Here is a 95,121-nt window from a genome sequence, read left to right on the forward strand (position 1 = left end):
GGGATTACGACATTACGGTGTTTGAATCGACACCGGCGCTGATTGTACCGTTTATGCAGCATATTGCGGATCATGGTCTCGACATCAGCTCGATGGAGCTGCTGATTACGAGCTCGGACAGCTGCAGCGTGACGGATTACCGGGTGCTGCAGGAGCGGTTCGGGTCGTCCATGCGGATCATCAACGCGTACGGGGTAACGGAAGCGGCGATCGATTCGAGCTACTACGACGAGCCTTTGTCGAAGCTGCCCGAGACGGGCAGCGTGCCGATCGGGCAGGCGTGGCTGAATGCGCGGTTCTACATCGTAGACGCGCAACTGCATCCGGTGCCGGTGGGCGTGCTGGGCGAGCTGTTCATCGGCGGAGCCGGAGTAGCGCGAGGCTACTTGAACCGACCGGAGCTGACGGCGGAGAAATTCGTGCCGAACCCGTTCGTGCCGGGCGAGCGATTGTACCGTACGGGCGACCTGGCGCGGTGGATGGAAGACGGCAACGTGGACTTCATCGGCCGGATCGACCATCAGGTGAAAATTCGGGGGTACCGGATCGAACTGGGCGAGATCGAAACGGCGATGCTGCGCTTCGCGGGCGTGCGTCAGGCAGTGGTGATCGACCGGACGGACGAGCGGGGACAAAAATATTTGGCGGGCTACGCGGCAGGAGACGAAGCGCTAAGCGTAGAGGAGCTGCAGGCGTATCTGGAGCAAAGCCTGCCGTCGCATATGGTGCCGGCGCGGATGATGAAGCTGGAGCGGTTGCCGCTGACGCCGAACGGCAAGGTAGACCGCAAAGCGCTGCCGGAGCCGGAAGGCGCAGTGCGCACGGGAGCGGCGTATGCAGCGCCGAAGACGGCGGCGGAGCAGACGCTGGCGATGGTATGGCAGGCCGTGCTGGGCGTAGAGAAGGTCGGCATCCTGGACAACTTCTTCGAGCTGGGCGGCGATTCGATCAAAGCGCTGCAAGTGGCATCGCGACTGCTGCAAGCCGGCTACAAGCTGGTGATGAAGGACTTGTTCAGCTATCCGACAGTGGCGGCGCTGAGTCCGCATCTTCAAACGTCCGGCAAGCTGGCGAGCCAGGAAGCCGTAACCGGAGACGTGGAGCTGACGCCGATCCAGCGGTGGTTCTTCGGGCAGCAGCCGGCCGACGCACATCACAGCAACCAGTCGGTCATGCTGTACCGCAAGGAAGGCTTCGACGAAGCGGCGCTGCGCGTGACGATGCGGAAGATTGCCGAGCATCACGACGCGCTGCGCATGGTGTTCCGTTTACAGGGGAATACCGGCAGCGGCTATGCGGCATGGAACCGCAGCGTGGACGAAGGCGAGCTGTTCGGCCTGGAAGTGCTGGACTTTAGCAGTGCAATGGATATCGCGGAAGCAGTCGAAGCGAAAGCGACGGAAATTCAAGGCAGCATCGACCTTGAACACGGACCGCTCATGAAGCTGGGGCTGTTCCGCTGCGCCGACGGTGACCATCTGCTGATCGCGATTCACCATCTGGTAGTCGACGGGGTGTCGTGGCGCATTTTGTTCGAGGATATTGCGACAGGGTACGAACAGGCGCTGCGCGGAGAAGCGATCCGTCTGCCGCACAAAACGGATTCGTTCCGGACGTGGGCGGAGCAACTGTCGCGCTATGAGAGCAGCCCGGCGATGGAGCAGGAGCGGGCGTATTGGCAGCAAATTGAACGAACCGACTATACTCCGCTGCCGAAGGATAACGCGGAGGCCAAACCGCTGCTGAAAGAAAGCGACGTCGTGACGGTACGCTGGACGGCGGAGGAAACGGAGCAGCTGCTCAAGCAGGCGCACCGGGCATATCGCACGGAAATGAACGACCTGCTGCTGACGGCGCTGGGAATGGCTGTAAGCGAATGGTCGGGTCTGGATCGCGTGCCGGTCAACCTGGAGGGCCATGGACGGGAAGAGATTATCCCGGATGTGGACGTTTCGCGGACTGTGGGCTGGTTTACAAGCCAATTCCCGGTTGTGCTGGAGACGGGACAAGATGAGTCCGTCGGACAGCGGATCAAGCGGGTGAAGGAAGGACTCCGCCACATTCCGAACAAAGGGATCGGGTACGGCATCCTGCGGTATTTGTCCGCGCCGCAAGAGGGCGTGAAGTTTGCCGTCGAGCCGGAAATCAGCTTCAATTATCTCGGCCAATTCGATCAGGATTATAAAGACAACGAATTAGAGTCTTCGGCTTATTCCGGCGGTTTATCCATCAGTGAAAATGCCGCCTTGGATTTTGCATTGGATATGAACGGGATGGTGTCGGAGGGCGAGCTTGTTTTAACGATCCTGTACGGCACGACCCAGTACCGCCGGGAAACGGTGGAGCGGCTGGGCGGGCTGCTGCAGTCCAGCCTGCGGGAGATCATCGCGCACTGCGTGGCGAAAGAGCGGCCGGAACTGACGCCGAGCGACGTTCTATTCAAGGGGCTGACCTTGGAGGAGCTGGAGCGGTTGGCCGAACAGACCCAAGAGCATGGCGAACTGGAGAACGTATACGCGCTCTCGCCGATGCAGAAGGGCATGCTGTTCCACAGCCTGATGGATGCGGAATCGGGAGTCTATTTCGAGCAGGCGTCGTTTGATCTGCAAGGCAGCTTCGATGTCGGCGTGTTCGGCAAGAGTCTGGAGCTGCTGGTGCAAAGGCACGGAGTGCTGCGGACGAATTTCTACACCGGCTGGAGGGACGAACCGTTGCAGGTCGTCTACCGGAACCGGGGCAGCGAATTCCTCGTTCGCGACCTGCGTGATATGGAGGAAGCGGAGCGCGCAGCGGCTGTCGAGGCCTTCACGCGGGACGATAAGGTCCGGGGCTTCGATCTGGCGGACGATTCGTTGATGCGTGTAGCGATTTTGCGGACCGGCGAGGAAACGTACCGCTTTGTTTGGAGCTTCCATCATATTTTGATGGACGGCTGGTGCTGGTCTTTGGTCACGAGCGAAGTGTTCCGCATCTACTTTGCGCTCAGCGCGAACCGGGAGCCGGAGCTTCTCCCCGTACCGTCTTACAGCGAATATATTGCATGGCTGGAACGTCAGGATCAGGCAGAGGCGTCCCGCTACTGGAGCGGCTATTTGGCCGGATACGAGGAGCAAACGACGCTGCCGAAGGGCAACCCGCAGGAAAAAGCGGGCTACGCGTCCGCTGACCTGGAATTCGATCTGGGACGGGAATTGACTGGGCGGATCAACCGGATTGCTCAGCAGCATCAGGTCACGATCAGCACGCTGATGCAGACCGTTTGGGGGCTCCTGCTCCAAAAATACAACGGCAGCCGGGACGTCGTGTTCGGCAATGTCGTCTCCGGGCGGCCGGAGGACATTCCGAACGTCGAAAACATAGTCGGACTGTTCATCAATACAGTTCCGGTGCGTATCCGCTGCGAGGCCGAATCTACCTTTGCAGAAGTGATGGCGTGGAATCAGGAGCAGTCGATCGCTTCCCATGCCTACGATACGTATCCGCTCTATGAGATTCAGGCGCTCACAGAGCAAAAGCAGGATTTGATCAGTCACATCATGATTTTCGAGAACTATCCGATGGAGGAACAGCTTGAGCAATTAGGCGAGGACGGGGCAAGCTTTACGATCAAGGGCATCGAGTCGGTCGAGCAGACGAACTACGACTTGAACCTTGTCATCCTGCCGGGCGAATCGATCCATATTTTCTACGGATACAATGCACTGGCGTTCGATCGTGCCGATATCGAGCAGATGTACGGGCATCTCGTCTATGTGCTGGAGCAAATCGCGGCGAATCCGCAGATCCGCGTCAGCGAGCTGGAAGTGGTGACGACGCAGGAAGAAGCGCAGATCAACAAAGTGTTCAACGCGACGGCGGCGAACTCCCCGCGGGAGCAGACGATTCACGGCTTGATCGAAGCGCAGGCAGAGCGGACGCCGGACCAGACCGCCGTCTACTTCGAAGGCGAGCGGTTGACGTACCGCGAGCTGAACGAGCGGGCGAACCGGCTGGCGCGTACGCTGCGGGACCGCGGCGTAACGAAGGACCGTCTCGTCGGACTGATGACCGAACGGTCGCTGGATCTGATCGTCGGCATCGTTGGCATCCTGAAAGCCGGGGGCGCGTATGTGCCGATCGATCCGGAATATCCGGAGGAGCGCATCCGCTATATGCTGGACGATTCGGGCACCGAGCTGCTGCTTCTGCAAAGCCATTTACGGGATCGCGTCGCGTTCGCAGGGACCGTCATGGAGCTGGATGCGGCGGACGTGTACAGCGAAGACGGCTCGAACCTGGCGCCGGTGTCGGGACCGGACGATTTGGCTTATGTCATCTATACGTCGGGAACGACGGGCAAGCCGAAAGGGGTCATGGTCGAGCACCACGGATTGTGCAACCTGAAGACATACTATGATCATACGCTGCACATCGGGCTGCAGGATAAAATCCTCCAGTTCGCAAGCTACTCGTTCGACGCCGCTTGCTGGGAGTTTTTCCAGGCGTTGTTCTGCGGAGCGGTGCTGTATATCCCGACGTCGCAGACCATCCAGAACTACCGGTTGTTTGAGGACTATATGGCCGAGCACGGCATCACCGTCGCGGCGCTGCCGCCGACCTATGCGGTTTATTTGGACCCGGACCGCATGCCAAGCCTGCGCATCCTATTTACGGCCGGCTCGGCTTCCTCGACGGAGCTGATCCAGAAGTGGAAAGACCGGGTGATGTACTACAACGGGTACGGCCCGACGGAAAACTCCATAGCGACGTCTATCTGGCCGGTCTCGACGGACCCGATGGCGGATCGGATGATTTCGATCGGCCGTCCGGTTCCGAACCACCGCGTCTACATGGTGGACCCGTACGGACATTTGCTGCCGGTCGGCGTGGCCGGAGAGCTGTGTATCGCGGGAGCGGGACTTGCCCGGGGCTACCTGCACCGTCCGGAGCTCACGGCGGAGAAGTTCGTCATGAGCCGGTTCGCGGAAGGCGAGCGGATGTACCGGACCGGGGATCTGGCGCGCTGGATGCCGGACGGCAAGATCGAGTATTTGGGCCGGATCGACCATCAGGTCAAAATTCGCGGCTACCGGATCGAGCTGGGCGAGGTAGAGGCGCAGATTATGAAGGCGGCGTCCGTGCAGGAAACGATCGTGATCGCGCGTGAGGACGCGTCCGGGCAAAATCAGCTGTGCGCGTACTTCGTGGCGGACCGGGAGCTGGCCGTGAGCGAGCTGAGAAGCGCGCTGGCGGCGGAGCTGCCGAACTACATGGTGCCGTCGTACTTCGTGCAGCTGGAGCAAATGCCGCTGACGCCGAACGGCAAAATCGACCGCAAGGCGCTGCCCGCGCCGGAGGAAAGCTTGCAGGGCGGAGCGGCCTTTACGACGCCGCGCACGGCAATGGAGCAGACGCTCGTCTCAGTATGGCAGGCCGTGCTGGGGTCGGAACGGATCGGGATTTTGGACAATTTCTTCGATCTCGGGGGCGACTCGATCAAGGCGATTCAGGTGGCTTCCCGATTGCTGCAATCGGGCTACAAGCTGGAGATGAAAAACTTGTTCGCGCACCCGACCGTCGCCGAGCTTAGCGGCTATGTGCAGCTGGCCGGCCGGATAGCGGATCAAGGGGATGTCCGCGGAGAAGTGAAGCCGACGCCGATTCTGCACTGGTTCTTCGAGCAGCGGTTTGCCGAGCCGCATCATTTTAACCAGGCCGTTATGCTTCACCATGAGCAGGGTTTTGACGAAGCGGCGCTCCGTCAGGCGGCAACGAAGCTTGCGGAGCATCATGACGCGCTGCGCATCGTGGTGCACGAGAACGGCAGCGGACAGTTTACCGTGTTGAACCGCAGCGTCGGCGAGGGCGAGTTGTACAGTCTGGACGTCGTCGACTTCCGGGGACAAACGGACTTCGCGGAAGCGCTCGAAGCGAAAGCGAGCGAAATCCAAAGCGGCATCGACCTGAGCGAAGGGCCGCTCATGAAGCTGGGGCTGTTCCGCTGTGACGACGGAGACCACCTGCTGATCGCCATTCACCATTTGGCGGTGGACGGGGTATCGTGGCGTATTTTGTTCGAGGATCTGGCGACAGGCTATGAGCAAGCGGTCAAAGGCGAGGCGAGCCGCCTCCCGCAGAAGACGGATTCCTTCCGGACCTGGGCGGAGCAGTTGACGCACTATGCGAACAGCCCGGCCATGGACCGCGAACGTGAATACTGGCGGCAAATCGCGCAAACGGAACAGCTTCCGCTGCCGAAGGATCACGCTGCGAGCGGACAGGCGGCGATGGCCTTCCGGGATAGCGAGACCGTCACAGCGCAATGGACGGCTGAGGAAACGGAGCAGCTGCTGAAGCAGGCGAACCGCGCGTACAACACGGAAGTGAACGATCTGCTGCTGACGGCGCTCGGCATGGCGGTTCATGCCTGGACCAGCATGGAACGGGTGCTCGTCAATCTGGAAGGGCACGGCCGCGAAGCGATCCTGCCGGAGCTCGACATTACGCGCACCGTCGGCTGGTTTACGAGCCAGTACCCGGTCGTGGTTGATGCAGGAGCAGGCCGGAACGTATCGCAATCGATCAAGCGGGTGAAGGAAGGGCTGCGCCGCATTCCGAACAAGGGAATCGGCTACGGCATCCTGCGCTATTTGTCCGACCGCCGGGAAGGTGACAGCTTCGGAGTCGAGCCGGAAATCAGCTTCAACTATCTGGGGCAATTCGATCAGGACGCGCAGCACAGCGCGATACGGGTTTCGCCGTATGCAGGCGGCGAATCGGTGAGCGGCAGCACCGTAATCAGGCATGCGCTGAATGTCAGCGGGATGATTTCGAACGGTGCGCTCTCGCTGGATCTCCGTTATGACGGTCAAATGTACCGGAAGGAGACCATGGAGAAGCTGGCCGGATTGCTGAAAGCAAGCCTGAGGGAAGTGCTAGCGCATTGCGTGGCACAAGAACGGTCGGAGCTGACGCCGAGTGATGTCCTGTTCCAAGAGCTGACGGTGGAAGAGCTGGACGCGATTGCGGAACAAACCCGCCATGTAGGCGAAATCGAGAACGTGTACGCGCTGACGCCGATGCAAAAGGGGATGCTTTTCCACAGCCTGATGGAGCCGGACTCGGGAGCGTACTTCCAGCAAGCCGCCTTCGACTTGCTCGGAGATTTCGACGCCGGTCTGTTCGTCCGGAGCTTGGATCTGCTCACGGCGCGGCACGAAGCGCTGCGTACGAACTTCTACACCGGCTGGAAGGAAGAGCCGCTGCAGATCGTTTACCGCCATAAGAGCAGCGAAGTATGCGTGGAAGACCTGCGCGGCATGGGAGAAGCCGAGCGGGAGGCGTATATTGCCGAGTTCACGAACCGTGACAAAGCCCGGGGCTTCGATCTTGCGCAGGACGCCTTGATGCGCGTGTCCATTCTGCGCACCGGTGAAACGGCCTACCGTTTTATCTGGAGCTTCCATCATATCGTGATGGACGGCTGGTGCTTGTCACTGGTGACGAGCGAAGTATTCGGCGCTTACTACGCGCTGGCGGAGCAGCGTCAGCCGGAGTTTGCCGAAGTCACTCCGTTCAGCCGCTACATCGAGTGGCTGGAACGGCAGGACGTTCGGGAAGCGGCAGCGTACTGGAAAAATTATTTGGCTGGATACGAGCAGCAGACGCTGCTGCCGAAAGCCGGTTCGGAACAGGGGCAGGCGGAAGGCTATACACCGGAGCAGCTGACCTGCGAGCTCGGCAAAGAGCTGAGCGAGCGGATGAACCGGGCTGCGAAGCAGGACCAGGTGACGATCAATACGCTGATGCAAACCGCTTGGGGCGTGCTTTTGCAGAAGTACAACAACAACCGCGACGTCGTGTTTGGCAGCGTCGTATCGGGACGTCCGGCGGATATTGCGGGCGTGGAAAGCATGATCGGGCTGTTCATCAACACGATTCCGGTCCGCATTCAAACCGAAGCGGAAACGACCTTCGCGGAAGCGATGAGAAGAACGCAGGAGCAAGCGCTCCGCTCGGGCGGCTACGATACGTTCCCGCTCTACGAGATTCAGGCGCTGACCGAGCAGAAGCAGGACTTGATCAACCATATTATCGTATTTGAAAACTTCCCGGTGGAGCAGCAGGTGGAACAGCTTGGAGACGGCGGACAGGCTGCCTTTGCCATCGCGAACGTCGAAATCGCGGAGCAAACGAACTACGATCTGGACCTGATTGTTATGCCGGAAGAATCGATTCAAGTCGTATTCCGCTACAACGCGCGGGTATACGATCAGGCGACGATCGACCGGATGCGCGGACATCTGGTCCGCATCATGGAGCAGGCGGTGGCCGATCCGAACGTTCCGGTGAGCGGGCTGGAGCTGGCGACAGCCGAAGAACAAGCGCAGATTTTACACGTCTGGGGCGATACGGACGCCGACTATCCGAAGGACAAGACGCTTCACGCGCTGTTCGAGGAACAAGCGGAGCGGACGCCGGACCGGATAGCCGTGGTGTTTGAGGACGAGCAGTTGACCTACCGCGAGCTGAACGAGCGGGCAAATCAGTTGGCGCGTACGCTGCGGGCCGAAGGCGTGCAGCCGGATCAACCTGTAGGCATCCTGATCGAGCGCTCGCTGGAGATGATTGTGGGCATCTACGGCATTCTAAAGGCCGGAGGCGCGTATGTGCCGATTGATCCGGAATATCCGGAGGAGCGCATCCGCTACATGCTGGACGATTCGGAAGCGCAGCTATTGCTGACGCTGAGCCATTTGCGGGATCGCGTTGCGTTCGGCGGTAAAACGTTGGAGCTGGACGATGCGGCGGTTTATGACGCGAACGGTTCGAACCTGGAGCCGGCCGCAGGACCGACTCATTTGGCCTACGTCATCTACACGTCGGGCTCGACCGGCAAGCCGAAAGGGGTCATGATCGAGCATCATTCGGTCCTCAACCGGATTTTGTGGATGCATGAAAAATATCCGATCGGCGAAGCGGATACCATTTTGCAGAAAACGACGTTTACGTTCGACGTATCGGTGTGGGAACTGTTCTGGTGGTCGCTGGTCGGCTCGAAAATGTGCTTGCTGTCCGTCGGCGGCGAAAAGAGCCCGGAACGCCTCCTGGAGGCGATCGCCCGCTATGGCGTCACCACGATGCACTTCGTGCCTGCCATGCTGCACGCTTTCCTGGAATATGCCGAAGAGCAGCCGGCCGAATGGCTTCGCGGGAAGCTGGGGACGCTGCGTCAAGTGTTTGCGAGCGGCGAAGCGCTGCCGGCGCAGCACGTGGCCCGCTTCCAGCAAGCGGTCGCTTCGATTCGCGGGGCGAGACTGATCAACCTGTACGGTCCGACGGAAGCGACGGTCGACGTTTCGTACTTCGACTGCGAGCCGGACGGCGAGTACCCGATGGTGCCGATCGGCAAGCCGATTTATAACACCCGGTTGTACATCGTGGAGGAAGGAACGACCCGACTGCAGCCGATCGGTGTGGCGGGAGAGCTGTGTATCGCCGGCGTCAACGTGGCGCGAGGCTACTTGAACCGGTCGGAGCTGACCGCCGAGAAGTTTGTGCCGAACCCGTTCGTCCCGGGCGAGCGGATGTACCGGACGGGAGACCTGGCGCGGTGGATGCCGGACGGCAACATCGAATATTTGGGCCGGATCGACCACCAGGTCAAAATCCGCGGCTACCGGATCGAGCTGGGCGAGGTGGAAGCGCACGTGTTGAGCGCGGAAGCCGTGCAGGAAGCGGTCGTGGTCGCGCGGGAAGACGGAGCGGGCCAAAAGCTGCTCTGCGCGTACTTCGTGGCGGACCGCGAGGTAGCGGCGAGCGAGCTAAGAAGTGCGTTGTCAGCGGAGCTGCCGAATTACATGGTACCGTCGTACTTCGTACAGCTGCCGTCCATGCCGCTATCGCCGAACGGCAAAATCGACCGCAAGGCGCTGCCGGCGCCGGAAGGAAGCGTGCAGACGGGCGTGGATTATGTCGCGCCGCGGACGTGGGTGGAAGCGAAGCTGGTGCAGATTTGGCAGGAGGTGCTGGGCGCTGCGCATGTCGGGGTGAAGGAAAACTTCTTCGACATCGGCGGACATTCGCTGCGGGCCACGACGCTGGCTTCGAAGATTCACAAAGAGCTGAACAAGCAGCTGCCGCTGCGCAGCATCTTCGAGTATCCGACGGTCGAGCAGCTGGCGCGGGTGATCGAAGAGATGGAGCAGGTGGCATATGCGTCGATTCCGGTAACGGCTGAAAGCGAGTACTACCCGGCATCATCGGCGCAGAAGCGGCTGTATGTGCTGAACCAGCTCGAAGGCGAGGCGCTCAGCTACAACATGCCGTCGGTGTTGACGGTGGAAGGACCGCTTGACCGCGGGCGGGTGGAAGAAGCGTTCCGCGGGCTGATTGCGCGTCACGAGACACTGCGGACCGGCTTTAAGCTGATCGACGGCGAGCCGGTGCAGCAGGTGGTTGCCGCCGAAGACGTGCCGTTCCGCCTGGAGGTTGTGCGGGCGGACGAGAATGGAGCGGAAGCGCATATCCGCCGTTTCGTGCGGCCGTTCGATCTGGAGCAGGCGCCGCTGCTGCGCGCAGGCTTGATCGAGCTTGGCCCGGACCGTCATCTGCTGATGCTGGACATGCATCACATCATCTCTGACGGCGTGTCGATGGGCGTGCTGACCGACGAATTCGTGCGGTTGTACGGAGGCGAGGAGCTTGCGCCGCTGCGGATACAGTACAAGGATTACGCAGCGTGGCAGCAGGCGGACGTGCACGGCGAGTGGATGAAGCGGCAGGAAGCGTACTGGCTGGACGTGTTCCGCGGGGAACTCCCGGTGCTGGACCTGCCGACGGATTATGTCAGACCGGCGGTGCGCAGCTTCGAGGGCGAAACGGTAACGTTCACCCTCGGCCAGGCCGGAAGCGAGCAGCTCCGGCAGTTGGCGGCGCAAACCGGCTCGACGCTGTATATGGTGCTGCTGGCGGCTTACATGACGCTGCTGCACAAATATACCGGGCAGGAAGACGTCGTCGTGGGCACGCCGATTGCAGGCCGTCCTCATGCGGATCTGGAGCCGGTGATCGGGATGTTCGTCAACACGCTGGCGCTGCGGAGCTACCCGGCAGGCGAGAAGACGTTCCTCGGGTATTTGCAGGAAATCAAGGAGCATGCGCTTAAGGCGTACGAGCACCAGGATTATCCGTTCGAGGAGCTGGTCGAGAAGCTGCAAGTGAAGCGGGACATGAGCCGCAGTCCGTTGTTCGACACGATGTTCGTGCTGCAAAATACGGAGGAAGGCGAACTGGGTATCGAAGGCTTGACGTTTAAGCCTTACCCGAGCGGCCATGACGCGGTGAAGTTCGACTTGACGCTCAATGCCGCCGAAGCGGAGGATGAGCTGCAGTTCAGCCTCCGCTATGCCGGAGCGCTGTACAAGCGTGAAACGGTGGAACGGATGGCGGGCCACTTCGTCCGGCTGCTGGAAGCCATTGCGGATAGCCCGCAGGCGAAGCTGGCGGAGCTGGAGATGATCACGCCGGAGGAAGCTGCTCAGCTTCAGACGGAGTTTAACGATACGGCGGATGACCGTTATCCGCAAAACAAGCCGCTGTATGCGGTCTTCGAGGAGCAGGTCGAGCGGACGCCGGACCGGATAGCCGTGGTGTTCGAGGATGAACAGCTGACCTACGGCGAGCTGAACGAGCGGGCAAACCGTGTGGCTCGCGTGCTGCGGGCGCATGGGGTGACGGCGGATCAGCCGGTGGCGATGCTGGTGGAGCGGTCGCCGGAGATGATCGTCGGGATGCTGGCGGTGCTGAAGGCGGGCGGCGCGTATGTGCCGATCGATCCGCAGCATCCGGAGGACCGGATCTGCTTCGTGCTGGAGGACAGCAGAGCAAGGCTGCTGCTGACGCAAAGCTGGCAGCAGGCCAAAGCGGTGGAGTTCCGAGGCGAGGTATTGTGCCTGGACGAAGTGTGGCTGTACGATGGCCCGGCGGAGCATGGCGCGAACCTGGAGCCGGTGTCTACCGCGAACAATCTGGCGTACCTGATCTACACGTCAGGGACGACAGGGCAGCCGAAAGGGGTCATGATCGAGCAGCGGAGCGTGGTGAACTTTACGCTGAGCTTGTTCGAGCCGATCTATGCGGCGCATCCGGAGTACCGGAATATGGCGCAGCTGGCGCCGTACGTATTCGACATGTCGGTGAAGCCGATCTACGGAGCGCTGCTGCTGGGCTTGACGCTGCACATCGTGCCGGAAGAGACGCGGATGGACGGGGACAAGCTGCTGAAGTTTTTCAGCGAGCATGCCATTGACATCACGGATGCGACGCCGACGTATTTGGCTATCTTGGTGCAGGCGACTGCGGCCAGCGGCGGCGCGGCCGGGGCGAAGCATTACGTGATCGGCGGCGAGGCGCTGACGACGAAAGTCGTGAAGTCGTTCTGGTCGACGTTCGGCGGGCAGGTGAAGCTCACGAACGTGTACGGACCGACGGAGTGCACGGTGGACTCGACGATCTACGAGGTCGAACCGCAGCGTATCGCCGAACTGGCGGACACGGTGCCGATCGGGCGTCCGCTGCCGAACCAGAAGATTTGGATTCTCGATGCGGAGCAGCGGTTGGTGCCGATCGGGGTGGCAGGCGAGCTGCACATCAGCGGAGCAGGTGTGGCACGCGGTTACAACCGGAGACCGGAGCTGAAGGGAGAGAAGTTCGTGCCGAATCCGTACGAGATTGGCGGACGGATGTACAAGACGGGCGACTTGGCCCGCTGGCTGCCGGACGGCACGGTCGAATATATGGGCCGGATCGACCATCAGGTGAAAATCCGGGGGTACCGGATCGAGCTGGGCGAGGTGGAAAGCGGCTTGATGAGCGTGGCTGCGGTCCGCGAAGCGGTAGTGATCGCGAGGGAAAACGAAAGCGGCGAGAAAGACCTGTGCGCGTATTACGTCGCGGACGAGCCGCTTGCTGCGGTTGAGCTCCGTGGCGAACTGGCTGCGAAGCTGCCGGGATACATGATCCCGTCGTACTTCGTGCAGGTGGAGCGGATGCCGCTGACGCCGAACGGCAAGCTGGACCGCAAAGCGCTGCCGGCGCCAGAAGGCGGCCTCGAAACGGGCACGGCGTATGTGGCGCCGCGGACGGCGCTGGAAGCGAAGCTGGCACAAATCTGGCAGGACGTGCTGAAGCTTCCGAGAGTCGGCGTGCAGGACAACTTCTTCGACATCGGCGGACAGTCGCTGCGGGCGACGACGCTGGTGGCGAAAATGCATCAGGAGCTGCAGGTCAAAGTGCCACTGCGCGATGTGTTCCATTACCCGACGGTCGAGCAGTTGGCGCAGTCCATCGCAGGAATGGAGCAGGACGTTGATACGGCAATCCCGCAAGCCAGCCCAAGAGCGTATTATCCGGTATCCTCGGCTCAAAAACGGATGTACGTTTTAAGCCAGCTGGAAGGCGGAGATACGAGCTACAACATGCCGGGCGTCACGCTCGTGGAAGGGCGTCTGGACCGCGGAAGACTCGAAGATGCGTTCCGCAAGCTAATTGTTCGTCATGAGACGCTTCGTACCGGCTTCGAGCTGGCAGACGGCGATGTCGTGCAGCGGATTTACGAGAATGCAGACTTTGCCGTGGAGTACAAGGCGGCAAGCGAAGAGGAAGCGGAAACGCATATCCGCGAATTCGTGCGGCCGTTCGATTTGGAGCAGGCGCCGCTGCTGCGGGTAGGCTTGATCGAGCTTGGCCCGGAACGTCATCTGCTGCTGTACGACATGCATCACATCGTTTCGGACGGCGTCTCGATGGGCGTGCTGATCAAGGAGTTCGTGCAGTTGTATGAGGGCGAAGCGCTGCCGCCGCTGAGCGTGCAGTACAAGGACTATGCGGTCTGGCAGCATGCGGAAAAAGCCGGCGAGCGGATGAAAAAGCAGGAAACGTACTGGCTGGACGTCTTTAGCGGCGAAATCCCCGTGCTCCATATGCCGACCGATTATGCGAGACCGGCTGTACAGCGTTTTGAAGGCGCGCGGTTTGACTTTATCGTCGGTCAAGCGGCTCGCGATGGGCTGAAGCGGCTTGCCGCGCAAACCGGATCGACCCTGCACATGGTGCTGCTGGCCGTTTATAAAACGCTGCTGCACAAATATACAGGGCAGGAAGACCTTATCGTCGGCACGCCGATTGCGGGAAGGCCGCATGCTGATCTGGCAAGCTTGATCGGCGTGTTCATAGGCACGCTGGCGCTGCGCAGCCATCCGACGGACGAGAAGAATTTTATGGACTATTTGCTGGAAATCAAGGAGCAGGCACTTGGGGCTTACGAGCATCAGGACTATCCGTTCGAGGAACTGGTTGAGAAGCTCAACCTGACCCGGGATATGAGCCGTAATCCGCTGTTCGACACGATGTTCGAATTGAAGACGCTGGAGCAGGTGGAGCTGAGCATTGCGGGGCTCGATTTCAAGCCTTACTCAAGCGAGAGCGCGTCGGCGAAGTTCGATCTGACACTGGATGCGCTGGAACGGGAGGAAGGACTGCAGTGCAGCATCGAGTATAGCACCGCGCTGTACAAGCGGGGAACAGTCGAGAGGCTGGCGAATCACTTTGTCCGGCTGATCGACTCGATTGTTGGCAATCCGCAAGCGAAGCTGTCGACGCTGGAGATGATCACACCGGAAGAGCGGACGATGCTGGTGGACGGCTTCGGCAGCGTGGGCGCAAGGCGTCGCCCAGCCTCCGAGCTGGCAGATTATGCACCGGAGCAAACGTTCCACGCATGCTTCGAGGCGCAAGCGGAACTTGTGCCGGAGCGGACGGCGGTCGTGTATGCCGGAGAGCAGCTGACGTACCGCGAGCTGAACGAGCGCGCGAACCGGCTGGCCCGGACGCTGCAAGCGCGCGGGATCGGGCGGAAGTCGATCGTCGGCATTCTGGCCGACCGTTCGACGGACTTGCTCGTCGCCGTGTTGGCCGTGTGGAAAGCGGGCGGCGCGTACGTACCGCTTGACCCGGACTATCCGTCCGAGCGGATTGGGTTTATGCTGCGGGACAGCGGAGCGGCCGTGCTGCTAACGCAAACGCATTTGCAGGAGCGCGCGCAGGCGTGGCTGGCCGAAGGCCATGCGCTGGAGGCGGTGCTGTGCCTGGACGACGAAACGTCGTTCACCGAGGACGCGTCCAACGTGCCGAACTCGAACGAGCCGGGCGACCTCGCTTACGTGATCTACACGTCGGGGACGACGGGACAGCCAAAAGGCGTCATGATCGAGCACCGCAGCTTGGTCAACACGGCGGCGGCTTACCGCCGGGATTACCGTCTTGACCAGTTCCCGGTGCGGCTGCTGCAGCTGGCGAGCTTCTCGTTCGACGTGTTCGTCGGGGATATCGCGCGGACGCTGTATAACGGCGGGATGATGGTCATCTGCCCGAAAGAAGACCGGATCGACCCGACACGTCTGCACGGTTGGATACGGGATTACGGCATTACGGTGTTCGAATCGACACCGGCGCTGATTTTACCGTTTATGCAGCATATCGCGGATCACGGTCTTGACATTGGCTCGATGGAGCTGCTAATTACGAGCTCGGACAGCTGCAGCGTGACGGATTACCGGGTGCTGCAGGAGCGTTTCGGGTCGTCCATGCGGATTATCAATGCATACGGGGTAACGGAAGCGGCGATCGATTCGAGCTACTACGACGAGCCTTTGTCGAAGCTTCCGGAGACGGGCAGCGTGCCGATCGGGCAGGCGTGGCTGAATGCGCGGTTCTACATCGTGGACGCGCAGCTGCATCCGGTGCCGGTGGGCGTGCTGGGCGAGCTGTGCATCGGCGGAGCCGGAGTAGCGCGAGGCTATTTGAACCGACCGGAGCTGACGGCGGAGAAATTCGTGCCGAATCCGTTCGTGCCGGGCGAGCGATTGTACCGTACGGGCGACTTGGCGCGGTGGATGGAAGACGGCAACGTGGATTTCATCGGCCGGATCGACCATCAGGTGAAAATTCGCGGCTACCGGATTGAGCTGGGCGAGATCGAAACGGCGATGCTGCGTTTCACCGGGGTACGTCAGGCAGTGGTGATCGACCGGACGGACGAGCGGGGACAAAAATATTTGGCGGGCTACGCGGCAGGAGACGAAACGCTAAGCGTAGAGGAGCTGCAGGCGTATCTGGAGCAAAGCCTGCCGTCGCATATGGTGCCAGCACGGATGATGAAGCTGGAGCGGTTGCCGCTGACGCCGAACGGCAAAGTGGACCGCAAAGCGCTGCCGGAGCCGGAAGGCGCGGTGCGAGCGGGAGCGGCGTATGCAGCGCCGAAGACGGCGGCGGAGCAGACGCTGGCAGCGGTATGGCAGGCCGTGCTGGGCGTAGAGAAGGTCGGCATCCTGGACAACTTCTTCGAGCTGGGCGGCGATTCGATCAAAGCGCTGCAGGTGGCTTCGCGTTTGCTGCAAGCCGGTTACAAGCTTGACATGAAGGATTTGTTCGCCTACCCGACCGTGGCCGACCTAAGCCGCCGCGTCCGGTCTGCGACCCGCATGACGGATCAAAGCGAAGTCGTTGGAGAAATGAAGCTGACGCCGGTTCAGCTCTGGTTCTTTGAGCAGCAGCTGGCCGACGCGCATCATCATAACCAGTCGGTTATGCTGTACCGCAAGGAAGGCTTCGACGAAGCGGCGCTGCGCGTGACGATGAAGAAGATCGGCGAGCATCACGACGCGCTGCGTACGGTATTCCGGGCAACCGACAGCGGCTATGCCGTTTGGAGCCGGGGGACCGATGAAGGCGATCTTTTCAGCCTCGACGTGTCGGATTTCAGCGGCGAGGCGGACATCGCGGCAGCTGTGGAAGCGAAAGCGAACGAAATTCAGAGCGGCATCGACCTCGGTAACGGACCGCTCATGAAGCTCGGGCTGTTCCATTGCCCGGACGGCGATCACCTGCTGATTGCGATCCACCATTTGGTGGTCGACGGGGTGTCGTGGCGCATTTTGTTCGAGGACATTGCGACCGGGTACGAGCAGGCTGTCCGCGGAGAAGCGATCCGCTTCCCGCACAAAACGGATTCGTTCCGGACGTGGGCGGAGCAGCTTGCGCTCTATGCAAACGGACCGGCGATGGAACGCGAACGGGCGTATTGGCAGCAAATCGAACGGGCCGACTATCGTCCGCTGCCGAAAGATGTTCTCGGCGAACAATCGCTCAACCGGGACAGCGAGACTGTCGCGGCCGCCTGGACGCCGCAGGAGACGGAGCTGCTGCTGAAGAAGGCCCACCGCGCCTACGGTACGGAAATGAACGACCTGCTGCTGACGGCGCTCGGCATGGCCGTGCACGAATGGAGCGGCATCGAGCAGGTGCTGGTGAATCTGGAAGGCCATGGCCGCGAGGCCATCCTCCCCGAGCTCGACATCACGCGCACCATCGGCTGGTTTACAAGCCAGTTCCCGGTCGTGCTCGACATGGGCCAAGGCAAGGACGTAGCGCAGCGGATCAAGCGGGTCAAGGAAGGGCTGCACCGCATCCCGCAAAAAGGAATTGGCTACGGCGTCCTGAGATACTTGTCTGCGCGGAGGGAAGACGACGTCTTCGTCACTGAGCCGGAAATCAGCTTCAACTATTTGGGGCAATTCGATCAGGACGTACAAAGCAGCGCCATCGGGATATCGCCTTATCCGGCGGGCGCGGAGCTCAGCCAAAACGCGGCCAAGCAGTACGCGCTCGACATCAACGGACTCGTTTCGGAAGGCGCGCTGCAGCTGACGATCCGCTACAGCGGCAAGGAGTACCGCCGGGAAACGATGGAGCGGCTGGCCGGGCTGCTGGAGGAAAGCTTGCGGACCGTCATCACCCACTGCGCGGCGAAAGAACGGCCGGAGCTGACGCCAAGCGACGTCCTGCTCAAGGGATTGACCATTGAGGAACTGGAGCAGCTGGCGGAACGCACCCAAGCGATCGGAGAGATGGCGAACGTCTATGCGCTCACGCCGATGCAAAAAGGCATGCTGTTCCACAGCCTGCTGGACGCACAATCGGGAGCTTACTTCGAGCAAACGACGTTTGAACTACGCGGACGCTTGGATGTTCGGATTTTTGAGAACAGCCTGAATCTGTTGCTGCAAAGGCATGAAATTTTCCGGACGAACTTCCTCATCGGATGGAAGGACCAGCCGGTGCAGGCCGTCTTCCGCAGCAAGGATAACGGTTTCGCCTATATGAATCTGTGCGACATGAACGAGACCGAACGCGCCGCTTACCTCGATACGTTTATTCGCGAGGACCGGGTCCGAGGGTTCGATCTGGAAAAAGATCCGTTGATGCGCGTGTCGGTTCTGCGGACGGGTGAAGAGGCGTATCGATTCGTGTGGAGCTCGCACCATATTTTGATGGATGGCTGGTGCGTGGCGCTGATGACCGGCGAAGTATTCGAAAGCTACTTCGCGCTCATACAGCACAAGCAGCCTGAGCTGGCTCCCGTTACGCCGTACAGCCAATACATCGAATGGCTGGAGGCGCAGGATGCGGAAGAAGCCGCGCGTTATTGGAGCGGCTATCTGGCCGGCTACGAGCAGCAGACGCTGCTGCCGACCGGCAAGCCGCAGGTTAAGACCGAAGGGCAGCAGTTCGAGACGTTGTTCTGCGACCTCGGCAAGCCGCTAACCGGCAAGATCGATCAACTTGCCAAACAGCACCGGGTGACGCTTCATACGCTGCTGCAAACCGTATGGGGACTGCTGCTTCATAAATACAATGGCAGCAAGGATGCCGTGTTCGGCAGCGTTGTATCGGGGCGTCCGGCAGAAATTCCGGGAATCGAGAACATGATCGGATTGTTCATCAATACGATTCCGGTGCGCGTCCGCTGCGAGGCGGAAGAGCGGTTCGCGGACGTCATGCGAAGAGGTCAGGAGCAGGCGATTGCTTCCCAGGCTTACGAAACGTATCCGCTCTACGAGATTCAGGCGCTGACGGATCAGAGGCAAGACCTGGTCAATCATATTATGGTCTTTGAAAACTATCCTGTGGAAGAACGGGTGGAACAGCTCGGAAACGCCGAGCGCGACCAATTCGAGATCGTCGACGCGCAAATGGTCGAGCAGACGAACTATGACTTCAATCTGCTTGTCATGCCGGGTGAAGCGGTCAAGCTCCGTTTCGAATACAATGCGCTTGTGTACGACCGGGCGAGCATCGAACGGATGCAGCATCATTTCATCCGTGTGCTGGAGCAAATCGCGGCGAATCCGCAAATCCGCGTCAGCGATCTGGAAGTGGTGACGCCGCAGGAGCAAGCGCAGATCGTCGACGTATTCAACGCGACAGCGGCGGACTATCCGCAGGAGCAGACGATTCACGGCTTGATCGAAGCGCAGGCGGAGCGTACGCCGGATCACACCGCCGTCTACTTCGAAGGCGAGCGGCTGACTTACCGCGAGCTGAACGAACGGACGAACCGGCTGGCGCGCACGCTGCGGGACCGCGGCGTAACGAAGGACCGTCTCGTCGGGTTGATGACCGAACGGTCGCTGGACCTGATCGTCGGCATCGTCGGCATCCTGAAAGCCGGGGGCGCATATGTGCCGATCGATCCGGAATATCCGGAGGAGCGGATCCGTTATATGCTGGACGATTCTGGCACGGAGCTGCTGCTTCTACAAAGTGGGCTTCGGGATCGCGTCGCGTTCGAGGGGACGATCGTGGAGCTGGATGCGGCGGACGCGTACAGCGAAGACGGCTCGAACTTGACGCCGGTGTCGGGACCGGACGATTTGGCTTATGTCATCTACACGTCGGGAACGACGGGCAAGCCGAAAGGGGTCATGGTCGAGCACCACGGATTGTGCAACCTGAAAACGTACTTCGACCATACGCTGCATATCGGGCCGAACGACAAAGTCGTACAATTCGCGAGCTATTCGTTCGACGCTTCTTGCTGGGAGTTTTTCCAAGCGTTGTTCTTCGGAGCGACATTATATATCCCGACGTCGCAGACGATCCTGAACTACGAGTGGTTTGAGAAGTATATGGCCGGACACGGCATCACCGTGGCGACACTGCCGCCGACCTATGCGGTCTATCTCGATCCCGATCATATGCCGGACCTGCGCATTCTGTTCACGGCCGGTTCCGCTTCTTCGGCGGAATTGGTGCAAAAATGGAAAGATCGGGTGATGTACTACAACGGATACGGCCCGACGGAGAACTCCGTAGCGACGTCCGTATGGCCGGTATCCGCTGATCCGATGGCGAGCGCGATAATCTCGATCGGCCGCCCGATTCCGAACCACCGCGTCTACATGGTGGACCCGCACGGGCACTTATTGCCGATCGGCGTAGCCGGAGAGCTGTACGTCGCGGGAGCGGGTCTTGCCCGGGGTTACCTGCACCGTCCGGAGCTGACGGCGGAGAAGTTCGTCATGAGCCGGTTCGCGGAAGGCGAGCGGATGTACCGGACCGGGGACCTGGCGCGATGGATGCCGGACGGCAACATCGAATATTTGGGCCGGATCGACCATCAAGTCAAAATCCGCGGCTACCGGATCGAACTGGGTGAGGTAGAGGCGCAGATTATGAAGGCCGCATCCGCCGTCCAAGAAACGATCGTGATCGCGCGGGAAGACGCATCCGGGCAAAATCAGCTCTGCGCGTACTTCGTGGCGGACCGTGAGGTAGCGGTGAGCGAGCTGAGAAGCGTGCTGGCAACGGAACTGCCGAACTACATGGTGCCGTCGTACTTCGTGCAGCTGGAGCAAATGCCGCTGACGCCGAACGGCAAAATCGACCGCAAGGCGCTGCCGGCGCCGGAGGGAAGCGTGCAGACGGGCGTGGACTATGTCGCGCCGCGGACGTGGGTGGAAGCGAAGCTGGTGCAGATTTGGCAGGAGGTGCTAGGGGCTGCGCATGTCGGGGTGAAGGAAAACTTCTTCGACATCGGCGGGCACTCGCTCCGGGCCACGACGCTGGCTTCGAAAATTCACAAAGAGCTGAACAAGCAACTGCCGCTGCGCAGCATTTTTGAGTATCCGACGGTCGAGCAGCTGGCGCGGATGATCGAAGAGATGGAGCAGGTGGCATATGCGTCGATTCCGGTGACGGCTGAAAGCGAGTACTACCCGACATCATCGGCGCAGAAGCGGCTGTATGTGCTGAACCAGCTGGAAGGCGAGGCGCTCAGCTACAATATGCCGTCGGTGTTGACGGTGGAAGGACCGCTTGACCGCGGGCGGGTGGAAGAAGCGTTCCGCGGGCTGATTGCGCGGCACGAGACGCTGCGGACCGGCTTTAAGCTGATCGACGGCGAGCCGGTGCAGCAGGTGGTTGCCGCGGAAGAGGTGCCGTTCCGCCTGGAGGTTGCGCGGGCGGACGAGAATGAAGCGGAAGCGCATATCCGCCGCTTCGTGCGGCCGTTCGATCTGGAACAGGCGCCGCTACTGCGCGCAGGCTTGATCGAGCTGGGGGCGGACCGTCATCTGCTGATGCTGGACATGCATCACATCATCTCTGACGGCGTGTCGATGGGCGTACTGACCGACGAATTCGTGCGGTTGTACGGAGGCGAGGAGCTTGCGCTGCTGCGGATACAGTACAAGGATTACGCAGCGTGGCAGCAGGCGGACGTGCACGGCGAGTGGATGAAGCGGCAGGAAGCGTACTGGCTGGACGTGTTCCGCGGGGAACTCCCGGTGCTGGACCTGCCGACGGATTACGTCAGACCGGCGGTGCGCAGCTTCGAGGGTGACACGGTGACATTCACCCTCGGCCAAGCCGGAAGCGAGCAGCTCCGGCAGCTTGCGGCGCAAACCGGCTCGACGCTGTATATGGTGCTGCTGGCGGCTTACATGACGCTGCTGCACAAATATACCGGACAGGAAGACGTCGTCGTGGGCACGCCGATTGCAGGCCGTCCGCACGCCGATCTGGAGCCGGTGATCGGGATGTTCGTCAACACGCTGGCGCTGCGGAGCTATCCGGCGGGCGAGAAGACATTCCTCGGCTATTTGCAGGAAATCAAGGAGCATGCGCTTAAGGCGTACGAGCACCAGGATTATCCGTTCGAGGAGCTGGTCGAGAAGCTGCAAGTGAAGCGGGACATGAGCCGCAGTCCGCTGTTCGACACGATGTTCGTGCTGCAAAATACGGAGGAAGGCGAACTGGGTATCGAAGGCTTGACGTTTAAGCCTTACCCGAGCGGCCATGACGCGGTGAAGTTCGACTTGACGCTCAATGCCGCCGAGGCGGAGGATGAGCTGCAGTTCAGCCTCCGGTATGCCGGAGCGCTGTACAAGCGCGAAACGGTGGAACGGATGGCGGGCCACTTCGTCCGGCTACTGGAAACCATTGGTGACAGCCCGCAGGCGAAGCTGGCGGAGCTGGAGATGATCACGCCGGAGGAAGCTGCTCAGCTTCAGTCGGAGTTTAACGATACGGCGGATGACCGATATCCGCAAAACAAAACGCTGTATGCGGTCTTCGAGGAGCAGGTCGAGCGCTCGCGGGAGCGGGTGGCGGTCGTCTTTGAAGGCCAAGAGCTGACCTACGGCGAGCTGAACGAGCGGGCGAACCGTGTGGCTCGCGTGCTGCGGGCGCATGGGGTGACGGCGGATCAGCCGGTAGCGATGCTGGTGGAGCGGTCGCCGGAGATGATCGTGGGGATGCTGGCGGTGCTAAAAGCGGGCGGCGCGTATGTGCCGATCGATCCGCAGCATCCGGAGGACCGGATCCGTTTCGTGCTGGAGGACAGCGGAGCAAGGCTGCTGCTGACGCAAAGCTGGCAGCAGGCCAAAGCGGTGGAGTTTCGAGGCGAGGTATTGTGCCTGGACGAAGCGTGGCTGTATGATGGCCCGGAGGAGCATGGCGCGAACCTGGAGCCGGTGTCCACTGCGAACAATCTGGCATACCTGATCTACACGTCGGGGACGACAGGCCAGCCGAAAGGGGTCATGATCGAGCAGCGGAGCGTGGTGAACTTTACGCTGAGCTTGTTCGAGCCGATCTATGCGGCGCATCCGGAGTACCGGAACATGGCGCAGCTGGCGCCGTACGTGTTTGACATGTCGGTGAAGCCGATCTACGGGGCGCTGCTGCTGGGCTTGACGCTGCACATCGTGCCGGAAGAGACGCGGATGGACGGGGACAAGCTGCTGAAGTTTTTCCAGGAGCACGCCATCGACATCACGGATGCGACGCCGACGTATTTGGCGATTCTGGTGCAGGCAGCTGCGGCCAGCGGCGGCGCGGTCGGTGCGAAGCACTATGTGATCGGCGGCGAGGCGCTGACGACGAAGGTCGTGAAGTCGTTCTGGTCGACATTCGGCGAGCAGGTAAAGCTCACGAACGTGTACGGACCGACGGAGTGCACGGTGGACTCGACGATCTACGAGGTCGAACCGCAGCGTATCGTCGAACTGGCGGACACGGTGCCGATCGGGCGTCCGCTGCCGAACCAGAAGATTTGGATTCTCGATGCGGAGCAGCGGTTGGTGCCGATCGGGGTGGCAGGCGAGCTACACATCAGCGGAGCAGGTGTGGCACGCGGATACAATCGGAGGCCGGAGCTGACGAAAGAGAAGTTCGTGCCGAATCCGTACGGGATTGGCGGACAGATGTACAAGACGGGCGACTTGGCTCGCTGGCTGCCGGACGGCACGGTCGAATATATGGGCCGGATCGACCATCAGGTGAAAATCCGGGGGTACCGGATTGAGCTGGGCGAGGTGGAAAGCGGCTTGATGAGCGTGGCTGCGGTCCGCGAAGCGGTAGTGATCGCGAGGGAAAACGAAAGCGGCGAGAAAGACCTGTGCGCGTATTACGTCGCGGACGAGCCGCTTGCCGCGGTTGAGCTCCGTGGCGAACTGGCCGCGAAGCTGCCGGGATACATGATCCCGTCGTACTTCGTGCAGGTGGAGCGGATGCCGCTGACGCCGAACGGCAAGCTGGACCGCAAAGCGCTGCCTGAGCCGGAAGGCGGAGTCGAAACGGGCACGGTGTATGTAGCGCCGCGGACGGCGCTGGAAGCGAAGCTGGCGCAAATCTGGCAGGACGTGCTGAAGCTTCCGAGAGTCGGCGTGCAGGACAATTTCTTCGACATCGGCGGACAGTCGCTGCGGGCGACGACGCTGGTAGCGAAAATGCACCAAGAGCTGCAGGTCAAGGTACCGCTGCGCGACGTGTTCCATTACCCGACGGTCGAGCAGTTGGCGCAGTCCATCGCAGGGATGGAGCAGGATGCTTATACCTTCATTCCGGCAGCCGACAAGCGCGAGTATTATCCGGCTTCCTCCGCGCAGAAACGGTTGTACATGCTGAGCCATGTGCAAGGCGGAGAGACCAGCTACAACATGCCGGGCGTAATGAAGGTCGAAGGGCCTCTTGACCGCCATAAGCTGGAAGACGCATTCCGCAAGCTGATCGCCCGCCATGAGACATTGCGCACTGGCTTTGAAATGGCGGACGGCGAGGTCATCCAGCGAATCTACGAGGATGTGGAATTTGCCCTTGAGTATGTAAGGGCAAGCGCTGGGGAAGCGGACGAGCATATCGGACGGTTCGTCCGGCCGTTCGATCTGGAGCAGGCGCCGCTGCTGCGGGCAGGCCTGATCGAGCTTGAGCCGGAACGGCATATTTTGATGTACGATATGCACCATCTGATTTCGGATGGCGTTTCGGCGGGAATTATCGTGCAAGAGCTTGCGCAGCTGTACGAAGGCGAAGAGCTGTCGCCGCTGCGGATTCAGTATAAGGATTACGCCGTATGGCAGCAGCAGGAGACGCAGAGCGAGCGTTACCTGCGGCGCGAGAACTACTGGCTTGAAACATTAGCGGGCGAACTGCCCGTGCTCGAGCTGCCGGTCGCTTACCCGAGACTTCCGGTACGGAGCTTCGAAGGCGCGCTGCTCGACTTTGCCGTCGAGCCGGTTGTGGCGGCGTCGCTGCAGCGGCTAGCGGCGGACACTGGCAGCACCATGTATATGGTGCTCATGGCGGCCTACACGGTCCTGCTCTCCAAGTACAGCGGGCAGGAGGATCTGATCGTCGGCACGCCGGTTGCCGGCCGGTTGTCGGCGGAGCTGGAGCCGCTTATCGGGATGTTCGTGGGAACGTTGGCGATCCGCAACTATCCGCGGAAGGACAGAACGTTCTACGAATATTTGCTGGAGGTCAAGGAGCGTACGCTGCAAGCGTTCGAGCACCAGGACTATCCGTTCGAGGAACTGGTGGAAAAGCTCAAGGTGAAGCGGGACGCGAGCCGCAATCCGGTGTTTGACACGATGTTTATCGTGCGCAACATGGAAACGCAGGAGGCGAAGCTCGACAAGCTTTCCTTCACCCCGTACGAACAGGATCACACCACGGCCAAATTTGATCTGACCTTGTCGATGGGCGCGGAAGAAGGCGAGATTCGAGGATCGTTCGAGTATTGCACCAAGCTGTTCGGCAAGAGCGTCATCGAACGGTTAACCGGCGATTTCTTGACGATTTTGTCCGAGATCGGCGCGAATCCAGAACTGACCTTGAGCGAGATTAGCGTATCGGGTCACGTGAAGCCGAAAGCGGATGTACTGGATTCGATCGACTTTGTGTTCTGATTGCACTTAAACACGAATGTATCTTCTTCGAAAAGGCCTCGATAAAAAGTTTTTCTTATAAGCGAGCCCCGTTTCCCTTGCGGCGGGGCCGTTTATCCCGGCTTTACGAGTGTGTGTTTACGGATGATTCCGCGGCGCACACTCGTAAAGTATTATCCGGCCGTATTCAACCCATCTGGTTGCCCCATTGTCCTAAATAAAGCAGGAGGGATGCAATTGACAGCCTTATTTGAGAAGGAAAAAGCTTACTGGAGCGGCAAGTTTGAGGGTGAAGATCATATTTCGTGCCTGCCTTACGACCGGGTTGGGCCGGTTTTGAACGGCGAGACCGGCTCAGGCATCAGAACAGGCGGCCTCCGAACGTATTCTGGCTCGCTGCCCCCGGATTTGTCCCAAAGGCTGATGTCCATCACCGGCGGATCGCCGTGGGCTGCGTTTATTGTTCTTTTGGCGGGGATCAAAAGCTTGCTACATACGTATACGGGCGAGGAAAATGTGGTGGTCGCCGTCCCGACGGTCGCGGACGCGAATCAGGGAGCTGCGCTGATTAACCCTTTGCTTCTATTAAAAAACAATGTCAATCATCAGACCGCCTTTAAAGCGCTGCTGGCGCAGATTAAATCGTCCGTCGGCGAAGCAATCGAGCATCAAAGCTTCCCTTTTTGGAATTACATTGATCACCTTCACGTCCCGCACGATTCGGAGGGCGTTCCCGTCATCCATACGGTCGTTGCGATGAAAAGCCTGCATACGAACGATTACAAGGAACATGCGGCGGCCGAGCTGGAGCTTCAATTCGAACTGGACCAAGGGGCGATCCGGTTAAACGTATCGTACGACGAGCAGCGCTATAGGGAAGAGACGATTGTCAGGTTTACGAATCGGCTAAATCGTTTTTTCGCCGCGGTATTATTCCAGCCGGAGCTTCGGCTTCAGGACGCTGATGTGTTAACGGAGGACGAAAAAGCGAAGATTGTCGAGCAATTCAATGCCACGGCGGTGGATTATCCACGGGAGCAGAGCATCGGCGCGCTGTTCGAGGCGCAGGCGTCGCGGACGCCGGAGCAGACGGCGGTTGTATGCGAAGATGCGAAGTTAACCTACCGCGAGCTGAACGAGCGGGCGAACTGTCTGGCACGGACGCTGCGGGCTGCAGGGGTGAAGCGCGATGAGCCTGTCGCCATCTTGGCCGAGCGTTCCGTCGAGATGGTGGTCGGGGTGCTGGCGATTTTGAAGGCCGGAGGCGCGTACGTGCCGATTGATCCGGAGTACCCGGAGGAGCGCATCCGATACCTATTAGACGATTCGAGGGCCAGACTGCTGCTCACGCAGCGCCGGGAGCTGGGGCGTACGAACTTTATGGGCACGGTCGTCGACCTGAACGATGAGGGTGCTTACCACGACGATGCAACGAACTTGGAGCCGATAAGCGGACCGGAGGATCTGGCGTATGTGATCTATACGTCGGGAACGACGGGCAAGCCGAAGGGCGTCATGGTCGAGCACCGCAACGTGGTCCGATTAGTAAAAAATACGAATTACGTTCGGTTGGACGAAACGACGCGCATATTGCAGACGGGTGCCGTTGTGTTCGACGCGTCAACGTTCGAAATATGGGGAGCGCTGCTGAACGGCGGGCAGCTGTATTTGGTCAGCAGCGACGTGATTCTGAACGCAGCCCGTTTGCAGGAAGCGATCCGGCAGTACGGCATCACAACGATGTGGCTGACCGCGCCGTTGTTTAACCAACTGACGCAGCAGAACAGCTGTCTGTTCGGCGACATGAACACGCTGCTCGTGGGCGGGGACGTATTGTCGGTACCGCACATCAACCGGGTGGTGCGGGACAACCCGGGGCTGCGTTTGGTCAACGGCTACGGTCCGACGGAAAATACGACGTTCTCGACGACGCATGCAATTGCAGGGGAGCAGACGGAAGCGGTGCCGATCGGCCGTCCGATTGCGAATTCGACGGCTTATGTGGTCGACCGCGGGATGAAGCTGCAGCCGGTCGGAGCGTGGGGCGAGCTGATCGTCGGCGGGGACGGGGTAGCGCGGGGCTACTTGAACCGCCCGGAGCTGACGGCGGAGAAGTTTATCGCCAGCCCGGTGAGCGAAGGAGAGCGCTGCTACCGGACGGGAGACTTGGCGCGCTGGCGTGTGGACGGGACGCTGGAATACAAAGGCCGGATCGACGAGCAGGTGAAAATCCGGGGCTACCGGATCGAGTTGGGCGAGGTAGAAGCGCAGCTGCTGCTCGTGGAAGGCGTGCGGGAAGCGGTCGTGATCGCGCGGGAGGACGAGCAGGGGCAGAAGCAGCTGTGCGCGTACTTTACGGCAGAGAGCGAGCTAAGCGCAGGGGAAGTGCGCAGCGCGCTGTCGCAGGAGCTGCCGGGGTACATGGTGCCGTCGTATTTCGTGCAGGTGGAGCGGATTCCGCTGACGCCGAACGGCAAAGTGGACCGCCAGGCGCTGCCTGCGCCAGAAGGAAGCGTCCAGACGGGAACGGAATACGTGGCCCCGCGAACGACGCTGGAAGCGCAATTGGCGCATATTTGGCAGGACGTGCTGGAGCTTCCGGCCGTAGGGATCAAAGACAATTTCTTTGATCTCGGAGGGCATTCTTTGCGCGCGACCAATCTGGTTTCCATCATTCAAAAAGAAATGCGGAAGAACGTGCAGCTTCGCGATGTGTTCCAGCATCCGACCATCGAACAGCTTGCGCAGGTGATCGAGGCGATGGAACAAACCGCGTACGCCTCGATATCGGCTGCTGCGGAGAGCGACTATTATCCGGTGTCCTCGGCTCAAAAACGGATGTACCTGCTGCAGCAGTTCTCCGGCGTCGGGCTCAGCTATAATATGCCGGGCGTGATGAAGCTGGACGGGCCGCTGGATCGGGCCCGGATGGAGGAGGCGTTCCGCCGTCTCATCGCGCGTCACGAAACGCTGCGCACCAGCTTTGACACGGTCAACGGCGGCGAACCGATACAACGGGTGCATCAAGAGGTCGGTTTTTCCGTAGAGTTCATGCAGACCGGAGAAGAAGAAGCCGCCGGACTCGTGCAACGGTTCGTGCGCCCGTTCGATTTGACGCAGGCCCCGCTGTTCCGGGTCGGGCTGATCGAAACCGGGCAGGATCATCATATTTTGATGTTCGACATGCATCATATTATTTCCGACGGAACGTCCATAGGCGTTCTCGTTCAAGAGTTTGTCCGGCTGTACGGACGGGAGGACTTATCGCCGCTTCCGATTCAGTATAAGGATTATGCCGTATGGCAGCAGGGGCAAAAACAAAGCGAGCGTTACCGCCGACAGGAGAGCTATTGGCTGGACGTTTTCTCCGGGGGCCTGCCCGTGCTCGACCTGCCGACCGATTATGCGCGTCCTGCGGTACGAAGCTTTAGCGGCAGCGTATATGAGTTTGTCCTTGACCGCAGACATAGCGAGGGACTCCGGCGGCTGGCGGCGCAAAGCGGGACGACGCTGTATATGGTGCTGCTTGCGGCGTATACTGCATTGCTCGGCAAATACAGCGGGCAGGAGGATATCGTGGTCGGGACTCCGATTGCGGGACGGCCGCACGCGGACTTGGGCGGCTTGATCGGCATGTTCGTCAACACTTTGGCGATCCGGAATGATCCGTCGGGAGAGAAAACGTTCCTTGCTTATTTGCAGGACGTCAGAGAACATGCGCTGCAGGCTTACGAAAATCAGGATTACCCGTTCGAAGAACTGGTCGAGCAGCTCAATATCCCGAGGGATATGAGCCGCAACCCGCTGTTCGATACGTTGTTCGTGCTGCAAAATACGGAACAAAAGGAGCAGCGGATCGACGGTCTGCAATTGGCCCCTTATCCGCAGGAGCACACGGTGGCGAAGTTCGACTTGAGCTTTCACGCGTCTGAGGATGGGGAGACGATCGGCTGCGGCTTCGAATACGCCACTGCGCTTTACAAGCGGGAGACCGTGGAACGGATGGCGGAGCATCTGGTCCGGCTCATCGATGCGGTTGTCGCTAATCCGCAAACAAACTTAACGGCGATCCAGATCGGGACGCCGCAGGAACAGGCGCAGATTGTCGAGCAATTCAATGCTACGGCGGCGGATTATCCGCGGGAGCAGAGCATCGGCGCGCTGTTCGAAGCGCAGGCGGTGTGTACCCCGGAGCAGACGGCGGTCGTGTGCGAGGACGCCAAGCTGACCTACCGCGAGCTGAATGAACAGGCGAACCGTCTGGCGCGGACGCTGCGGGCTGCAGGTGTGGAGCGCGACGAGCCGGTCGCGATCAGAGCCGAGCGCTCCGTCGAGATGGTGGTCGGGGTGCTGGCGATTTTGAAGGCTGGAGGCGCGTATGTTCCGGTCGACCCGGATTATCCGGAGGAGCGCGTCCGCTACCTGCTGGACGATTCGGGCGCCAAGCTGCTGCTGACGCAGCGCCGGGAGCTGGTGCGTGCGGACTTTGCGGGAACGGTCGTCGACCTGAGCGATGCCGGGGCTTACCACGACGATGCTTCGAATCTGGAGCCGATGAGCAGAGCGGACGACTTGGCGTATGTGATCTATACGTCAGGAACGACGGGCAAGCCGAAGGGCGTTATGGTTGAGCACCGCAACGTGGTCCGGTTAGTAAAAAATACGAATTACGTTCGGTTGGATGAAACGACGCGCATTTTGCAGACGGGGGCCGTCGTATTCGATGCGTCGACGTTTGAAATTTGGGGAGCGCTGCTGAACGGCGGTCAGCTGTATTTGGTGAGCAGCGACGTTATTTTGAACGCGGAACGTCTACGGAAAGCGATCCAGGAGTACGGGATCACAACGATGTGGCTGACCGCACCGTTGTTCAACCAGCTGACGCAGCAGAATAGCCGTCTGTTCGGGGACATGAACACGCTGCTTGTGGGCGGAGACGTACTGTCGGTGCCGCATATTAACCGAGTGCTGCGAGACAATCCCGGGCTGCGTCTGGTCAACGGCTACGGTCCGACGGAAAATACGACGTTCTCGACGACGCATGCGATTGTCGGCGAGCAGACGGAAGCGGTGCCGATTGGCCGTCCGATCGCGCATTCGACGGCTTATGTGGTCGACCGCGGGATGAAGCTGCAGCCGGTCGGAGCGTGGGGCGAGCTGATCGTCGGCGGAGACGGGGTGGCGCGGGGTTACTTGAACCGCCCGGAGCTAACGGCGGAGAAGTTTATCGCCAGCCCGGTGCGCGAAGGAGAGCGCTGCTACCGGACGGGAGACTTGGCGCGCTGGCGTGCGGACGGGACGCTGGAGTACAAAGGCCGGATCGACGAGCAGGTGAAAATCCGGGGCTACCGGATCGAGCTGGGTGAGGTGGAAGCACAGCTCTTGCGCGTGGAAGGCGTGCGGGAAGCGGTCGTGATCGCGCGGGAGGACGAGCAGGGGCAAAAGCAACTGTGCGCGTACTTCACGACGGAGAATGAATTGATGGCAAGTGAGGTTCGAAGCGCGCTGTCGCAGGAGCTGCCGGGGTACATGGTGCCGTCGTATTTCGTGCAGGTGGAGCGGATTCCGCTGACGCCGAACGGCAAAGTGGATCGCAGAGCGCTGCCGGCACCGGAAGGAAACGTCCAGACGGGGGCGGAATACGTGGCCCCGCGGACTGCCGTGGAGCAAGCACTGGCGTCGGTGTGGCAGGCGGTTTTAGGAGTCAAAAAGATCGGAGTTATGGACAATTTCTTCGACCTTGGAGGCGATTCGATTAAATCGATTCAAATTTCCTCCCGGCTGTTTCAAGCAGGCTACAAGCTGGAAATGAAAGACTTGTTCCAATTCCCGACCATAGCCGCGCTCAGCGGAGTTGTACGGCCAGTAAGCCGCATTGCCGACCAAGGAGAAGTTGCGGGCGACATGAAGCTGACGCCGATTCAGCATTGGTTTTTCGGGCAGGAGCCGGCCGAACCGCATCATTTTAACCAGGCGGTGATGTTTTACCGGAAGGACGGCTTCGACGAAGCGGCGCTCCGTCAGGCGATGCGCCATATCGTTGGGCATCACGACGCGCTGCGCACCGTTTACCGTAGGACGGAAAACGGCGGTTACGCCGCATGGAACCGCGGGGGCGACGAAGGCGAGCCGTTCACGCTGGATATCGCGGATTTCACGGCCGAACCGGACTGCGCCGCGTCGGTTGAAGCGAAGGCGAACGAGATTCAAAGCGGCATTGATCTGAGCGCCGGACCGCTCATGAAGCTGGGGCTGTTCCGCTGCGCGGACGGAGATCATCTGCTAATCGTGATTCAGCATCTGGTCGTAGACGGGGTATCCTGGCGCATCCTGTTCGAGGATCTGGCGAGCGCCTACGAGCAGGCTGTCCAAGGCGAGACGATCCGCCTCCCGCATAAGACGGATTCGTTCCGGCTGTGGGCGGAGCGGCTGTCCCTTTACGCCGATGACCCGGCCATGGAGCGAGAACGCGCCTATTGGCGGCAAATTGCCCAGGCCGGGTACGAGCCGCTGCCCAAGGACGAGACGCCGGACCGGCTGGAAAGGCCGCTCCTTGCGGAAAGCGGAGCTGTTACGGCGGTATGGACCGAGCAGGAAACGGGGCAGCTTCTCAAGCAAGCGCACCGCGCTTACAACACCGAAGTGAACGATCTGCTGCTTACAGCCGTAGGTATGGCCGTTCACCGGTGGAGCGGGATGGAGCGGGTGCTGGTCAATCTGGAAGGCCATGGGCGAGAAGCCATTGTTCCGGACATGGATATTACGCGCACCGTGGGCTGGTTTACAACCCAGTTTCCGGTCGTGCTGGAGATGGACGCCGGCCAAGACGTATCACAGCGGATCAAGCGGGTCAAGGAAGGGCTGCGTCAAATTCCGCAAAAGGGGATCGGCTACGGAATCCTCCGCTATTTGTCCGCGCCTCGGGAGGGCGAAACGTTCGCGGTGCGGCCGGAGATCAGCTTTAACTATTTGGGGCAGTTCGACCAGGATATGGAAGTGAATGCGCTCCACGCCTCTCCATATTCCAGCGGCTCGCCGATCGGACCGGGCATGGCCAGAGCCTATACGCTCGATATTAACGGCATGATCTCGGGCGGCGTGCTTGAGCTGACGATCAGCTACAGCGGCCAAACGTACCGGAAGGAAACGATGGAGCGGCTGGCCGGACTGCTGGAAGCGAGCTTGAGGGAAGTCGTTGCGCATTGCGCTTCTAAGGAGCGGCCGGAGCTGACGCCTAGCGACATTTCGTTTAAAGGATTGACCATCGAAGAGCTGGATCAGCTTGTGGAACAGGCGGGAGCCGCCGGTGAGATCGAGAACGTGTACGCGCTCACGCCGATGCAGAAAGGGATGCTATTCTACAGCCAGTTCGACCGGCAATCGTCCGCTTATTTCGAACAGGTGACCTACGATCTGCAGGGAAGCTTCGATATCGAGGCCTTCGCCCAAAGCCTGAATCTGCTTGTACGCCGGCATGGGGCGCTGCGGACCAATTTTTATACCGACAGGGGAACGGAGCCGCTGCAGGTCGTCTACCGGAGCAGGGACTGCGGCTTCCATTACGGGGACCTGCGTGGGATGGAAGAAGCGGAGCGCAGCGCTTATGCGCAAGCTTTCGAGATCGCGGATAAGGCGAAAGGCTTCGACCTGAGCCGGGACGTGCTGATCCGCGTATCGATCCTGCGCACCGGGGAACGGGCGTATCGCTTTATCTGGAGCTTTCACCACATCGTCATGGACGGCTGGTGCCTGTCTCTGGTGAACAAGGAAGTGTTCGAAGGCTACAACGCCCTCCGGGAGCAAAGACAGCCCGAGCTTGTCCCGGCCGTGCCGTACAGCCGTTTTATCGAATGGCTGGAAGCTCAGGACGGCGAGGCGGCCGCCGCCTATTGGCGCGAGTACTTGTCCGGCTACGAGCAGCGGACGGCGCTGCCGAGAACGAAGCCGTGCAAGGCGGAGGGCTACGGTCCGGGTGAATGGAGCTGCGGGCTGGGCAAATCGCTCACCGAGCGGATGAACCGGACGGCGAAGAAGCATCAGGTGACCGTGAATACGCTGATGCAGACCGCGTGGGGCGTCATTTTGCAGAAGTACAACAACAACGGAGACGCCGTGTTCGGCAGCGTCGTATCGGGCAGGCCGTCCGATATTCAAGGGGTGGAAGGGATCGTCGGCTTGTTTATTAATACGATCCCGGTGCGCATCCGCTGCGAGGCGGAAGAGACCTTCGCGGAAGCGATGAAGAGGACCCAGGAGCAAGCGCTGGCCTCCAACGCCTACGATACGTATCCGCTGTTCGAGATTCAGGCGCTGACTGAGCAAAAGCACGATTTGATCAGTCACATCATGGTGTTCGAAAACTATCCGGTAGAGGAGCAGGTGGAGCAGCTCGGAAGTCCCGAGGAGGAGGCTTTTGAGATCGGCAATGTGTCGGTATTCGAGCAGACGAATTACGATTTCAACCTGGTGGTGCTGCCAGGCGAAGAGATCCGGGTAAGCTTCGGCTACAATACGCTGGCGTACGATGAGGACGAGATCCGGCGCATTCAGGGGCATTTTGTCCATGTTCTGGAGCAGGTCATGGATAACCCGCACCTTCGCGTGAGCGAGCTGGAGCTGACGACGCCGGAGGAAAAAGAGCGGCTCGTCCGGGCGTTCAACGCGACGGCAGCGGATTATCCGCGGGAGCGGACCGTGCATGGCCTGTTCGAAGAGCAGGCGGCGCGTACGCCAGACCGGACGGCGGTCGTCTGGGAAGACGTGCGGCTGACCTACAGCGAGCTGAACGAGCGGGCGAACCGGCTGGCGCATACGCTGCGGGCCGAAGGGGTGCGGCCGGACAAGCTTGTCGCGATTATGGCGGAGCGGTCGCTTGAGATGATCGTCGGCGAGCTGGCGATTCTCAAAGCCGGAGGCGCTTATGTGCCAATCGATCCCGAATATCCGGAGGAACGGATTCGTTACATGCTGAAAGACTCGGGCGCACAGCTCTTGCTGCTGCAGGACCGTCTGCGGGAGCGCGTTTCTTTTGACAGCAAAGTCATCGTGCTGGACGACCCTCAGGCCTACGGAGACGACGGTTCGAATCCGGAGCACGCCAGCGGGCCGGACAGCCTGATCTACGTGCTCTACACGTCGGGAACGACGGGTCAGCCTAAAGGGGTGATGGTCGCGCACCGCAGCGTCATCAATACAATCCGTTGGTTCCATGCCAGGTACTTCGGACAAGTCCGGCCGCGGATGATTTTGACGGCGGAATATACGTTCGATCCCAGCGTGGAGCAGATGTTCGGCATGCTGCTGCACGGCGGCGAGCTGCACGTTATTCGTAAGGAGACGCTTTTGAGCAAGCGGCGTCTTTTGGATTATATAGCTGCCAACGAAATCCAAATCCTGGATCTTCCCCAAGCGCTCATGCGGGAATTTCTGGCCGGGGAAGACGAGGAGGTCCATCCTTCGCTGCGCGTCTTGATTTGCGGAGGAGAGCGGCTGGAGGATTCCTTAAAAGAAAAATTGGTCCGCAAAGGCTACGCGCTTCACAACCATTACGGTCCGACCGAGACGACGATCGATGTGCTTGCCGGCCAATGCGAAGCAGGGTTTCCAGTCACGTTAGGGAAGCCGATCCACAATACCGCAGCCTATATTTTGAATCGGCATAGGCAATTGCAGCCTGTAGGCGTGCCAGGCGAGTTGTATATTTCCGGTGACGGGCTGGCCAAAGGGTACCTGAACCGTCCGGAGCTGACGGCGGAGAAGTTTGTCGCCAATCCGTTCGCGCCGGGCGAGCGGATGTACGGCACGGGCGATTGGGCGAGATGGCTGCCGGACGGAACGATCGAGTTTGCGGGCCGCATTGACGATCAAGTCAAAATCCGCGGGTACCGGATCGAGCTTGGCGAGGTGGAGGCGCAGCTGATGAAGGTGCCGTCCGTCCGGGAAGCCGTCGTCGTTGCGATCGCGGACGAGGGCGGACTGCAGTTGTGCGCGTATGTCACTGGAGACCGGGAGCTTGCCGCAGGCGAGCTGCGTGATGCTTTGGCCGCAACGCTGCCGGGGTACATGGTTCCGGCGTATTTTGTGCCTGTGGAGCGCATGCCGCTGACTTCCAGCGGAAAGATCGACCGCAAGGCGCTGCCGGCTCCGGACGGAAGCATGCGGACGGGAATGGAGTACACCGCGCCCCGCACAGGGACGGAAGAACGGCTGGCGCAGATCTGGCAGGAGGTGCTGGGCGTTCCGCGCGCCGGGGTGAAGGATAATTTCTTCGCCTTGGGAGGGCACTCGCTCAAGGTGCTGGAGCTGGTGCGCAAAATTCATAGGGAGACGAGCATCGAGCTGCCGATTCGCGCCGTATTCGAATCGCCGACGGTCGAAGGGCTTGCGCGCGAGCTAATGAAATCCGAGCTGGAGCGGAACGCCGGTTACCCGGTCGTCAAGTTAAATGAGAGTGGCCCGATCAACCTGTTCTGCTTCCCTCCGATGATCGGCTATGGGCTTGCTTTTGCCGAGATGGCCAGACTGCTGGAAGACCGCTGCGTCGTCTACGGCCTCGACTTCATCCAGGACTGCGGGCATGAGGAAGAGCTGCTGGAGCGCTACGTGGAGCATATCGTCAGCATTCAAGACACGCAGCCTTACATACTGCTCGGCTATTCGACGGGAGGCAATCTGGTGCACGAAGTGGCCAAAGCGCTGGAAAGCAGAGGGTATGCGGTGTCCGATATCATCATGATCGATTCCATCAAGAGCAGTGAAATCATTGACTTGACCAGAGAGGAAACGGTCCGGGAAATCGATCTTCTGCTGGAACAAATCTCCGAACCGTATAAGCAAATTTTGACGGAGACGTATAAGCAAAAAATATACGACTACGCCATGTACAAAAACGGGCTGCTGAATACGGGAACGGTCCGGGCTGACATTCACGGCTTCGTGGCCGCAGGCACCGGCGCAGAGGATGCGGCGCCAGGCAACCGCTTGTTATGGAAGGAGTCGACGGAAGGAAGCTATGCGGAATATTCGTTGATCGGCAATCACGACGAGGTGCTGGAATCCGGTTTCGTCGAAGAAAACATCAAAGGCATCCAAGCAATCCTGCAGCAAATCGCCGAAAAAACGTCCGGTACCCGCGTCGAGTCTCATTTGGTATAGCGAACGGATATCGACCCAATTCATCCTGATCGAACGGGGAGCCTTTCAGGCCCACGAATCGATCGGGATTCTTTTTTTGGATTGCACGAACTTAGCTGGGACTTTTTGCTTCTGCAAACGTTGCGTCTCCAGCATGCGAACCTGTGTTATAATGATGAAGGAATAACGGTTCATGGGAGAGATGAAGCTTGGAGCAATTGAAGGATACCAACGATATAAATGATTTGGATGATAAGCAGGGAACGCTTCCGCGGGTTCTGCTCGTTGACGGAATGGCCTTGCTGTTCCGCGCTTTTTATGCCACTTCCTACAGCGGCTATATTATGAAAACGAGCGCCGGGACGCCGACGAACGCCGTATTCGGGTTCGTGAAATATTTTTGGGACGCGGTTCAGCGGTTTGGGCCGACACACATCGTATGCTGCTGGGACATGGGCAGCAAAACGTTCCGCAGCGAGCAATTCACGGAATACAAGGCGAACCGGGTCGAATGTCCGGAAGAGCTTATTCCCCAGTTCGACCTTGTCAAAGAAGTGACGTCCAGCTTCGGCGTCGTGAACGTAGGCATCTCCGGGTACGAGGCTGACGATTGTATCGGCACGCTGGCGAAGCACTTCAGCCAGGACGCGGAAGTATACATACTGACGGGAGATCACGATATGCTGCAGCTCGTGGCCGAGCGGGTGCGCGTCGTGATTATGAAGAAGGGCCAGGGCAATTACGCCGTCTACAGCCCGGAATCGCTGCTTGAGGAAATGCAGTTGGCACCGAAACAAATTATCGATCTTAAAGGGCTCATGGGCGATACGGCGGATAATTACCCGGGTGTCAAAGGCATCGGAGAAAAGACGGCGCTCAAGCTGCTGGTGGAGTACGAATCCATTGAGGGGATTTTGGAAAATCTGGCGCTGCTGCCGAAAGGTGTCCGCTCCAAGATCGAGACGCAACTTGACATGCTGCATCTCTCGCGAAGCCTTGCGACGATCTGCTGTGAAGCTCCCGTCGCCTGCGCGCTGGAAAGCTGCTTCTGGGAAATGGACCGGCAAACGGTTTTGAGCAAGTTTGAAGAGCTCGAATTCAGGGGATTAATGAAATTGATCGGATAATGAAAAGAGGCGGCTGAACTTATGGAACAACAATATGCCAAACAATCGCGTTGCTACAAAACTTCCCGGGTATTCCCGACCGATGTCAACAACCACAATACGCTGTTCGGCGGCAAGCTAATGGCTTATATTGACGATATCGCTTCGATTTCGGCTTCCAAGCACTGCCGGGAAAACGTCGTTACCGCATCCACCGACTCCGTCGACTTTTTGTCGCCCGTGCGGCCTACGGACTCGGTTTGCCTCGAATCGTTCGTCACGTGGACCGGTAAAAGCTCGATGGAAGTATTTGTAAAAGTCATCACCGAGGACCTGATTACCGGCGAGCGCAAAATCGCGGCAACGGCCTTTCTGACCTTCGTCGCGCTGAATGACGACCAGCGGCCCGTTCCGGTGCCGCAAGTCGTCCCGGAGACGGAGGAAGAGAAGCGGCTGCACGAAACGGCGAAGCACCGGGCGGAAATACGCAGAATCCGCCGGGAGCAAAGCAAGACGTTCGCCGATTATTTGATTACGGATTTTCCTTGGGAATAAAAAACCGAGGATGGGAATGAAACAGACCTCCTAAAACTGCTGATGCGGCTCGGAGGTCTGTTCTGTTTTATCTTGGATGGAGCGCAGGGTTATCAGGAATCGGCAGTCAGACCCCCGCGACCGTCTCCGCTTCGGGGATTTGCCTCGCCGTACCGACGTCTTTGGGCAGGAGCAGGGCGGCGACGCCCAGCAGCGGGAGGAAGGCGCAGAGCTGAATGACAAAGGAGATGCTCGTCTTATCGATCAGCGCGCCCAGAACGACGGACCCGAGCCCGCCAAGTCCGAACGCCAATCCGAAAAACAACCCGGCGACGGTCCCGACCTTCCCGGGGAGCAGTTCCTGCGCGTATACGATAATCACCGTAAACCCGGACATCAGGATGGCGCCGATCATAAAGCAAAGCACGGCGGCCCAGAACGGCGTTGCATAGGGCAGCAGCAGCGAGAATGGCGCGGTGCCGAGAATGGAAAACCAGATGATCCGCTTCCGTCCGAAACGGTCGGCAAGCGGGCCGCCGAACAGCGTCCCGAGCATGCCGGCCGCTTGAAGCACGAATAAGCAAAGCTGGGCCTTTTCCAAGGACAACCCGTACCGGTCCATATAATAAAAGGCATAGTAGCCGGTCATGCCGGCAATATACACAAATTTGGAGAACAACAAGACAATCAGCAAACCGATGGCGAAGGAGACATATCCTTTTTTCAAGGGCTTCGTATCGGCCGGTAAGGCGCTCCGTTTCTTGGCGGACTGAGCGGCAAGATGACGCCGGTACCAGCCCGAGACGATGCCCTGCAGCACGATTCCCAATACGGCGGCGAATGAGAACAAGAGCAGCCCTCGTTGTCCTTGAGGCACCACAAGCCAGGCGACGATTAAGGGAGCCAGCGCCTGTCCGGTGTTACCCCCGACCTGAAAGATGGATTGGGCAAGTCCTCTTCCTTTGGCGGAGGCAAGGTGGGCGACTCGCGAAGATTCGGGATGCAGCACGGACGAGCCGACTCCCAGCAGCAAGGCGGAGGCAATCAGCATCCACCAATTGGCCGAATAGGCGAATCCGATCATGCCGAGCAGCGAGAAAACCATGCCCGCCGGAAGCAGCAGCGGCGTCGGACGCTTGTCGGTGTAATAGCCGACAAGCGGCTGCAATACGGAGGCCGTGACGTTCAGGGCGAAGGCGATCCAGCCGATTTGCGCGAAGCTGAGCTGCATCGTTCGCTGGAAGATCGGGAATACCGCAGGGATGGCGGACTGCATCGCGTCGTTCAGCAGATGCGCCAGGCTGACCCCGGTCAGCGCAAGCATGCCGGCCGAGGCGGTTTTGCTTAACGTGTCTTTAGCGTTCATAGGCACCTATCCTTTTTTTCTTTCTAATCTTAAGGGAGGAAGCGGACGAAGTCGCCGCAAAAATTGCTTAACGTCCGAGCAATTTTTGCTATAATGGCGGGAAGGAGGGAGACCGGACATGCAATTTAAATTAACGACGCCGAACATGGAGCTATGGCGAATCGAGAATACGTTTGAGAATATCCCCCATGCCCACGCCGATTTTTACCAAATTACCATTCCGGTCACCGGCACGTGTCGCTTAACGCAGGAGCGGAGAGTGTATTCGATCAGTGGAGGCCATGCTTTGATCCAGCATCCGGGGGAGGAGCATCATTTTTCGCTCGGTCCGGATGGGGGCGTATATATCGTGCAGGTCCGGAAGCAGCTGCTTGTTGAAGGATGGTCGGTGCAGGAGCCGGAGCTGGATGCCAGGCCCCTTGTTAATCTAGAAGACATTAAAAAACAAATGAAGGCCTGGACTTCCGAGCTGGTGCTTCGCGACGGTCCCGACCCGCTGGCGGTGGAAGAAACCGAAGGCCGGGTGCTGGCTTATATACGGCGCATGGTGGATAAAAGCGGCTCACGCGTCTCCGACGGTCTGAACGGACGGCATGTCGATCGGGCGCTCGTGTCAGGGATGACGGATATCCTGGAGTTTATTCATGCGCATTATACGGAGCGGCTGACGATGGAGAGGCTGGCTTCGCTCGTTTATCAGAGCAAGTTTCACTTTATCCGCTCTTTTACGCAGACGGTGGGCGTGACGCCCTATCAATATATTTTGCGCTTGCGGATCGAACAGGCGAAGGAACAGCTCGCGAGGACGCGCGCCAGCGTTACGGAGATCAGCTACAGTCTGGGGTTTTCGAGCCCAAGCCAACTATACCGGGCCTTTGCCAAAGCGACAGGCGTCACGCCGGAGCAGTACCGCAAAGGAGCTGCCTCCCGCTAAGACGTCCGCACCTGAAAAAAAGCCTGTTTCACCTTGGGAAACTCCCTTCGAATTCGTACGACCCTGCGATATAATCGAAAGACTAGGATCGGGAAGAGGGGACGGCGCATGAGCAACATCAACGTATGGGAAAACGCCGAGCCTGGCGTGAAACGGAAAATATTCGAGCCGGGAGCCGGCATCATGATGATGGAAGTGCATTTCGAGGAAGGGGCCGAAGGGTACGTGCACAGCCACCCGCACGAGCAGCTGTCGTACTGCTTGAAGGGCCGGCTGGAATTTACGGTAGACGGGGAAACGAAAGTGGTCGTGGCGGGAGAGACGATCTACATCCCGAGTGGAGCGAAGCACGGCTGCCGGGCGCTGGAGGCAAGCGCGCTGCTCGACTCGTTCACGCCGGTGCGCGAGGATCTGGTCCGAAGATAACGGGGCAAGCCGCCCGGATGCCGTATTTAGCGGTGCCGGGGGCTTTTCTGCATATTCGGGGCGCTTCCTTCAAAGTAAAAAACGGGCTTACCGTGAAGTAATCCCGTCTCCCGCTATTCGTTCAAATGTCCGTGAAGCTGATTGGTCCGACAACGTCGCTCAGAAACGCCCGCAGCTCGTTGGCTTCCTCTTCGTTGAGTTTGTACGCGTGCTCCAAGTATCCTTCTTCCTCCAGATCGTCGGGGCCGATGACTGCCGTCCGTCCCGTCTGCATATCGGTGACTAATTTTTTTCCATAAAAACGATTCGTGCTCGTAATCGCCAGATCAAACCGCCGCAGCGTTTCGCCGACTACGCATACGAAGCGGGTTTTCGTTTCCTCCGTACCGTCGTACAAAAAATCAAACTCCGTCATGACGCATCCTCCGATACTTAATTTCCTGAAGCTAACCGAATTATAACAGATTTGCCGACCAGGCCGCAAAAACGGCTCGTCAGCCAGGGAAACTGGCTTTTTTCCAATTCGGTTCACGTTTTCAATTCCGGGGAAACGTGATACAATCGAGTGAAGCGTTAAATCGTAGAATTCTATTTTCATAGGGATGGAAACGGAGGCTTTAAGCGAATGTCCAAGGGAAAAATGAGAAGCGACATGATCAAAAAGGGCTTTGACCGTGCTCCGCACCGCAGCTTGCTGCGTGCCGCCGGCGTCAAAGAGGAGGACTTCGACAAGCCGTTTATCGCGGTTTGCAACTCGTATATCGACATTGTTCCGGGTCACGTTCACCTGCAGGAATTCGGCAAGCTCGTGAAAGAAGCGATTCGCGAAGCGGGCGGCGTGCCGTTTGAATTTAACACAATCGGCGTAGACGACGGCATTGCCATGGGGCATATCGGCATGCGCTATTCCTTGCCGAGCCGCGAGATCATTGCCGATTCTCTCGAAACGGTCGTATCCGCGCACTGGTTCGACGGCATGGTCTGCATCCCGAACTGCGACAAAATTACGCCGGGCATGATGATGGGCGCACTGCGCGTCGACATTCCGACGGTTTTCGTCAGCGGCGGTCCGATGAAAGCGGGTAAAACGAGCGACGGCCGTTCGATCTCGCTGTCCTCCGTGTTCGAAGGCGTGGGCGCTTACCAAGCCGGCAAAATCGACGACAAAGGTCTGCTTGAGCTTGAGCAATACGGCTGTCCGACCTGCGGTTCCTGCTCCGGCATGTTCACGGCGAACTCGATGAACTGTCTGGCGGAAGCTCTCGGTCTGGCGCTCCCGGGCAACGGTACTATCTTGGCGATTTCCGAAGACCGCAAAGAATTCGTGAAGCGTTCCGCGAAGCAGCTCATGGAGCTGATTCAAAAGGATATCAAACCGCGCGATATCGTGACGATGGAAGCGATCGACAATGCGTTCGCGCTGGATATGGCGATGGGCGGCTCGACGAATACCGTGCTGCATACGCTTGCTTTGGCGCACGAAGCGGGCTTCGAATACCCGATCGAGCGGATCAACGAAGTGGCGAAGCGCATCCCGCACTTGGCGAAAATCGCTCCGGCCTCCGATTATCATATCGAGGACGTGCACAACGCCGGGGGCGTTAGCGCCGTTCTGAACGAATTGTTCAAAAAGCCGGGCGCGCTGTACGGCGACTGCATCACCGTGACCGGCAAAACGCTGCGCGAAAACGTAGCCGGCTGCGACATTTTGAACACGGACGTCATCCATACGCTTGACAATCCGCACTCGGAGCAAGGCGGCTTAGCGGTGTTGTTCGGCAACCTTGCGCCGAACGGCTCGATCATCAAGGTCGGTGCGGTCGACAAGTCCGTAGGCGGCTATCACAAAGGGCCGGCTATCTGCTTCGATTCGCAGGAAGCGGCGCTGGAAGGCATCGCCAACGGCAAAGTGAAAGAAGGCCACGTCGTCGTTATCCGTTACGAAGGCCCGAAAGGCGGCCCCGGCATGCCGGAAATGCTCGCTCCAACCTCGCAAATCGTTGGGATGGGGCTCGGCGCGAAAGTCGGTCTCATTACGGACGGCCGTTTCTCCGGCGCATCGCGCGGTATCAGCATCGGCCACATCTCGCCGGAAGCGGCGGAAGGCGGTCCGATCGCCTTCGTCGAAGACGGCGATATCATCGAGCTCGATCTCGTTAACCGCAAAATCGAGCTGCTGGTCGGCGACGAGGAATTCGAACGCCGCCGTGGCAACTGGAAAGGCTTCGAGCCGAAGGTGAAAACGGGTTATCTGGCCCGCTATTCCAAGCTCGTAACCTCGGCCAGCACCGGCGGAGTCATGAAAATCTAAGAAGCAAAAATAGCGGCTCACCGGGAGCGATTCCGGCGGGCCGCTTTATGTTTCACAATATTCATATTCGTCAGGCTCTGCCGCTTCCGTCTTGAACAACGGGATAGAAATTGTGCAATGTAGTCACTTATAAACCCTTGAAAGTTCTCCAACACAGAGTAAAAGTAAACCGATGGAAGTCTAATGCAAATTAGCATTATTCCACCAAAGATTCCGAATAATAAATTTAATTTGCGCTCCATAACATCACCCTTTAGATTCCTAGAGCAACCAAATTTGGTTTTAAGTTGTAACGCCATTATAAAATTTCACATCGTAAGTAGCAAATAGAAGAACAAAAGGTACTGAACTAATGTGGTTTTCTAACCAGAGTGTAACGAACATTGGTGAAAAACAAAGAGCCGACGGACAAGTGAACCGTCGGCTAGAGCGATAAATATTACTTCAACAGGAAAACCTGATCCCACTCCGGCTCCCGATCTTGAATGACAGCCAGCAGCGCAAGCGCAACGCCCGCAGCCCCGTCCAGCATGCCGGCGAAATGCAGCTTTTCGCCAGCCTCCAGCTCTTCAAAGCCGTAAGGCGCACTAGCATCATAGGACTGTACAATTCGATCGACGAGACGGTCGCGCAAAGGAAGCAGCTCTGCGGTCCCCGTGTCTGCGATCATCCGCTGCGTCATCTGCAGAAGACCGGCATAACCATGGCAAAACGTGGCGGAATGCAAGTTCCACAGCCGTTCGGGACGCCGGGTCGTGCCAAGGAACGATTGAACCGCCGCCTCCCTCCACGCCGGTTCCCCGAGCGCTTGCCCCGCGAGCCACAGCGTGCGTGCGACGCCGGGCCCGCCGTAGCACCAAGCTTCGCGGGGTGGTGAGCTGCTTGCGGCGCCCGCCGCCTGCTCCTGCCACGATACATGAGCGGGCCAATAGGGGCCGTACTCATCCTTGATCGTAAACCGCATCAACCATTCGGTGATGGATCGGATGGCTTCCCGCCCGCCCTCCACTTCGACGCCTTGTTGGAGCGCAAGGGAGAGCAGGACCAACGGACCCGGGATGCCATGGGAAACTCCGCCGTTAAAGTAGCCCTCGGGATATAGCTCCTGATCGGAGGAGGAAATAAGCCGGTCGGGCGAAATATACCATCCCGGAACCTGTTTACCTTGCATCTCCTTACACCCGCACAGCTCAACCATATACTCAAGCACCTGCGTAAGCGCAATGCGCATCTCGGGCTGCTCTTTAAAATGTAGCAAATAACGTCCTATGCCGCTTAAGCCCTGCATCACGTCGTAATCGGACATGAGTACGCCTTCTTTTATATTTCTTCGGACAACAAACATGTACTCGGGAAACATGCGCAGGAAAAAGTCGTTGAGTGACCGAAGCATATTCCCGTACCGGGTGCCCTGCCGAGACAAAGCCCGGATGCCCGTAACGATACCGGCCATACCGCTCCATAGGGATAAAGACTCGATTCCCTGCCGTTCCAGAGCTTGCTGCATGAGCACGACGTAGCGGTGACCGGCGACGTCCCATTGTCCATCAGGCTCTAGGCGATCCAGTTCGCCGAACAACAGGCATAACCCCGAATATCCCCGCGCAAGGTGCAGTCCGTTCCACTTTACGTAGAACTTTCCTTGTTCTATCCGTTTCTGTTCTTCCACGAGAGCGAATCGCTCGATTTCTTCCGGGTCCTTCAATCGCCGGGCCGTCTCCATCACAATCGAGCGGACCCGTTCGATTCGTTCGGCGCCTTCAAGCGGCGGCCACTTGGCCTCGCAAGCTTCTTTCGGGTTCATTCCGATTTCTCCCTTCGGATCATGGTTGCCAGCCGTAATCACACGGCCGAACGCGCTTTGCGCTCATGATCGGCGTCCAAATAAGCGTTCGCTTGCATCAAATAAAGCTCCGCATACATTCCGTTCTGCTGCATGAGCTGTTGATGATTGCCCTGTTCCACCACGGTGCCTTGATCCATCATGAGGATATGGTCGGCGTACCGGATGGCGGAGTAGCGGTGGGAAATGAAGATGCCTAACCGGTCGCGGACCAGCTCCCGGAACGCCTGAAACACCTGCAGCTCGGTTTCCGGATCAAGCATGGAGCTGGGCTCGTCCAGCACATAGAGCTCGGCTTCGCGCATGAAAGCTCTGGCGATGGCAATCCGCTGCCACTGTCCACCGGAGAGCTGCTGCCCTTCGTCAAACAAACGCCCGAGCTGGGTGGCAAGGCCTGCCGGCATGGATCGGACCAACTCGGCGATACCCGCCCGATCCGCCGCCTTCCACAATTCGGCGTCCTCCTCCATTTGCGCTACGTTGCCAAAACCGATATTTTGCCGGACCTGCATCTCATATTGGACAAAATCCTGGAATACGACGCCGACCTTGCGGCGAAAAGTTTCGCAGTCCATATCGCGGATTGAGACGCCGTTGATGAGAATGTCTCCTTCGAAGGAGTCGTACAGCTGCGTCAGCAGCTTCATCAGCGTTGACTTCCCGGACCCGTTGCGCCCTACAATCGCGAGCGTTTCTCCGCGCTGCAGGGTAAAGCTGACATTCCGCAGAGCCGGATAACTGCCGCCGGGATAACGGAAAGACACATTGCGGAATTCCACCGATTGGATGACGGACGTATTGGCCGCACGGGAAGCCTCTGCAGCTCCGATTTTTCTGGCGGCAGGATCGGAGGACTGCAAATCTAGGAAAGCGAACAGTTGCTGCAAAAATAAATTGTGCTGACATAAGGAAAGAATGCCCTGCGTCAAATTTTGCGACGAAACCAAGGTTAACGTAATGGCTTGGGTATAGCTGACCACATGGCCGATCAAAATTTCTCGTCGATAAGCGGACCATAAGACCATGAGAAACATGAACGCATTGACCCCTTGCTGGATCGCTTGAAAAATAGCTCCCATACCGAGCCGCTTCTTGATCATGCGCTTGTCTTCCGCCAAAAACTGGCGAAGCAGCTCATGATATTTGCCGAGTAAATAACCGCCCAGTTGAAACAGCTTGATCTCCTTGAAAGAGATATCCCTTGTCAGCAGCACGGACAAATACCAGGTATGCCGCATTTTCGGAGCCCGGTTCCATTGAAGCATAAACTCCTGCTGCCCGATCCTCAGAAACGAATAGAAAGAGGCCAAGGGAATGAGGATCAGGAGAAAAGCCGCCCACCATTTCCACGAAATGAGCATAGCTGCGGTCGAGAATAACGTAATGGACGCGGTAACAATGGACAAAATCTGCTGCAGGATTTGATAAGGCCGATGACCGGCCTCGTTCTGAGCGCGTTTCAGGGCGTCCTGCACCTGGGAGTTCTCAAAATCGCTAAGCGAAAGGGAAATCGACTTCTCCATAATGAGCATGGTGATCCGATTGCTGAGCAGCGTTTCAAATAATTTGCTGATGAAATTTTGAGCCAGCGACAGCGCTTCATTAAATGCGGTAAACATAGTGAGCCAAATAAAGGGCCAAAGCACGGTTTGAAAACCGGTATCCGAAGCGGCGCCTATGCTGTTGATCAAGGTTTGGAGCAGCAGCAGCGAGATGACAGGCGAAGCGCCGCGCAGGATGTTAATCAATAAAATCAGCAAGAAATACGGTTTGTGCGTTTGCCACAGCAATTGGAACACGCGAGGCCAATAGCGAAAGGATTGCACAATATTCGTTAGATTTACGGTTAGGGATGCTTCTTCCGCAGCCGAGCTCATGGCTGATTCCTCCTAACATGCTGCAAGCTGTATAACGTATGTCTGGCCAGAGTCAACACCTTCTGCTCTTCTTCCCTTTGGATGCCGAATAGCCGGTTCAAATGCATATGGGTCACGCTTTGCATCAGATCCTCCCGAGTATTGGTCAAGGTTCCTTCCGCTTGGCACAGCCGGATTCCCTCGACGTACCGGGCGATCACCTCGCCGCGGGCTCGGAGCATCGGCAGGATGGCCGCTCCGTCAGGAAGATGGCGAAGCTGGGCAAAGTCTCCTCTGGCATCCCCGAATTTCATAAGAAACGGCCGATACTGACGGAACAGCTCCAAATGCTCCTTGTGCTGTACCAACGTGTTAAGCCAGTCGAATTGCTCAGAAAAGGACAGCCCGAACCGTTCCATCATGTCAATGACGCTGATGACAGCCAGCAAATGCGGGTCCAGGTTGAGATGTCCCGATTGTCGGGCATGAATCCATTCGGCCACGACCCGGCTGTCGAGACAGAACAGCCGCTCCGCCGTCCCAATCAACGTCCGGCCCCCATACCGCTCGATTTCCGGATCGTAAGTATCGATCACTAGGCGGGACAACAGCCCGTCTTCCACGCACTGCCGTGTAAACCGGTACAGCTGCGGCAGCAGCGCGGTGTGAAGCTGCTCGGGGTGGCCGCAGAAACGCCAGCGAAGATGCGGATCGGGATCGGCATAGCGCATAAAGAAGCTGCCGGCCGCCCATCCTTGCTCCTCCGCCTGGCGGCAAAACTCCAGCAGAGGCCCTCCGATGAAAGCGTCGGCGCGATGATCCGCACCGTACCATTTCAGATACAGCCATTCGCTGCCCGGCATTTTCAATCTCTCCGCGAGGCGGATGGAGGGAGAGGCGGGAGCTCCGTCGAGATCCGGCTGTGAGGAAGCTTGCGGCAGGTCCCGTTTGACGAGAGGAAAGACAAACTCGGTCACGTAGTGCCCGGCTGCGCTCTCGGGAAGATGCTCAAACGCAAAGCCGGTTTCGGTTAAGACGATCTGCCCCCCAGGCTGAAGCTTCGTATAATCCCGATACACTTCATCTCGATGAAGTGGGGAGTCGAGATCCAGCAGCAAGCGGTTATCCGATTGGGTCAAATAAACGAAGCGCGGTACATTCCACTGCTTCCGGTACGCATCGAAAGCCTGGCGCCACTGCGTTTCCGTCATGTTCCCGTGAAATGGCGGCAGATCCGCGTTAAACTTCCAGCAGGCCGCCGCAATGATCGTTTTGCTGTACCTTAACCGCGGCAAAAAAGGAAGGGTTCGCAGCTCGTTCCACTCGAAAAAATCGATGTTGCGCTGGTTTTCCATCGATAACTCACGCAAAAACCGGTAGACGTTAGGCGACTGCGACGTATTCAGCATGTGGTTCGTAACCGGAATGACCCTTCGGTTTTTTGCCAGAGACCTTAAATAAAAACCGCTGGAGGAAATGCCGACGACCAGATCAGAGAGCGGGATCGTATGCTCCGGATCTTTGGCCGAATTGGTGCCGATGTCGATTTCGTATTCGCGAATATTCGTACTCAGAGCAACGTTGGCTGCCCGGCCGTCTCCCGGAAAATAAACGAGCTCGGCGAGGATCGCTTCGGGATGAAGCTTTTGCTCCAATCGGTCAATTTGCTTGAGCTTGTCCACAAAGGAGAAATCAAACAAATCGACAAACCGGCCGACGGATTTGCCCGCACCGTAGGTGCCCGTCGTTCCTCCGGCAATCAGGAGAAAGTCACCCTCCTCCACCGCTTGGCCGGATCGGGCGGCAAGGCCAAAATACAATTCCAACGACCGTGGTGCGTACTTTTCTTCCATCGGCACAGGTTCAAGCTGCATCACCATGTCGTCGGTCAGCTCCAATTCCTGCCGCCCATGCTGGAGGCATGTCATGACCCATTGAGTCAGCAGCGTCTTTTTCTTTTGCTGGGCGAAGGAAGGGGTGGTATCTTCCTTGCGTTTGCCCCGGGGATATTCATATCCGGCCGGAGCGCCAAGCCCGATGTCTGCATCCAGCAGCTCCAGCAGGGGAACCTCGCGGTAAGCTCCGTACTTCTCCATGAAATCCGCACGGTAGCTTTCCAGATGTGAAAGTCCCAGCCGTTCCCCGGAGATTCGCCAAAGCGTTTCGCCGACGCGCTCGATCTCCTGCGCAACGGATTTGGGGAGGGTTAACGCCTCCATCGAAAGAGCCATGTCCACTTGCAGGAGATTATCCGCTTCGGCAACGGATTTCATATGCTCTGCCAGTTCATGATATAACGGCTCGCCTTGCCCGATTTCCGTACGGTTATAGCTCGCGATAAGGGCTGAGGCCGTTTCCAGCTTCGTCCTCTCGTCTTCCATGCCTGCGATATCGGCTAAACGCCGCAGTACGTAATCGAATGGCGAAGCGGTCATGAGAGGCGGGCGCAGGTCCGTAATGATGATTTCCTGCTGAACCAGCTGCCACAGAAATTGGTTTATTTGCTCGAGTGACGTATCGGAAAATTGGCTGTGCAGCTTCAGCGCCAATTCGCAAAAGGGGAGGGGCTGGCGGGTAAGCTCCATCACCTGCTTCACAGCCGGAGTAAGGCGAACGGAGGTGCTCTCCATCGTGCTTTTGCTTTTCTGCTTGACGCCGTACTTGGTCAGGTAAGGCAGGTAAAGGCGGGAGCCTACGGGATAAGCCAAAGAATTGAGACTGACCTTTAACTGCTTGACGATGTCAAACCGGCTCTCCAAGCCGGACAGCACTTTCAACAGCCACTCCATATCCGGGCGGGCTCGCTTGGCGTGGGCCGCTACAGGTTGAAGCTCAAACGCATACCGCTCCCCAAAATTTCCATATGTTACTCCAGAAAATAAACCAAAAGGCGTCGGACGCGAGGTCATGCGCAGCAAATAGCGCAGAAAGCCTTTTACGGCCTGATCTTGTTTGCGCGGATGCTCCTGGTTGGTTAGATTGGGCAAGGCCTGAAGCAGCGGCAAGCTGGATACGGCAATGGCCTCCCGGATGATAGGCAATTCGGCGTAGGCGGCCAATTTCTCGAACCATGGCTGGCGGTTATGCGCTTCATCCTCATTTTGATCGACAGAAAGGTTCTGGAATAGTTCCACCGGCAATAAAGGCATCCTCAAAATAAAAAAATCAAGCGCCTGAAAAACGCTTGGATGAGCTTGAGCTGGCGTCGGTTGAGAGGGGGCCACTTGAACTGACATGTCGTCTCACCTTCCGTTATCGAGTCGTAAGAGATACTTCGGAAGAACGCGAACGTTCCCCCGAAGCATGTTGCGGGAACCCGCGAAAGATTAGCAGCCGCCGTGGGTGTAGCCGCACTGATGTCTACCGGTAAAGCAGTCCGAGCTAAAGCAAGAATCCGTGAAGCATTTGGAAGAGAAGCATTGAGAACTAAAGCAAGCGGACGTGAAGAGGCCGATATTTTGGTGTACCGAGTTTACCGATTTCACTTCAACATCCAGGTCGAATACGTTGTTTGCCATAGTTATTTTCTCCCTTCGAACGGAGAATGTATCTCCGAAGTTTGTTGCGGCAGCCGGCGAAAGCGGAATGAATGGATAAAATTAGCAGCTGTAGCCGTGGGTGTAGCCGCACATATGACGGCCGGTATAGCAGTCGGAGGAATAGCAAGAATCGGAATAACATTTGGAAGAATAGCATTGAGAACTATAGCAATCTGACGTGTAAAGCCCCAAATTCGCGTTTACAGAATTAACCGATTTCACTTGGACATCCAGATCGAAATTGTTGTTTGCCATAAGTATCTTCTCCCTTCAAATGTAAAACAATTTTTAAAACAATTGAAAACGCTTTCGCCCTCGCCTGGACTTGCCGCACAGAAACGTGAACATGGAAGAATGAAGTTCAAAAATCTGTATTCATATCCATATTCGACTATAATATACCGAATAATATAATAATAGTCAATATATTACAAATATTTTTATAAAAGTTAGTATAGTTGGAGATAGGCCGCCTCTCATGAGCACTAACCTTATTCAACGCGCAAAAGTGCTGAAACATCAAAGAACACTCGCGTTAAAAGGGATGTTTGCGCGAATCATGGAGGTAGTTTAGTATGTGAACTGTTACAAAAAGGAATCATAGTTTGTTTTATCCAAACCATAAAGGAGTGTTTCACATAAGATGAAAGCATAAGCTTATTGATTCGAAATGCAGCGTCGCGCCATGCAGTTTTGAAAACGTTTACTTTTGTGTAGAGAGTAGAGAATCGTTTCAGGAGGAATAGAGATGAATAATGCAGCGTTATTGTCCGAGATCAAACCGTCGGCGTCCTCGCGTACGACCGACTTGTTCGAGAAAATGCAGGAGCATGAGCAGGTACTGTTTTGCAACGACCCCGCCACGGGTTTGAAAGCGATTATTGCCATTCACGATACAACGCTCGGCCCGGCTTTGGGAGGAACGCGGATGAGGCCTTATGCCACCGTCGAGGAAGCGCTGGAGGACGTTCTGCGTTTATCGAAGGCGATGACCTATAAATGCGCGGCGGCCGATGTGGATTTCGGCGGGGGAAAAGCGGTCATCATCGGAGACCCGGCCAAGGATAAAACCCCGGAATTGTTCAGGGCCTACGGACAATTTATCGATTCGTTGAACGGGAGATTTTATACTGGAACGGATATGGGCACGGTGCTGGACGATTTCGTCCATGCGTGCAAGGAAACGTATTGCATAGCCGGGCTGCCCGAAGAATATGGCGGCGGGGGAGAAACGTCGATTCCGACGGCTCTGGGTGTTTTGTACAGCATGAAAGCTGTAGCCCGAACGTTATGGGGACATGAGGAGTTGAGCGGCAAGCGGTTCGCGATTCAAGGCTTGGGGAAGGTCGGCTTTAAAGTCGCCGAGCATTTGCTGCAGGAAGGCGCCGATCTCTGTGTAACCGATGTGGATAAAACCGCGGTTGACCAAGTTGTGGAAAGAGCCGGTAAGCTCGGCAGAACCGCGACTGCTGTGAAAGGAGAAGAGATCTACGGCATAGAAGCGGACTTTTTCGTACCGTGTGCCGTCGGTGGCATTATTAACGATCACACGATCGGGCAGCTCAAGGTCCAAGCGATCGCAGGTGCGGCGAACAATCAGCTTCTTCATGAGAGCCATGCCCTCGAACTAAAGCGAAAGGGCATCCTTTACGCCCCCGATTACGTGGTCAACAGCGGCGGTATCATGCAAGTATCGGATGAGCTGTACGGACCGAACAAAGAGAGAGTATTGGCCAAAACGAAAGCGATCTATCATTCGCTGCTCCATGTGTTTTCGGAAGCCAAGGAAAAAAATATTACGACAGTCGAAGCGGCGAATCTGATCTGCGAGCAGCGAATTCAATCCAGAAAAGGAAGAAACAGCTTCTTCTCCCCCAGAAAGCGCGCCAAATGGCAAATCCGCCACTAATCGCAGGTAGGAAGCACGGAGACCTAATTACGATTTTCCGGGAGGCTTGTTCTGATGGCTACCGTCAAGCTGTGCAGCTCGAATGAGCTGACCAAATCGGAAGCTTTAAAACAAATCGTGCGCGACGCTTCCGTTGATATTATGGTGAAGGACTGTTTGGGCAATTGCGGGCAATGTTACTTGGAGCGCTTCGTGAAAGTGGATCAACGAATCATCGTTATAAACGATGAAGAAGAGCTGCTGGACCAGCTTCTGAAAGCCGCCGCCGCTTCCGAAGCCGACTAACCTCATTTAACGGACTAAAGCGATTTCGCGTTGACACGCGCATACAGCATCGAACGTTTTTGAAGAGTTCACAAGTTTGCCATATAATAGCATCAACTATAAGGAATATTATTCTAGGAGGTTATAAAAATGGAAAAAGATACTACCTTAGTTAGCGAGCTGCAGCAAGATTTTTTCCCGATCGAGGATTTTGATTATATGGAATTTTACGTTGGCAACGCCAAGCAGGCCGCCTATTACATGAGCCGGGCCTTCGGGTTCAAGATTATCGCCTTCGCCGGGCTGGAAACCGGTCAGCGCGATCGCGTATCCTATGTGCTGGAGCAGCGGAGAATCCGCTTTGTGGTGACGGGCTCGCTTCAGGAGGATCACCCGGTCACGGAATTTATCAAGAAGCATGGCGAAGGAGCGAAGGACGTCGCGTTTCGGGTTGACGACGTTGAAAAGGCTTACGCAGAGGCGATTTCCAGAGGCGGCATTCCCGTGATGGCGCCGCAGGTGCTGACGGACGAACACGGCACCTACAAAAAAGCCATCATCGGCACTTACGGCGATACGGTGCATACCCTCGTGGATCGCAAGAACTATAAGGGCTTGTTTGCGCCGGGGTATCAGCCCGTCAACTTCTCGTTTCCGTATCAGGATGCGGGCCTTATCGGGATCGACCATGTCGTCGGAAACGTCGAGCAAATGGATGAATGGGTGTCCTATTACGAGAAGGTCATGGGCTTTAAGGAAATGATTCATTACGATGATGAAGATATCAGTACGGAATATTCGGCTTTGATGTCCAAAGTCATTTGCAACGGCGGCCGTATCAAAATGCCGATTAACGAGCCGGCCACCGGCAAACGCAAATCGCAAATCGAAGAATATTTGGAGTTTTACAACGGCCCTGGTGTGCAGCACGCAGCTTTATTGACCAACGATATCATCACGACCGTGAAGGTGCTGAAGGAAAGTGGCGTGGAATTCCTGGATACGCCGGATACGTACTATGATGAGCTGTCGGATCGGGTCGGCAAAATCGACGAGGATATCGAGAAGCTGAAGCAATATCGCATTCTTGTCGACCGTGACGAGGAAGGCTACTTGCTGCAAATCTTTACGAAGCCGCTCGTCGACCGGCCGACCCTGTTCTTCGAAATCATTCAGCGCAAAGGGGCGACCACGTTCGGCGAAGGCAACTTCAAAGCGCTGTTCGAATCGATCGAAAGAGAGCAGGCGCGCCGCGGAAACTTGTAATTTTTTTGCAAATCGACAGGCTTAGAAGGAAAGGCGGGCAGTCGTCACATGATTTCCAGCGCTAAAGCTTTGATGGAGCAGCTTCTCGATTATGCCGGGTTATTTCCGCCCGCCGCCCTGCCTTTGGAGCAGGCGGTCCGCAATTACGCGGCTTACCGGGACGGACGGGACGCATGGATGCTGGGCCGGTTCATCATTCCCGCCGCGCAATTGGAGAAGCTGTCTCCGTGTATGCCGATGTTTTCCGGGGACCGGCCGCTGCTGCTGTCGGTTCTTGGAACCCGCAGCCGGGATGCAGAAGAATGCCTTCGGCTGTTTGGCGATACGCTGCGGCAAACGGAGGCTTTTAGGGAAAAGCATGGTTCGTCGGTAAACATCGACGTGCTGGAGCTCCCTCTTCCTCCTGCGGGCGCGGACCGTCAGTTACTGGATGAGATTGCAGCCGGAGCATCGGAACATGGTCTCCGGCTTTTCTTCGAATGGACGTTTCCCTTGAATGGCGATTGGGGGAGCCGGATCGAAGAAGCACTTGATGCGGTGAAGTGCTGCACCAGCCAAGGCGGGATGCAGCCGGGCGTAAAGCTGCGGACCGGAGGTGTCACCTCCGACGCGTTTCCGTCGCCAGAGCAGGTGGCCACCGTCCTTGTCGGGTGCAGGGACCGCGAATTGGCGTTGAAGTTCACGGCCGGGCTTCACCACCCGGTACGCATGTACCGGGAAGAAGTGAAGACCGAGATGCACGGCTTCCTTAACGTGTTTGTTGCGGGGATGCTGGCACATGTCTACAAGCTGGACCGCGACAAAACCGCCGAAATTTTGGCCGACGACAATCCCGACAGCTTCGTCTTTCTCCCGGATGCGTTAGGCTGGAAGACGCTAACGCTTTCGGCCGACGAGGTGCGGAGGCTGCGCAATCTGGCGCTGTGCTCCTACGGAAGCTGCAGCTTCGATGAGCCTCGCGACGAGCTGCGGGAGTTAAAATCACTAGAGTAAAAGGAGCCATTAAAAGATGCTGCGCTCATTTGTAGAGGTTGCGCCGGAATCGCATTTTTCGATCCAAAATCTTCCCTACGGCGTGTTCCGCTCCGGCAACGGCGGACCTCCCCGGATTGGCGTAGCCATCGGGGAGTATGTTCTGGATCTTGCTGCCCTCGATCAGGCGGACTGCTTCGCGAGGACGGAAGCAGCCGGAAAGGGAATATTCGACCAAGCGTCGCTGAACGCTTTTATGGCGCTCGGTCGCCCGGTCTGGCAGCAGGTCCGCGCGGAAATTCAGCGGCTGCTGTCGGCTGACGAGCCGGAGCTGCGGGACAACGCGGAGCTGCGGACCGCCGCCCTGCTTCCGCAGAAGGACGTAGAGCTGCTGCTGCCTGTAGAGATCGGCGATTATACGGATTTTTACGCTTCGCGGGACCATGCCTTCAATGTAGGAACGATGTTCCGTGGAAAAGAGAACGCCTTAATGCCCAACTGGCATCATCTCCCGGTTGGGTACCATGGCCGGGCCAGCTCGATCGTGCTTAGCGGGACCGACGTGTGCCGCCCGCAAGGGCAGATGAAGCCGCCGGATGCGGCGGCGCCTGTATTCGGGCCGAGCCGACAGCTGGACTTTGAGCTGGAAATCGGGTGGTTCATGGGAGCGGGCAACCCGCTCGGTACTTCCATTCCTGTTGAACGGGCGGAGGAGCACATTTTCGGACTGGTGCTCGTCAACGATTGGAGCGCCCGGGATATTCAGGCTTGGGAATACCAGCCGCTGGGACCTTTTCTCGCGAAAAATTTCGCGACGTCGATTTCGCCCTGGGTCGTGCCGCTCGATGCCTTGGAGCCGTTCCGCATCCGCGGAAGCGTGCAGGAGCCGGAGCCGCTTCCTTATCTGAAGCAGGAGGGAACGCACTCTTTCGATATCAAGCTGGAAGTGTACCTGCAAAGCGCCGATATGCAGCAGGCCGAGCGAATCACGGAGAGCAATGTCAAATACCTGTATTGGAGCATGGCACAGCAAATCGCTCACCATACGGTAGGCGGCTGCAACCTGCGGGCCGGGGATTTGCTCGCCTCCGGGACGATCAGCGGACCGGATAAGGCAAGCCGCGGATGTATGCTGGAATTGGCGTGGCGCGGAGCGGAGCCGCTTCAATTAAACGATGGCGTCAAGCGGGTCTGGCTGGAAGACGGCGACCGGCTGACGATGACCGGCTACGCACAAGGCGACGGATATCGTATCGGGTTTGGCGAGGTGACGGGCCGAATTCTGCCTTCGTTGAAATAAGCAAGCGCAACTTAACCAAGGAGGTCGTACAAGATGCCGTTCTACCATCGGATGGGGCAAATTCCCAATAAAAGACACGTGCAGTTCAGAAAAGAAGACGGTTCGTTGTTTCGCGAGCAGGTGATGGGCACGAAAGGCTTCTCCGGCATTCAATCGATCCTTTACCATCATGGGGCGCCGACGGAAATCGTCAAAGCCGAATTTCTCGGTGCATTCAGCATAGAGTACGAGGACGACAGTGTGCTCGGATACCGCCATTTTCAGACGGAAGCGGCCCCGAAGCAAGGTGATGGCGTTCTGGGAAGGACGTACGTTCTCGGCAATGACGATATCCTGCTTGCCGTATCGAGTCCTACGGAACCGATGAATTATTATTACCGTAACGGCGACGGCGACGAGCTTCTGTTCGTGCACTACGGAACAGGCAAGGTCGAGTCGATGTTCGGTACGCTGCGCTACCGTCCGGGCGATTATATCGTCATTCCGATCGGTACCATTTACCGGATCGTGCCGGATGGGGAAGACACCAAATTTTTGGTCGTGGAAACGAACAGCTGGATCAGCACGCCGAAGCGTTACCGCAACGAGCACGGTCAGCTGCTGGAGCACAGCCCGTTTTGCGAAAGGGATATCCGGCTTCCGGAGACGCTGGAGACGCACACGGAGCTCGGGGAGTTCGAGGTGCGATCCAAGACGAGAGGCGCGCTGCATTCGCATATTTACAGCCATCATCCGTTAGACGTCGTCGGCTGGGACGGTTATCTGTATCCTTATATTTTCAACATTGCGGATTTCGAGCCGATCACCGGGCGCATTCATATGCCGCCTCCGATTCACCAGACGTTCGAAGGGCATCAGTTCGTTGTCTGCTCCTTCGTTCCGAGACTGTACGATTATCATCCGGAAGCCGTGCCTACGCCTTATTTCCACAGCAACGTGGACAGCGACGAGGTGCTTTACTACGTCGAGGGCAATTTCATGAGCCGCCGGGGCATCGAAGAAGGGTCCATTACGCTTCATCCATCCGGAATCCCCCACGGTCCTCATCCCGGCACGATTGAGGCGAGCCTGGGCAAAAAAGAAACGAAGGAATTGGCGGTTATGGTGGACACGTTCCGTCCGCTCAAGGTCGTCAAGGCGGCCCACGCCTTCGAAGACAAAAACTATCTGTACAGCTGGTCCCATAAATAAATCGGCGTGGTGGTGGCACAGTGCGGCGGAATAACGTGCGAAGCGAGGAAGAAATCCATCAGTTATTCGAAGCCATTTTATCGTTGCAAACGAAGGATGAATGCTACGAATTTTTTTCCGATTTGTGCACGGTAAACGAGGTCAAAACGATGGCTCTCCGGCTTGAAGTCGCAAAGCAATTGCTCGAAGGGGCTACTTATTTGGATATTATCGAGGAAACCCAGAAAGGCAGCGCCATCATTTTTCGAGTCAAAAATTGTCTGAAGCACGGAAGGGGAGGCTTCCGGACCATTTTGGAGCGGTTGAATATGCACGGCAAACAGCAATGAGAAAAACGGCACGCTTGCCACAGGAAGTGTTCTGACGGGAGATCGATGGATGAGAAACGAAGCGTTGAATCGTTAAGGGGTTTGCACTCGTACAGCCCGGTTTCCCGTCGAATGCTTTCTTCTTTGTTTTGAAGACGCTTACATATAATGACTTCACGCGTTTTACGATTCCGTTCGTGAAGGGGGAATAGTTATGTTAACGAAAAAACCGTCGTTTTTCATGTCAAGCGCGCTCATTGCGGTTATCGTCATCATTTTGGCGATAAGCATTCTTCACTATCAAGTCGCTCCGCAAATTCCCATCTTGATGGCATCGATCCTGCTTTCTTTGTATGGCTTAAAATTAGGCTTTACTTGGAAACAGTTGGAATCGGCTGTCGTCAATGGCATTTTGTACGGGCTCCCCTCGATCCTCATTTTGTGTCTGATCGGAATCTTGATCGGGATATGGGTATTGAACGGAACCGTTCCGACCTTGTCTTATTACGGCTTGCACATTCTTTCGCCCAGCTATTTTCTCGTATCGGCGGTATTGATTTGCGGAGTCGTCTCTGTGCTGACCGGAAGCTCCTGGAGCGCCATCGGCACGATGGGTGTTGCCTTGATGGGGGTCGCCTACGGCATGGGAATTTCCCCCGCTATGGCGGCCGGGGCTGTCGTTTGCGGCTCTGTTTTCGGCGATAAAATATCGCCTCTCTCGGATACGACGAATCTTGCCTCCGCAACGGCCAAGGTGCCTATTTTCGATCATATCCGGCATATGCTGTGGACGACGATTCCAAGCTTGGTATTGACGCTGATCCTGTTTGCTTTTTTTGCAATATCCTCCGACCGGGCCACAGACACCGCCGGCATCGAAACGATGATCCGCACCCTCAAAGAACGCTTCACGATTACTCCTCTAACCCTGCTCTCGCCGCTGGCGATTATCGTCTTGGCCTTCAAACGGTTCGATGCCATTCCAACGCTGGTTGTCGGTTTACTGGTCGCTATTGCGACGGCGTTTTTTACGGTTCCCGGAATTTCGGTAGGCCAGCTCATGAATGTCGCGCACTTTGGCTATAAGTCGGAAACGGGAGTTGAAGCGATCGATAAGCTGCTGACGCTAGGCGGGCTATCCAGTATGTTGTTTGCCGTCTCGCTCATCATCATGGCGCTGGCCTTTGGCGGTCTTGTGAAAGAAATCGGTCTGGTTCATACGATGATCGATCGGATGAAGAGCTTCTTGAATAATAAAGGCAATGTCATCACCGCGACGGTTTTTTCTTCAATCGGGGTGAATGTCATTATCGGGGAATGCTACTTGTCCATTATTTTGCCCGGGCAGATGCTGGAGTCTTCGTACAAGCGGCTGAAGCTTCATCCGAAAAATTTGTCCAGAACGCTGGAAGATGCCGGAACCATTGTCCATCCGGTCGTTCCATGGGGAGTCTCGGGCGCCTTTATTATGGCTACGCTCAATATCGGCATGGAGTATGTCCTCTATTCGTTTATGTGTTTTATTACGCCCTTGTTGGCGATCTTATTCGGTTATACCGGGTTCGCCATAGCGCCGCTCGGCGAGGAAAGCGAAAAAGGTGCGTACGAGGAAAAGTTCGAGATCGGAATGAACAACAGCGGCATGTAGACTGGAAAGAGTTTGCTGGCGTTGGGGCAGCAAGCGCGCGAGCGGTTCGCCGGAGGAGCGGTCCGGCGGATCGCCTTTTGCGTTTGCCCGGCTACTCTTCCACGTCATCGTCGCCGGACGAATCATGGGTCGGATGCGCGTCGGGATACCCGCGGGAGAGGCCTGCATGAAGCTCGCGGTTCTCGTAAGTGAACTGGTTGTATGAGCGCTGGTCTTCCCGCCACGGCGTGCTCTTGCCGAGCGATTCCGTAAGAAGGCTGCTGCCGTAAGGGCCTTCCGGAAATTCCTCCGCCGTCAGGTCGTTGCGCTGGGATTCCACCGTGCCCAGATCGGTGTATTTCTTTTGCGGGGCTTCGCTCATAAATCCGTCTTGGTTCGTGTCGTTTAGGCTCATGCCCGGTTTCTCCTTTCGGTAAGCGAGATTGTTTTATCATAGCGTGCCCTTAAACCGGCAGATTATCCAATTCGTGCTTGTCAGCCATCGCGTGACGTGGTAATATAAATCTAATTTCAAACGTGTACTTGAGAGGAAGCACCTCTTACCTGTGTCGGGTAAGATGGTGCTTTTTTTGCGTTTGAAGCCGCTTTGACAACTTCTTGGGGGAGGTTTTTCGAGTGAATCTGGTGTTTTTGAACAGCTTGGAAAAGGCAACGGAAGAGGGGAATGTCCGGACGGCGCAGGTGACGATCGGCGAAAGCGAAGGCACCTGGGTGGTATTGTGGAACGAGACGAGAGAAGACGGCCGCAGGGTACAGGAATGCTGGTACGAAGGGCTACGCTGGGAGGAGATGCTCGCCGTCTTTCGCGAGCGGGTGTTCGCCAAGCAATGTGGCGGCTATAAGCCGATCGTGCAGGTGAACGTAAGCGAAATCGACGTATTGGACCGCCGGACGGCGTATATTCAACGTCTGCATTTTTACGGAGAGAAGCATGCCAACGAAGAGCTGTTCGACAAACTGCGCGATTGGCGGTTTAAACAAGCAAGCCACGACGGGAAAGCGGCGTATCTGATCGCGACCAACCGGCTGCTGAAGATGATAAGCGCCTTCGTTCCCCACACGGAAGAAGAGCTGCTGCACCTTCCGGGATTCGGAAAAGCCAAAGCTGCCGCTTATGCAGCCGATATCGTCGCCATCACCGCCGGCTTCCAGCGGGATACGGATTTTCCGCTAACGTGGGTGGCGGAATCGATCGATTCGAGAGAGCTGAATGCCTGGCTGCTTCAGGAAAATGAACGGAAGCGGAAGGCCGAGGAAGAGAAGCGGGAGATCAAGCATAAGCTGCTGGAAGCCATTGCGCGCGGGGAGAAGCTGGAGGAGCTGCTGGAGAAGACCAAGCTTCAGCGGCGCAATTTGCTGCAACTGTTCGAAGAGCTGGATCGCGAAGGCTACGACCTGCAGAGCTATATCGAAGGGCAGCTTGAGCAGGTGCCCGAGCCGGAGCGCGAGCTGGCATGGAAGGCGTTCCAGCAGCAGGGCGACCGTTACTTGAAACCGATACTGCAGACGGTCTACAGCCAGAAAGAGCTGACTGCACAAGATGCGGACCGCGTCTACGAATGGCTTCGCATGCTGCGGATGAAGTTCCGCCGCGAGAATGAACAGAAGACGGTTGAAGCGAGCTGAAGCGCGGCAGCAGGGTAAAAAAACATTGAACAAGCCCGGAGGCTAAGGTAAGATGGATTATAGGAATATGAAGGAGCTGACCGTATGGAGGAGCTTCGGGCTATACTTCACAGCATCATCAAGAACCAGGAAGAAACCAACGCGAAAATAAGCGAGCTGAATCTGCAATTAAGCGCCAAAATCGGTGAAACGAACGCGCGAATCGACCGGTTAGACACAAAGCTCAGCACAAGGATCGACGAGGTCGACGCCCGACTCAGTGCGAAAATTGACGAATTCGACGCTCGACTCAGCGCGAAAATCGACGAAATCGACGCCCGACTCAGTGCGAAAATCGACTCTCTTGACGCAAAGACCGACGCCCTAGATGGGAAGACCGACGAAGTCAACACCAGTCTCGGCGCCAAAATCGACTTTCTCGATGCCCGTTTGGATCGCGTCCATTTGAGCTTGCAGAGCCAGATCGACGATGTCGGTACGGACGTTAGGCATATTAAACGGAGCATGCGTTTATTCGAAAACGATATGGATGCGACCTTGGACCGGATTAAACGTCTGGAAGACCACATGGCCAAGCATCCCGAATGAGGAACCTTTCCCAAGGTTCCTTTTTTTACATACAAAAAAAGGACCGGCTTCACAGCCAATCCTTTTTGCGGAACAACACGAACATGAAGATCCCGACAAGCGCCAATACAACGACCGCAGCGACTCCACCGTACTCCCAGTGCAAGCCGGGAATGTACTCAAAGTTCATACCATAAACGCCGGTAATGAACGTAAGCGGCATGAAGATCGTCGTCAGCGCCGTAAATACGCGCATGATTTCGTTCGCGCGGTTCGCGAGGGAAGATTGATAAGCCTCCCGTAAGTTCGCCATCAAGTCGCGGAACGTTTCGAACGTCTCGGATATTTTTACGGCGTTTTCGTAAATATCGCCAAAATATTTTTTTAGCGGCTCGCTGACCAGCTTCAGCTCTTTTTTGTGCAGCGTCGCGATGACCTCTTTTTGCGGAACGAGCACTTTCTTGAGCCATAAAATTTCGCTTCGCAGCCCGATGATCTCATTCAAATGCGACTTCTTCGTATGCATCAGAATGTCTTCTTCCAGCTTCTCGATCTTCGCTTCGATCCGGTCCCCGACGTTGGTGTAATTATCGACGATGAGGTCGATCAAGTGATACAGAAATTGGTCGGGAGCCGTAACCTCCTCTTCCCAGAGAATCGGCTTCAAGGCGCGAATTTCGTTAATTTTTTGCCGGGTGATCGTGATGATGTAATGCTTCCCCAGAAAAATATTGAGTGCGCGGAGAAAAATTTCCTCGTCATCGAACCGGATGCTGTTGACTACGATAAAATAATGCGAATCATACAGCTCGATCTTCGGCCGCTGCTCCTCTTCCGTCAAAACGTCCTCTATGGCGAGCTCGTGAAGATGAAACAAAGGCTGTAAAATGTCCAAATCCTCCGGCTCGGCATCAATCCAATAAAAGCCGTGCTGAGGCGGATCGATGGTTTGCGTGATGTCTTCCACCAGGGTAAAAATGCCGTCCTGAACCAAACGTGCCTTCATAGGTTCCACCCCTCCTTATTGATCGGATGGAACGCACGGCCGTCTGCCTCCTGCGAGAAAACAGACGTTAGGCTTCAGTCAGGCGCTGTTCGTCATCTTCACACACAAAAAAGCATGCGCATTCTTGAACGAATGGCAAACGACCGGGTTCCATACAATAGATTCAATTGTGTTTGAACGCAGATACGACTTCCCGGGTCTCCGTCCATTCGTTTGCTGCACCCCTTCTAGCGTGAAATGTCGAATACTTGTATAGTATAACGCGTCATATTCGAGAACACAATGAGTTTGTATTTCATTCGCGCATGGGAATAATTTATGCAAAATCCGGCGGAGTGGTGCGGGTTTAGACGCCATCATTTCATGGAAAAGGTTCCGCTTGACGCTTGCTGTGATTTCGATTACATTAGTATTATCTAAAACAACTGAATAGATTCGGTTTCACACTCTTATCAAGAGCAGGTGGAGGGACTAGCCCGATGATACCCGGCAACCGACAGACCTTTGCGTAAACAACACGTTGATGTTTTTTCAGCATGGCAAAGGAATGCACGGTGCTAATTCTTGCGGAAGCCAGGCGGCTTCTGACAGATGAGAGAGGACGATGTAACTATACAAAGGCCTTTCTCGTGCGATAGAGAAAGGCCTTTTCTTATGCCTTTTTCAGTCGCAGGAGTGCAGGGAACGACGAATCCAATACCCGAAGGAGTGAGCCCGATGCCCATCAAAGTACCAGATCATCTGCCGGCCAAGGAAGTGCTTGTCAACGAAAATATTTTCGTCATGGACGAGAGCGTAGCGTTTCGTCAAGATATTCGCCCGCTGCGGATCGTAATCTTAAACCTGATGCCGACGAAAGAAACGACGGAGACCCAGTTGCTGCGGCTGGTCGGCAACACTCCGCTACAGGTTGAATTCATTCTGCTGCACCCGAAAACGCACACGTCCAAGAACACGTCGCTGGAGCACCTGGAGCAGTTCTACAAAACGTTCGAAGACATCAAGCACGAACGCTTTGACGGTATGATCGTTACAGGCGCGCCGGTCGAGCAGCTTGAATTCGAAGAGGTGAATTATTGGGAAGAATTGACGCAGATTATGGAGTGGAGCAAAACCCACGTCACGTCGACGCTGCATATTTGCTGGGCGGCTCAGGCCGGTCTTTACTACCATTTCGGCGTGCCGAAGTACCCGCTTGACGAGAAAATATTCGGCGTGTTCCCGCACACGATCACCACGTCGAACGTGAAGCTGCTGCGTGGGTTCGACGAGCTGTTTCTCGTTCCCCAGTCCCGCCATACCGACGTTCGCCGGGAGGATGTTGCCCGGGTCGAGCAGCTCGACATTTTGTCGGAATCGGAGGAAGCGGGCGTCTACATTGCCGCGACGAAGGACGGGAAGCAAATTTTTATAACCGGCCATTCGGAATACGACGCGTGTACGCTCAAATACGAGTACGACCGTGACGTGAACAAAGGGATGGAGATCGCGGTTCCGAAAAATTATTACCCGAACAATGATCCGGCCCGGCCGCCGCTCAACACTTGGCGGGCCCATGCAAACCTGCTGTTTTCCAACTGGCTCAACTATTATGTGTATCAAGAGACGCCTTACGATTTGTATAAGGGGGATTATATGATATGAGCAACTGTTCCAAGCCAGAGTTGAAAATCGAGAGCCGGCTCGCGCAGATCGGCTCCCAGGAGGAACCGGTGACGGGAGCGGTCAGCTTCCCGGTATACCAAGCGACGGCGTTCCGTCATCCGAAGCTCGGGCAGAGCACGGGATTCGATTACGCGCGCACGAAAAGCCCGACGCGCAAAATATTGGAGGATGCGATCGCCGAGCTGGAATCCGGGGACGCAGGCTTTGCCTGCAGCTCCGGCATGGCGGCGCTCCAGACGATTTTCGCGCTGTTCAGCCAAGGCGATCATTTGCTTGTCTCCCTCGATCTGTACGGCGGGACGTACCGGATGCTTGAGCGCATCATGTCCCGCTTCGGCGTCACCGCAACGTATGTGGACACGAACGATCTCGATGCATTGGAAGCGAATCTGCAGCCGGGCACGAAAGCGGTTCTGATCGAAACACCGACCAATCCGCTCATGATGGTCACGGATTTGGCGCTGGTGTGCGGCTGGGCGAAGAAAAAAGGCCTTCTTTCCATCGTCGACAACACGCTGCTTACTCCGTTTTTCCAGCGTCCGATCGAGCTTGGAGCCGATATTGTGATCCACAGCGCGTCCAAGTACCTCGGCGGGCATAACGACGTGCTTGCCGGGTTGATCGTGACGAAAGGCAAGGAGCTTTCCGAGGAAATGGCGTTTCTGCACAATTCGATCGGCGCGGTTTTAGGCCCGCAGGACAGTTGGCTGCTCATGCGCGGCATGAAAACATTGGCGATCCGCATGGAGCGCCATGAGTACAACGCCACCCGCATCGCGACGTTCCTGCAGTCCCATCCGCAGGTGGAAGCGGTCTATTATCCGGCGCTAGAAAGCCATCCGGGCCATGACATTCAGAAGAAGCAATCGTCCGGCAATACGGGGATTTTTTCCTTCAAACTGAAGGATGCGCGCTATATCGAACCGATCCTGCGTCACGTGAAACTGATTGCGTTCGCGGAAAGCTTGGGCGGCGTCGAGTCGCTGATGACGTACCCGGCGGTTCAGACCCATGCTGATATCCCGGAAGACATCCGGAGCAAGGTCGGCGTGGACGATAAACTGCTGCGCTATTCCGTCGGCATCGAGCATGCGGACGACCTGATTGCGGATTTGGCCCGAGCCATCGATTTGGCACAGCAGGAGATTGAAGGAGGGGTACCGGCTCATGGCTGATAAGACGACGCAAGGGACTCATCCGAACGATCATCATAAGGACCGTGCTTTCGCTACGAAGCTGATTCATTTCGGAGGCGAAATCGACCGGACGACCGGCGCGTCCAGCGTTCCGATCTTCCAGGCCTCAACGTTCCATCAATTTTCGCTCGACGAGCCGCAGGAGTACGATTACTCCCGTTCCGGCAACCCGACCCGGCAGGCGCTTGAGGATTACATCGCGCTGCTCGAGGGGGGCAAGCGGGGTTTCGCATTCGCTTCGGGAATGGCGGCAATCTCCGGCGCGTTCATGCTGCTGTCGGCAGGGGATCATGTGATCTGCACGGAGGATGTGTACGGAGGTACATACCGGCTGCTGACATCCATCCTGACCCGGATGAACATCGAGACGACGTTCGTCGACATGACGGATCTGGACCGGGTGAAAGCGGCGCTTAAGCCGAACACGAAAGCAGTGTTTCTTGAAACGCCGTCGAACCCGACGCTCAAAATTACCGATATTGCCGAAATCGCAAGCTGGGCGAAAGAGCATGGCCTGCTGACCATGCTGGACAATACGTTCATGACGCCTTACCATCAGCGACCGATCGAATACGGTATCGATATCGTGCTGCACAGCGCTACGAAGTTCCTTGGCGGCCACAGCGATGTAACCGCAGGGCTGGCCGTTGCCGCGAACGAAAGTCTGGGCCGCCGGCTGAAGCAGATTCAAAACGGGCTCGGCACCATTCTCGGCGTGCAGGACTCGTGGCTCCTCATGCGGGGGATGAAGACCTTGAAGGCCCGGATGGAAGCGCACGAGCAGAGCGCTCGGCAGCTGGCGGCCTGGCTGGCGGCTCATCCGTCGATCGAAGCCGTCTATTATCCGGGGCTGCCGAATCACCCTCGGCGAGATATCCACGAGAAGCAGTCGCTCGGCTATGGCGCCGTCGTCTCGTTCGACACAGGCTCCGGGGAGCGGACCAAGCGTCTGCTGTCCAAGGTGCGCATCCCGCTCGTCGCTGTTAGCCTGGGGGCGGTCGAGAGCATTCTGTCCTACCCGGCGATGATGTCGCATGCGGCGATGCCGCGCGAGGTCCGGCTGGAGCGCGGAATTACCGACGGACTCGTCCGGTATTCCGTCGGTCTGGAGGATATCGCCGATATCATCGACGACCTGGAGCAAGCGTTAGCGGATTCGGACCGATAAATAAAGGAAGAAAAGCCGATGATTCAAGGGATCAGTCCAGAGTGTTGAGAAAGTGGTGTTTGACTGAAATAGAGAAACATACGGAGGTGGGGTGTCTACTGGAGGAGCGATAGCGTTCGCCTTTGTCCGCAGGAAATATCCGCTGCAAAGCGGCTTCAAATCAAAATTTCCTGCGGACAAGAGCGACCGGAAGTAGATACCCCGCCCCCTCGTACACCTCTATTACTCAATTCACCAATTTCTCAACAAGCTCAGCCGATGATTCAGGGGATCATCGGCTTTTCTGTGAAAAAAAGGAACATCTCCCTATTCACTATAACGAACTCGTGATATGATAGTAAGGACAAGCTGTAGCTGCCGGTGAGGGGGAAATTTATGACATTTTCATTTGCTTCAGGTGAGTGGAAAGAACGAATCCGGATGCTACTCCGGCTGCCTTATCCGAGCAGGGCGCTCCGCTTTTTTCCCCCGGAGTTTACGTTTCGCAATCCAGTGCTCTCACTGGTCAAACGGTACCGGAGCCAAGGAAAATCGTGCGGGCTTATTTTGCTGTACTTGGAAGATTTTCATCATATGTTTTCCACTTATTCCGAATCGAGGCTTTGCGCCCTGCAGGGGCGTATCCGGCAGACGATCCTAGAGCTGCTGCCTTCCTGCTTCCGGGACAAAGACGTGATCGGAGTCCGGCAGTTTGCGCTCGACGATTACGGTATTTTCGTAAAAGAACAAGCCGCCTGCGGGTTCGACGAACTGCAGCGCAAGGCGCAGGAGCTGCAAAAAGAAGTTTCGCGCAGGCTGCGTTCGCAGGCGGACGCTGACGCTAAAGCTCCCGTATCCCTGCAAAGCGGCTGCTATATCATCGGTCAGGACCTCGAGAACACGTCCGCCGGCATACAAGCGGCCTATCATTATGCCCGCTGCATCGCGACGCGAAAGCTGCCGCCGCATTTTTGCCCGACCCGGGAGCATCTGCTGGACATTTTGAAGCAGGAAAACATTTTCGTTCTCGCCCAACCGATTCTCAATTTGGCCAGCGGCGAATTGTACGGCTGGGAAATTTTGACCCGCGGTCCGCAAAACTCGCCGTTCCACACGCCTGCCGAGCTGTTCGATATGGCTTACCAAGCCGATCTTTTATCGAGATTCGAATTTCTGGTCATCAAGAAGGCGTTCATGGAAATATCGTCACGGGCGATTCAAGAGCAGGTGTTTATTAACGTGACGCCCGTTTCGCTCGGACATCCGCTGTTTCTGCATCATTTGCTGGAAACGTTGAAGCAATTTCCAGCCATTTCGGCCTCGCAGGTCGTTCTGGAAATTACGGAACGCCACGCGATTCGGGATTTTCAATACATAGGGGCTGTCATAAACGCTTGCCGCGCGCATGGGTTCCGTTTTGCCGTGGACGATGCAGGGGCCGGCTATTCAAGCCTGCAATCGATCTCCGAGCTGGTACCCGACATCATCAAAATCGACAGATCAGTCATCGCCGAGATCGACCGGATGTCCGTCAAGCAATCGCTGCTGAAGGCGCTGCTTCACTTCGCCGACAACATGAACTGCCAAGTGATCGCCGAAGGCGTCGAGCGGCCGGAAGAGCTCAGCATGCTTTACGAGATGCAGGTGCATATGGTGCAAGGCTTTTATTTTGCCCGTCCGCAGCCGCTGGTGACCGACCAGGAACGGGTACGGCAGCTCCAATTGGTCAAAGAAAAAATCGTAGGGCACCGGCATATGCATCCCGCTTAAAGGCTTTGTGCCGATGATCACAAATTGGTCACAAAAACGGCCGCCGCTTTCCACTCCACGGAAAATGGCGGTCTTTTAGTATGGCAGGAGCGGAGTATTTTATGGTAGGATGAAAGCATAAAGGAGATGAAAGCGATGAGTTCCATCGACCGGATATTGGATAGCGCGCTGGCCGGCAACCGGATCAGTCTGGAAGACTGTATGGCGCTCTACGAATCGGACGAAATCGAAAAAATGGGCCATGTGGCCAACCAAATTATGCTGCGGCATCATCCGGAGCCGGTTACGACTTTCGTGATCGGCCGGAATGTCAATTATACGAATATTTGCGATGTGTACTGCCGTTTTTGCGCCTTCTACCGCGCACCGGGCTCGGCAGAAGGCTATGTGCTGCCGAACGAGGTTGTTTTTCAAAAGATCCAGGAAACGATCGACGTGGAAGGAACCGAAATTTTGATGCAGGGGGGCACGAACCCGAACCTGCCTTTCAGCTATTACACCGATCTGCTGAAGGAAATCAAGAAGCGGTTCCCGAACATTACGATGCACTCGTTCTCCCCGGCCGAGATTATGAAAATGAAAGAAGTATCGAACGGCCTTTCTCTGGAGGAAGTGATCCGGGCCATTCACGAAGCCGGACTGGATTCGCTGCCTGGAGGCGGCGCAGAAATTCTCGACGACCGCACCCGCCGCAAAATCAGCCGTCTGAAAGGCTCGTGGCGCGAATGGATGGATGTCATGCAAACGGCCCACAAAGTCGGTATGCACACGACCGGGACGATGGTGATCGGCTTCGGCGAAACGATGGAGGAACGCGCGCTGCATCTTCTTCGCATCCGTGACGCGCAGGACGAATGCATCGCGAACGGCTACAATACGCCGGGCTTCCTGGCCTTCATCTCTTGGACGTTCCAACCGGACAACACGAATCTGAAGGCGGAGAAGCTGGGGCCGCAAGATTATCTTAAAAACGTCGCGATCAGCCGCATCATGCTCGACAACATCAAGAACTTCCAGTCGTCCTGGGTGACGATGGGACCGGAAGTCGGCAAGCTGTCGCTGCACTACGGCTGCAACGATTTCGGCTCGACGATGATCGAAGAAAACGTCGTATCCGCGGCAGGGACGACGCACAAGGTGAACATCGGATCGACGCTGCAGCTCATTCGGGAAGCGGGCAAAATTCCCGCGCAGCGCAATACGCGCTATGAGATTTTACGCCGTTTTGACGATGAGACGGTTCAGGTGCATAAAGACTTCATTATGCAAAATTAGCATAAAACAAAAGACGCTTGTCTTCGGCCATAGGGTTCGAGGACAAGCGTCTTTTTTGCGCAAACAATATACGGCCCGCTCCGATGCTTAGCCTAACCACTGAAAGACACGGTGCTTGGCCGTTTCCTCAGCCTCCCGGCCCAGTCCGCCCTTGCCCGGAAGCAGCAGCTCTGGCTGGACTAGAACCGGGGCGCTTTCGCCCGTTCCGCCGCTGCCGATAACGACGCGCGCGCCCCGCGGTACAAGCGGGTACAGTGCGGACATCGCCTCGTTGGCCAGGCGGATGCAGCCAAGCGACCGGTTCGCGCCGATCGATGCTGCGTCGGCCGTGCCGTGGATGGCGATCTCGCCCATCCCCAAGGCAGCGGTGCCGTATGCCCCCGGGCGGCTCCCTTGCGGCTCACGCACCCGCTCCAGGACGGTCAAGGCCCCTTCGGGAGTTCGGCCGTCCGCGCCCAGTCCGACCGGCAGCTCCGCGAACACCACCGGGCCGGCGTTCAGTCGGAGCAAGTGAGCGCTTTTGTCGATTGTGACCGTCACCGGTTCGAAAGGAAGGTTTGCGGAGGCGGTTGCCGCTCCGGATGTACCCTCCCACGCAACATTCGGATAAAACTTACGCGCAGGGTCTTGGGCACGGGCGTCGTAAACCCATCCGCCGCTCCCATCAAAAACGGTTCGGACATGAGCCGAACCGGTAATCGTTTCTATAGGCATATAGCTGGCATAGTTATTGGGATAGGGCTGAAACAGCTGCTCGATGGGGGAGGGGGCCGATCCGTGATCCGCAGCGTAAGCTTCAAGCGCCGTCCGGATCAATTGGGCTCCGGCCGTCGTCCGGAGCTTTTGAAATTCCGAATGAAGGAACCGGATTTTGACCGAAGTATCGACGGCCGGGTTGTATTCCGCCACGACAAACGCCTTGGTCTTAAGCTGCTCGTCGCTCAGCGGCACCGCTTGGTTATCTGCGTTTCGAACGCCGGACGCGATGCCGTACAGGACGATCGCTTGCTTCGGATGATCGTTTGCAAGCTGCAGCGCTTTTTTATGAAGCGCCTCCTCTACCGCTTTTTGCGGCTCTCCATAAGGAAAATGCAGGACGTAAGCGGTTTCGACGCTTTCATACGTGACTTCTTTCCCGACGCTCCAAGGCATAAACGCCGACACGACCTTCGAAACGGCGGTCGGTCCGTACAGCAGGGCCAGCAGCAGCACGTTGATGAACAGAAGCACCAACAGCAGCATTTTTAAGCCGTAGGCAGCGCTTTTTCTTTTCGTGCGTGGTGCAACTGTGCCTGAAGCGGCTTGAGGTCCGGGGATGGCCGGTGCTTTCTCCTTCGTCAGCCGCCGGATCGAGCCGGAAGCGGGAAAATAATACGGCGAAGGATACGTATTCATCGCCTCTTTATAATGCTTCAGCGCTTTGCCGATATTGCCATTATTCTCGAAATATTGTCCCAGCTTGTAATGCGCCTCGGGAGAGTGCGGGTCGAGATACGTGATCACCTTTTCGTGATACTTGGGGTCGTTGCGGTTAAGGTAAATATTTTTGTGCAGACGAACGAGCTTGTCCGCAGCCGGCGATTTGAACCTTTGGCGAAGATGCTGCATAGCAAACCTCCCAGGATCGTATTTTGTTATTGATACATATTGTATCATGAATGTGTCAGAAAATACAATTGGTATCATTCAGAAGTGACTCCTGATGATTCTCCTCACAGTTATTGCTACGTCCCGGGTGTCTGTACTTTGTATATCTGCGAAGGTCCAGCCATATACTTTAAAGGAATCGTAAGGCCCGAAAGGAGAGTGTGACCCCGGATGAAGCTGTTGACGATCGTAATGGTGAAACGCTCCGAAGCTCAAGCTGACCGGCTATTGCGTCTTGTCGAGCTTTTCGGCGAACGGCTACATAATGAGAATAAAATCCGGATCGTTCTGGACCGGCGGAACGGTCTGCAGCGAATCGAAGTGAGCGCGGTTATGCCGGCTTTTCAACTGCAGGCTGACGGGCACGCGTTATATGAAGCAGCAGCCGGCGCCGTGGCGGACTATTTATTGACGGAAGAAGAGCAGCGTCTGCTGCGTCATATGATCCGTCATGAGTTTCATTACAAGCAGGACGAAGAGACGGACAGCATCCTGGGCTATTGCAGCCAAATGTTGGGAGAGCAGGGAGATTCGGCGGCGGTCAAATCGGACAAGAATGAAGCGTACCTGCGGCGGAAAAACAAGCTGACCGTCCTGCTTACCGAATACATCGAAGAGCATACGGAGCTGAATTTGGACGGCTTTCTGCGCTTCCGGGCGCCGGATTACTTGAACGAGCTCCGCGAAGTGGTCGAATATGCCGTTGACGAATTCGTGATGGACCGGCAGTATCGCGAATTCATTTCCCTACTGCAATATTTCGTCTATATTCAGGAAGCGAAAATTCCGTTCGTTCATCTTATTCATAAAGGCGGCAATGAGTTTATGCTGCTTGGCGAGCATCTGGAGAAGATCGAAACGAACGATGCGGATGCCGTCGTGACGGTAGAAACGCTCGAGAAGGATATGAATTTCGAGGATATGATTGTCAGTACGCTGATTTCGGTATCTCCGCAGCAAATTTATATTCACACCCGCGAGCCGGATTTGCAGGTGATCAAGACGATCCGGCAAATTTTCGAAAATCGCGTGGAACTGTGCGGCTACTGCCGGCTGTGCCAAAACCTTGACCGCTCGACGGCGGCTGAATATAATAAGGGATAAGGCAAAGATCGAAGACACAATCGGTTGAAGTGCTGTCCAGAGAGAGGGGACATCCGGCTGCAATCCCCTTCAGCGAACGTCAATCGGTTACCCCTTTGTAGCCGTGATTTGGAAAATGTCGTCCTCAACCGATTAGATCGGTGACTGGAGACGCGCAGTATAAATCGCCGGATCATTCCCGTTACCGAATGAGTTGAGGATTCGCAGACTTGCCTTTTTGTTGGAATGGAAGTTGCGGATTGAATTAGGGTGGAACCACGAGCTAAGCGCACTCGTCCCTTTCGGGATGATGCGCTTTTTGTATTTCCTACAATTATTGGAGGTAGTGGACATGGCTGTAAAAGTAACTTTTCCCGACGGAGCGGTGAAGGAATATCCACAGGGAACGACGGTGGAAGAGGTCGCAGGCTCGATCAGCTCGGGTTTGAAAAAAAATGCTGTCGTAGGCAAATTGAACGGAAAGCTCGTCGATTTGAGCACGCCGCTGGAAGAAGACGCCGCGCTGCAAATCGTTACGCTGGATAGTGAAGAAGGCCTGGAGGTATACCGTCACAGTACGGCGCATTTGATGGCGCAGGCGATCAAACGGCTGTACGGCAATAAAAGCGTCAAGCTCGGCATCGGACCGGTGATCGAAGACGGGTTCTACTACGATATCGATATGGAAACATCGATCACCCCGGAAGATTTGGGTAAAATCGAGAAAGAAATGGAACGCATCGTTCAGGAAAACTTGCCGATCCGCCGCCGGGTAGTCAGCCGCGAGGAAGCGCTGAGCATTTTCGGCGAGCTGGAGGACCCACTCAAGCTGGAGCTGATCCACGACCTTCCGGAAGATTCGGTCATTACGATTTATGACCAAGGCGAGTTTTTTGACCTGTGTCGCGGGCCGCACCTGCCGTCCACCGGGCGGATCAAAGCATTCAAGCTGCTCAGCGTAGCGGGCGCTTACTGGCGCGGCGATTCGAAGAACAAAATGCTGCAGCGCATCTACGGCACGGCGTTCCCGAAAAAATCGGAGCTGGACGAGCATTTGCACTTGCTGGAGGAAGCGAAAAAACGCGACCACCGCAAGCTCGGCAAAGAGCTGAAAATGTTCACCTTCTCCAGCGAAGTCGGCCAAGGACTTCCGCTCTGGCTGCCGCACGGCGCTAAGGTACGCCGCACCCTGGAGCGTTATATCGTCGATCTGGAGGAGCGTCTCGGCTACCAACACGTGTACACGCCGGTGCTTGCCAACGTGGAGTTGTACAAAACGAGCGGTCACTGGGAGCATTATCAGGAAGACATGTTCCCGAAGATGGAGCTGGACAATGAAGAGCTTGTGCTGCGCCCGATGAACTGTCCCCATCATATGATGGTGTATAAGAGCGACATGCGCAGCTACCGCGACCTGCCGATACGGATCGCCGAGCTCGGCACGATGCACCGCTACGAGATGTCCGGAGCGCTTACCGGCCTTCACCGCGTCCGGGCGATGACGCTCAATGACGCGCATATTTTCTGCCGCCCGGATCAAATCAAGGAAGAGTTCGCTCGCGTCGTGAACCTGATTCGTCAAGTTTATGAGGACTTCGGCATTAAGGAATACCGTTTCCGTCTGTCGTACCGCGATCCGAAGGATACGGAGAAATATTTCCAAAATGACGAAATGTGGGAAATGTCGCAGCGGATGCTTCGCGAGGTGGTCGAGGAGCTCGGTCTGCCGTTCTTCGAGGCGGAAGGCGAGGCGGCCTTCTACGGTCCGAAGCTAGACGTGCAGATCAAGACGGCGCTCAAGAAAGAAGAGACGCTGTCGACCGCGCAGCTCGACTTCCTGCTGCCGGAGCGCTTCCAATTGGAGTACGTCGGAGCCGACGGCCAGAAGCACCGCCCGGTCGTCATTCACCGCGGCATCATTTCGACCATGGAACGGATGACCGCGTTCCTGCTTGAGAACTTCGCCGGTGCGCTGCCGACATGGCTGTGTCCGGTACAGGCGAAGGTGCTTCCGGTATCCGGCAACTTCGACGAGTACGCCAAGGAAGTCGAAGCGAAGCTGCAAAATGCCGGTATCCGGGTCGAAGCCGACCTGCGCAACGAGAAGCTCGGATACAAAATTCGCGAAGCGCAGCTTGAGAAAATTCCGTACATGCTGGTTGTCGGCGAAAATGAGGTGCAAGCGTCCGGCGCTTCCGTCCGCAAGCGCGGTCAAGGTGACCTCGGCGCTCACAGCGTAGATAGCGTCATCGAGATGATCCGGGAAGAGATTCGGACCAAGCAAGTGTAATATGATTTGGCAGAAGAGCCTGCTCCTTGTTGAAGGGGCAGGCTTTTTGCATTTGACTATGGGAGCAGTTTTATAAGGGGGTTGTAGGTGGATTGGCTGCGGTTTGCTTGCTCCGCGTTAAATATTTTCCCAGCTGCATGGAAGGTCGCTCAATCATTAACCAGCAAACCGCCGCTACAATGAGCGCTCCCATAAAGGATAAGGACAGGATCATGGCATTGGACAATCGCCCGTGTAAAGCATGCGCAAACGTTAACATGACCACCAGATGAGTTAAATATAAGCTGTACGATATTTTGCCCAGAAAGACGAAACCGGGATGAGTTAACCCGTTGGACAGCTTGGAAGAAGCGAGCGAAGCGACAATGAACACGGATGCGCCCATGGCAATGCCGTATTCGGATAAATAAAAATTATAGGGCGTATCGAACAACTTTTTGAAGAAATCCTTATTCAGCACTTCCGAGTAATGATAAAAGAGCAATGCGGCGACCAGCACGGTCCATTTCAAGGAAGCTTTTGAATGACGGTATAGATCGATCAACTGCTTTCTGTGCTTAGCAATTAACGAACCGATGATGAAGAGGGATAAATAATGCAAGGAATCAAAGAAGCTTGAGTGGTATCCATTACTCGGAAGGTTAAACAACATACCGTCCAATCCGGCAATGAAAGTAAGGAGGAAGCAAACGATTAGAGAGACGAGGGGGTTGAGGCTTTTGATCATGAGTATCACGAACGGAAAGACGATCGAGATGCGCAGCTCGTGAATGAGCGTCCAGATTACGGGGTTATAAGATATCGTATGGGGGTTTCCGATGAATAAAATATGCTCCGTGATTAACGAGGGATCGGAAGCGTTCTTCCATGATTGGTTAATAAAGGAATTGAATTCGGGCAAAATACCTTGATATAAAAAAATGGAAATAAAAATTGTGATACAAATAGTAACCAAATAAGGAACATAGATTCGGAACAATCTTTTAATGAGGAATGAAAAATAAGGGGGGGAGTTTCCGTTCAAAACCGGCAGCGACAACACGAATCCACTGAGCAGAAAAAATAAAATGACGGCCCCATGTCCATTAACAAACAACCTGGCGGGTGTAACTTCAAGAGCTGTGGTGAATACATTTTTTTGCGGCATAGCCAGTAAAAGATGATGAAACAAAACTGTAAGCGCTGCCAAACCTCTTAACGAATCTAATTGTTTGAACCGCAAACTTCCCATATTGCGATCCCTCCTTTATAAAAATAATACATAACGTATCGAAAGACTATTGAATGTTAAACAAAATTTTATAATTCATGGCAGCTTGCGATTCCAGGGGACCGGTGTATAGATCTTGCGAATGTTGGAGAGCCTCTTCTAATAAGGGGAGGTTTAAACCAAGCTTATGCTACCAAAAACCGCAAGCCATGCCAAATGGATCTTGTTCATCGTGTTGATGCTGTCCTTCTTGATATGGTTTGAAAAACAACAGGAGTACAAGCGGTCTACCGCGCCGAATAATGAGCTGCAGATCGCCGCTTTACCCGTATTCTTGCATTCGCCCGGTGTCAGCAAGCCGGAGGTCAAGCAGCCCGACTCCCAGCCCGTATCTGCCGCAAGCAGCCGCCGAACGATGAATTACAAGCTGTTTCCCCACAAGGGGCAAGATTTATCCAACTATAAAGCCGTCGAGGTGACGGCAACCGGATACTATGCCGGACGGGAGTCGACTGGCAAGAACCCCGGACATCCCGAATACGGAGTCACGTTTTCCGGCATGAAGGTTACCCGGGACGTCGAAGCGTTCTCCACGATCGCCGCGGATCCGAAGGTGTTTCCAATCGGAACGGTGCTGTACATTCCGGGCTACGGCTATGGTGTTGTCGCGGATACGGGCGGTGCCATCAAAGGCAACCGGATCGACTTGTATTTCGAGACGAAGGATCAGGTCTACAAAGAGTGGGGCAAAAAAACGTTGAATGTCTTCGTGGTGAAAAGGGGCGCCGGAAAAATTAATGAAACGCTCTGGAATCAACTGAAAAGCGAGCTGCTGTTTTAAAAAAATTTCTAAGCATAACGCCCCTCCTTGAAACCCATAATAAAGGGTGTCAGGGGAGGTGATAAGCGATGGCTAAAAATAAAAATCAAAATTTAAGTGTAAATAAAAACCTGAAGACCGATACGGAATTTTCCGAAGAGGTTGTGGCAAATAACGTGAAGCAGGCGGCTCAAAACAACCCGAGCGAGAGCGCCAGCGAATCGGCAAGACAATAAGGAAGCAGACCCAAGGAGGAGGCCCGAATGAAATTTCGAGGCTTCCTCTTTTCGCTTGATGGGAAAGAACGAAATTCGTTATTTTCAAAGCTGGGATTTTGGTGTAAACTGATACTAACAATGTGATTATATCTAACATCATAGGATCATGGACCGTATAAAGCGTCTTCTCGCCGTTTGTCGGCGTCGGAGGCTTATTTTTGTTTCCGCATATTGACAAAAACGGCCTACACCCTTATGTTTCTAACGAAGGTCGACGGTTATCCGGCCGATAGAAATGGAAAGGGATGAAGCGATAATGACAAGGAAGTTCGAAGATTTTGTATACGAACGCCCGGATATGGATCAGCTGACGGAGCAGATGAACGAATCGCTGCAGCAGTTCTCCGAGGCGGGTTCGCCGGAGGAGCAGCAGGCTCTTCTGACCCGGATGAACGAGCTTCGAAGTCATTTCGAGTCGATGGCTGCGATCGCCCGAATCCGGTATACCATCGATACGAACGACTCGTTTTATAAAGAGGAGCAGGACTTTTTCGACCAGCAGACGCCGGTGTATCAGGGCTTCCTTTCAAAGTATTATGCGGCATTGGCCGAATCGCCTTACCGGGCGGCGTTAGAAGAGCAATGGGGCCAACAATTGTTCCGGATTGCCGAAAGAACCGTAAAAACGTTCTCGCCTGAAGTGATTGACGAGCTGCGGCAGGAGAACAAACTTGTTTCCGACTATATTAAACTGACCGCCTCCGCGTCGATTTCGTTTGACGGCCGCGAGCTCAATCTGGCGCAGCTCACGCCATACACGCTGTCTACCGACCGGGAGACACGCAAGCGCGCATTGGATGCGGGATACGCTTTTTTTGCGGAGCACGAGACGACTCTTGACGAAATCTACGACAGTCTTGTTCAAGTGCGGACGAGCATCGCCCGAAAGCTCGGCTATCCGAACTTCGTTCAGCTTGGATACGACCGCCTGAAGCGTTCGGATTACGACGCGGCCGATGTTGCCGTCTTCCGGGAGCAGGTGCGGAAGCATCTGGTGCCGCTTGCTTCGCGTATCCGAGAGCAGCAGAGGCACATGCTTGGCCTGGACCGTTTAACTTACTATGACGCCAAGTATCGTTTTCCGAAGGGCAACCCGACGCCAAAAGGCGATGCGGATTGGATCGTCGACAACGCCAAGCGGATGTACGCCGAGCTGTCGCCGGAAACCGACGCTTTCTTCCGGATGATGACGGACCGCGGGCTGATGGACCTCGTCAGCAAAACCGGCAAAGCGGTCGGCGGGTACTGCTCGTATATTAAAGCGGAGCAGGTGCCTTTCATATTCTCCAATTTCAACGGAACGAGCGGAGATGTCGACGTGCTGACGCACGAAGCCGGACATGCGTTCCAGAAGTACATGAGCCGCCATCATGAGGTGCCGGAATACGTGCATCCGACACTTGAGGCATGCGAGATTCATTCGATGAGCATGGAGTTTTTCGCCTGGCCTTGGATGGAGCTGTTTTTCCGCGAAGATACGGACAAATACAAGTATGAGCATTTGAGCGCAGCCATCCTGTTCATTCCTTACGGTACCGCGGTCGACGAATTCCAGCACTTCGTGTACGAGCACCCGGAAGCGACCCCGGCGGAGCGCAAAGCCAAGTGGCGCGAGCTGGAATCGGTCTATCGTCCGGATTTGGCGCTGGAGGAGAACGATTTGCTGAATCGCGGCGGGTACTGGTATCAGCAGCGGCACATATTCCGTACGCCGTTTTATTATATCGACTACACGCTGGCGCAAATCTGCGCGCTCCAGTTCTGGTCCCGCGCGCAAAGCGACAGCAAGCGGGCTTGGGACGATTACGTAAGGCTGTGCCGGGAAGGCGGCAGCCGTTCGTTCAGTGAGCTGGTGGAGGTGGCAGGGCTGCTTTCTCCGTTTGCGGAAGGTACGGTCGAGTCGGTCATCGGCGATATCGGCGCGTGGCTGGAAAAGGCGGACATTCGCGCGTTCTAGAATTCGACAGTGGCCTTGAAAACAAACATAATTTTCCTGTGGGACGAAAAAAATTAGATTTTCGTCTCGCTTTTTGTCTGCAAAATCAATGATTTAGTTAACATTTTAAAAAAAATGTAACTTTTTTTTAAAAATTTTTAATGACATTTTGGTCAATTAACTTCATAATGGGACTTGATGCTGTCAGCCGAAATAATTCCAGCGAAGTGAATATTTATGACACAATGAATGTGGAAGTGAAGGTGATCCCTTTGTCTGAGGCACTTTTGGAAGTGAAATCGCTCAGAACGGTAATTAGAGACAAAAAGAGGGAATTGACCGTTGTCGACGGCATTGATTTTAAAATCGGAACGAACGAAGTGGTCGCGCTCGTAGGAGAATCCGGCTGCGGCAAAAGCATGACTTCCTTGTCGATCATGCAGCTGCTTCCCCGGGTAGGGGAGATTGCCGGCGGCGAGGTTCGTTTCGGTGGTCGAAATTTGGTCGGCCTCAGCAATCGGGAGATGTCGGGCGTTCGCGGACGTCAAATCGCGATGATCTTTCAGGAGCCGATGACCTCGCTGAATCCGGTGCTTACCATTGGGAAGCAGTTGACTGAAGCGATTACCCGGCATCTTGGCGTAAGCAAATCGGAAGCGATTACAATAGCGGAAGATTGGCTGCGGCGCGTCGGATTTCCGGAGCCTTCCCGGATTCGGAAAGAATACCCGCACCGCTTGTCGGGCGGAATGCGGCAGCGTGTCATGCTGGCGATAGCGATGGCCTGTAAGCCGGATCTGCTTATTGCCGACGAGCCGACAACAGCTTTGGATGTGACGATTCAGGCTCAGGTGCTGGATCTGATCCGACAGCTGCTTCACGAGACCGACATGTCCGTGCTGTTCATCACGCATGACTTGGGCGTTGTTGCCGAAATGGCTACGCGCGTTATCGTCATGTATGCCGGCCAAATCGTCGAGACGGCAGACGTAAGAACGCTGTTTACAGATGCCAGACATCCGTACACGAAAGGCCTGCTCCAATCGACGCCACGCATGCAGGGGGCCATTGAGCCGCTTGTCCCGATACCAGGAAGCGTTCCGCCAGCAGGCGCTTTTCCGGCAGGGTGCCGGTTTGCCGAGCGCTGTCCGATGGCGAAAGCGGAATGCCGCGACAGGCAGCCCGAGCTGCGGGAGATCGGAGCGGGACATCAAGTTCGCTGCATTTTGACCTAGTACGGATTAGAGGGAGATGATCGACACGTGGGGGCTCCGCTTCTGGAGATTAAAGGGTTAAAAAAATATTTTGGCATCGGCGGCAGCTTAAAAAATGGAGCCGTCAAAGCGGTTGACAATGTCAGCTTTACGGTATTTAAAGGCGAGACGTTGGGCATTGTGGGCGAATCTGGCTGCGGCAAGTCGACGGTGGGCCGGTTGGTTTTGCGCTTGCTCGATTTGACCGAAGGTGAAATCTTGTTTAACGGGACTTCGATCGGCAGTTGGAATCAGCGGCAGCTGCGGCCGATCCGGAAAGAAATGCAATGCGTCTTCCAGGACCCGTATGCATCGTTAAATCCGAGAATCACGGTGGGCAAAGCAATTGCCGAGCCGCTTGTGGTCCAAGGCGGCTTGAAGTGGTCGGAGGCCATGAAGCGGGCGGAACAGCTCTTGGATACGGTCGGACTAAGATCTCATGCGGTGGGCATGTACCCGCACGAATTTTCCGGCGGACAGCGGCAGCGTATCGCGATTGCCCGCGCCATTTCATTAAGTCCGAAGCTTATCGTGGCGGACGAGCCGGTCTCGGCGCTCGATGTCTCGATTCAAGCACAGATCGTCAACTTGTTGGAGGAACTGCAGACGCAGACGAAAGTGTCGTACTTGTTTATCTCACACAATCTTAGCGTCGTCAGACATATTTCCGATCGGGTCGCGGTCATGTATTTAGGTCAAATTGTCGAGTTGGCCAGCCGGGACCAGTTGTTCGGCAGTCCGAAGCATCCGTATACCCAGGCGCTTCTATCGTCCGTGCCCGAGCCGGATGTGGACGGCAAGCGGGAGCGGATCATCTTAAGCGGGGAAGTGCCGAACGCGGCAAATCCGCCGTCAGGCTGCGCGTTCCATCCGCGTTGTCCGCATGCTGCGGAGCGCTGCCGGATCGAGAAGCCTATCTTCCGGGAAGTGGAGCCGGGGCATTATGCCTCGTGCCATTTCGTATAAACAGTTTACAGAAAGCATCTAAAAGAGAGGGGAACTTGCCATGTTGTTCAAAAAAATCGGCAAAGCGGGAAATATCGCTCTTGCCACGTTGATGTCCACCGCGCTATTGCTCAGCGCTTGCACGTCCGGAGGCGGAGGAACCCCCGCGACAAGCGAGAAGCCGGCCGATGGGGCGGCAGCCAGCAGCGGCAAAAAAGAAAAGGTGGACGGCGGCGAAATCAATACCGCTTACTTGGCGGATCCGCAAGGCTTTATTCGCTTCTGGGCGACGACAACGACGTCAAGCGAAGTGATCGATTTGGTGTTCAGCTCGTTGTACCGCTTCAATGAAAAGCAGGAAATCGTTCCGAATTTGGCGGTCGGACAGCCTGAGTTCTCGCAAGACAAGATGGAAATGACGATTAAAATCCGCAACGACGCCAAGTTTAGCGATGGCAAGCCGGTAACGGCCGACGACGTCGTATTTACATACAATATTCCGATTAACCCGGATTATAAAGGCCCGCGCAAAGGAACGTTCGAGAAATTGGCGAAGATCGAGAAAACGGACGATACGACCGTTAAATTTACGTTCAAAGAGCCGCATGCCGGATACATCGATATGCTGATTTATAATATTTTACCTCAGCATTTGCTGAAAGATGTTGCCGTCAAAGACATGGAAAAATCGACCTTCGCAAAGCAGCCGGTCGGATCAGGCCCGTACAAGCTGGAAGAGTGGAAGCAAGGCCAATATTTGCGCTTCGTTCGCAACGACAGCTATTTCGGCGGCAAGCCGGCTATCGAGAAAATAACGGCGAAAATCGTCCCGGATGCGAACGCCACGATGGCGCAGCTGCAAACCGGAGAAATTAACGTCATTGCAGTACCGGCCGATAATTTACAGGCCATCGAGCAGTTTGCCAAAACGTCGGGCAAAATTAAGCTGCAAAAAGGAATTGGCACAGGAAGCTATATGTTTGTTGCATGGAACTTGACCAATCCGCTGTTCCAGGATAAAGCGGTGCGTCAGGCGCTTACGATGGCGATCGACCGCCAAGGCATTGTGGACAACATCGTCGAAGGACAAGGAAAGCTCGTACACAGCCAAACGTCTCCTTCTTACTGGTCGTTTACGGATAATGTGCCGAAATTCCCATACGATCCGGAAAAGGCGAAAAAGATTTTAGCCGATGCAGGCTGGAAAGATACGGACGGCGACGGCATTTTGGACAAAAACGGTCAAAAATTCGAGATCGAAATGCAAACGATTCAAGGAAACAAGGTCCGCGAGAAAGCGTTGACGGTCATTCAGCAGCAGCTGAAAAAAGTCGGCATCAGCGTTCAGCCTCGGATTGTCGAGGGTTCGGCTTTTACGAAAAACTGGATGGGTAAAAACTTCACTGCTATTTTCCATGCTTGGAGCATTTCGGGAGACCCGAACCCGCAAGGCATTTGGCACTCCACGGCGATGGAGACGGGATCGAACTATATTTCTTATAAAAATCCCGAGGTTGATAAGCTGATCGACGAGGATTTGAAAACCTTCGATATGAACAAACGGAAAGAGCTGCTGGCCAAAGTCGACGCTTTGATTGCGGAAGACCAGCCGTATACGTTCCTTTATTCGCCGACGACTACTATGGCTTATCCGGCAAATCTCGAAGGCTTTAATCCGAACCGCGACTCCTTGAAGGAAATTGAAAAGTGGTACTTCACGAAATAAGAAAATCCGTTGATCATTATGATCGAAATTATGATGAAAGAAGTGACATCCGGTGGCCCGATATGCCCTTCGGCGTTTGCTGAACGCCATTCCGATTCTGATCGGCATTACGATCATTTCTTTTCTCATTATCCATATGGCTCCGGGCAGTCCGATCTCCCAATACGTCGACGATCCGACGATCAAGGCCATCGATAAGGAGAATATGATCAAAGCTTACGGCTTGGATCAACCGTTATATATTCAGTATTGGAAATGGATCAGCGACCTGGCGCAAGGGGATTTCGGCACTTCGTTTCAAAAAAGCCAGCCGGTCTCAGAATTGATACGGGACCGGCTGCCGAATACCTTGCTGCTGACGGTCACAAGCTTTGCTCTGGCCTTGGCCATAGCGATTCCACTCGGCATTTTGTGCGCGGTTAAAGCGAATTCGCGTCTCGATCAGTTCGTGTCCGGCATTACGTTCGTCGGCATTTCGCTGCCCGGGTTTTGGCTCGGCCTTCTGTTGATGATGTTCTTCGCCGTGCGGCTCGGCTGGCTGCCGTCGGGCGGCCTACAGACGCTCAATGCGCCGTCCGGTTTCGGGGACCGGGTGCTTCACCTGATTTTGCCGGTGTTTACGATTGCTTGCTCCGAAGTGGCAGTCTGGATCCGGTATGTCCGCTCCAGCATGCTGGAGGTTATCAATCAGGATTACATGCGCACGGCCAAAGCCAAAGGGCTGCGTGGCGGACGGATATTGACCGTGCACGGCCTACGCAACGGGCTGATTCCGCTGGTAACGCTGTTCGGGCTATCGCTGCCCGGCTTCTTCGCGGGCTCCGTTATTGTCGAGACGATCTTCAGCGTTCCCGGAATCGGCCGGCTGTTCACGGAAGCCGCTTTCCAGAGGGATTATCCGGTCATCTTTGCCGTTACGACAATGACTGCTTTTCTCTATGTCTTCGGCAGCATATTGGCCGACCTATCTTATGCGATCCTGGATCCCCGGGTCAGCTATAGCAAAAGCGAGGCGAAGGTATAATCCATGAATGAAGCCGTAACTACGAATAAGGCCCAGCTTCCTGCGGCCGCCGCCAAACCGAAACGCCGGGCTTGGGAACGATTCAAGGCTAACCGGCTGGCTTATGTCAGCCTGTGGATTATGGCGGTACTTATTGTACTCGCGCTGTTTGCGCCCGTTATAGCACTTCATGATCCCGCGGAACAGGATCTGATGAGCCGTTTGAAGCCCCCGAGCGCCGCACATTGGTTCGGGACCGACGATTTGGGGCGGGATTTGTTCAGCCGGGTGCTTTACGGCGCCCGGGTATCGCTCTCCGTCGCGATTTTTTCCGTTATCCTTAACCTGTTGATCGGGATTACCGTAGGCTCGCTAGCCGGTTATTACGGTGGGAAAGTCGACAGCTTCCTGATGCGGATCGTCGATATTTTGCTATCGTTTCCGACCTTCTTCGTTCTGATCACGGTCGTTACCGTGCTGAAGCCGAGCCTATTCAATATTATCGTCGTGTTCGTCGCCTTCGGCTGGATGTCCAAGGCGAGGCTGCTGCGAGGGCAAATTCTTTCGGTCAAAAACCGCGAGTTCGTCGATGCGGCGCGGACGATCGGCATGTCGGATTTCCGGATTATTTTCGTGCATATTTTGCCTAACGCCATAGCTCCTATTATTGTCTCTGCGACGCTGCAGATGGGTAGCATGATTTTGACGGAGTCCAGCCTCAGCTTCCTCGGTCTGGGGATTCAGCCGCCTACCGCGAGCTGGGGGAATTTGCTGCAAAGTGCTCAAAGCTTGACGATTTTGAACAATGCGCCTTGGTATCCGTTCATCCCCGGCTTCATGATCTTCCTGACGATCATGTGCTTTAATTTCATCGGCGACGGATTGCGCAGCGCCTTTGATTCGAAATAATAACGCATTGAAAACAAAGAGAGGGCCCTTCCATTTTCGAATGGAATGGCTCTTTTTTAGTTGGAAGCAATTGTACGGTTACGGTGATTCAGCAGTTTAAGGGATCACCACGCGATAAGACTGAGACTAAGCGCAACGGGATTTAACAAGTTAAGTATTTCTGCTGAATAGCCGGGATAAGTTCGTTAGAAAAATGTAGTATAAATATTACAGTGATACAAAGAGAGTTGATTTATTGTAAGTTTACCCATATTATAAAATTTAATGGAAAAAAATTCAATATAAAACTGCTACATTTGCCTAAAAATATCTTTACGTTTTCACTTAGTGAAAGATTGGCTGTGGCCGGTACGCCATGGATTACGACATCCAGACCGACGAGCTTTTCATCCCCGCTGACGCGGATAGAAACGAGCTGGTTAATCAGCTTGAAAGCGATCCAAGTCGTTACGAACCCCCAAATCATGACCGTCGTAAAAACTTCTTCTATTCTCCTCGACGGGCATAATTTTACTTGGCCTGGTACATGCTAAGCGTGATTTTGTTGCAGCGATCATTATTCGTTTGGAGGAGATGCGCATGATTCCTTTAGATTCGACATTGCAAGGGCGGGAAGAGCCTTTTGAACATGTGCGAAGCTATCTGCATGAGCATGAATTTACATTGGGCGGCAACTGGGATTATGAGCACGGTTCCTTTGACCGCTATTTGGATGAGGGACATAAAGTGTGGCTTCGCATCCCCTTTCAAGTCACAAGCGGCGTACTGGACGGGGATACGGATTCTACGGACGCTTTTATCCGAATCGGTACGCCATTTATACTCAAACATGTTTATAACGAAGGATTGGATCAAGAGGCGCAGGCTCGCACGTATGGAGCGTTAATGGATCAGTTTCAGGAGCCGCTCGATAAAGACGGCACCGTAGAGGACAAGTGGGTGGACCGGGCGGCTTCGCTGCTGCGGGAGATCGAAAGAGGGTATCCGAGGTGACCAACCCCCTAAAGGCGATCAACCCCCTAAATCCCCCTTTGTAAGGGGGACCCCAGGGGTTTCGCCCCCTGGACGACGAAAGGTTGTCGGGGGAGGGGGGAGCGTCGCCATAATCGGATCGCTGGTGCAAGGATCGCGACAGTCCGCTCGCGCCTGCCTAACGGCAGTCGGCGAGCGTCCTCGCTTCCATGCGACGCACCAGCACTAGCGCAACGTCGCTGCAAGGACCGCGACTGTCCGCCCGCGCCTGCCTAACGGCAGTCGGCGAGCGTCCTCGCTTCCATGCGGCGCACCAGCACTAGCGCAACGTCGAGCAAGGACCGCGACAGTCCGCTCGCGCCTGCCTAACGGCAGTCGGCGAGCGTCCTCGCTTCCATGCGGCGCACCAGCACTGGCGGTACGCCGAGCAAGGACCGCGACAGTCCGCCCGCGCCTGCCTAACGGCAGCGACGTGCGTCCTCGCTTCCATGCGGCGCTCCAGCACTAGCGCAACGTCGAGCAAGGACCGCGCCTGTCCGGTCCCGACCAGCCTGCGGCGGTCGTGGCCCGTCCTCGCTTCCAGTTGGCGCAAGGCCGCGCGGGACTTTGCCGCGCCAAAATGTAAGCGTGTCCGGCGAGCCTTGGCTCGCCGGACAAACGCGTTCCTTCATCTATAGTAACGAAAGTGCGATATACTAACTCCCTAGACAACCTTGCGGGTCCAGGGGCGCAGCTCCTGGGGTCCCCCTTACTAAGGGGGATTTAGGGGGTTGTTCTCTTGTTTAGGGGGTTGTTTATTTTACCTCCATTTTATTTTCCTTTAAGGTTTCTTTAAGGTTGCGCGTGCAATATAAAGACATGAACAACAAGGCAAGAAAGCAATCATCCTGAAGCCTTATACGAAATGGAGGTTTTTCTGATGGATCACAACAATAACAATAATAACAACAACAACGAAAACGAACTTTTTCGTCGCCCGAACGACGAGTTGAAGCATAACGAGTCCGACGGGGACAACCGGCAAACGGTCGGTGGAGAGGAAGCGGCAGCGAGCCGCGAGCAAAGCTCTCATTACTTTTCCTACGGTCCTTACAAATCCGGCACCTCGGACACGACGGTCAGCGACAGTCAAGGCTCCGCTCCGGTGGAAGTAACGCCGCCGAAGCAGCTGCGCTCGTACGGTTTTAACTCCGGAGAGCAGCAGCAAGGCCCGATGGGGAATTGGCAGCTCGGCGCGGCACCGAAGAAGTCGAGCGGATTCCGCAGCATGTTCGCCGCATTTATGGCCGGCGTGGTCGTAGTCGGCGCGCTGATGTTCGCTTCGGACAAAATGAACCTGTTTACCGGTGCTCAAGGCGTGATGACCGGAAACAGTAATCAGAGCTCGGCGGGCGCACCGCCGGCAACCAATAGCGGGAACGTGAAACCTTCTTCGCTCGATCTGGCCCGTCCGACCAACATTTCGGGGATCGTGCAGCAAGCAAGTCCGGCGGTTGTCAAGATCGAGACGAAAGTCAAGGCAAAAAGCTCCGGACGTTCCGGCAATCCGCTGTACGACGACCCGTTCTTTCGCCAATTTTTCGGCGACGATTTCGGCGGCAGTCAACAGCAGCAGCCTAAAAGCAACGACGGCCAACTGCAGCCCGGCGGGATGGGGACCGGCTTTATTTTCGAGAAGACCGGCTACATCTTGACCAACGAACATGTGATTGACGGCGCGGACGAAATCAACGTGTACCTCCAAGGCAAAGATCAGCCGTACAAGGCCAAATTGCTTGGCAACGACTACAATCTCGACTTGGCTGCGCTGAAAATCGAGCCGCAAAAAGGCGAAGAATTCCCGACGCTCCCGATCGGCAGCGCAGACAACTTGAACGTGGGCGACTGGGTCGTGGCTATCGGGAACCCGTACGGCTTTGACCATACGGTGACCGTCGGGGTGTTGAGCGCCAAAGAGCGTCCGATCGATATCCCGGATAAGAACGGAACACGCCAATACAAGCATTTGCTGCAAACCGACGCTTCGATCAACCCGGGGAACTCCGGCGGTCCGCTGCTGAATCTGAACGGTGAGGTCATCGGCATCAATACGGCCGTCAGCGCGCAAGCGCAAGGTATAGGCTTCGCGATTCCGACGAGCACGATATCCGCGGTACTGGATAACCTGAAAAACAACGTAAAAATTCCGAAAGAACCGGTTCCGTACATCGGCATTGCGATGAAACCGATTGACAAGGACTGGGTTTCCGAGCTAAAGCTTGAAAATACCGACGGGGCCTTGGTCGATCAAGTTGACCGCAAAAGTCCGGCTTTCAAAGCAGGCGTTCGTCCTTACGACGTCATTACGGAAGTGAACGGAGCGAAAATCAAAACGACTGAAGAAGTCAGCACGGCCATCAAAAAATTAAAAGTCGGCGATAAAGCAACGCTTGGCGTCATGCGTGACGGCAAAAAGCTCAACATCGATGTGACCATCGGCGACCGCAACACGATCGACTCGCAGAATCAGCAATAATGCGATAATGAAAAAAGAAGCAGAGCGGACGACAAGCGAAAGCTCCGCTTCTTTTTTTTGCAATCCTCATTATTTTGGTACAATAGAGGTAAGAAGGGCGGGTGGATACGATTTTATGAGAGAGAAAATACTAGTGATTGACGATGATGAGAAAATTACGTCCATGCTGCGCCGGAGCTTGGCGTTCGAAGGATACACCGTATTTACGGCGAACCACGGGATGGACGGGTTAAAGCAAATTCTTGAGAACGAGCCGGATACGGTCGTCCTGGATGTGATGATGCCGCAGCTCGACGGCTGGGAGGTCGTGCGCCGTATCCGCGAAGGCGGCTCGGATGTGCCTGTGCTCATGCTGACGGCCAAGGACGAGGTGTCCGACCGGGTAAAGGGGCTCGATCTCGGCGCGGACGATTATCTTGTGAAGCCGTTTGCACTGGAGGAGCTGCTTGCCCGGGTGCGCGTGCTGCTTCGCCGCAAAGCGGCGGACAAAACGGAGCAGCCTTCCAACAAGCTGCAGTACCTGGACACTTTTATGGATCTGGATACGCGCGAGGTGTACCGTGGCGGGCAGCTCATCGAGCTCACGACTAAGGAATTCGAGCTGCTGCATTTGTTTTTGCAGAATCCGAGAAGGGTTCTTTCACGGGATGTTATTATGGAGAAAATTTGGGGCTACGATTACAGCGGTGAATCGAACGTGCTGGAGGTTTATATCGCTCTTTTGCGGCAAAAAACGGAGGAGCATGGGCACAAACGGATGATTCAGACCGTTCGCGGCGCCGGTTATGTGCTGAGAGGGGAAGGCTGACATGTCCATCCGCTTGCGCCTGACCCTTTGGTATACGGCGATATTATCCGCAACCCTGCTGCTGCTGGGGCTGGGACTTTACTTGTTTTTGCATTATATTTACTACGATAATTTAAAGACCGAAATCCAGCAGCAAGCAGGGGGGGTGGCCTCCCGCATCAAGCCTCAGTTGAATACTCTAGGGCAATATAGTCTCATTCCGAACATTCGCGATTTGCCGAAAACGAATAACGTCATTTATCAAGTGACGAATTTGGTGACCGGCGAAGTTATAAGTCTTCCCGATGCTGAGCAGACGGGAATGAAAATTCCTGATGTGACCGACGAGAAGGTCAAATGCATACTGAACGGCCAGTGTCAGTTTGAGAGAATGAGTATCCAGGGCTACTCGTTCATGGTGTATTATGTTCCTCTCGTTCAGCAGTATACCGGCAATGTATTAGGGGTCATGCAGGCCGCTTACTCGATTGAGCAGTACGAGAGCTTGCTGGCGCTCCTGCGTCTGGTTTTGACGGTGATCGGGCTGATCAGCGTGCTGATTGCCGCTTCGGTCGGCTGGTTTCTCGCGCGCAAGGCGCTTCGGCCGATCGAGCAGGTCATTGCGGCCACGAACCGGATCGAAAATGGGGTGGACCTCGACAAGCGGATCGAATACACCGGTCCGAACGATGAGATCGGCGAGCTGACGCAGACAATTAACGGCATGCTCGGACGGCTGCAGAACGCTTACACCGAGCTGGAAGAAGCCTACGGCGCGCAGCGCAGGTTCGTGTCGGATGCGTCGCACGAGCTGCGCACCCCTCTGACGACGATACGCGGCAACATGGAGCTTCTGGAAAAAATGTGGAAACAAACGGCGCTTACCTCCGGAGAGCAGGACAATGCGAAGATGGAGCTGACGCTGGAGGCGATGCACGATATTTCCGGCGAAGCGGAGCGCATGTCGCGGCTCGTGAACGACCTGCTGTCGCTGGCCCGCGCCGACGCCGGGTTCCAGATGACCAAGGACGAAGTCGAGCTGCAGCCGCTGCTCGATGAGATCGCGCGGAAAGCGCAGCTGCTGCCGAAAACGGCCGAATGGATCGTCGGTCAGACGAAGGCGGCTGAAGGCATATACGTTTACGGCAACGAAGATTATTTAAGACAGCTGCTGTTCATTTTCCTCGAAAATGCGTTCAAGTATACGGAGCAGGGCCAAGTCCGGCTTGATACCTTAAGGCACGGCGGACAGATCGGCATCCGGATCGAAGATACGGGCATCGGCATGGACAAATCCGAGATTCCGCTTATTTTCGAGCGGTTCTACCGGGCGGACCCGTCGCGGGGCCGCAAGTCCGGAACGGGGCTGGGCCTCTCCATCGCCAAATGGATTATCGACGAGCACCAGGGCTCCGTCGAGGTCAAGACGCGGAAAGACGAAGGTACGACCTTCATCATCTGGTTGCCGATCGCAGCCGAATGGAGCGGCAAGACACCGCAAGTCCGGGACAATTCCCTCCGGCCGAAGAATCAGGTATAATGAAGGAATAAGCAAAAATTCGACAGGCAGGTGCAGCATGGACGTTATCAAAATATCTCCCCGCGGCTATTGCTACGGCGTCGTCGACGCGATGGCGCTGGCGATGCAGACCGCCAAAAATTTGGATCTGCCGAGACCTATATATATATTGGGCATGATCGTGCACAATGCACATGTCACCGACTATTTTGAAAAAGAAGGCGTCGTTACGCTCGACGGCCCGAACCGTCTGGAAATTTTGGAGCAGGTGGACAAGGGGACGGTTATTTTCACCGCCCACGGGGTATCTCCTGAAGTTCGCCGCAAAGCACGCGACAAGGGCTTGACCGTCGTGGACGCGACATGTCCCGACGTGACGAAAACCCATGACTTGATCCGCGAGAAGACGGCCGAGGGCTATACGATCATTTATATCGGCAAGAAAGGCCACCCCGAGCCGGAAGGTGCCGTGGGCGTCGCGCCGGACCGTGTGCATCTGATCGAAAATACGGAAGAAATCGACAAGCTTGACGTCGTGTCGGAGCGTATCCTGATTACGAACCAGACGACGATGAGCCAATGGGATATCAAGCACATCATGAACCGGCTGCTGGAAAAGTTCCCGCGCGCGGAGATTCATAATGAGATTTGCCTAGCCACCCAAGTAAGGCAGGAGGCGGTCGCGGAGCAGGCGAAGGATGCCGATCTCGTTATCGTCGTCGGCGACCCGCGAAGCAACAACTCGAACCGTCTTGCGCAGGTGTCCGAGGAGATCGCGGGAGTGAAGGCGTACCGTATCGCCGATCTGTCCGAGCTGAACCCCGAATGGCTGAAGCCGGTGCGCCGCGTTGGCGTCACCTCCGGGGCCTCGACGCCTACGCCGATCACCAAGGAAGTCGTTGCGTATCTGGAACAATACGATGCTGCCGATCCCGCGACCTGGGAGTTGCGGCGCACGGTCAATATGGACCGCTTAATCCCGGTCGCCAAGCAAAAAGCAAGCGCGGAGTAGGCTGCTCACGGAAGGAAAGGGACATACAGTCATGGCTAAACAGGCAACCGGCAAAAAACCTTTTCAACTTCGCAATGTAGGCCGTTGGTTTAAATACAAGTATTTGCAGCTGACAAGAGCCAAAGGAGGGCCGGCCATCGTCGCCCTCGGCTTCTCCGTTGGTCTGTTTGTAGAAATGTTTACCCTGCCTACGGCGGGGCTTGCTTTTTTTCTTATCTTTCCTTTGGTCTATGTATTCCGGGCCAGCATGGCCGCGGCTTTGATCGGATTCGTATTCGGCAAAGTGATCTACATCCCGATGTCCTTCCTAAACCGGCAAGTAGGAGGCTGGGTGCTTCCGCGCGGCATCAAGGGGCATTTATTGTCCGTGCTGCCGGATTGGCTCGATACGTTTATCAAATTCAACTTGAAGCTGTTTGTTGGCGGGGTCATCGACGGGGCCGTTCTGGGGCTTATCGCTTTTTATCCGATTAAATGGCTTCTGGAATGGTATGACGTCAGACGAAAGGAAAAACGGAGAAGACGCAAGGAAGAGACGCCGCTCTCCTAGGGGTCCGAAGGCTGAAGAAATATTCTTTGCTTCGATCTTGACGAGGAGCGGCTCCTCGTTGTATAGTTACTTTAATGCTTAAAAGCGTATAAGCGTCGAAGCGTCTAAGTGTGAACATATCCCTGAGGAGTGTGGATTGTCATCATGATCGTTATTTTATCCAACAAAATTACCGAAGAGCGCATTGCCGAAATCGTTCATCATATCGAGAAGCACGAGGTAGCAGCCCATGTGTCCAAAGGTGTAGACCGCACGGTCGTCGGCATTATCGGCAAAGCGACCCCGGCGCTGGCTGAGCAGCTTCGCCAGTTGTCCGGCGTAGAGCAGGTCGTCAAAATCTCCAAATCGTATAAACTGGCAAGCCGCGATTTTCACCCGGACAATACGGTGATCCGAATCGGCGACGTATCGATCGGCGGCGACGAGCTGGTCATTATGGGCGGACCTTGCGCGGTCGAATCGCCGGAGCAAATCGACGAAATCGCCCGCTTGGTCAAAGTCTCCGGCGCCCAAGTGCTGCGCGGCGGCGCCTTCAAGCCGAGAACCGGCCCTTACAGCTTCCAGGGCGTTGGAGTCGAGGGACTCGTGATGATGGCGGAAGCCGGCAAAAAGCACGGACTGCTGACCATCACGGAAGTGATGACGCCGGAGTACGTCGACGTGTGCGCCGAATACGCCGATATTTTGCAGGTCGGTACCCGGAACATGCAGAACTTCGATCTACTCCGCAAGCTGGGCACGATCCAAACGCCGGTACTCCTCAAGCGCGGCTTCAGTGCGACGTATGATGAATTTTTGAATGCGGCGGAATACATTTTGGCGGGCGGCAACCCGAACGTCATGCTCTGCGAACGCGGAATCCGAACATTCGAACCTTACACGAGAAATACGCTCGACCTGGCGGCCATTCCGGCGCTGCAGACGCTCAGCCATTTGCCGGTCATTTCCGATCCGAGCCACGGCACGGGACGCCGCGAGCTGGTGGAGCCGATGTGTAAAGCTTCCGTCGCTGCCGGAGCGAACGGCCTGATCGTCGAAATGCATACGGACCCCGACAACTCGATGACCGGAGACGGCGTGCAATCGTTGTTCCCGGACCAATTCGCCAAACTCATGTTAGATTTGGAGCAATTGGCGCCGCTTTGCGGAAAACGGTTCGATACGAAGAAAGAAGCGGCTCTGGCGCGGTAATGATCGTATTTTTAAGGTAGGTTCCTTATCGGAAAAGGCTTGGTTCTCCTGTTTCTCAGGAAATCAAGCCTTTTTCTTGTCCAATTTGTGACGAAATTCACCCTTGTGTGAGCATACCTTACACCCTCGTAAAAAATACCTGACATAAGTATTGACGATTGCTGCGATGACGATTTATAATAAGTCCATGATCAACGAAAACTTGAACAATGAGCGAACAAAATGATGAGAATGTTCGGAAATTAGGAGGTTGGCGAGTCAATGTCAGTACAAAACGTATTAAACACCATCAAGGAAAAAGGCATCGAGTGGGTAGATTTCCGTTTTGTCGATCTGAACGGCAGAGCACATCACATTTCTTTACCGGCATCCGAGGTAGAAGAAGAAACTTTCGTGAACGGCGTAGCATTCGACGGTTCTTCCATCCCCGGTTTCAGAGGCATTGAGGAGTCCGACATGGTTATGATGCCGGATCCGGAGACCAGCTACATCGATCCGTTCACCGCTCATCCGACGATGGTCATCATGAGCAACATCCATACGCCTGACGGCGAACGCTACGAGCGCGATCCGCGCAGCATCGCCCAGAAGGCTGAAGAATATTTGCAAAAATCCGGCGTAGGTACGACTGCATTCTTCGCACCGGAATCCGAATTTTTCATCTTCGACGAAGTTCGCTTCGAAAGCAAGCAAAACTCTTCCTCGTACTTCGTAGATTCCGAAGAAGCGCACTGGAACACGAACCGCAAGGAAGAAGGCGGCAACCTGGGCTTCAAAGTCGGCCACAAAGGCGGCTACGTGCCGGTTGGTCCGACGGATACGCAGCAAGATATCCGCAGCGAAATGTGCCGACTGCTGATCGAATCCGGCCTCCGCATAGAGCGCCATCACCATGAGGTGGCTACTGCAGGCCAAGGCGAGATCAACTTCCGTTTCGATACGCTGACCAAAACAGCCGATAACTTGATGAAATATAAATACATCGTGCAAAACACCGCCCGTCAATACGGTAAAGTGGCGACCTTCATGCCAAAGCCGCTGTTCGGCGACAACGGTAGCGGAATGCACGTTCACCAATCGATCTTCGACGGCGACACTCCGCTGTTCTACGAAAAAGGCGGCTACGCCAACCTGAGCGAAATGGCGCTGCACTACATCGGCGGTATTCTGTACCATGCTCCGGCGCTGATCGCTTTGACCAACCCGAGCACGAACTCGTTCAAACGTCTGGTTCCTGGCTACGAAGCGCCGGTTAACCTCGTGTTCTCCAAGGGCAACCGTTCCGCAGCCGTTCGTATTCCGGTTGCTGCCGTAACGCCGAAAGGCTGCCGCATTGAGTTCCGTACGCCGGACTCCACGGCTAACCCGTACCTGTCCTTCGCAGCGATGCTGCTTGCCGGTCTGGATGGCATCAAGAAAAAAATCGATCCGAGCGCACTCGGCTACGGCCCGCTCGACAAGAACATCTACGAGCTGCCGGAAGAAGAGAAGAAAGAAATCCGCAGCGTACCAGGTACGCTGGACGAAGCGCTCGACGCTCTGGAAGCGGACTACGAGTTCCTGACCGAAGGCGGCGTGTTCTCCAAAGACTTCATTGACAACTACGTTGCTCTGAAGCGTGATGAAGCCAAAGCGGTATCGATCCGCATTCATCCGCACGAATATTCCTTGTACTTCGATCTGTAAGCCTTGGCCTCATTGCATAGATTCGAACGCAGAAGCTCCTTGCCTCAGGCAGGGAGCTTCTGTGCGTGTACGCCCAGCATGGGC

Annotated in this window: 52 protein-coding genes and 1 riboswitch; of the genes, 40 read left to right on the forward strand and 12 right to left on the reverse strand. The window is 56.2% G+C overall.

Annotation, left to right across the window (positions count from 1 at the left end; translation table 11 throughout):
- The 4 genes from ET33_RS27580 to ET33_RS27595 form a co-directional block, all read left to right on the forward strand.
- Positions 1–25,568 (forward strand): non-ribosomal peptide synthetase (locus ET33_RS27580; RefSeq protein WP_036689871.1); only part of this gene is annotated, 25,568 nt, incomplete at its 5' end.
- A 216-nt stretch (positions 25,569–25,784) separates the two neighbouring features.
- Positions 25,785–36,701, forward strand: a complete 10,917-nt coding sequence (locus ET33_RS27585) for a non-ribosomal peptide synthetase (RefSeq protein WP_036689872.1) — start codon at positions 25,785–25,787, stop codon at positions 36,699–36,701.
- 197 nt (positions 36,702–36,898) lie between these two features.
- Positions 36,899–37,807 carry a 5'-3' exonuclease gene (locus ET33_RS27590; RefSeq protein ID WP_268808338.1) on the forward strand — a complete coding sequence of 303 codons (909 nt, stop codon included), beginning with the start codon at positions 36,899–36,901 and terminating at the stop codon, positions 37,805–37,807.
- Between the two features lie 21 nt (positions 37,808–37,828).
- The gene (locus ET33_RS27595; RefSeq protein ID WP_036689873.1) at positions 37,829–38,341 is read left to right on the forward strand and encodes an acyl-CoA thioesterase; all 513 of its coding nucleotides are present in this window, start codon (positions 37,829–37,831) and stop codon (positions 38,339–38,341) included.
- Positions 38,342–38,447: 106 nt separating this feature from the next.
- On the opposite strand, the gene ET33_RS27600 is transcribed toward ET33_RS27595, so the two are convergent.
- Complete coding sequence (locus tag ET33_RS27600; RefSeq protein WP_051775699.1) at positions 38,448–39,686, reverse strand: MFS transporter; 1,239 nt, start codon at positions 39,684–39,686, stop codon at positions 38,448–38,450.
- A gap of 118 nt (positions 39,687–39,804) precedes the next feature.
- Here ET33_RS27600 and ET33_RS27605 point away from each other — a divergent pair, with 118 nt between their 5' ends.
- On the forward strand, positions 39,805–40,620 hold the full coding sequence (locus tag ET33_RS27605; protein WP_036689874.1) for an AraC family transcriptional regulator: 816 nt from the start codon (positions 39,805–39,807) through the stop codon (positions 40,618–40,620).
- Positions 40,621–40,728: 108 nt separating this feature from the next.
- Entirely contained in the window at positions 40,729–41,046 is a 318-nt protein-coding gene (locus tag ET33_RS27610; RefSeq protein ID WP_036689875.1) for a cupin domain-containing protein, read from the forward strand.
- 121 nt (positions 41,047–41,167) lie between these two features.
- Here ET33_RS27610 and ET33_RS27615 read toward each other — a convergent pair whose 3' ends face one another.
- Positions 41,168–41,461 (reverse strand): DUF3055 domain-containing protein, encoded by a 294-nt coding sequence (locus tag ET33_RS27615; protein WP_036689876.1) that lies wholly within the window; start codon positions 41,459–41,461, stop codon positions 41,168–41,170.
- Positions 41,462–41,671: 210 nt separating this feature from the next.
- On the opposite strand from ET33_RS27615, the gene ilvD reads away from it, so the two are divergent.
- Positions 41,672–43,357, forward strand: coding sequence for a dihydroxy-acid dehydratase (gene ilvD / locus ET33_RS27620; RefSeq protein WP_036689877.1), 1,686 nt, complete (start codon positions 41,672–41,674; stop codon positions 43,355–43,357).
- A gap of 439 nt (positions 43,358–43,796) precedes the next feature.
- Here ilvD and ET33_RS27625 read toward each other — a convergent pair whose 3' ends face one another.
- From ET33_RS27625 to ET33_RS40695, 5 genes are all read right to left on the reverse strand, one after another.
- On the reverse strand, positions 43,797–45,161 hold the full coding sequence (locus ET33_RS27625) for a lanthionine synthetase C family protein (RefSeq protein ID WP_036689878.1): 1,365 nt from the start codon (positions 45,159–45,161) through the stop codon (positions 43,797–43,799).
- 38 nt (positions 45,162–45,199) lie between these two features.
- Positions 45,200–47,077 (reverse strand): ABC transporter ATP-binding protein, encoded by a 1,878-nt coding sequence (locus ET33_RS27630; protein WP_036689879.1) that lies wholly within the window; start codon positions 47,075–47,077, stop codon positions 45,200–45,202.
- Complete coding sequence (locus ET33_RS27635) at positions 47,074–50,190, reverse strand: lantibiotic dehydratase (protein WP_235206834.1); 3,117 nt, start codon at positions 50,188–50,190, stop codon at positions 47,074–47,076. The genes ET33_RS27630 and ET33_RS27635 overlap by 4 nt, the downstream gene beginning before the upstream one ends.
- A 192-nt stretch (positions 50,191–50,382) precedes the next feature.
- Positions 50,383–50,574, reverse strand: coding sequence for an elgicin/penisin family lantibiotic (locus ET33_RS40690; RefSeq protein ID WP_152570713.1), 192 nt, complete (start codon positions 50,572–50,574; stop codon positions 50,383–50,385).
- 81 nt (positions 50,575–50,655) lie between these two features.
- Positions 50,656–50,850 (reverse strand): elgicin/penisin family lantibiotic, encoded by a 195-nt coding sequence (locus tag ET33_RS40695; RefSeq protein WP_144028785.1) that lies wholly within the window; start codon positions 50,848–50,850, stop codon positions 50,656–50,658.
- A gap of 493 nt (positions 50,851–51,343) precedes the next feature.
- Here ET33_RS40695 and ET33_RS27640 point away from each other — a divergent pair, with 493 nt between their 5' ends.
- From ET33_RS27640 to nhaC, 8 genes are all read left to right on the forward strand, one after another.
- Entirely contained in the window at positions 51,344–52,504 is a 1,161-nt protein-coding gene (locus ET33_RS27640) for a Glu/Leu/Phe/Val dehydrogenase dimerization domain-containing protein (protein ID WP_051775701.1), read from the forward strand.
- Positions 52,505–52,558: 54 nt separating this feature from the next.
- Positions 52,559–52,789: a DUF1450 domain-containing protein gene (locus tag ET33_RS27645; RefSeq protein WP_036689882.1), complete on the forward strand. Its 231-nt coding sequence runs from the start codon at positions 52,559–52,561 to the stop codon at positions 52,787–52,789.
- A gap of 129 nt (positions 52,790–52,918) precedes the next feature.
- Positions 52,919–54,034, forward strand: a complete 1,116-nt coding sequence (gene hppD / locus ET33_RS27650) for a 4-hydroxyphenylpyruvate dioxygenase (RefSeq protein WP_152570714.1) — start codon at positions 52,919–52,921, stop codon at positions 54,032–54,034.
- 48 nt (positions 54,035–54,082) lie between these two features.
- Positions 54,083–55,027, forward strand: coding sequence for a hypothetical protein (locus ET33_RS27655; RefSeq protein WP_036689885.1), 945 nt, complete (start codon positions 54,083–54,085; stop codon positions 55,025–55,027).
- A gap of 16 nt (positions 55,028–55,043) precedes the next feature.
- Entirely contained in the window at positions 55,044–56,306 is a 1,263-nt protein-coding gene (fahA, locus tag ET33_RS27660) for a fumarylacetoacetase (protein WP_036689886.1), read from the forward strand.
- 33 nt (positions 56,307–56,339) lie between these two features.
- On the forward strand, positions 56,340–57,497 hold the full coding sequence (locus ET33_RS27665; RefSeq protein ID WP_036689887.1) for a homogentisate 1,2-dioxygenase: 1,158 nt from the start codon (positions 56,340–56,342) through the stop codon (positions 57,495–57,497).
- 20 nt (positions 57,498–57,517) lie between these two features.
- Complete coding sequence (locus ET33_RS27670) at positions 57,518–57,826, forward strand: YerC/YecD family TrpR-related protein (RefSeq protein WP_036689888.1); 309 nt, start codon at positions 57,518–57,520, stop codon at positions 57,824–57,826.
- 193 nt (positions 57,827–58,019) lie between these two features.
- Complete coding sequence (nhaC, locus tag ET33_RS27675) at positions 58,020–59,453, forward strand: Na+/H+ antiporter NhaC (RefSeq protein ID WP_036689889.1); 1,434 nt, start codon at positions 58,020–58,022, stop codon at positions 59,451–59,453.
- Positions 59,454–59,544: 91 nt separating this feature from the next.
- Here the strand turns inward: nhaC and ET33_RS27680 are convergent, their stop codons facing one another.
- Positions 59,545–59,847, reverse strand: a complete 303-nt coding sequence (locus ET33_RS27680) for a hypothetical protein (RefSeq protein ID WP_036689890.1) — start codon at positions 59,845–59,847, stop codon at positions 59,545–59,547.
- A 221-nt stretch (positions 59,848–60,068) separates the two neighbouring features.
- Here ET33_RS27680 and ET33_RS27685 point away from each other — a divergent pair, with 221 nt between their 5' ends.
- Both ET33_RS27685 and ET33_RS36725 read left to right on the forward strand, forming a co-directional pair.
- The gene (locus ET33_RS27685; RefSeq protein WP_036689891.1) at positions 60,069–61,079 is read left to right on the forward strand and encodes an HRDC domain-containing protein; all 1,011 of its coding nucleotides are present in this window, start codon (positions 60,069–60,071) and stop codon (positions 61,077–61,079) included.
- An 84-nt stretch (positions 61,080–61,163) separates the two neighbouring features.
- Positions 61,164–61,667: a hypothetical protein gene (locus ET33_RS36725; RefSeq protein WP_051775703.1), complete on the forward strand. Its 504-nt coding sequence runs from the start codon at positions 61,164–61,166 to the stop codon at positions 61,665–61,667.
- A gap of 49 nt (positions 61,668–61,716) precedes the next feature.
- Here ET33_RS36725 and corA read toward each other — a convergent pair whose 3' ends face one another.
- A complete protein-coding gene (corA, locus tag ET33_RS27695) occupies positions 61,717–62,652 on the reverse strand; it encodes a magnesium/cobalt transporter CorA (RefSeq protein ID WP_036689892.1) in 936 nt (311 codons plus the stop codon).
- 446 nt (positions 62,653–63,098) lie between these two features.
- Positions 63,099–63,250: riboswitch (SAM riboswitch) on the forward strand.
- 119 nt (positions 63,251–63,369) lie between these two features.
- Between corA and metA the strand changes: the two genes are divergently transcribed.
- The 5 genes from metA to mqnC all read left to right on the forward strand — a co-directional run bounded on the left by metA (position 63,370) and on the right by mqnC (position 69,705).
- A complete protein-coding gene (metA, locus tag ET33_RS27700; protein WP_036689893.1) occupies positions 63,370–64,296 on the forward strand; it encodes a homoserine O-acetyltransferase MetA in 927 nt (308 codons plus the stop codon).
- Positions 64,293–65,492: an aminotransferase class I/II-fold pyridoxal phosphate-dependent enzyme gene (locus tag ET33_RS27705; protein ID WP_036689894.1), complete on the forward strand. Its 1,200-nt coding sequence runs from the start codon at positions 64,293–64,295 to the stop codon at positions 65,490–65,492. Before metA ends, ET33_RS27705 begins: the two co-directional genes overlap by 4 nt.
- Positions 65,485–66,681, forward strand: coding sequence for a trans-sulfuration enzyme family protein (locus ET33_RS27710; RefSeq protein ID WP_051775705.1), 1,197 nt, complete (start codon positions 65,485–65,487; stop codon positions 66,679–66,681). The genes ET33_RS27705 and ET33_RS27710 overlap by 8 nt, the downstream gene beginning before the upstream one ends.
- Before the next feature lie 375 nt (positions 66,682–67,056).
- Positions 67,057–68,430 carry an EAL domain-containing protein gene (locus tag ET33_RS36730; protein WP_051775707.1) on the forward strand — a complete coding sequence of 458 codons (1,374 nt, stop codon included), beginning with the start codon at positions 67,057–67,059 and terminating at the stop codon, positions 68,428–68,430.
- 135 nt (positions 68,431–68,565) lie between these two features.
- Complete coding sequence (gene mqnC, locus ET33_RS27720; protein ID WP_036689895.1) at positions 68,566–69,705, forward strand: cyclic dehypoxanthinyl futalosine synthase; 1,140 nt, start codon at positions 68,566–68,568, stop codon at positions 69,703–69,705.
- An 87-nt stretch (positions 69,706–69,792) separates the two neighbouring features.
- On the opposite strand, the gene ET33_RS27725 is transcribed toward mqnC, so the two are convergent.
- A complete protein-coding gene (locus ET33_RS27725) occupies positions 69,793–71,313 on the reverse strand; it encodes a L,D-transpeptidase family protein (RefSeq protein WP_051775709.1) in 1,521 nt (506 codons plus the stop codon).
- 210 nt (positions 71,314–71,523) lie between these two features.
- Between ET33_RS27725 and ytxC the strand changes: the two genes are divergently transcribed.
- Both ytxC and thrS read left to right on the forward strand, forming a co-directional pair.
- On the forward strand, positions 71,524–72,456 hold the full coding sequence (gene ytxC, locus ET33_RS27730; protein ID WP_036689896.1) for a putative sporulation protein YtxC: 933 nt from the start codon (positions 71,524–71,526) through the stop codon (positions 72,454–72,456).
- Positions 72,457–72,787: 331 nt separating this feature from the next.
- The gene (gene thrS / locus ET33_RS27735) at positions 72,788–74,725 is read left to right on the forward strand and encodes a threonine--tRNA ligase (protein ID WP_036689898.1); all 1,938 of its coding nucleotides are present in this window, start codon (positions 72,788–72,790) and stop codon (positions 74,723–74,725) included.
- Positions 74,726–74,795: 70 nt separating this feature from the next.
- Here thrS and ET33_RS27740 read toward each other — a convergent pair whose 3' ends face one another.
- Positions 74,796–75,956 carry an acyltransferase family protein gene (locus tag ET33_RS27740; RefSeq protein WP_036689900.1) on the reverse strand — a complete coding sequence of 387 codons (1,161 nt, stop codon included), beginning with the start codon at positions 75,954–75,956 and terminating at the stop codon, positions 74,796–74,798.
- A 166-nt stretch (positions 75,957–76,122) separates the two neighbouring features.
- Here ET33_RS27740 and ET33_RS27745 point away from each other — a divergent pair, with 166 nt between their 5' ends.
- The 8 genes from ET33_RS27745 (at position 76,123) to opp4C (ending at position 84,805) form a co-directional block, all read left to right on the forward strand.
- A complete protein-coding gene (locus ET33_RS27745) occupies positions 76,123–76,776 on the forward strand; it encodes a 3D domain-containing protein (protein ID WP_036689901.1) in 654 nt (217 codons plus the stop codon).
- Between the two features lie 68 nt (positions 76,777–76,844).
- Positions 76,845–76,991 carry a hypothetical protein gene (locus ET33_RS39370; RefSeq protein ID WP_167336451.1) on the forward strand — a complete coding sequence of 49 codons (147 nt, stop codon included), beginning with the start codon at positions 76,845–76,847 and terminating at the stop codon, positions 76,989–76,991.
- 298 nt (positions 76,992–77,289) lie between these two features.
- A complete protein-coding gene (locus ET33_RS27750) occupies positions 77,290–78,990 on the forward strand; it encodes a M3 family oligoendopeptidase (protein ID WP_036689902.1) in 1,701 nt (566 codons plus the stop codon).
- A 224-nt stretch (positions 78,991–79,214) separates the two neighbouring features.
- Positions 79,215–80,204, forward strand: coding sequence for an ABC transporter ATP-binding protein (locus tag ET33_RS27755; protein ID WP_081890537.1), 990 nt, complete (start codon positions 79,215–79,217; stop codon positions 80,202–80,204).
- A gap of 27 nt (positions 80,205–80,231) precedes the next feature.
- Positions 80,232–81,188, forward strand: coding sequence for an ABC transporter ATP-binding protein (locus ET33_RS27760; RefSeq protein ID WP_036689903.1), 957 nt, complete (start codon positions 80,232–80,234; stop codon positions 81,186–81,188).
- Positions 81,189–81,228: 40 nt separating this feature from the next.
- A complete protein-coding gene (locus ET33_RS27765) occupies positions 81,229–82,893 on the forward strand; it encodes a peptide-binding protein (RefSeq protein WP_051775711.1) in 1,665 nt (554 codons plus the stop codon).
- 52 nt (positions 82,894–82,945) lie between these two features.
- Positions 82,946–83,917 (forward strand): ABC transporter permease, encoded by a 972-nt coding sequence (locus ET33_RS27770; RefSeq protein WP_036689904.1) that lies wholly within the window; start codon positions 82,946–82,948, stop codon positions 83,915–83,917.
- A 3-nt stretch (positions 83,918–83,920) separates the two neighbouring features.
- Positions 83,921–84,805, forward strand: coding sequence for an oligopeptide ABC transporter permease (gene opp4C / locus ET33_RS27775; RefSeq protein WP_036689905.1), 885 nt, complete (start codon positions 83,921–83,923; stop codon positions 84,803–84,805).
- 232 nt (positions 84,806–85,037) lie between these two features.
- Here opp4C and ET33_RS40465 read toward each other — a convergent pair whose 3' ends face one another.
- Positions 85,038–85,271, reverse strand: a complete 234-nt coding sequence (locus ET33_RS40465) for an ammonium transporter (RefSeq protein ID WP_036689906.1) — start codon at positions 85,269–85,271, stop codon at positions 85,038–85,040.
- A gap of 113 nt (positions 85,272–85,384) precedes the next feature.
- Here ET33_RS40465 and ET33_RS27785 point away from each other — a divergent pair, with 113 nt between their 5' ends.
- The 8 genes from ET33_RS27785 (at position 85,385) to glnA (ending at position 95,037) form a co-directional block, all read left to right on the forward strand.
- Positions 85,385–85,798, forward strand: a complete 414-nt coding sequence (locus tag ET33_RS27785) for a YugN family protein (protein ID WP_036689907.1) — start codon at positions 85,385–85,387, stop codon at positions 85,796–85,798.
- 898 nt (positions 85,799–86,696) lie between these two features.
- Positions 86,697–88,292, forward strand: a complete 1,596-nt coding sequence (locus tag ET33_RS27790; RefSeq protein WP_088831139.1) for a S1C family serine protease — start codon at positions 86,697–86,699, stop codon at positions 88,290–88,292.
- Between the two features lie 115 nt (positions 88,293–88,407).
- A complete protein-coding gene (locus tag ET33_RS27795; RefSeq protein WP_036689909.1) occupies positions 88,408–89,100 on the forward strand; it encodes a response regulator transcription factor in 693 nt (230 codons plus the stop codon).
- Between the two features lies 1 nt (position 89,101).
- Entirely contained in the window at positions 89,102–90,619 is a 1,518-nt protein-coding gene (locus ET33_RS27800; protein ID WP_036689910.1) for a sensor histidine kinase, read from the forward strand.
- A 37-nt stretch (positions 90,620–90,656) separates the two neighbouring features.
- On the forward strand, positions 90,657–91,610 hold the full coding sequence (locus tag ET33_RS27805) for a 4-hydroxy-3-methylbut-2-enyl diphosphate reductase (RefSeq protein ID WP_036689911.1): 954 nt from the start codon (positions 90,657–90,659) through the stop codon (positions 91,608–91,610).
- A gap of 31 nt (positions 91,611–91,641) precedes the next feature.
- Positions 91,642–92,160: a DUF2062 domain-containing protein gene (locus ET33_RS27810; protein WP_036689912.1), complete on the forward strand. Its 519-nt coding sequence runs from the start codon at positions 91,642–91,644 to the stop codon at positions 92,158–92,160.
- Positions 92,161–92,304: 144 nt separating this feature from the next.
- On the forward strand, positions 92,305–93,351 hold the full coding sequence (gene aroF / locus ET33_RS27815) for a 3-deoxy-7-phosphoheptulonate synthase (protein WP_036689913.1): 1,047 nt from the start codon (positions 92,305–92,307) through the stop codon (positions 93,349–93,351).
- Between the two features lie 261 nt (positions 93,352–93,612).
- Positions 93,613–95,037: a type I glutamate--ammonia ligase gene (glnA, locus tag ET33_RS27820; RefSeq protein ID WP_036689914.1), complete on the forward strand. Its 1,425-nt coding sequence runs from the start codon at positions 93,613–93,615 to the stop codon at positions 95,035–95,037.
- Positions 95,038–95,121 lie beyond the last annotated feature (84 nt).

The organism is Paenibacillus tyrphae, assembly GCF_000722545.1.
GTDB classification, from domain to species: domain Bacteria; phylum Bacillota; class Bacilli; order Paenibacillales; family NBRC-103111; genus Paenibacillus_G; species Paenibacillus_G tyrfis.

Excerpts from the sequence above, each read along its gene's own strand:
- ytxC (WP_036689896.1), top strand. The coding sequence starts at position 71,524 with ATGAAGCTGTTGACGATCGTAATGGTGAAACGCTCCGAAGCTCAAGCT.
- ET33_RS27755 (WP_081890537.1), top strand. The coding sequence starts at position 79,215 with ATGAATGTGGAAGTGAAGGTGATCCCTTTGTCTGAGGCACTTTTGGAA.
- thrS (WP_036689898.1), top strand. The coding sequence starts at position 72,788 with ATGGCTGTAAAAGTAACTTTTCCCGACGGAGCGGTGAAGGAATATCCA.
- ET33_RS40695 (WP_144028785.1), bottom strand. The coding sequence starts at position 50,850 with ATGGCAAACAACAATTTCGATCTGGATGTCCAAGTGAAATCGGTTAAT.
- ET33_RS27805 (WP_036689911.1), top strand. The coding sequence starts at position 90,657 with ATGGACGTTATCAAAATATCTCCCCGCGGCTATTGCTACGGCGTCGTC.
- ilvD (WP_036689877.1), top strand. The coding sequence starts at position 41,672 with ATGTCCAAGGGAAAAATGAGAAGCGACATGATCAAAAAGGGCTTTGAC.
- ET33_RS27800 (WP_036689910.1), top strand. The coding sequence starts at position 89,102 with ATGTCCATCCGCTTGCGCCTGACCCTTTGGTATACGGCGATATTATCC.
- ET33_RS27610 (WP_036689875.1), top strand. The coding sequence starts at position 40,729 with ATGAGCAACATCAACGTATGGGAAAACGCCGAGCCTGGCGTGAAACGG.
- ET33_RS27595 (WP_036689873.1), top strand. The coding sequence starts at position 37,829 with ATGGAACAACAATATGCCAAACAATCGCGTTGCTACAAAACTTCCCGG.
- ET33_RS27710 (WP_051775705.1), top strand. The coding sequence starts at position 65,485 with ATGGCTGATAAGACGACGCAAGGGACTCATCCGAACGATCATCATAAG.
- aroF (WP_036689913.1), top strand. The coding sequence starts at position 92,305 with ATGATCGTTATTTTATCCAACAAAATTACCGAAGAGCGCATTGCCGAA.
- corA (WP_036689892.1), bottom strand. The coding sequence starts at position 62,652 with ATGAAGGCACGTTTGGTTCAGGACGGCATTTTTACCCTGGTGGAAGAC.
- ET33_RS27640 (WP_051775701.1), top strand. The coding sequence starts at position 51,344 with ATGAATAATGCAGCGTTATTGTCCGAGATCAAACCGTCGGCGTCCTCG.
- ET33_RS27655 (WP_036689885.1), top strand. The coding sequence starts at position 54,083 with ATGATTTCCAGCGCTAAAGCTTTGATGGAGCAGCTTCTCGATTATGCC.
- fahA (WP_036689886.1), top strand. The coding sequence starts at position 55,044 with ATGCTGCGCTCATTTGTAGAGGTTGCGCCGGAATCGCATTTTTCGATC.
- ET33_RS27665 (WP_036689887.1), top strand. The coding sequence starts at position 56,340 with ATGCCGTTCTACCATCGGATGGGGCAAATTCCCAATAAAAGACACGTG.
- ET33_RS27615 (WP_036689876.1), bottom strand. The coding sequence starts at position 41,461 with ATGACGGAGTTTGATTTTTTGTACGACGGTACGGAGGAAACGAAAACC.
- ET33_RS40465 (WP_036689906.1), bottom strand. The coding sequence starts at position 85,271 with ATGATTTGGGGGTTCGTAACGACTTGGATCGCTTTCAAGCTGATTAAC.
- ET33_RS36730 (WP_051775707.1), top strand. The coding sequence starts at position 67,057 with ATGACATTTTCATTTGCTTCAGGTGAGTGGAAAGAACGAATCCGGATG.
- ET33_RS27605 (WP_036689874.1), top strand. The coding sequence starts at position 39,805 with ATGCAATTTAAATTAACGACGCCGAACATGGAGCTATGGCGAATCGAG.
- ET33_RS27740 (WP_036689900.1), bottom strand. The coding sequence starts at position 75,956 with ATGGGAAGTTTGCGGTTCAAACAATTAGATTCGTTAAGAGGTTTGGCA.
- ET33_RS27705 (WP_036689894.1), top strand. The coding sequence starts at position 64,293 with ATGAGCAACTGTTCCAAGCCAGAGTTGAAAATCGAGAGCCGGCTCGCG.
- ET33_RS27750 (WP_036689902.1), top strand. The coding sequence starts at position 77,290 with ATGACAAGGAAGTTCGAAGATTTTGTATACGAACGCCCGGATATGGAT.
- glnA (WP_036689914.1), top strand. The coding sequence starts at position 93,613 with ATGTCAGTACAAAACGTATTAAACACCATCAAGGAAAAAGGCATCGAG.
- ET33_RS27725 (WP_051775709.1), bottom strand. The coding sequence starts at position 71,313 with ATGCAGCATCTTCGCCAAAGGTTCAAATCGCCGGCTGCGGACAAGCTC.
- ET33_RS36725 (WP_051775703.1), top strand. The coding sequence starts at position 61,164 with ATGGAGGAGCTTCGGGCTATACTTCACAGCATCATCAAGAACCAGGAA.
- ET33_RS27785 (WP_036689907.1), top strand. The coding sequence starts at position 85,385 with ATGATTCCTTTAGATTCGACATTGCAAGGGCGGGAAGAGCCTTTTGAA.
- ET33_RS27630 (WP_036689879.1), bottom strand. The coding sequence starts at position 47,077 with ATGAGCTCGGCTGCGGAAGAAGCATCCCTAACCGTAAATCTAACGAAT.
- opp4C (WP_036689905.1), top strand. The coding sequence starts at position 83,921 with ATGAATGAAGCCGTAACTACGAATAAGGCCCAGCTTCCTGCGGCCGCC.
- ET33_RS39370 (WP_167336451.1), top strand. The coding sequence starts at position 76,845 with ATGGCTAAAAATAAAAATCAAAATTTAAGTGTAAATAAAAACCTGAAG.
- mqnC (WP_036689895.1), top strand. The coding sequence starts at position 68,566 with ATGAGTTCCATCGACCGGATATTGGATAGCGCGCTGGCCGGCAACCGG.
- ET33_RS27765 (WP_051775711.1), top strand. The coding sequence starts at position 81,229 with ATGTTGTTCAAAAAAATCGGCAAAGCGGGAAATATCGCTCTTGCCACG.
- nhaC (WP_036689889.1), top strand. The coding sequence starts at position 58,020 with ATGTTAACGAAAAAACCGTCGTTTTTCATGTCAAGCGCGCTCATTGCG.
- ET33_RS27645 (WP_036689882.1), top strand. The coding sequence starts at position 52,559 with ATGGCTACCGTCAAGCTGTGCAGCTCGAATGAGCTGACCAAATCGGAA.
- ET33_RS27810 (WP_036689912.1), top strand. The coding sequence starts at position 91,642 with ATGGCTAAACAGGCAACCGGCAAAAAACCTTTTCAACTTCGCAATGTA.
- ET33_RS27745 (WP_036689901.1), top strand. The coding sequence starts at position 76,123 with ATGCTACCAAAAACCGCAAGCCATGCCAAATGGATCTTGTTCATCGTG.
- ET33_RS27600 (WP_051775699.1), bottom strand. The coding sequence starts at position 39,686 with ATGAACGCTAAAGACACGTTAAGCAAAACCGCCTCGGCCGGCATGCTT.
- ET33_RS27680 (WP_036689890.1), bottom strand. The coding sequence starts at position 59,847 with ATGAGCCTAAACGACACGAACCAAGACGGATTTATGAGCGAAGCCCCG.
- metA (WP_036689893.1), top strand. The coding sequence starts at position 63,370 with ATGCCCATCAAAGTACCAGATCATCTGCCGGCCAAGGAAGTGCTTGTC.
- ET33_RS27795 (WP_036689909.1), top strand. The coding sequence starts at position 88,408 with ATGAGAGAGAAAATACTAGTGATTGACGATGATGAGAAAATTACGTCC.
- hppD (WP_152570714.1), top strand. The coding sequence starts at position 52,919 with ATGGAAAAAGATACTACCTTAGTTAGCGAGCTGCAGCAAGATTTTTTC.
- ET33_RS27625 (WP_036689878.1), bottom strand. The coding sequence starts at position 45,161 with ATGAACCCGAAAGAAGCTTGCGAGGCCAAGTGGCCGCCGCTTGAAGGC.
- ET33_RS27790 (WP_088831139.1), top strand. The coding sequence starts at position 86,697 with ATGGATCACAACAATAACAATAATAACAACAACAACGAAAACGAACTT.
- ET33_RS40690 (WP_152570713.1), bottom strand. The coding sequence starts at position 50,574 with ATGGCAAACAACGTATTCGACCTGGATGTTGAAGTGAAATCGGTAAAC.